Source organism: Cognatilysobacter tabacisoli, from assembly GCF_003586305.1.
GTDB classification, from domain to species: domain Bacteria; phylum Pseudomonadota; class Gammaproteobacteria; order Xanthomonadales; family Xanthomonadaceae; genus Cognatilysobacter_A; species Cognatilysobacter_A tabacisoli.
In genome coordinates, this window is the sequence record NZ_QXJI01000001.1 from 163,010 (window position 1) to 273,273 (window position 110,264).

105 protein-coding genes, 10 tRNA genes, 1 other RNA gene and 1 riboswitch (1 of these 117 cut by a window edge) are annotated in these 110,264 nt (G+C 71.7%); of the genes, 61 read left to right on the top strand and 55 right to left on the bottom strand.

Translation table 11 applies throughout. From position 1 onward, the window contains the following. Positions 1-380: 380 nt before the first annotated feature. Positions 381-1,430 (top strand): BON domain-containing protein, encoded by a 1,050-nt coding sequence (locus tag D3A60_RS05305; RefSeq protein WP_157981405.1) that lies wholly within the window; start codon positions 381-383, stop codon positions 1,428-1,430. 136 nt (positions 1,431-1,566) lie between these two features. Here the strand turns inward: D3A60_RS05305 and D3A60_RS05310 are convergent, their stop codons facing one another. From D3A60_RS05310 to gcvP, 3 genes are all read right to left on the bottom strand, one after another. Further along, positions 1,567-3,180, bottom strand: coding sequence for a hybrid sensor histidine kinase/response regulator (locus D3A60_RS05310; protein WP_196778660.1), 1,614 nt, complete (start codon positions 3,178-3,180; stop codon positions 1,567-1,569). After that, entirely contained in the window at positions 3,177-4,688 is a 1,512-nt protein-coding gene (locus tag D3A60_RS05315; protein ID WP_119717705.1) for an ATPase domain-containing protein, read from the bottom strand. The genes D3A60_RS05310 and D3A60_RS05315 overlap by 4 nt, the downstream gene beginning before the upstream one ends. Before the next feature lie 230 nt (positions 4,689-4,918). Then, a complete protein-coding gene (gene gcvP, locus D3A60_RS05320) occupies positions 4,919-7,780 on the bottom strand; it encodes an aminomethyl-transferring glycine dehydrogenase (RefSeq protein ID WP_119717706.1) in 2,862 nt (953 codons plus the stop codon). Between the two features lie 228 nt (positions 7,781-8,008). After that, positions 8,009-8,122: riboswitch (glycine riboswitch) on the bottom strand. Between the two features lie 251 nt (positions 8,123-8,373). Here gcvP and D3A60_RS05325 point away from each other — a divergent pair. Continuing rightward, the gene (locus D3A60_RS05325) at positions 8,374-9,648 is read left to right on the top strand and encodes a multidrug effflux MFS transporter (protein WP_119717707.1); all 1,275 of its coding nucleotides are present in this window, start codon (positions 8,374-8,376) and stop codon (positions 9,646-9,648) included. Here the strand turns inward: D3A60_RS05325 and D3A60_RS05330 are convergent. From D3A60_RS05330 to D3A60_RS05340, 3 genes are read right to left on the bottom strand one after another with little or no spacing between them, the layout of a single operon-like run. Beyond that, positions 9,645-10,931, bottom strand: coding sequence for an amino acid permease (locus D3A60_RS05330; protein ID WP_119717708.1), 1,287 nt, complete (start codon positions 10,929-10,931; stop codon positions 9,645-9,647). The two genes, D3A60_RS05325 and D3A60_RS05330, sit on opposite strands and share 4 nt — an antisense overlap. A gap of 60 nt (positions 10,932-10,991) precedes the next feature. Next, positions 10,992-12,464 carry a serine hydrolase domain-containing protein gene (locus D3A60_RS05335; protein WP_119717709.1) on the bottom strand — a complete coding sequence of 491 codons (1,473 nt, stop codon included), beginning with the start codon at positions 12,462-12,464 and terminating at the stop codon, positions 10,992-10,994. A gap of 22 nt (positions 12,465-12,486) precedes the next feature. Further along, positions 12,487-13,581, bottom strand: coding sequence for an aromatic ring-hydroxylating oxygenase subunit alpha (locus tag D3A60_RS05340; protein ID WP_119717710.1), 1,095 nt, complete (start codon positions 13,579-13,581; stop codon positions 12,487-12,489). Positions 13,582-13,743: 162 nt separating this feature from the next. On the opposite strand from D3A60_RS05340, the gene D3A60_RS05345 reads away from it, so the two are divergent. Further along, the gene (locus D3A60_RS05345; protein ID WP_119717711.1) at positions 13,744-16,128 is read left to right on the top strand and encodes a Tex family protein; all 2,385 of its coding nucleotides are present in this window, start codon (positions 13,744-13,746) and stop codon (positions 16,126-16,128) included. Between the two features lie 85 nt (positions 16,129-16,213). On the opposite strand, the gene D3A60_RS05350 is transcribed toward D3A60_RS05345, so the two are convergent. The 6 genes from D3A60_RS05350 to D3A60_RS05375 form a co-directional block, all read right to left on the bottom strand. Continuing rightward, the gene (locus tag D3A60_RS05350; RefSeq protein WP_119717712.1) at positions 16,214-18,241 is read right to left on the bottom strand and encodes a M2 family metallopeptidase; all 2,028 of its coding nucleotides are present in this window, start codon (positions 18,239-18,241) and stop codon (positions 16,214-16,216) included. Between the two features lie 116 nt (positions 18,242-18,357). Beyond that, positions 18,358-18,837, bottom strand: coding sequence for a hypothetical protein (locus D3A60_RS05355; protein ID WP_119717713.1), 480 nt, complete (start codon positions 18,835-18,837; stop codon positions 18,358-18,360). A gap of 50 nt (positions 18,838-18,887) precedes the next feature. Continuing rightward, positions 18,888-19,148 carry a cell division topological specificity factor MinE gene (gene minE / locus D3A60_RS05360; protein WP_119717714.1) on the bottom strand — a complete coding sequence of 87 codons (261 nt, stop codon included), beginning with the start codon at positions 19,146-19,148 and terminating at the stop codon, positions 18,888-18,890. A gap of 4 nt (positions 19,149-19,152) precedes the next feature. After that, on the bottom strand, positions 19,153-19,962 hold the full coding sequence (gene minD / locus D3A60_RS05365; protein WP_119717715.1) for a septum site-determining protein MinD: 810 nt from the start codon (positions 19,960-19,962) through the stop codon (positions 19,153-19,155). Positions 19,963-19,987: 25 nt separating this feature from the next. Then, positions 19,988-20,794 carry a septum site-determining protein MinC gene (minC, locus tag D3A60_RS05370; RefSeq protein ID WP_231120421.1) on the bottom strand — a complete coding sequence of 269 codons (807 nt, stop codon included), beginning with the start codon at positions 20,792-20,794 and terminating at the stop codon, positions 19,988-19,990. After that, positions 20,791-21,402, bottom strand: a complete 612-nt coding sequence (locus D3A60_RS05375; RefSeq protein WP_119717717.1) for a GNAT family N-acetyltransferase — start codon at positions 21,400-21,402, stop codon at positions 20,791-20,793. The genes minC and D3A60_RS05375 overlap by 4 nt, the downstream gene beginning before the upstream one ends. Before the next feature lie 152 nt (positions 21,403-21,554). On the opposite strand from D3A60_RS05375, the gene D3A60_RS05380 reads away from it, so the two are divergent. The 5 genes from D3A60_RS05380 to D3A60_RS05400 all read left to right on the top strand — a co-directional run bounded on the left by D3A60_RS05380 (position 21,555) and on the right by D3A60_RS05400 (position 25,981). Next, on the top strand, positions 21,555-22,748 hold the full coding sequence (locus tag D3A60_RS05380; RefSeq protein ID WP_119717718.1) for a sensor histidine kinase: 1,194 nt from the start codon (positions 21,555-21,557) through the stop codon (positions 22,746-22,748). Further along, complete coding sequence (locus tag D3A60_RS05385; RefSeq protein ID WP_119717719.1) at positions 22,745-23,398, top strand: response regulator; 654 nt, start codon at positions 22,745-22,747, stop codon at positions 23,396-23,398. Before D3A60_RS05380 ends, D3A60_RS05385 begins: the two co-directional genes overlap by 4 nt. A gap of 347 nt (positions 23,399-23,745) precedes the next feature. After that, positions 23,746-24,810 (top strand): polyketide cyclase, encoded by a 1,065-nt coding sequence (locus D3A60_RS05390; protein ID WP_119717720.1) that lies wholly within the window; start codon positions 23,746-23,748, stop codon positions 24,808-24,810. A gap of 112 nt (positions 24,811-24,922) precedes the next feature. After that, positions 24,923-25,303: a DUF423 domain-containing protein gene (locus D3A60_RS05395; RefSeq protein ID WP_119717721.1), complete on the top strand. Its 381-nt coding sequence runs from the start codon at positions 24,923-24,925 to the stop codon at positions 25,301-25,303. Between the two features lie 3 nt (positions 25,304-25,306). Next, on the top strand, positions 25,307-25,981 hold the full coding sequence (locus tag D3A60_RS05400; RefSeq protein WP_119717722.1) for a DNA-3-methyladenine glycosylase family protein: 675 nt from the start codon (positions 25,307-25,309) through the stop codon (positions 25,979-25,981). Positions 25,982-26,208: 227 nt separating this feature from the next. Here the strand turns inward: D3A60_RS05400 and D3A60_RS05405 are convergent, their stop codons facing one another. The 7 genes from D3A60_RS05405 to D3A60_RS05435 all read right to left on the bottom strand — a co-directional run bounded on the left by D3A60_RS05405 (position 26,209) and on the right by D3A60_RS05435 (position 30,266). Then, the gene (locus tag D3A60_RS05405; RefSeq protein WP_119717723.1) at positions 26,209-27,015 is read right to left on the bottom strand and encodes a M15 family metallopeptidase; all 807 of its coding nucleotides are present in this window, start codon (positions 27,013-27,015) and stop codon (positions 26,209-26,211) included. 9 nt (positions 27,016-27,024) lie between these two features. Continuing rightward, positions 27,025-27,528 carry a PH domain-containing protein gene (locus D3A60_RS05410; RefSeq protein WP_119717724.1) on the bottom strand — a complete coding sequence of 168 codons (504 nt, stop codon included), beginning with the start codon at positions 27,526-27,528 and terminating at the stop codon, positions 27,025-27,027. A 135-nt stretch (positions 27,529-27,663) separates the two neighbouring features. Continuing rightward, on the bottom strand, positions 27,664-27,834 hold the full coding sequence (locus tag D3A60_RS05415) for a DUF4177 domain-containing protein (RefSeq protein WP_119717725.1): 171 nt from the start codon (positions 27,832-27,834) through the stop codon (positions 27,664-27,666). Further along, complete coding sequence (locus D3A60_RS05420; RefSeq protein WP_119717726.1) at positions 27,831-28,013, bottom strand: type II toxin-antitoxin system antitoxin; 183 nt, start codon at positions 28,011-28,013, stop codon at positions 27,831-27,833. The genes D3A60_RS05415 and D3A60_RS05420 overlap by 4 nt, the downstream gene beginning before the upstream one ends. After that, positions 28,010-28,351 carry a hypothetical protein gene (locus tag D3A60_RS05425; RefSeq protein WP_119717727.1) on the bottom strand — a complete coding sequence of 114 codons (342 nt, stop codon included), beginning with the start codon at positions 28,349-28,351 and terminating at the stop codon, positions 28,010-28,012. The genes D3A60_RS05420 and D3A60_RS05425 overlap by 4 nt, the downstream gene beginning before the upstream one ends. 10 nt (positions 28,352-28,361) lie before the next feature. Next, complete coding sequence (locus tag D3A60_RS05430; protein WP_119717728.1) at positions 28,362-29,225, bottom strand: SPFH domain-containing protein; 864 nt, start codon at positions 29,223-29,225, stop codon at positions 28,362-28,364. A 129-nt stretch (positions 29,226-29,354) separates the two neighbouring features. After that, positions 29,355-30,266 carry an SdiA-regulated/phytase-like domain-containing protein gene (locus D3A60_RS05435; RefSeq protein WP_196778661.1) on the bottom strand — a complete coding sequence of 304 codons (912 nt, stop codon included), beginning with the start codon at positions 30,264-30,266 and terminating at the stop codon, positions 29,355-29,357. Between the two features lie 113 nt (positions 30,267-30,379). On the opposite strand from D3A60_RS05435, the gene purT reads away from it, so the two are divergent. Both purT and D3A60_RS05445 read left to right on the top strand, forming a co-directional pair. Continuing rightward, entirely contained in the window at positions 30,380-31,594 is a 1,215-nt protein-coding gene (purT, locus tag D3A60_RS05440; protein ID WP_119717730.1) for a formate-dependent phosphoribosylglycinamide formyltransferase, read from the top strand. A gap of 104 nt (positions 31,595-31,698) precedes the next feature. Next, the gene (locus D3A60_RS05445; protein ID WP_119717731.1) at positions 31,699-32,145 is read left to right on the top strand and encodes a hypothetical protein; all 447 of its coding nucleotides are present in this window, start codon (positions 31,699-31,701) and stop codon (positions 32,143-32,145) included. Between the two features lie 12 nt (positions 32,146-32,157). On the opposite strand, the gene D3A60_RS05450 is transcribed toward D3A60_RS05445, so the two are convergent. Beyond that, positions 32,158-32,886 carry an arginyltransferase gene (locus D3A60_RS05450; RefSeq protein WP_119717732.1) on the bottom strand — a complete coding sequence of 243 codons (729 nt, stop codon included), beginning with the start codon at positions 32,884-32,886 and terminating at the stop codon, positions 32,158-32,160. A 134-nt stretch (positions 32,887-33,020) separates the two neighbouring features. Between D3A60_RS05450 and D3A60_RS05455 the strand changes: the two genes are divergently transcribed. Next, positions 33,021-33,647, top strand: coding sequence for an EF-hand domain-containing protein (locus D3A60_RS05455; protein WP_119717733.1), 627 nt, complete (start codon positions 33,021-33,023; stop codon positions 33,645-33,647). A 135-nt stretch (positions 33,648-33,782) separates the two neighbouring features. On the opposite strand, the gene D3A60_RS05465 is transcribed toward D3A60_RS05455, so the two are convergent. From D3A60_RS05465 to tesB, 4 genes are all read right to left on the bottom strand, one after another. Next, positions 33,783-34,979, bottom strand: coding sequence for an RNA polymerase sigma factor (locus D3A60_RS05465; protein ID WP_119717734.1), 1,197 nt, complete (start codon positions 34,977-34,979; stop codon positions 33,783-33,785). A gap of 4 nt (positions 34,980-34,983) precedes the next feature. Continuing rightward, positions 34,984-35,148: a hypothetical protein gene (locus tag D3A60_RS14475; protein WP_157981406.1), complete on the bottom strand. Its 165-nt coding sequence runs from the start codon at positions 35,146-35,148 to the stop codon at positions 34,984-34,986. Positions 35,149-35,220: 72 nt separating this feature from the next. Further along, positions 35,221-36,057 carry a hypothetical protein gene (locus tag D3A60_RS05470; protein WP_119717735.1) on the bottom strand — a complete coding sequence of 279 codons (837 nt, stop codon included), beginning with the start codon at positions 36,055-36,057 and terminating at the stop codon, positions 35,221-35,223. A gap of 3 nt (positions 36,058-36,060) precedes the next feature. Further along, on the bottom strand, positions 36,061-36,969 hold the full coding sequence (tesB, locus tag D3A60_RS05475; RefSeq protein ID WP_119717736.1) for an acyl-CoA thioesterase II: 909 nt from the start codon (positions 36,967-36,969) through the stop codon (positions 36,061-36,063). 74 nt (positions 36,970-37,043) lie between these two features. On the opposite strand from tesB, the gene D3A60_RS05480 reads away from it, so the two are divergent. Continuing rightward, positions 37,044-37,697 carry a DUF922 domain-containing protein gene (locus D3A60_RS05480; protein WP_119717737.1) on the top strand — a complete coding sequence of 218 codons (654 nt, stop codon included), beginning with the start codon at positions 37,044-37,046 and terminating at the stop codon, positions 37,695-37,697. A gap of 9 nt (positions 37,698-37,706) precedes the next feature. Here D3A60_RS05480 and D3A60_RS05485 read toward each other — a convergent pair whose 3' ends face one another. Next, complete coding sequence (locus tag D3A60_RS05485; RefSeq protein ID WP_119717738.1) at positions 37,707-38,294, bottom strand: N-acetylmuramoyl-L-alanine amidase; 588 nt, start codon at positions 38,292-38,294, stop codon at positions 37,707-37,709. Positions 38,295-38,334: 40 nt separating this feature from the next. On the opposite strand from D3A60_RS05485, the gene D3A60_RS05490 reads away from it, so the two are divergent. The 5 genes from D3A60_RS05490 to D3A60_RS05510 all read left to right on the top strand — a co-directional run bounded on the left by D3A60_RS05490 (position 38,335) and on the right by D3A60_RS05510 (position 43,169). After that, positions 38,335-38,835 (top strand): MOSC domain-containing protein, encoded by a 501-nt coding sequence (locus D3A60_RS05490; RefSeq protein WP_119717739.1) that lies wholly within the window; start codon positions 38,335-38,337, stop codon positions 38,833-38,835. Between the two features lie 26 nt (positions 38,836-38,861). After that, a complete protein-coding gene (locus D3A60_RS05495) occupies positions 38,862-39,392 on the top strand; it encodes an alpha/beta family hydrolase (RefSeq protein WP_119717740.1) in 531 nt (176 codons plus the stop codon). A gap of 1 nt (position 39,393) precedes the next feature. Continuing rightward, positions 39,394-41,571, top strand: a complete 2,178-nt coding sequence (gene rlmKL, locus D3A60_RS05500; protein WP_119717741.1) for a bifunctional 23S rRNA (guanine(2069)-N(7))-methyltransferase RlmK/23S rRNA (guanine(2445)-N(2))-methyltransferase RlmL — start codon at positions 39,394-39,396, stop codon at positions 41,569-41,571. Positions 41,572-41,584: 13 nt separating this feature from the next. Next, positions 41,585-42,187 carry a class I SAM-dependent methyltransferase gene (locus D3A60_RS05505; protein WP_119717742.1) on the top strand — a complete coding sequence of 201 codons (603 nt, stop codon included), beginning with the start codon at positions 41,585-41,587 and terminating at the stop codon, positions 42,185-42,187. A 124-nt stretch (positions 42,188-42,311) separates the two neighbouring features. Further along, positions 42,312-43,169: a pirin family protein gene (locus D3A60_RS05510; RefSeq protein WP_119717743.1), complete on the top strand. Its 858-nt coding sequence runs from the start codon at positions 42,312-42,314 to the stop codon at positions 43,167-43,169. 70 nt (positions 43,170-43,239) lie between these two features. On the opposite strand, the gene aqpZ is transcribed toward D3A60_RS05510, so the two are convergent. From aqpZ to mfd, 6 genes are all read right to left on the bottom strand, one after another. Beyond that, complete coding sequence (gene aqpZ, locus D3A60_RS05515; RefSeq protein ID WP_119717744.1) at positions 43,240-43,950, bottom strand: aquaporin Z; 711 nt, start codon at positions 43,948-43,950, stop codon at positions 43,240-43,242. A 132-nt stretch (positions 43,951-44,082) separates the two neighbouring features. Further along, on the bottom strand, positions 44,083-44,535 hold the full coding sequence (locus tag D3A60_RS05520; RefSeq protein WP_157981407.1) for a hypothetical protein: 453 nt from the start codon (positions 44,533-44,535) through the stop codon (positions 44,083-44,085). Between the two features lie 155 nt (positions 44,536-44,690). Further along, entirely contained in the window at positions 44,691-45,551 is an 861-nt protein-coding gene (locus D3A60_RS05525) for a pirin family protein (protein ID WP_119717746.1), read from the bottom strand. Between the two features lie 98 nt (positions 45,552-45,649). Continuing rightward, the gene (locus D3A60_RS05530) at positions 45,650-46,051 is read right to left on the bottom strand and encodes a hypothetical protein (RefSeq protein WP_119717747.1); all 402 of its coding nucleotides are present in this window, start codon (positions 46,049-46,051) and stop codon (positions 45,650-45,652) included. Between the two features lie 14 nt (positions 46,052-46,065). Beyond that, positions 46,066-46,497, bottom strand: a complete 432-nt coding sequence (locus D3A60_RS05535) for a SixA phosphatase family protein (RefSeq protein WP_157981408.1) — start codon at positions 46,495-46,497, stop codon at positions 46,066-46,068. A 188-nt stretch (positions 46,498-46,685) separates the two neighbouring features. Continuing rightward, on the bottom strand, positions 46,686-50,180 hold the full coding sequence (gene mfd / locus D3A60_RS05540; protein ID WP_119717749.1) for a transcription-repair coupling factor: 3,495 nt from the start codon (positions 50,178-50,180) through the stop codon (positions 46,686-46,688). A gap of 271 nt (positions 50,181-50,451) precedes the next feature. On the opposite strand from mfd, the gene D3A60_RS05545 reads away from it, so the two are divergent. Together D3A60_RS05545 and D3A60_RS05550 are read left to right on the top strand one after the other, a co-directional pair. After that, positions 50,452-50,895, top strand: a complete 444-nt coding sequence (locus D3A60_RS05545; protein ID WP_119717750.1) for a MarR family winged helix-turn-helix transcriptional regulator — start codon at positions 50,452-50,454, stop codon at positions 50,893-50,895. A 60-nt stretch (positions 50,896-50,955) separates the two neighbouring features. Beyond that, the gene (locus D3A60_RS05550; RefSeq protein WP_119717751.1) at positions 50,956-51,381 is read left to right on the top strand and encodes an organic hydroperoxide resistance protein; all 426 of its coding nucleotides are present in this window, start codon (positions 50,956-50,958) and stop codon (positions 51,379-51,381) included. Positions 51,382-51,468: 87 nt separating this feature from the next. Here the strand turns inward: D3A60_RS05550 and D3A60_RS05555 are convergent, their stop codons facing one another. Then, a complete protein-coding gene (locus D3A60_RS05555) occupies positions 51,469-52,023 on the bottom strand; it encodes a GNAT family N-acetyltransferase (RefSeq protein ID WP_119717752.1) in 555 nt (184 codons plus the stop codon). Between the two features lie 51 nt (positions 52,024-52,074). Here D3A60_RS05555 and D3A60_RS05560 point away from each other — a divergent pair, with 51 nt between their 5' ends. Together D3A60_RS05560 and chrA are read left to right on the top strand one after the other, a co-directional pair. Further along, on the top strand, positions 52,075-52,425 hold the full coding sequence (locus tag D3A60_RS05560; protein ID WP_119717753.1) for an MmcQ/YjbR family DNA-binding protein: 351 nt from the start codon (positions 52,075-52,077) through the stop codon (positions 52,423-52,425). Next, a complete protein-coding gene (gene chrA / locus D3A60_RS05565; protein ID WP_196778663.1) occupies positions 52,409-53,716 on the top strand; it encodes a chromate efflux transporter in 1,308 nt (435 codons plus the stop codon). The genes D3A60_RS05560 and chrA overlap by 17 nt, the downstream gene beginning before the upstream one ends. Before the next feature lie 10 nt (positions 53,717-53,726). On the opposite strand, the gene D3A60_RS05570 is transcribed toward chrA, so the two are convergent. Both D3A60_RS05570 and D3A60_RS05575 read right to left on the bottom strand, forming a co-directional pair. After that, positions 53,727-54,671 (bottom strand): DUF808 domain-containing protein, encoded by a 945-nt coding sequence (locus tag D3A60_RS05570; RefSeq protein WP_119717755.1) that lies wholly within the window; start codon positions 54,669-54,671, stop codon positions 53,727-53,729. Between the two features lie 76 nt (positions 54,672-54,747). Then, a complete protein-coding gene (locus D3A60_RS05575) occupies positions 54,748-55,605 on the bottom strand; it encodes a 23S rRNA (adenine(2030)-N(6))-methyltransferase RlmJ (RefSeq protein ID WP_119717756.1) in 858 nt (285 codons plus the stop codon). Between the two features lie 69 nt (positions 55,606-55,674). Here D3A60_RS05575 and creB point away from each other — a divergent pair, with 69 nt between their 5' ends. The 5 genes from creB to D3A60_RS05600 all read left to right on the top strand — a co-directional run bounded on the left by creB (position 55,675) and on the right by D3A60_RS05600 (position 60,904). Further along, a complete protein-coding gene (gene creB, locus D3A60_RS05580) occupies positions 55,675-56,355 on the top strand; it encodes a two-component system response regulator CreB (protein ID WP_119717757.1) in 681 nt (226 codons plus the stop codon). Positions 56,356-56,389: 34 nt separating this feature from the next. Next, the gene (creC, locus tag D3A60_RS05585) at positions 56,390-57,820 is read left to right on the top strand and encodes a two-component system sensor histidine kinase CreC (protein WP_119717758.1); all 1,431 of its coding nucleotides are present in this window, start codon (positions 56,390-56,392) and stop codon (positions 57,818-57,820) included. Positions 57,821-57,908: 88 nt separating this feature from the next. Beyond that, positions 57,909-59,312 carry a cell envelope integrity protein CreD gene (gene creD, locus D3A60_RS05590; protein WP_119717759.1) on the top strand — a complete coding sequence of 468 codons (1,404 nt, stop codon included), beginning with the start codon at positions 57,909-57,911 and terminating at the stop codon, positions 59,310-59,312. Positions 59,313-59,384: 72 nt separating this feature from the next. After that, positions 59,385-60,005, top strand: a complete 621-nt coding sequence (locus tag D3A60_RS05595; RefSeq protein ID WP_119717760.1) for a GNAT family N-acetyltransferase — start codon at positions 59,385-59,387, stop codon at positions 60,003-60,005. Beyond that, positions 60,002-60,904 (top strand): carbon-nitrogen hydrolase family protein, encoded by a 903-nt coding sequence (locus tag D3A60_RS05600; protein WP_119717761.1) that lies wholly within the window; start codon positions 60,002-60,004, stop codon positions 60,902-60,904. The genes D3A60_RS05595 and D3A60_RS05600 overlap by 4 nt, the downstream gene beginning before the upstream one ends. A gap of 10 nt (positions 60,905-60,914) precedes the next feature. Here D3A60_RS05600 and D3A60_RS05605 read toward each other — a convergent pair whose 3' ends face one another. The 7 genes from D3A60_RS05605 to D3A60_RS05635 form a co-directional block, all read right to left on the bottom strand. Further along, positions 60,915-61,457 (bottom strand): phosphatase PAP2 family protein, encoded by a 543-nt coding sequence (locus D3A60_RS05605; protein WP_196778725.1) that lies wholly within the window; start codon positions 61,455-61,457, stop codon positions 60,915-60,917. Positions 61,458-61,462: 5 nt separating this feature from the next. Continuing rightward, on the bottom strand, positions 61,463-62,638 hold the full coding sequence (locus D3A60_RS05610; RefSeq protein WP_119717762.1) for a glycosyltransferase family 4 protein: 1,176 nt from the start codon (positions 62,636-62,638) through the stop codon (positions 61,463-61,465). A 97-nt stretch (positions 62,639-62,735) separates the two neighbouring features. Beyond that, positions 62,736-64,265 (bottom strand): exopolyphosphatase, encoded by a 1,530-nt coding sequence (gene ppx, locus D3A60_RS05615; protein ID WP_119717763.1) that lies wholly within the window; start codon positions 64,263-64,265, stop codon positions 62,736-62,738. A 15-nt stretch (positions 64,266-64,280) separates the two neighbouring features. Next, positions 64,281-66,362 (bottom strand): polyphosphate kinase 1, encoded by a 2,082-nt coding sequence (ppk1, locus tag D3A60_RS05620; RefSeq protein WP_119717764.1) that lies wholly within the window; start codon positions 66,360-66,362, stop codon positions 64,281-64,283. Next, positions 66,359-67,693, bottom strand: coding sequence for a phosphate regulon sensor histidine kinase PhoR (gene phoR, locus D3A60_RS05625; protein WP_119717765.1), 1,335 nt, complete (start codon positions 67,691-67,693; stop codon positions 66,359-66,361). The genes ppk1 and phoR overlap by 4 nt, the downstream gene beginning before the upstream one ends. Positions 67,694-67,799: 106 nt before the next feature. Next, positions 67,800-68,507 (bottom strand): phosphate regulon transcriptional regulator PhoB, encoded by a 708-nt coding sequence (phoB, locus tag D3A60_RS05630; RefSeq protein WP_119717766.1) that lies wholly within the window; start codon positions 68,505-68,507, stop codon positions 67,800-67,802. 114 nt (positions 68,508-68,621) lie between these two features. Then, a complete protein-coding gene (locus D3A60_RS05635; RefSeq protein ID WP_119717767.1) occupies positions 68,622-70,337 on the bottom strand; it encodes a M48 family metalloprotease in 1,716 nt (571 codons plus the stop codon). A gap of 219 nt (positions 70,338-70,556) precedes the next feature. Here D3A60_RS05635 and grxC point away from each other — a divergent pair, with 219 nt between their 5' ends. From grxC to D3A60_RS05660, 5 genes are all read left to right on the top strand, one after another. Next, positions 70,557-70,826 (top strand): glutaredoxin 3, encoded by a 270-nt coding sequence (gene grxC, locus D3A60_RS05640; RefSeq protein WP_119717768.1) that lies wholly within the window; start codon positions 70,557-70,559, stop codon positions 70,824-70,826. Next, positions 70,823-71,242: a carboxymuconolactone decarboxylase family protein gene (locus D3A60_RS05645; RefSeq protein WP_119717769.1), complete on the top strand. Its 420-nt coding sequence runs from the start codon at positions 70,823-70,825 to the stop codon at positions 71,240-71,242. The genes grxC and D3A60_RS05645 overlap by 4 nt, the downstream gene beginning before the upstream one ends. 167 nt (positions 71,243-71,409) lie before the next feature. Beyond that, positions 71,410-72,417, top strand: a complete 1,008-nt coding sequence (locus D3A60_RS05650) for an isocitrate dehydrogenase (protein ID WP_119717770.1) — start codon at positions 71,410-71,412, stop codon at positions 72,415-72,417. A gap of 153 nt (positions 72,418-72,570) precedes the next feature. Continuing rightward, complete coding sequence (locus tag D3A60_RS05655; protein ID WP_119717771.1) at positions 72,571-74,163, top strand: right-handed parallel beta-helix repeat-containing protein; 1,593 nt, start codon at positions 72,571-72,573, stop codon at positions 74,161-74,163. A gap of 112 nt (positions 74,164-74,275) precedes the next feature. Further along, positions 74,276-75,613 carry a Na+/H+ antiporter NhaC family protein gene (locus tag D3A60_RS05660; protein WP_196778664.1) on the top strand — a complete coding sequence of 446 codons (1,338 nt, stop codon included), beginning with the start codon at positions 74,276-74,278 and terminating at the stop codon, positions 75,611-75,613. Positions 75,614-75,676: 63 nt separating this feature from the next. On the opposite strand, the gene D3A60_RS05665 is transcribed toward D3A60_RS05660, so the two are convergent. Further along, positions 75,677-76,429 carry a Bax inhibitor-1/YccA family protein gene (locus tag D3A60_RS05665; protein ID WP_119717772.1) on the bottom strand — a complete coding sequence of 251 codons (753 nt, stop codon included), beginning with the start codon at positions 76,427-76,429 and terminating at the stop codon, positions 75,677-75,679. Between the two features lie 138 nt (positions 76,430-76,567). On the opposite strand from D3A60_RS05665, the gene D3A60_RS05670 reads away from it, so the two are divergent. From D3A60_RS05670 to D3A60_RS05735, 14 genes are all read left to right on the top strand, one after another. Then, a tRNA-Pro gene (locus tag D3A60_RS05670) sits at positions 76,568-76,644 on the top strand. A 33-nt stretch (positions 76,645-76,677) separates the two neighbouring features. Then, positions 76,678-76,754 (top strand) — tRNA-Arg (locus D3A60_RS05675). Between the two features lie 106 nt (positions 76,755-76,860). Continuing rightward, positions 76,861-76,937 (top strand) — tRNA-His (locus D3A60_RS05680). Positions 76,938-76,987: 50 nt separating this feature from the next. Next, a tRNA-Lys gene (locus D3A60_RS05685) sits at positions 76,988-77,063 on the top strand. Positions 77,064-77,252: 189 nt separating this feature from the next. Then, positions 77,253-77,337: transfer RNA gene (locus tag D3A60_RS05690), tRNA-Leu, on the top strand. Between the two features lie 166 nt (positions 77,338-77,503). Further along, the gene (tig, locus tag D3A60_RS05695; RefSeq protein ID WP_119717773.1) at positions 77,504-78,811 is read left to right on the top strand and encodes a trigger factor; all 1,308 of its coding nucleotides are present in this window, start codon (positions 77,504-77,506) and stop codon (positions 78,809-78,811) included. A gap of 145 nt (positions 78,812-78,956) precedes the next feature. Next, positions 78,957-79,583 carry an ATP-dependent Clp endopeptidase proteolytic subunit ClpP gene (gene clpP, locus D3A60_RS05700; protein WP_119717774.1) on the top strand — a complete coding sequence of 209 codons (627 nt, stop codon included), beginning with the start codon at positions 78,957-78,959 and terminating at the stop codon, positions 79,581-79,583. 181 nt (positions 79,584-79,764) lie between these two features. After that, on the top strand, positions 79,765-81,057 hold the full coding sequence (gene clpX / locus D3A60_RS05705; RefSeq protein ID WP_119717775.1) for an ATP-dependent Clp protease ATP-binding subunit ClpX: 1,293 nt from the start codon (positions 79,765-79,767) through the stop codon (positions 81,055-81,057). Between the two features lie 313 nt (positions 81,058-81,370). Next, a complete protein-coding gene (gene lon / locus D3A60_RS05710) occupies positions 81,371-83,809 on the top strand; it encodes an endopeptidase La (protein WP_119717776.1) in 2,439 nt (812 codons plus the stop codon). Between the two features lie 223 nt (positions 83,810-84,032). Next, on the top strand, positions 84,033-84,305 hold the full coding sequence (locus tag D3A60_RS05715; protein ID WP_119717777.1) for an HU family DNA-binding protein: 273 nt from the start codon (positions 84,033-84,035) through the stop codon (positions 84,303-84,305). Between the two features lie 42 nt (positions 84,306-84,347). Next, a tRNA-Val gene (locus D3A60_RS05720) sits at positions 84,348-84,422 on the top strand. Between the two features lie 33 nt (positions 84,423-84,455). Next, positions 84,456-84,532: transfer RNA gene (locus D3A60_RS05725), tRNA-Asp, on the top strand. A gap of 98 nt (positions 84,533-84,630) precedes the next feature. Then, positions 84,631-84,707 (top strand) — tRNA-Asp (locus D3A60_RS05730). A gap of 163 nt (positions 84,708-84,870) precedes the next feature. Continuing rightward, positions 84,871-86,844 carry a SurA N-terminal domain-containing protein gene (locus tag D3A60_RS05735; protein WP_119717778.1) on the top strand — a complete coding sequence of 658 codons (1,974 nt, stop codon included), beginning with the start codon at positions 84,871-84,873 and terminating at the stop codon, positions 86,842-86,844. A gap of 85 nt (positions 86,845-86,929) precedes the next feature. On the opposite strand, the gene D3A60_RS05740 is transcribed toward D3A60_RS05735, so the two are convergent. From D3A60_RS05740 to gloB, 3 genes are all read right to left on the bottom strand, one after another. Then, positions 86,930-87,724: an enoyl-ACP reductase FabI gene (locus D3A60_RS05740; RefSeq protein ID WP_119717779.1), complete on the bottom strand. Its 795-nt coding sequence runs from the start codon at positions 87,722-87,724 to the stop codon at positions 86,930-86,932. A 97-nt stretch (positions 87,725-87,821) separates the two neighbouring features. Beyond that, positions 87,822-89,078 carry a lytic transglycosylase domain-containing protein gene (locus tag D3A60_RS05745; RefSeq protein ID WP_119717780.1) on the bottom strand — a complete coding sequence of 419 codons (1,257 nt, stop codon included), beginning with the start codon at positions 89,076-89,078 and terminating at the stop codon, positions 87,822-87,824. Beyond that, positions 89,075-89,839: a hydroxyacylglutathione hydrolase gene (gene gloB, locus D3A60_RS05750; RefSeq protein WP_119717781.1), complete on the bottom strand. Its 765-nt coding sequence runs from the start codon at positions 89,837-89,839 to the stop codon at positions 89,075-89,077. The genes D3A60_RS05745 and gloB overlap by 4 nt, the downstream gene beginning before the upstream one ends. A 116-nt stretch (positions 89,840-89,955) precedes the next feature. On the opposite strand from gloB, the gene D3A60_RS05755 reads away from it, so the two are divergent. From D3A60_RS05755 to dnaQ, 3 genes are read left to right on the top strand one after another with little or no spacing between them, the layout of a single operon-like run. Continuing rightward, entirely contained in the window at positions 89,956-90,639 is a 684-nt protein-coding gene (locus D3A60_RS05755; RefSeq protein ID WP_119717782.1) for a methyltransferase domain-containing protein, read from the top strand. Positions 90,640-90,653: 14 nt separating this feature from the next. Further along, positions 90,654-91,127 (top strand): ribonuclease HI, encoded by a 474-nt coding sequence (gene rnhA / locus D3A60_RS05760; RefSeq protein WP_119717783.1) that lies wholly within the window; start codon positions 90,654-90,656, stop codon positions 91,125-91,127. Positions 91,128-91,158: 31 nt separating this feature from the next. Further along, on the top strand, positions 91,159-91,905 hold the full coding sequence (gene dnaQ / locus D3A60_RS05765) for a DNA polymerase III subunit epsilon (protein ID WP_119717784.1): 747 nt from the start codon (positions 91,159-91,161) through the stop codon (positions 91,903-91,905). A 33-nt stretch (positions 91,906-91,938) separates the two neighbouring features. Here dnaQ and D3A60_RS05770 read toward each other — a convergent pair whose 3' ends face one another. Together D3A60_RS05770 and D3A60_RS05775 are read right to left on the bottom strand one after the other, a co-directional pair. Then, positions 91,939-92,643, bottom strand: a complete 705-nt coding sequence (locus tag D3A60_RS05770) for a PP2C family protein-serine/threonine phosphatase (RefSeq protein ID WP_119717785.1) — start codon at positions 92,641-92,643, stop codon at positions 91,939-91,941. A 202-nt stretch (positions 92,644-92,845) separates the two neighbouring features. After that, a tRNA-Ser gene (locus tag D3A60_RS05775) sits at positions 92,846-92,936 on the bottom strand. A gap of 101 nt (positions 92,937-93,037) precedes the next feature. Here D3A60_RS05775 and D3A60_RS05780 point away from each other — a divergent pair. Further along, a complete protein-coding gene (locus D3A60_RS05780; RefSeq protein ID WP_119717786.1) occupies positions 93,038-93,445 on the top strand; it encodes a DUF6165 family protein in 408 nt (135 codons plus the stop codon). Between the two features lie 37 nt (positions 93,446-93,482). Here the strand turns inward: D3A60_RS05780 and D3A60_RS05785 are convergent, their stop codons facing one another. After that, the gene (locus D3A60_RS05785) at positions 93,483-94,544 is read right to left on the bottom strand and encodes a glycosyltransferase family 9 protein (protein WP_119717787.1); all 1,062 of its coding nucleotides are present in this window, start codon (positions 94,542-94,544) and stop codon (positions 93,483-93,485) included. A gap of 22 nt (positions 94,545-94,566) precedes the next feature. Here D3A60_RS05785 and D3A60_RS05790 point away from each other — a divergent pair, with 22 nt between their 5' ends. The 7 genes from D3A60_RS05790 to D3A60_RS05820 are packed head-to-tail and all read left to right on the top strand — an operon-like array spanning position 94,567 to position 99,353. Further along, entirely contained in the window at positions 94,567-95,316 is a 750-nt protein-coding gene (locus tag D3A60_RS05790; protein WP_119717788.1) for a 3-deoxy-D-manno-octulosonic acid kinase, read from the top strand. Continuing rightward, entirely contained in the window at positions 95,316-96,074 is a 759-nt protein-coding gene (locus D3A60_RS05795) for an MBL fold metallo-hydrolase (RefSeq protein WP_119717789.1), read from the top strand. Before D3A60_RS05790 ends, D3A60_RS05795 begins: the two co-directional genes overlap by 1 nt. A gap of 8 nt (positions 96,075-96,082) precedes the next feature. Then, entirely contained in the window at positions 96,083-97,084 is a 1,002-nt protein-coding gene (moaA, locus tag D3A60_RS05800; RefSeq protein ID WP_119717790.1) for a GTP 3',8-cyclase MoaA, read from the top strand. Positions 97,085-97,134: 50 nt separating this feature from the next. After that, the gene (gene moaC, locus D3A60_RS05805) at positions 97,135-97,623 is read left to right on the top strand and encodes a cyclic pyranopterin monophosphate synthase MoaC (protein ID WP_269203659.1); all 489 of its coding nucleotides are present in this window, start codon (positions 97,135-97,137) and stop codon (positions 97,621-97,623) included. After that, positions 97,620-97,862 (top strand): molybdopterin converting factor subunit 1, encoded by a 243-nt coding sequence (moaD, locus tag D3A60_RS05810; protein ID WP_119717792.1) that lies wholly within the window; start codon positions 97,620-97,622, stop codon positions 97,860-97,862. Before moaC ends, moaD begins: the two co-directional genes overlap by 4 nt. Positions 97,863-97,864: 2 nt before the next feature. Further along, complete coding sequence (locus D3A60_RS05815) at positions 97,865-98,290, top strand: molybdenum cofactor biosynthesis protein MoaE (protein ID WP_231120422.1); 426 nt, start codon at positions 97,865-97,867, stop codon at positions 98,288-98,290. Between the two features lie 40 nt (positions 98,291-98,330). Continuing rightward, entirely contained in the window at positions 98,331-99,353 is a 1,023-nt protein-coding gene (locus D3A60_RS05820) for a YncE family protein (RefSeq protein WP_119717793.1), read from the top strand. A gap of 88 nt (positions 99,354-99,441) precedes the next feature. Here the strand turns inward: D3A60_RS05820 and ffs are convergent. Together ffs and D3A60_RS05830 are read right to left on the bottom strand one after the other, a co-directional pair. Then, positions 99,442-99,538, bottom strand: an RNA gene (gene ffs, locus D3A60_RS05825) — signal recognition particle sRNA small type. Positions 99,539-99,631: 93 nt separating this feature from the next. After that, positions 99,632-99,724, bottom strand: a tRNA-Ser gene (locus D3A60_RS05830). A 261-nt stretch (positions 99,725-99,985) separates the two neighbouring features. Between D3A60_RS05830 and dnaX the strand changes: the two genes are divergently transcribed. From dnaX to D3A60_RS05855, 4 genes are all read left to right on the top strand, one after another. Continuing rightward, positions 99,986-101,818 carry a DNA polymerase III subunit gamma/tau gene (dnaX, locus tag D3A60_RS05835; protein ID WP_119717794.1) on the top strand — a complete coding sequence of 611 codons (1,833 nt, stop codon included), beginning with the start codon at positions 99,986-99,988 and terminating at the stop codon, positions 101,816-101,818. Positions 101,819-101,850: 32 nt separating this feature from the next. Next, a complete protein-coding gene (locus tag D3A60_RS05840; RefSeq protein ID WP_119717795.1) occupies positions 101,851-102,180 on the top strand; it encodes a YbaB/EbfC family nucleoid-associated protein in 330 nt (109 codons plus the stop codon). 22 nt (positions 102,181-102,202) lie between these two features. After that, positions 102,203-102,802 carry a recombination mediator RecR gene (recR, locus tag D3A60_RS05845; RefSeq protein ID WP_119717796.1) on the top strand — a complete coding sequence of 200 codons (600 nt, stop codon included), beginning with the start codon at positions 102,203-102,205 and terminating at the stop codon, positions 102,800-102,802. A gap of 172 nt (positions 102,803-102,974) precedes the next feature. Then, positions 102,975-103,331: a histidine triad nucleotide-binding protein gene (locus D3A60_RS05855; protein ID WP_119717797.1), complete on the top strand. Its 357-nt coding sequence runs from the start codon at positions 102,975-102,977 to the stop codon at positions 103,329-103,331. Between the two features lie 128 nt (positions 103,332-103,459). Here D3A60_RS05855 and D3A60_RS05860 read toward each other — a convergent pair whose 3' ends face one another. Genes D3A60_RS05860 through D3A60_RS05875 form a run of 4 tightly spaced genes read right to left on the bottom strand, consistent with a single transcriptional unit; the run spans position 103,460 to position 107,884 of the window. Further along, complete coding sequence (locus D3A60_RS05860; protein ID WP_119717798.1) at positions 103,460-103,945, bottom strand: Slp family lipoprotein; 486 nt, start codon at positions 103,943-103,945, stop codon at positions 103,460-103,462. Beyond that, on the bottom strand, positions 103,942-105,927 hold the full coding sequence (locus D3A60_RS05865; protein WP_119718988.1) for a transglutaminase TgpA family protein: 1,986 nt from the start codon (positions 105,925-105,927) through the stop codon (positions 103,942-103,944). The genes D3A60_RS05860 and D3A60_RS05865 overlap by 4 nt, the downstream gene beginning before the upstream one ends. Before the next feature lie 5 nt (positions 105,928-105,932). Further along, on the bottom strand, positions 105,933-106,928 hold the full coding sequence (locus tag D3A60_RS05870; protein WP_119717799.1) for a DUF58 domain-containing protein: 996 nt from the start codon (positions 106,926-106,928) through the stop codon (positions 105,933-105,935). Between the two features lie 2 nt (positions 106,929-106,930). Further along, complete coding sequence (locus tag D3A60_RS05875; RefSeq protein WP_407062760.1) at positions 106,931-107,884, bottom strand: AAA family ATPase; 954 nt, start codon at positions 107,882-107,884, stop codon at positions 106,931-106,933. Between the two features lie 169 nt (positions 107,885-108,053). On the opposite strand from D3A60_RS05875, the gene D3A60_RS05880 reads away from it, so the two are divergent. Further along, positions 108,054-109,901 carry an ArnT family glycosyltransferase gene (locus D3A60_RS05880; RefSeq protein ID WP_407062761.1) on the top strand — a complete coding sequence of 616 codons (1,848 nt, stop codon included), beginning with the start codon at positions 108,054-108,056 and terminating at the stop codon, positions 109,899-109,901. Between the two features lie 18 nt (positions 109,902-109,919). Here the strand turns inward: D3A60_RS05880 and D3A60_RS05885 are convergent, their stop codons facing one another. Beyond that, on the bottom strand, positions 109,920-110,264 hold the 3' portion of the coding sequence (locus D3A60_RS05885; RefSeq protein WP_119717801.1) for a Maf family protein. Its footprint extends 231 nt past the window's final position; only the last 345 of its 576 coding nucleotides appear in the window; the start codon falls outside the window, past its right edge; its stop codon occupies positions 109,920-109,922.

Below are 110,264 nucleotides of genomic sequence, written 5' to 3' on the forward strand. Positions count from 1 at the left end.
ATCACGCACCGCTATCGCGCGCGCATGCAGTTTCGTTCGGGTCGACCACGTGTCGGCACATTCCCGCACGAGCTCCGACGACGAGCAGAGCAAGCAAGTAGGAGGACGCAGCAGTGCAAGAGAGAACCCGCAGTGCGGCCGAGGTGCCTGGGACAGGCGAGCTCAAGGCCGTGGCCGGTGAGGTGTTCCGTCTGGGCGCGCGATACGTGAATGCCGGTCGCGCATGGCTGAATGAAAAGAGGAGTGGCGAGATGAGAGAGCGTGACTTGAGGGATCGTGATCTTCGAGAAGGTGCCTCGCGCGAGCGAGGATGGCGCGACAACGAGCACGGCGCGCGCAGCGAGTACGAAGCGATGCGCGAAGGCGGAAGCGGACAACGCGTGACGTACCCGCAGGGCTATTCGGAATCGCAGGGTGGCACGGCCGCGGGATACGGCCCGTCGACGCAGGGCCGGGACCCGTACGGCGGCGAGTCGCGCTACGAGACCGGCCGCTACCCGGGCTCACAGGGCTACGGCGGCGGCTCGGAGTACGGCAGCGCGCGGCGCACGCAGCGTGACGACTGGGAAGAAACCCGCCAGTACGGGCAGGGCGGCGGCATGGAATACGGGCAGGGCCGCAGCGCGAGCGGCTGGCAGTCGGACCATGACCCGTGGGCCGGCGAGTCGCAGCGTGGCGGTGCGTCGCACGGCGGCAACTACGCCCGCCAGCCCGCCGGCGACTACGGGCGCCAGGGCAGTCGCGGCAGCAGCCAGTTCCAGGCGCAACCGCGTGACTTCGGCGAAGGCTACGGCCGTTCGTCGGGCTACGGCGACGAGCCGCGTTACGGCCACGCGCGCGGCACGGCCGGCCCGGAATTCGATCGAGCTGACCGCACGTACGGCCAGCGCGTCGACTTCAGCGGCGGCGCCGGTGCGAGCTACGGCACCGAGTGGGACCGCAACACCCAGCATGCCGGGTTGGGCGCCGGCGCTTCGCCCGGGACCGAGGGGCCGTATCGCGGCCGCGGCCCGCGCAACTACCGCCGTTCGCAGGAGCGCATCCTCGAGGACATCAACGAGCGACTGACCTACGACTCGCAGATCGACGCCAGCGGCATCGAGGTCCGTTGCGCCGACGGCAAGGTGGTGCTCGAGGGCGAGGTCGACGGCCGCTGGATGAAGCACCGCGCCGAGGACATCGCCGAAGCGTGCGCGGGCTCGCTGGAGATCGACAACCGCCTGCGCGTGCGTCGCGGCGAGCACCGCGAGGTGTCAGGTGCGCGCAGCGCGTCGTCGATCAACGACGCGGCCGGCGGCGGGCAAGCGGCTGCATCCGCAAGCACGCTCGGCGGGGCGGCGTCCGGCCGCGACGAGTCCGCCAGGACGCCAGCCGCGAAGACGACGCAGTCCGGTCAGCCCGGTTCAGGAAGCGGCACCTCGGCGCACTGACGGTCGTGCTGCCGGACGCGCCCCCGCGCGAGGCGGCCAACCCCCTGCGAAACACGGAGCCCCGCACCCGCGGGGCTTCGTGCTTGATGGCGTCGGCGATGGCGACGGGCGTGCCGCGGCCCGTCTGAGTGAGCTGTCAGCGTGCTCCGACCGCCGACTGCCCGCGCGCGACGCCGTCCAGCAGCGCCACCAGCGCCTGGATGTCGACCGGCTTGGCGAAGTGGTGGTCGAAGCCGGCGGCGCGGCCGTGGCGGCGGTCCTGCTCCTGGCTCCAGCCGCTGACGGCGACCAGCAGCGCGCCTGACAGGCGCGGGTCGCGGCGCATGCGCCGCGCGAGTTCGTAGCCGTCCATGCCGGGCATGCCGATGTCGAGCAGCGCGACGTCGGGCACGAACGTCTCGGCGATCTCCAGCGCCGCCGCGCCGCTGTTTGCTTCGCGGTGCTGGAACCGCAGCCCGTCCATGACCATCGCCAGCGAGCGGGCGGAGTCGACGTTGTCGTCGACCACCAGCACGCGCAGCGGCTGCGGCGCCGACGCGTTGCCGGCCGGGCGGGACTGTCCGTTGCCCGCGGTCGGTGACGCGGCGGCGGCGGGCGTCAGCGGCAGCCGCACTTCGAAACGCGCACCGCGCCCGCGGCCGTCGCTGCGCGCCACCACGGTGCCGTCGTGCATCTGCACGAGGTCGCGCACCAGCGACAGTCCGATGCCGAGGCCTTCCTTCATCCGGTCCGCATCGCCCTGGCCCTGGGTGAACAGGTCGAAGACGTGCGGCAGCAGGTCCGGCTCGATGCCGATGCCGTCGTCGCTGACGGTGACGACGACCTGGTCGCCCTCGACCCGCGCATCGAGCGCCACCCGTCCACCGGGACGGCCGTACTTGGCCGCGTTGTGCAGCAGGTTGCCGAACACCTGGATCAGGCGGTCGGTGTCGCCGTGCACCGGCAGCGGATCGGGCGGCAGCGTGACATCGAACGCACCCTGCGTGGCGCGGATCAGCGGCTCGCCGACGTCGATCGCGCTGCGCAGGGCGTCCTGCAGGTCGATCGGCTCGCGGCGCAGGTCGACCCGGCCGCGCGACATGCGCGAGGCATCCATGAGGTCGTCGACCAGCCGCACCATGTGGTCGGCCTGTCGGGTCATCATCGCGTACAGCATCCGCCGCCGCTCCGCGTCGCCGTCGTCGAGTTCGAGCACGCTGAGCGCATTGCGGATCGGCGCCAGCGGGTTGCGCAGCTCGTGCGCCAGCATCGCCAGGAACTCGTCCTTGCGCCGCGCGGCCGTCGCCTGCGCGGACCGCGCCTGTTCGAGGTCGCGCAGGTAGCGCTCCAGCTGGTACTGGCGGGCGCGGGCGCGCAGCGCAGTGCGCACCAGGCTCAGCAGCGCCGAGACGCGCAGCGGGCGCTCGAGCAGGGTGACGTTGCCGAGCACCTGCAGCGCGTCGCGCACCTCGTGCGAGTCGGCGCCCTGGCGGGCCAGCACCAGCACCGGCAGGTCGGACCACGGCGGCTGGGCGTCCATGGCCTGCGCCAGCACGCCGCCGGTCGCGCCGGCGCCGAGCGCCTCCTCGGCCACGAGGACCGCGCCGGCGCCGCGCGCGAGTTCCTGCGCGAACTCGCTGGCGTTCGCGCAGGTCTGCGACGCGATGCCGTTGCGCTGCAGGATGCCCGCGGTCATCGACGCGTCGCGGGCGGTCGGCAGCAGGAGCAGCACGCGCTCCCGCGTCGCGTCGGTGGCCGGTGCGGCGGTCACGACGTCGTGCGTGCCCGCGGCGTGGCGTCCGTGCCGCCGCCATCGCCAGGCGAGCCGACCTCATGCGGCACGCCGGTCAGCACGCCGCGGAAGTTGCGCAGCGGCTCGCCGATCTGCAGGCCCTCCGATGTCAGGCGCATCTCGCGGATCGTGCGCTCGTGCGGACCGGTGCGCTTCTTCAGCACCGACATCGCCTGGCGCACTTCGCCGTGGGCCTCGAAGTAGCGCAGCAGCACGACCGTGTCGGCCAGGTAGCTCACGTCGAGCGTATTGGTCATCTGCCCGATCAGGCCCTGCTGCGCGTTGATCAGCAGCGTTACCACGTCGAGCTGGGCGAGGTAGGCGAGCAGCTCGTGCAGCTGCACGAGGACGTGCTGCTCCTCGGGCATCGAGTTGAGGTAGCCGTTGAGACTGTCGATCACGACCAGGCGCGCGCCGCGCAGCTCCACCGCCTCGCGGATGCCCTGGATGAACTCGCCCGGCGACAGCTCGCCGGGATCGATGGCCTGCACCGCGACCCGGCCGGAGGCGATGTGGCCCTCGAGGTCGAAGCCGATGCCGCGCGAGCGGGTGGCGAGGGTGCGCTCGTTCTCGTCGAACAGGAACATCGCCGCGTGCTCGCCGCGCTTGGCCGCCTCCATCACGAAATGCGTCGCCAGCGACGACTTGCCGGTGCCGGCCGCGCCGATCAGCAGCGTGCTGGTGCCGCGCTCCAGGCCGCCGCCGAGCAGCTGATCGAGCGCGGCGATGCCGCTGCCGACCGGGGTGTTGGTGCCGGCGCGCCGGTGGCGCGCCGCGACCAGCCGCGGGAACACACGCACGCCGCCGGTCTCGATCTCGTAGTCGTGGTTGCCGCCGCGGAACGGGCGGCCGCGCATCTTGTTGATGCGCAGCCGGCGCCGGTCGCCGCCAAATTCCGGCCGCAGCTGGTGCAGGGCGATGACGCCGTGCACGACCGTGTGCACGTGGGTGCCGTGCTCGGCGTGCTGGCTTTCGTCGAGCAGCAGCACGGTGCTGCCGCGCCCGGCGAAGTACTGCTTCAGCGCGAGCACCTGCCGGCGCAGGCGCAGGATCGTGCCCGACAGCAGCCGCACCTCGGCCAATGAATCGAACACGACGCGCGACGGCTTGAGCCGTTCGACCTCCTCGAGGATGCGGCGGGTCGTGTCGGTCAGTTCCACCTCGGACGGGTGGAACATCGTGTACTGATCGTCGGGGTCGAGCTGGTCGCCGAGCGGGAACAGTTCGTGGATGTGGATGCCGTCCAGCGACCAGCCGTGCGAGGCGGCGACCTCGCGCAGCTCCTCCTCGGTTTCCGACAACGTCACGTACAGGACGGTCTCGCCGCGTTCCACGCCGGCGAGCAGGAACTGCATGGCCATCGTGGTCTTGCCCGATCCGGGCACGCCCTCCAGGAGGTACAGGCGCTCGGGCGTGAGGCCGCCGTCGAGGATGGCGTCGAGACCGGGCACGCCGGTGCTGAGGGGAGCGTTGGCTTCTGCTGGCATGGTGACCCTTCGGCTCACGGCTGGCGGGACGCCAGGTCGAACGTGTCCGATATAAGCAGCGGTAGCGTAAACACTCCGTGCACTTCGCTGAAGGGGTTCACGAACGCGAACGGGCCTTCACGCCGGCGGCGCCGACGCGGATCGACGCGTGAGGACACATCGCGCAAAGAGAGAAGCCCCGCGCGGGCGGGGCTTCCTCGTGACCTCGGAGCGTCGTCGCCCGCCGCGGCTCAGGCCTCCTCGACCGCGTCCTTGTACGCATCGACCGGGATGCACGCGCACATGACGTTCTTGTCCCCGTAGACGTTGTCGACGCGGGCGACCGGCGGCCAGTACTTGGTCAGCTTCAGGCTCGGCAGCGGGAACGCTGCCAGCTCGCGCGGGTAGGCGTGGGTCCACTCGCTGGCCGACACCGACGTGGCGGTGTGCGGGGCGTTCTTGAGCGGGTTGTCCTCGCGGTCGAGTTTGCCTTCCTCGACGGCGCGGATCTCGTCGCGGATCTGGATCATCGCGTCGATGAAGCGGTCGAGCTCGTGCTGCGATTCGCTCTCGGTCGGCTCGACCATCAGCGTGCCCGACACCGGGAAGCTCAGCGTCGGCGCGTGGAAGCCGAAGTCGATCAGGCGCTTGGCCACGTCCTCGGCGCCGATGCCGGTGGCGTCCTTCAGCGGGCGCAGGTCGAGGATGCACTCGTGCGCGACCAGCCCGTTGCGGCCGGTGTAGAGCGTCTCGTAGTGCGGCGCCAGGCGGGTCGCGACGTAGTTGGCGTTGAGCAGCGCGACCTGGGTCGCGCGGCGCAGCCCTTCGGCGCCCATCATCGTGATGTACATCCAGCTGATCGGCAGGATGCTGGCCGAGCCGAACGTCGCCGCCGAGACCATGCCGACGTCGCCGTCGCCGCCGAGCGCGCGCGGCAGGAACGGCGCCAGGTGCGACTTGACCGCGCACGGGCCGACGCCCGGGCCGCCGCCGCCGTGCGGGATGCAGAAGGTCTTGTGCAGGTTCAGGTGCGACACGTCCGAGCCCCACTTGCCGGGCTTGGCGACGCCGACGAGGGCATTCATGTTGGCGCCGTCGGTGTACACCTGGCCGCCGTGCTTGTGCACGATCTCGCAGATCTCGACGATGTCCTCCTCGAACACGCCGTGCGTGGACGGGTAGGTGACCATCAGCGCGGCGAGGCGGTCGGAGTACTTCTCGGCGTTGCGGCGGATGTCCTCGACGTCGACGTTGCCGTTGGCGTCGGTCTTGGTGACGACGACGGTCATGCCGCACATCTGCGCCGACGCCGGGTTGGTGCCGTGCGCGGAGTCGGGGATCAGGCAGATGTCGCGGTGGTCGTCGCCGCGGCTGCGGTGGTAGGCGCGGATCGCCAGCAGGCCGGCGTACTCGCCCTGCGCGCCGGAGTTCGGCTGCAGGCTGACGGCGTCGTAGCCGGTGCACTCGACCAGCATCGCCTCGAGCTCTTCGATCAGCTGCTTGTAACCCGTTGCCTGCTCGGCCGGCGCCAGCGGGTGGATGTTGGCGAACTCCGGCCACGTCACCGGGATCATCTCGGCGGTGGCGTTGAGCTTCATCGTGCAGCTGCCCAGCGGAATCATCGTGCGATCCATCGCCAGGTCCTTGTCGGCCAGCTGGCGCATGTAGCGCAGCAGCTCGTGCTCGCTGTGGTGGGTGTTGAACACCGGGTGGGTCATGAAGTCGCTGCTGCGCTTCAGCCCGGCCGGCAGCGCCTCGGCGGACGCCGCGTCGAGCGCGTCGATGTCGGCCGCCGCGCCGAACAGGCCGGCGATGGTGACGACGTCGGCGCGCGTGGTGGTCTCGTCGAGGCTGATCGCCAGGCTGGACGCGTCGATCGCGCGCAGGTTGATGCGCGCTTCGCGGGCCTTGGCGTGGACCGCGGCGGCGTCGAGGCCGACTACGTGCAACGTGTCGAAGAAGTCGGTGCCCACGGTCACGCCTGCCCCGCGCAGCGCGGTGGCGAGGATCGTCGCGAGGCGGTGCGTGCGCCTGGCGATGCGCTTGAGGCCGTCCGGTCCGTGGTAGACGGCGTACATCGACGCCATCACCGCCAGCAGCACCTGCGCGGTGCAGATGTTCGACGTCGCCTTCTCGCGGCGGATGTGCTGCTCACGGGTCTGCAGGGTCAGGCGGTAGGCCGGCTTGCCCTCGGCGTCGATCGACACGCCGATCAGGCGGCCCGGCATCGAGCGCTTGTAGGCGTCGCGGCACGCCATGAACGCCGCGTGCGGGCCGCCGAAGCCGAACGGCACGCCGAAGCGCTGGGTGTTGCCGACGACGATGTCGGCGCCCCATTCGCCCGGGGCGCGGATCAGGGTCAGCGCGAGCAGGTCGGTCGCCACCGCGACCAAGCCGCCGCGCGCGTGCACCGCATCGGCGAGGGCCTGGTAGTCGTTGATCTGGCCGAAGGTGTTCGGGTACTGCAGCAGCACGCCGAACGCGTCGGTGTTGATCGCGTCGGCGTCGTCGCCGACCACCAGCTCGATGTCGAGCGGCTCGGCGCGGGTGCGCAGGACTTCGAGCGTCTGCGGGTGCACGCCGCTGGAGACGAAGAACACGCTCGACTTCGACTTGCACGAGCGCTTGGCCAGCGTCATCGCCTCGGCCGCGGCGGTCGCCTCGTCGAGCAGCGACGCGTTGGCGATCTCCATGCCGGTCAGGTCGGCGCACATGGTCTGGAAGTTGATCAGCGCTTCCATGCGGCCCTGCGAGATCTCGGCCTGGTACGGCGTGTAGGCCGTGTACCACGCCGGGTTCTCGAGGATGTTGCGCAGGATGACGTTCGGCGTGTGCGTGCCGTAGTAGCCCTGGCCGATGAAGCTGCGGAACACCTGGTTCTTGCCGGCGATCGCGCGGATCTTGGCGATCGCCTCGACCTCGCTGATCGGCTCCGGCAGGGCCAGCGGGGCGGGCGACTTGATCGACGCCGGGACGATGGCGTCGGTCAGGCCGTCGAGCGTGTCGTGCCCGACCACGCGCAGCATGTGCGCGATCTCGGCGTCGTTCGGTCCGATGTGGCGCTCGAGGAAACCGTCGTGGTGCTCGAGGTCGCGCAGGGTGGGCTGGGTCATGGCGGGGTGTCCGGCAGGTGGAGGGGCGGTTCGGCCGGCGCTCGCGCGGGGCCGTTTGCCGGGCACCGCGCGACGACGCGGAGCCCAGCTCGTTCCGGCCTGCGTCTCCGCATGCGCGCTGGCTTGGACGGGCGTGCTTCGTACCGCGAAGCGCGACTCGACCCGGCCTGCGCGCCTGCATGCGCGCAGGCGCTCGCTGGCTCGCGGCTGGCGCCGCTCGAAAGCCCAGCTTGCCCCTCTGTCCTTCTGCCTGAGAGTTTGGAAGCGCCGACCAGCGCGCTTCGTGCCCCTTCGGCGCCGGCTCCACCCAGGCGGGCGGCCGGTCTCTCCAGAGTGTTTGGTGCTCGTGGTGGTATCGGGCCTGAGCGATTACGGGCGTTTGCGCCTTCGGCAGCAGGTCGGCCCATTGGTCCGGGACCGGACTGCTTCTCCCACCGGATGAAGCGCGTCGATTATAGCCTCCGGCCCGCGCTGACGGACCCGGCGTTTACCCGTTCAGGCGGTCGGCGACGGCGCGCACGGACCTGCGCGGGGCGGGGCGTACCATGGCCACCGCGCCGCGCATCGCCCGGCCTGTCTTTCGAAGGACGCCCATGCCCGACGCCTCCGCCCGAGCCCCCGCCACGCCGCCGGCCCTGTCGACGCGGCGGCTGGCGCTGCTGCTGGGCGGGCTGGCGATGTTCGGGCCGTTCTCGATCGACACGATCTTCCCGGCGTTCCCGGCGATCGGCGCGCAGTTCGGCGCCGACAAGCTGGCGATGCAGCAGACGATCAGCGTGTACCTGGTCGCCTATGCGGTGATGAGCCTGGTGCACGGGCCGCTGTCGGACGCGATCGGCCGGCGGAGGGTGATCCTCGCCGGGCTGGCGGTGTTCACTGCGGCGTCGGTCGGCTGCGCGCTGGCAACCGACCTGCCGACGCTGCTGTTCTTCCGCGCGATCCAAGGGCTGAGCTCGGGCGTCGGCCTCATCGTCGGGCGCGCGCTGATCCGCGACGTGCTGCACGGCGACGACGCACAGCGGCTGATGAGCCAGGTGTCGATGATCTTCGGCATCGCCCCGGCGATCGCGCCGATCATCGGCGGCTGGATCCTCGGGGTCAGCCGCTGGCCGGCGATCTTCTGGTTCCTGGTGGCGTTCGGCGCGGCGCTGCTGGCCGTGGCGTGGCGCACGCTGCCGGAGACCCACCCGCCGTCCGCGCGTTCGCCGCTGAAGGCCAGGCGGCTGCTGCGCGACTACGCGGCGATCGCGATCAACCCGCGCTTCCAGCGCCTGGCGGCGGCCAGCGCGTTCAACTTCGCCGCGCTGTGGGTCTACATCGCGTCGGCGCCGGCGTTCGTGATGGACATCCTGCGGCTCAACGAGCGCCAGTTCGGCTGGTTCTTCGTGCCAATGATCAGCGGCATGGTGCTCGGCGCGTTCGCGTCCGGGCGCATGGCGGGGCGGTTCGATGCGCAGCGGCAGGTCGGCATCGGCTTCGCGTGTTCGGCCGTCGCGATTGCCGCGAACCTCGCCTACACGCTGCTGGTGCCGGTGCCGACGGTGCCGTGGGCGGTGCTGCCGATGCTGCTGAACGCGTTCGGCATCGGCCTGGTATTCCCGATCATCACGCTGGCGATCCTGGACATGTATCCCCACCAGCGCGGTGCGGCGTCGTCGCTGCAGGCGTTCACGAGCCTGGTGCTGAATGCGCTGATCGCCGGCGTGCTGTCGCCGTGGCTGAGCACCCACGCCCTGTGGCTGGTGGCCAGCGCGATGGTGTTCCTGATGCTGGGCTTCGCGTTTTGGCGCTGGGAGCTGCACGCCTGCCGGCGCATGCAGCGCACCACGCTCGGCGCCTCGCCGGCAGTGCCGGAAGAGTCGCTCTAACCGCGCCTGCCCCGGGCGACTTTGAGCGCGAGGTACACCGGCAGCCCGGCCGCGACCAGGGCCGCGCCCCACAGCAGCGCCTCGGCGCCGGTGCCGACCAGCGCGTAGGCGCTGTACGCCAGGGCGGCGGCGGCGACGGTCCGGCTGAACACGCCGCGACCGCGCAGCAGCCAGGCGGCGCTGCCGGCCAGGTACGGCAGCAGCGTCGCGGCGGTCGACAGCAGGATCGCGAACGTGAACACCTGGACCAGCGAGCCGCTGTAGTTCGACACCACCAGCAAGGTCGCGAGCGCGCTGCTGACCAGCACGCCCGTGGCCGGCGTGCCGCGCGCGTCGACGCGGGCGAACAGCGCCGGGAACACGCCGTCGCGCGCCGCGGCCATCGGCAGCTGCGCGGACAGCAGCACCCAGCCGTTGAGCGCGCCGAAGCACGACACCGCCATCAGCACCGCCAGCGCAATGCCGGCCGCGGGGCCCCACAGCGCCGCCGCGGCCGCGGCCATCGGCGCCTGCGAGTCCTTCAGCACGTCCGACGGCAGGATGCCGAGCACCGCGGTGCAGGCGAGGATCGTCGCGATGCCGGCGATCAGCGTGCCGGCGACGGTCGCGCGCGGCACCGTGCGTTCGGCGTCGCGGATCGAACCGGCCGGCACGGTGGCCGCCTCGAGCCCGAGGAACGCCCACAGCGTCAGCGCGACGGTTGCCTGTGCGACGCCGGGCAGCGACTGCGCGGTCGGGTTGAACGGGTGGAACTGCTGCGCCTCGACGAACCACAGCGCGATGCCGCCGAACAGCACCAGCGGCAGGGTCTTCAGCGCGGTGGCGACCAACTGCACCCGGCCGGCCTCGCGGACGCCGAGCAGGTTGATCGCGCTGCAGGCCCACAGCGCCGCCAGTGCCACCAGCGCGGCGCGCACCGGCGTCGCGGTCGCGGCCGGGAACAGCGCGCCGACGCTGCCGGCGAACGCCACCGCGATCGCCGCGTTCGCGCACCAGATCGAGATCCAGTAGCTCCACGCGATCACGAACCCCGGTAGGTCGCCGAACGCGTTGCGCGCGTAGACGTACGGTCCGCCGGTCTGCGCCCAGCGCATCGCCAGCTTGGCGAAGGTGAAGGCAAGCAGCAGCGCGCCACCCAGGGTGATGCCCCAGCCGAGCAGCGTCGCCGCGCCGTACGGCGCCAGCGACGCCGGCAGCAGGAACACGCCCGAGCCGATCATGCTGCCAACCACGAGCGCGGTGGCCGACCAGAAGCCCAGCGGGCGCGCGTGGGTGTCGTTCATGTCAGGGCTCCGGTGGGTGCATCGATGCGGCGCGTGCGGCGCCCGCGGGTGGACCCGGGATCAGCGCGCCGTCGCGGTGCGAGCCGCGGCGCGCTCGAGCGGCATCCGCGGTTCGAACCAGCGGAACGGGCGGTAGTTGGCCGGCGGATCGATGTTGGACAGGGCCACCAGCACGTAGCCGGACTCCGGGAAAATGCGCACGTCGGCGCCCATGCCCGGCGCGTCGCCGCCGTGGCCGAAGCGGCGAAGCGGGCCATCGCCCACCACTATGAACCCGAGTCCGTACCAGCCCTCCGGGATCTGCGGGCGAGTGGCTTCGGCCAGCATCGCCGGCGACAGCAGCGTGCCGTCCTGCAGGGCGAGGGCGAAGCGGTGCAGGTCGTCCACGGTCGAGTAGCCGCCGCCGGCGGCAAAGCCGCGGTGGAAGAGCGTGTCGGCGATGGACACCCATGCACCGTCGCGCAGGGTGTACCCGCTGGCCAGCCGCGGTGCGATCTCGGCTTCGGGCGCGAAGCCGGTCGAGGCCATGCCGGCCGGGCGCAGCACATGCGCGTCGACGTACTCGTAATAGTCCATGCCGCTCGCACGCTCGATCATCGCGCCAACGACCATGAAGCCGAAGTTGTTGTACGCGGTCTTCTCGCCGGGCCGTGCGACCGGTGCCTGCGGGCCATAGCGCGCCAGGTAGTCGGTGTGCGTGCGCAGCTGGTCGCGCAGCGGGATCCACGCGGCAGGCGTCATGCCCTCGTCGGTGCCGAACGCCATGTCCGCCAGGCCGCTGCGGTGGCTGAGCAGCTGCCGCAGGGTGACGGTGGCCGCGACATCGCGGTCGGGGTAGTCGGGCAGCACGCGGCCGATCGGCGCGTCGAGCGCCAGCTTGCCGGCGTCGACCAGCTGCAGCGCCGCGACCGCGGTGAACATCTTGTTGACCGACGCGACGCGGAAACGGGTGTCGGGCGTGACCGGCGCGCCCGCGCCGCGGTCGGCGACTGCGTGCGCCGTGCGCAGCAGCACGTCGCCGTCGCGCGCGACCAGCACCGCGCCCGAGAACAGGCGCTCGGCGGCGAGGCGATCGAGCTCGGCGGCCAGTCCCGACAGCGCTCCGGGCAGCGTGCGGCGCGGCACGTCCAGCGCCTGGGTTTCGACCGTCGCGCGTCCAACGGCGTCGACGGTGGCCCCGACGCGCACCCGCTCGTCGGTGCTGTCGCGGTCGCGCACCAGCACCACGGCGCGATGCGGCAGATCGACCTCGATCGCGACCGGCTCGAAACCGCCGGTCTGCAGCCGCCAGTCCAGCTCGTCCTGCGCCGACGCGTCCGCGCGCGGATGGGCGGCGTGGAACCGCTGCAGCGGCGCCAGCTCGCCGCTGTTGAAGGCGTCGAGCCAATCGGCCAGCACGCGGCCCGCTGCGGAATCCGGCAGGGCCGGATGCTTCGGCTGTGCAGCGGACGGCCCGGTCGCCGAGGCGCCGGCCGTGCAGGTGCCGGGGGCGGCGGCGAGCAGCAGGCACAGTGCGAGCAGCGCGGTCTTCATCGATCGGTCCCTCGTGGCGAGGTCACTGCGCCTGCGCCGCGTCGCGGTACACCGCGCGCAGCAGTTCGTGGAAGTGGTGCACGGCGTTCTCGCGCAGCGGATTGAGCCGGCCCGCCTGGTACGAGCCCGACGCCAGCCCGCGCTGCACGTCCTCGCAGATGGTCAGGTCCTCCAGCTGCACCTCGTCGCTGAAGCCCAGGTCGGCCTCGCGCCGGGCCTGGCCCTCGGCGCTGTCGTCGGGTGCGTAGTAGAAGTCGAACTCGACCCGGCAGCGGTCCACGCCCTTGGGCACCACGCGGTTGGTCTGCAGCCGGCCGGGCAGGATGTTGAGCATCGTGTTCGGCCACAGCCAGTAGTACAGCGCGTCGCCGTCGCCGTAGAGGCCGTCGCCGCTCTCCAGCGGGCTCCACTGGAACGAGTACCAGCGCGCCGTCTCGGTCACGTAGCTGCGGTAGTCGAGCAGCTTGTTGAGCCCCGGGTGGATGTGCGGGACGTGATAGCCCTCGAGGTAGTTGTCGACGTAGACCTTCCAGTTGCACGCCACGTCGTAGCCGACGCGCCGGTGGTGGCCGTAGCGCTCGAGCCCGCGGGTGGGGCCGAGCCGCGCGTCGATGCCGGCGACGAAGTCCTCGAACGGCGGCGCGCCCGCCTCGTCGACGGCGGCGAACACCAGCCCCTGCCAGGTGCGCACCGCCAGCTGCGGCAACGCAATCGCCGACGGCTCGAAGTCCGGCGCGTCGCCCATCTCCGGCGCCGACCGCAGCGTGCCGTCGAGGGTGTAGGTCCAGCCGTGGTAGCGGCAGCGCAGCGACTTCGCGGCCAGGCCGTCGCAGCTGGCGATCGGGCCGGCGCGGTGGCGGCAGACGTTGTGCATCACGCGGATGACGCCGTCGGCGCCGCGCACCGCGATCACCGGCAGCCCGCCGAAGTCGGCGACGACGTGGTCGCCGGCGCCCTGCAGCTGGCACACGTGCGCGATCAGCTGCCAGCCGCGGTCGAAGATCGCGCGGCGGTCGAGCGCCGGCATCGACGCGTCGGTGTAGAAGTGCGCGGCCAGCGCGGTCGCGTGCGACAGCGGCTGAGGGGCGAGGGGGTCGAGCGGGGCGGCGTGGGTCATCGCCGCATTATCGCCGCGCTCCGCGGCGGGCGCCGGCCCCCGTCGCCGCGCGTCTGTCAACGGGTACCGCCGGGGCCCCGCGGTTGCCACAATCGGTCGGCCCGCTTCGTGCGGGCGCATTTTTTTCACGGCGGTCCGCCGCCCGCAGCACGCCAGGTACCCATGTCCGTCAGCAAGCTCTTCGCCACCACCCTCGACCGCGCCACCGTCGCGCGCATCGCCCGCACCATTGCAGACGAGATCGCCGCCCAGCCCGAGCAGGTCACGGCCGCCGTCGGACTGCTCGACGAGGGCGCGACGGTGCCGTTCATCGCGCGCTACCGCAAGGAGGTCACCGGCGGGCTCGACGACACCCAGCTGCGCAACCTCGAAACGCGCCTGACCTACCTGCGCGAGCTCGAGGAGCGCCGGCTCGCGGTGCTGGCCAGCATCGACGAGCAGGGCAAGCTGACCGACGAGCTGCGCGGCGACATCCTCGCTGCCGACAGTAAGTCGCGGCTCGAAGACCTGTACCTGCCGTACAAGCCCAAGCGCCGCACCAAGGCGCAGATCGCGCGCGAGGCGGGGCTGGGACCGCTGGCCGACGCGCTGCTGGCCGATCCGACGCTGGACCCGGCCACCCACGCCGAGGGCTTCGTCGACGCTGGGCGCGGCGTGGCCGACGCCAAGGCCGCGCTCGATGGCGCGCGCGCGATCCTGATGGAGCGCTGGGGCGAGGACGCCGCGCTGGTCGGCAGCCTGCGCACGTGGCTGTCGAACGTCGGCGTGATCCGCGCGCGCGTGGCCGACGGCAAGGAGGCCGAGGGCGCCAAGTACCGCGACTACTTCGACCACGCCGAGCCGCTGGCGCGCATTCCCTCGCACCGCCTGCTGGCGCTGTTCCGCGCGCGCCGCGAGGAGATCGTCTACCTCGACCTCGACCCGGGCATGGACGCCGACGCCGGCCACGCGCAGGGCGAGGGCCGCGTCGCCGCGCACGTCGGCCTGCAGCCGGCCGGCCGCGCCGCCGACAAGTGGCTGCTCGACACCTGCCGGCTGACGTGGAAGGCCAAGCTGCACCTGCACCTGATGCTCGACCTGTTCGGCCAGGCGCGCGAGAAAGCCGAGGCCGAGGCGATCGACGTGTTCGGCGCCAACCTCAAGGACCTGCTGCTGGCCGCGCCGGCCGGGCCGAAGGCGGTGCTCGGGCTCGATCCCGGCCTGCGCACCGGGGTCAAGGTCGCGGTCGTCGACCGCACCGGCAAGCTGGTCGACACGGCGACGATCTACCCGCACGAGCCCAAGCGCCAGTGGGACCAGTCGCTGCACGTGCTGCGCTCGCTGTGCGTGAAGCACGCGGTGGAATTGGTCGCGATCGGCAACGGCACCGCCAGCCGCGAGACCGACAAGCTCGCCGGCGAGCTGCTCAAGGCGCTGCCGTCGCAGCCGATGCAGAAGGTCGTCGTCAGCGAGGCCGGCGCGTCGGTGTACTCGGCGTCGGAGTTCGCGGCCAAGGAGTTCCCCGACCTGGACGTGTCGATCCGCGGCGCGGTGTCGATCGCGCGGCGCCTGCAGGACCCGCTCGCCGAGCTGGTCAAGATCGAGCCCAAGGCGATCGGCGTCGGCCAGTACCAGCACGACGTCGACCAGTACCGTCTTGCCCGTGCGCTGGATGCGCGGGTCGAGGACTGCGTCAACGCGGTCGGCGTGCACGTCAACACCGCGTCGGCGGCGCTGCTGTCGCGCGTGTCGGGCCTGTCGCCGACGGTGGCCGAGAACGTCGTGTCCTATCGCGACGCCAACGGTGCATTCCGCAACCGCCGCGAGCTGCTGAAGGTGCCCCGGCTCGGCGACAAGACCTTCGAGCAGTGCGCCGGCTTCCTGCGCATCGCCGACGGGGACCAGCCGCTGGACGCGTCGTCGGTGCACCCGGAGGCCTACCCGGTGGTCGAGCGGATCGTGAAGCAGTGCGGCCGCGAGGTGAAATCGCTGATGGCCGACGCCGCGTTCCTGCGCGGGCTCAAGCCCGAGCAGTTCGTCGACGAGCGCTTCGGCGTGCCGACCGTGCGCGACATCCTCAAGGAGCTCGAGAAGCCCGGCCGCGACCCGCGCCCGGCGTTCGCCGCCGCGCGCTTCGCCGACGGGGTCGAGGACATCAAGGATCTCAAGGTCGGCATGGTCCTCGAGGGCGTCGTCAGCAACGTCGCCGCGTTCGGCGCGTTCGTCGACATCGGCGTGCACCAGGACGGGCTGGTCCACATCTCGGCGCTGTCGGACACCTACGTCAAGGACCCGCGCGACGTGGTCAAGGCTGGCGACGTTGTCAAGGTGCGGGTGCTCGAGGTCGACGTCGCGCGCAAGCGCATCGCGCTGACCCGCCGGCTCGACGACAGCGTGCCGCCGCCGCGCGCGCCGCGCGACGAACGCGCGGCCGGACGCGATGCCGCGCCGCGCGGGGGCGATCGCGGTCGCGGATCCCCACGGCCCGCACCGCGTCCGACGCAGGCGCCGCCGCCGGCGAACAATGCGCTGGCGGCCGCGTTCGCGAAGGCGAAACGGTCCGACTGACACGCGGTCAGCGCCGCAGCGGAAACGAACAAGGCCGGCTTTCGCCGGCCTTGTTCGTGGTGCGCGTCGGAACGAACGTGCCCGGTCAGCTCTTGGCCGGCGCCGCCGACTTGGCGGCCGGGTCGGCGGGCTTGGCAGCGGGAGCCGGCGCGGCGGCGGTCGTCGACTGCCAGCCGCAGGTCTTGCCCTCGTTCTGCTCCTTCAGCCAGGTCTGCAGCGGCGCGAAGTACTCCAGGATCGCCGAGGCGTCCATCTTCTCGGTGCCGGTGAGCTCCTTCATCGTGGCCTGCCACGGCTGGCTGGCGCCCTTGCTGAGCATCGCCTGGAACTTCGCGCCGGCGGCCTTGTTGCCGTAGAAACTGCACTCGTGCAGCGGGCCCTTGTAGCCCGACGCGTCGCACAGCGCCTTGTAGAACTGGAACTGCAGCACGTGCGACAGGAAGTAGCGCGTGTACGGCGTGTTGCCCGGCACGTGGTACTTCGCGCCCGGGTCGAAGAAGTCCTCGCCTCGCGCGGTCGCCGGCGCGACGCCCTGGTAGCGCGCCTTCAGCTCCCACCACGCCTTGTTGTAGTCGCCCGGCTTGATCGAGCCGTCGAACACGCCCCAGCGCCAGCGGTCGATCATCAGGCCGAACGGCATGAACGACACCTTGGCCAGCGCCATGCGCATCTGCGCGTTGATCAGCGCCTCGTTGCTGACCTGCTGCTCGCCGACCAGGCCGATCGACTGCAGGTACTGCGGCGTCATCGCCAGCACGATGGTGTCGCCGATCGCCTCGTGGAAGCCGTCGTGCGCGCCCTGCTGGAACAGCGGCGGCTGGCCGTTGTAGGCGAGGTAGTAATAGACGTGGCCGAGCTCGTGGTAGATCGTCGTGAAGTCTTCCTCGTTCGGCTTGATGCACATCTTGGTGCGCACGTCGCCGGCCATGTTCATGTCCCACGCGCTGGCGTGGCAGACAACGTCGCGGTCGCGCGGCTTGATGAACTGGGTCTTGGTCCAGTAGCTCTCCGGCAGCTTCGGCATGCCCAGCGAGACGTAGTAGTCCTGCGCGCGCTCGGTCATCTGCTTGGCGATCGCCAGCGACGCAGCCTGCTCGAGCTCGACCTCCTGGGTCGGCGTGCGCTCGCCGGTGTACTTGGCCAGCTGCGCGGTGTAGTCGGCGGCCTTCATCGTTTCCAGCGCGCCGCTGACGTCGAGGCTGCCGGCGTTCTGGTACGGGGCGAGGATGTCCCAGAGGTTGCCCCAGTCCTGCTGCCACATGTTGCCCATCAGGTGCGCGGGCAGCAGGTTGCCGGCGAGCCGGCCCTTGCCGGCGCCGTACTTCGCCTCCAGCCGCGTGCCGGCGTAGCAGTGCAGCTGCTCGTACAGCGGCTTGACCTGGCCCCACAGGCGGTCGGTCTCGGCGGCGATCTCGGCCGGCGTCATGTCATAGCCGGAGCGCCACATCTCGCCGGCGTCGGCGAAGCCCATGTCCTTGGCGCCTTCGTTGACCAGCGCGACGAAGCGCGTGTAGTCGGCGCGCATCGGCTGGGCGATCGTGTGCCAGCCCTGCCACGCGTCGAGCTGCGCGTCGTAGTCGCGGCTGCTGCGCAGCACGTCCTCGAGGTCGCCGAGCTGGCGGCAGCTCTTGGCCTCGCCTTCGCCGGTGCAGTAGGTGCCCGCGCCGTACGTGCCTTCCATCTTGGTCGCGATCTTGGTCAGCTCGGCCAGCTTGGCCGGGTCGCGCGGCGCCGGCATCGCGGTGGCGAGCTTGAGCAGCTTGATCGTGCGTTCGGTCTGCGGCGACATCTGCTGGCCCTCGAAGCGCTTGGCCTGCTCGATCCACGCGTTGAGCTGGGTCAGGTAGCGCTCGTTGGCCTTGGCCGACAGAAGCTGGCTGTCGTCGCTGATGTAGGTCGACGAAAGCCACTGCGCGGCGGTCAGCTCCGGGTACATCGCCTTGTACTCGGCGTTGACGCGCGCGACGAACTCGTCGGCGGTTTCGCCTTCCGGGGCGGTGGTCGCAACGGCCGGTGCGGCGGCGTCGGTCGCGGTCTGTTCCTTCTTGCAAGCTGCCAGGCCGAGGACGGCGGCGGCGATGCTGAGCGCGAGCAACGCGCGGACTGGGGTCATGGTGGGCTCTCCGGAATGCGGGCCGCGCGCACGGTTGCACGCGGAGTCCCGAAGGCTAGAGGGCAGGGCAGGGCCGCGCAACCGCGGCGGTTCCGGAACGTGAACGAGGCCGGCGGCTACCCGGGCACGCGCAGCGCGCGCGTGCCGGCGTCGACCAGCCCTCGCGCATGCAGCCACTGCCACGCGGCGTCGGCGTCGTGCTCCACGTACGCCCGCGCCGAGCCGAGGCGGAAGGTGTAGCCCCACGCGTCCATGTCGGCCAGCACCCGGTCGCGGCCGACGCCGGGCAGCGCGTCGCCAAGCAGCGCCTGCAGCACGCACACGGCGTCCTCCTCCTCGACCGAATCGGTGGCGTCGGTGTGCACCGCGGCGCGGCGCTCGGGCGGCAGGACGATCAGGTGCGCGGCCTCGTGCAGCAGCGAGTGCACCGGCGTGTCGCCGCGCGCGTGCACGCAGCTGCCGATCAGGCCGGCCTCGCACTCGCCCCAGTAGCTGCCGGGAATCGGCGCGCCCGGCGCCACGCGCTGCAGCTGCAGCCCGTAGCGGCCGAGCAGCGACGCGACGTCGTCGAAGGCGATGTCGTCGAGGGTCAGCATCGGAGGAATCGAAACGGCGCGCCCCGGTGTCGCCGGGACGCGCGAGCGGCTCAGGCGGCCGCGTTGCTTTCCGGCAGCGCGACGGAGATGTCGAGCACCTTGTTGTCGCCGTCGCCGATCAGGTCGACCTTGACGGCTTCGGCGTCGACGTTGACGTACTTGCGGATCACCTCGAGCAGCTCGCGCTGCAGCATCGGCAGGTAGTCCGGGCCGCCGCGGCCGGCGCGCTCGTGCGCGACGATGATGCGCAGGCGGTCCTTGGCGACCGAGGCGGTCTGCTTCTTGGCCAGCAGGAAGTCGAACATGCCCATGCCGTCAGCCTCCGAACATCTTGCTGAAGAAGCCCTTCTTCTCGACCGTCGTGAAGCGCATCGGCCGGGTGTCGCCGAGCAGCCGCGCGACCGCGTCGTCATAGGCCTGGGCCGCGTCGGACTCGGTCTCCAGGATCACCGGCTCGCCCTTGTTCGACGCGTTGAGCACGTCGCCGGACTCGGGGATCACGCCGATAGTCTTCAGCCCGAGGATCTCCTCGACGTCGCCGAGGCTCAGCATCTCGCCGGTCTCCACGCGCTTGGGGCTGTAGCGGGTCAGCAGCAGGTGCTCCTTGACGCGCTCGCCGTTCTCGGCGCGGCGGGTCTTGCTGGCGAGCAGGCCGAGGATGCGGTCGGAGTCGCGCACCGACGAGACTTCCGGATTGACCACGACGACCGCCTGGTCGGCGAAGTACATGGCCAGAAACGCGCCCTTCTCGATGCCGGCCGGTGAGTCGCACACGATGTAGTCGAAGCCGTCGGCGGCGAGGTCGTCGAGCACCTTCTGCACGCCTTCCTTGGTCAGGGCGTCCTTGTCGCGCGTCTGCGACGCGGCGAGCACGTGCAGGTTGTCGAAGCGCTTGTCCTTGATCAGCGACTGTTTGAGCGTCGCCTCGCCGTTGACGACGTTGACGAAGTCGTACACCACGCGGCGCTCGCAGCCCATGATCAGGTCGAGATTGCGCAGGCCGACGTCGAAGTCGATCACCGCGACCTTGTGGCCGCGTCGTGCCAGGCCGCAGGCGAGGCTGGCGCTGGTCGTGGTCTTGCCGACGCCGCCCTTGCCTGATGTAACTACGATGATCTCGGCCAAAGCTCTTTCCTCCGTTGGGGCGACCTCAATCAAGGGCCGCTATTTTTAGTTGTTCGTCTTCGAGCCAGATCTGCACGGCCTTGCCGCGCAGCTCCTGGGGAATGTCCTCGAGCACCTTGTAGTGCCCGGCGATCGCGACGAGCTCGGCGTCGAACTCGCGGCAGAAGATACGGGCCTTCGCGTTGCCCTGCGCGCCGGCGAGGGCGCGGCCGCGCAGCGGGCCGTAGATGTGCACCGAGCCGTCGGCGATGACTTCCGCACCGGCACCGACCGATGACAGCACGGTCAGGTCGCGGTTATCGGCGTAGACCTGCTGGCCCGAGCGCACCGGCGCGGACTGGATCACGCCCGGACTCGGCGGCGCGGCGTTGGCCGACGGGGCCGCCGCCGCCGGCTTGGCAGCCGGTTCGTCGCGGCGCGGGGGCGTGGCCTCGCGGCGCGCGGCGGGGGCCGGCGCGGGAGCCGGTGCCGCGACGGCCGCGCCGTCGTCGCGCTCGTACTGGGCGCGGAATTTCGCCAGCAGCGGCAGGCCGAGCGCCTCCGACAGCCGCTCGGTCTCGGTCGTCCCGTAGGCCAGCGCGACCGGCAGCACGCCGGCCTGGCGCAGCCCGTCGAGCAGCGCGCGGGCGGTGGCGACGTCGGGCGTCCGGCTCAGGCCACCGAAGTCGATCACGACGGCGGCGCGGGCGAACAGCTTCGGCGCGCGTTGGACCCGGTCGCGCATCTCGTCGACGAGCTTGGCCACGTCGAGCGTGCGCACGCGCAGGTTGGCGATGCCGACCTGGCCGATCTTCAGTTCGCCGGCCTGTTCGTAGTCGACCGCCACGCTCACGGATGGGTCCCGGTCGCGCGCGGCGCGGTCGGGGCGGCATGCAGGTGCACGCGGGGCTGGGCGATCCACGGCGCGGCCGGCAGCGCGTCGCCGTAGGTTTCGTGGACCCACGCGTAGCTGCACAGCGGCTTCATCAGCATCGCCGCGCGCACGCCGGTCTCGGTCATCACGTGCTGGCCGACCTCGCGGAAGCCGAAGCTGCCGTGGAACAGCAGCACGGGGTCGTTGCTGCCTTCGATGAAGACCTCGCAGGCGATCTGCGGGTAGCGCAGCTCGGCGTAGCTCTGGATGTCGGCATAGAACGCGCGGCCGACGCCGCCGCCGCGGCGACGGCTGGCAACGACGATGCGGTCGATGTAGAAGAAGCTCGGGTAGCGCTCGCGGAACCAGCGGAAGTTGCTGCTGTCGTGGTCGGAGTCGCTGCCCATGCCGATCAGGAATCCGGCCATCGAGCCGTCGCGCTCGGCGACGCGGAAGTACTCGGCCCGCTCGAAGAAATAACGCAGTCGGGTGGCGTCCAGCGGCAGGATCGCGGGGCCTGCGGCATTGTTGAGGGCAAGGACGGAATCCAGCTCGTGCTCGCGCACGTCGCGGACGACGATCGACATTCCACACTCCAGGGTTCGATGCCAGCGGCCACGGGGCGGCCGGCGGGCGCGATTATCGCACGGCCGCCGCGGGGCGGGGCGCAGCGAGGGCGAACGCGCACGCATGACTTATGGACCGCACGGCCCCTGCCTGATGCGGCTAGCATGCGGCAATGCTGGGACGCCTGAACCACTCCCGAATGCTCCGCTACGCCGGCCTGTTCACGTGGGCGATGGTGGGCTGCTGGCTGCTCAACGTCTGGCTCGATCCGAACTACCTGCAGATCGTCCCGGGCGACGGCGCGGCGCTGCGGATCGTCCGCTGGCTCGCGGTATACCTCGTGTTCGGCGCGGTGTACTGGTGGATCACGCGGTCGCTCGGCCAGCGCCGGCCCGGGGTGGTCGACCACGCGCTGCTGCTGGTACTGACCGGCTGCGCGATCGGCGTCAGCTACTACTCCGACACCGGGCTGGGCAGCATCCTGCTGATGGTGCTGGCCGGCCTGCTGCCGTGGCTGCTGCCGGTGCGGGTCGGCGTGGCGTGGATGATCGCCGGCAACATCGCGATCGTGCCGGTCTACAGCGGCGTGCTCGAGTACCCGCTGGTGCTGGCGCTGATCCAGTCGCTGGTCTACGTCGGGTTCTCCAGCCTCGTGTTCGTCACCGCGCTGGTCGCGATGCAGCAGGCGCAGGCGCGCGAGGAGCAGCGCCGGCTCAATGCCGAGCTGCGCGCCACGCGGGCGCTGCTGGGCGAGAGCGTGCGGGTGAACGAGCGCACGCGCATCTCGCGCGAGCTGCACGACCTGCTCGGCCACCACCTGACCGCGTTGAGCCTGAACCTCGAGGTGGCCGGCCACCTGTCCGAGGGACGGGTCAAGGAACACGTGCAGCAGGCCCACACGCTGGCCCGGCTGCTGCTGACCGACGTGCGCGAGGCGGTCAGCCAGCTGCGCGAGGGCGGGGCGATCGACCTCTCCGCGGCGCTCAAGCCGCTCGCCGAAAACGTCCCCGCGCTCGACATCCACATGGACATCGAGTCGCCGCTGACGATGGACGATCCCGAGCGCGCGCACGTGCTGCTGCGCTGCACGCAGGAAATCATCACCAACGCCGTGCGCCACTCCGGCGCCCGCAACCTGTGGATCAGCGCCCAGCGCCGCGACGGCTGCATCGCCATGTCCGCGCGCGACGACGGCCGCGGCGCCGACCAGCTGACCGCCGGCAACGGCCTGCGCGGCATGCGCGAGCGCCTGCTGCAGCAGGGCGGCGAGCTGACCATCGATACCCGTCCGGACGCGGGCTTCTGCCTGCACCTGGTCCTGCCCGCCTCCGCGGCGGTCGTTACCTGTGAAGGAGCCACCCCATGACGTCCAAACCGATCCGCGTGCTGCTCGTCGACGACCAGACCCTCGTCCGCCAGGGGGTGCGGTCGCTGCTGGCGCTGGCCGACGGCATCGAAGTCGTCGCCGAGGCCGGCGACGGCAAGCAGGCGATCGAGATCATTCCGCAGATCAAGCCCGACGTCGTCCTTATGGACATGCGGATGCCGGTGATGTCCGGCCTCGAGGCGCTGCAGGCGCTGGCGCGCACCGGCCAGCTGCCGCCGACGATCATCCTGACCACGTTCGACGACGACCAGCTGGTGCTGGCCGGGATCAAGGCCGGCGCCAAGGGCTACCTGCTGAAGGACGTGTCGCTGGAGCAACTGGTCGGCGCGATCCAGACCGTCTCGGGCGGCGGTTCGCTGGTGCAGCCGGCCGTGACCCAGCGCCTGCTGTCGGGGCTGGAGCACATGCGCAACGATTTCGTCAGCCTCGACCGGCCCGACCCGCTGACCGAGCGCGAGACCGAGATCCTGCGGCTGATGGCGGGCGGGTTCTCCAACAAGGAGATCGCCAACTCGCTCGGCGTGGCGGAGGGCACGATCAAGAACCACGTGTCGAACATCCTGTCCAAGCTCGGCGTGCGCGACCGCACCCGCGCGGTGCTCAAGGCGTTCGAGCTGCAGCTGGTCTGATCCGGCAGGGCCCGGCCCGGCCCGCCGTTCGCGGCGGGCCACTCGCGACCGCACGCGGCCGTTCCGCACCTTCGGTGACCGCTCACCCTGACCAAGCTCGGTGTGCGCAACCCAGTCGCGCGGTGCTCTGGGGATTCGAGCCGCACTCGGTTCGACCGGGCAGCGCCCCCCGCTGCGCGCGCGTCGGGCCGGGTGCGGGTCCTGCACGTCTCCCTCGCGCGAACGTGCACAAAGTGGCGCTTCCCCGTCGCGGAGGCTGCGCTGCACCGCGCTTCCTTGCTAGCATGATGGGTCTGCGCCCCGATTCCTGAACGACCGGGGCCCGGGCCGGCCCTGGAGAACCCTGAATGACCCGTCTGATCGAGATCCTGATTTCCCTGGCGATCGTCGCCGTACTGTTCGTCGCCGTCGCCCTGGTGTTGCCGTCCAGCCGCAGCCTGTCCGAAAGCGTCGAGACCAATCGCAAGATGACGATTGTGTATGACACGGTGAACAGCCTGCGCCGGTTCAAGGACTGGAACCCGCTGGTGCTGCGCGACCCGAAGGTGCAGTTGAAGCTGTCGGGCCCCGAGTCCGGCGTCGGTGCGCGCCTCGACTACGTGTCGGAAGAGCCGAGCCTGGGCGAGGGCAGCTGGGAGATCATCGCCAGCGAGCCGAACAAGAAAGTGGAGTACGCGCTGGTCAACAACGAGCGCGGCACCAACAAGCGCACGGCGTTCATCCTCGAGCCGACCGGTCGCAACAACCGCAACGTCAAGATCACCCAGACCTACGCCGTCGACTACGGTTTCAACCTGCTCGGCCGCTACAACGGCCTGTACGTCGGCAGCAGCATCGGCGACGACCTGAAGCTGGGCCTGGCGCGCATGTCGAACATGCTCGCGTCGGTGCCGAACTACGACTACGCCGACTTCAGCCGCAACGACCCGTCGATGACGCCGAAGGTCAGCGATCGCCCGGCCGAGAACCTGCTCGTCGTCACCGCGGTCGTGCCGCGCGACAACGCCAAGGTGCAGGCGCAGATGCAGGGCAACGTCGAGTGGATCGAGAAGGTCATCAAGGCCAACGGTCTGCAGGCGGTCGGTCCGATCCGCATCGTGACCAACGAGTTCGGCGCGGAGAGCTACTCGTTCGACGTGGCCCAGGCCGTCACCAAGGAAGGCGTCACCGGCGCGATCGACGTCGACGTCGAGGGCCCGGTCGAGGCGAAGTACGTCGAGGCCTCGAAGATCGCCGTCGTGCCGGCGAAGGGCCACATGGCCGGCCTGCCCGTCGCGCGCGACTCGCTGCGCGCCTGGGTCCTGACCCGCGGCTACGAGACCGTCGACCGCCCGTACGAGCTGTGGAAGGCCGGCATCCCGGCCGGCTTCACCGAGAACGGCGAGTACGACGTGGTGTGGGCCATCAAGTAACGCGCCCACCGCAGCATCGCGATATAGAACGCGCCGCGCACTCCGCGGCGCGTTTTTTTTGGGGCGCTGCTACCCTGCGGCGGACCCGGGATTCGAACGGCCAGGAGCGTGCATGGCGATCGGTAACGCAGCGGCAGGGCAGCTGACGGCGGCCGGACGCGCGCTGTTCGCGTCCGGTGCCACGTTCGCCGCGGCCGGCGTCGCGCTGTCGGCGTACGCGGCGCATGCCGTCGGCGACGGGGCGCGCGCGTCCCTCCAGGCGGCCGCGCTGATGGCGCTCGTGCACGGGGCCTCCGCGGCGGCGCTCGCCCGTCAGCGCCCGGGCCGGCGCGACCGCATCGCATTGGCGGCCATGCTGCTGGGCGTGGTGCTGTTCTCAGGCAGCCTCCTCGCTGCGCATGCCCTCGGCACCCCGACCCGGTTGGCGCCCGTCGGCGGCGCGGTGCTGATCGTCGCGTGGCTGGCACTGGCGCTGGGCGCCCTGGCGGACTGAGCGATGGCCCGTCATGCGCGAGGGTTCGACACCGACGCGGCGCACGCGCACCTCGCGCGTCGCGACCGGAAGCTCGGCCGCTGGATGGAGCGGCTGGGGCCGATCGCGCCGGAGCCGCGCTGGCGCCAGCGCTTCGATCCCGTCGATGCGCTGGCGCGCGCAATCCTCTACCAGCAGCTCAGCGGCAAGGCGGCGGCCACGATCGTCGGCCGCGTCGAGGCGGCGATCGGCAGCGCCCGGCTGCACGCCGACACGCTGTCGCGCTGCGACGACGCGCGGCTGCGCGCGTCCGGCGTGTCGGGCAACAAGCTGCTGGCGCTGCGCGACCTGTCGCTGCGCGAGAGCCGCGGCGAGATCCCGACTCTGGCCGAGATGGCGCGGATGGACGAGGCGGCCATCGTCGACGCGCTGGTGCCGGTGCGCGGAATCGGGCGCTGGACCGTGGAGATGATGCTGATGTTCCGGCTCGGGCGGCCGGACGTGCTGCCGGTCGACGACCTCGGCGTGCGCAAGGGCGCGCAGCGGGTCGACCGCCTCGATGCGATGCCGACCCCGCGCGAACTGGCCGAGCGCGGCGAGCGCTGGGGCCCGTACCGCACCTACGCGGCGATGTACCTGTGGCGCATTGCCGACGCGGCGTCCGCCACGGCCGCACCGACCAAGCGCTCGCAGGACTGACGAAGCACACGGCGCATCGCCGGCCCGTTCGCGGGTGGCGCGTGGACCCGCGGCGCTGCCACGGGCGCCGCCCCTGTCTCTGCGCGGGCGGCTTGGGGTGGGCGACGGGTCGCGACGTCACGGCGTGCAGCTGTTGACGCGGTGCCGTCGTGCAGCGAACGGCCGGCGATGGTCCCCGCGCACCCGCTTGGGAAGGCGCGCGGAGCGCGCTCCGCGTGCGCAAGCTGTCAGCGCGGGTGTCCGCGATAGGCCCAGTGCCACGGCTCGTACACGATGCCGTGCGGGTTGTTCCGCGGGTAGCTCATGACGAAGCCGAACCCGGTGGCGTTCGCCTGCAGCCACGCGAACGCATCGGTGGCCTCGAACGACTCCTCCGCCGGCGGCTCCCCCGGTGCGCCGATGTCGAGGGCCAGGCCGGCGTGGTGCTCGCTGTAGCCCGGTGCGGCGTTGACGGAGAGGATCTGCTCGACGGTCTGCCCGCGCGCCAGCTTCCGTTCGAAGATGCCCAGCTGGTAGTCGTGGCTGCGGTAGCCCGAGATCGCCTCGAGCACCACGCCGTCGCGCAGCGCCGCGTCGCGCAGGTGGGACCACGCGCGCGCGGCGTCGACGTGGAGCCACAGGGGGCGCCGGTAGCGGTCGACCCCGGCGAACGCGAGCCAGTCGGGCTCGGCGACCAGCGGCAGGCCCACGCGGTCGCCGTACGCATGGTCGAGGCCCAGCGCGTCGAGCCGCTCCTCGAGCCGGTCGAGCGGCAGCTCGCGCACGTGTTCGATGCCCGGGCGCAGGTGCGCCGGGGTCGCGTCCAGAGCATCGAGCGCGTCGTCGAGCCCGCGCTCGCGTTGCAGGTGCGGCACCAGCGGCATCAGCCCCTCGGGCAGCTCGGCGGCGAGGAAGCGGCCGTCCCGCTTGCGCCGCAGCACGCGCCGCGCGCGGGCCAGCACCCGCGCATCGTGGTTGCTGCGCGCGCGCAGCAGGCCGCCCGGCCACACTTCGATGTCCGGGGTGTTGACGAGGATCCGGGGTTCGCCGCGCATGGGGGCAGGTTAGCCGGCGGGGCCGCGCAGCGCATCCAGCAGCGCCTGCGGGCGCTCGAGCGACAGCAGCAGCGCGCCGCCGTCGCGCAGCGGCAGCCACAGCACGCCGCGGGTGTCGGTCACCAGGCAGAAGCCGCGGGCTCGACCGGCGAGGAAGTACCAGCCGGCGCGATACCCGGGCAGGCCCATGCCGAACGCCTTCCAGCGCGGGCGCAGTTCGGTGTGCTCGGCGAGGTCGACGACGCGCGCGCGGGGCAGGTCGATCGCGTCGCGCGCGACTCGCCGGCGGAACAGCGCCGCCGTCACCGCCAGCACCTCGCCGTCGAACACCACCCGCCGACGCCGGAACGCCCACGCCAGCAGCGCCGTCGTGCCCACCAGGACGCAGGCGGCAAACCCAGCCCCGGGGGATGTGGCGCCGGGGGCCTGCAGCAGGACGTAGCCGAGCACCAGCGCCGGCACGAGCGCCGCCGCGGCCAGCGTCCACGCCGCGGCGGGGGTGGGCGGGGTCACCGGATGCTCGGAGGGCGGCCCAGCGCGGCGGGCGTTCATCGGCGAGGCGACACGGCAGGGCGCGCGCAGCTGGGGCGCAGCGCGCAGCGCTCGGGGCACACGCGAGCGCCCGTCAGCGGCATCGGGCGGCGCACGTCACTGCTCCTTCTTGAGGTACAGCAGCACCACGAGGCCGGTGTGCACGGACGACACCAGCTCCCAGCCCAGTTGGCCGAGCGGGGCGAGCGTCGCCTCGATGTCGGCCGGCTTGATGCCGGACCACTTCTGCTTCACCTGCACGACCTTGTAGCTCCAGCGCTTGCTCATTTGGGGTCCTTGGGGTCCTGGGTCCGGTTCGCCGGCAGCCGGCCGGCCTTGCGCAAGGCGTCGCGCAGCACGTATTCGATCTGGGCGTTGAGGCTGCGCAACTCGTCGTCGGCCCACCTCTGCGCTGCGGCGAGCACGTCGGCGTTGATGCGCAGCGGGTAGGCCTTCTTCTCGCTCATCGACGCGGCCGTCCGTCGCCCTTGGCCCGCGCGACCGCGACGATCAGTGCGACGCCCAACCCGTTGACCGCGACGACCATCGCCACCACCACCGCCAGCACCCGGTCGCGCTCACCGTCGGCCCAGACCAGCCCGGCGGCGCCGGCGACGATCGCGAACCCGATCGCGGCCAGCAGCCGCGACAGGCGCCGCTGCAGCGCGTCGGGGTCGCGCACGCTGCGCGGGTCGAGTCCGTTGACCAGGTGCAGCGCGCCCCGACCGACCATTCCGGCGACCACGAAAGCCGGCGCGGCGCTCACGGCGACGACGATCGGCAGCCACAGGCGCTCGAAGTCCATGGCGCCCGCCTCAGTACAGCGTGCCGGCGTTGACGATCGGCTGGGTCGCGCGCTCGCCGCACAGCACCACCAGCAGGTTGCTGACCATCTGCGCCTTGCGCTCCTCGTCCAGCTGGACGACGCCGTTCTTCTGCAGCTCGGCCAGCGCCATCTCGACCATCCCGACCGCGCCGGCGACGATGCGCGTGCGCGCGGCGATGATCGCGTTGGCCTGCTGGCGCTGCAGCATCGCCTGGGCGATCTCCGGCGCGTAAGCGAGGTGGCTGATGCGCGCGTTGAGCACCTGCACGCCGGCGTCGGCGAGGCGCTCGGACAGTTCCTTCTCCAGGTGCTCGGAGATCTCGCTGGCGTGGCTGCGCAGCGCGACCTGGCCTTCCTCGTGCTGGTCGTACGGGTAGCTGGTGGCCATCGTGCGCAGCGCCGACTCGGACTGGATGTGCACGAAGCTCTCGTAGTCGTCGACGTTGTAGACCGCCTCGGCCGAATCGACGACCTGCCAGACGATGACCGCGGCGATCTCGATCGGGCTGCCGTCGAGCTCGTTGACCTTCAGCTTGCCGCTCTCGAAGTTGCGCACGCGCTGGCTGATCTTCTTCTTCGAGAAGAACGGGTTGTTCCAGCGCAGGCCGTTCTCCTTGACGGTGCCGACGTACTTGCCGAACAGGCTCAGCACGGCCGACTGGTTCGGCTCGACCATGTACAGCCCGGCGAGGCAGAACAGCGCGACTCCGCCGACGACCACGGCGACGGCGGCCGTCAGCGGGGCCTGCGTGCGGATGCCCAGCACGAACAGCCATGCGGCGACCGCGCACACGACCAGCAGCGCCAGCAGGGTCGGGATGCCGGGCAGGGAGCGGACGGTGTTCTCTTTCATGGCGGGTCTCCGTTTGGTTCGCTAAGTGATATCAAAATGATATCTAACAAGCAAGCGGTTTGCGCATCGGCCGACGGGCGGTCGGCGGGCACACCGGGTGTTGGGAGGTGTTGAACCGGGCGCGTCGCGTCAGGGGACGACGCGGTACAGCGGCGCCGGCACGAACTCGCCGGTGGCGTACAGGGCGCGTCCGTCGTCGGCCCAGCCCATCGCCTCGGCCTGCGGCAGCCACGGCAATTCGACCACGCGCGGCGGGCGGCCGACGGCCTGCGACCAGCCGTCGCCGCGCTGGCGCGGGTACAGCAGCAGGTAGCGGTAGGTCATCACCGCGAGCGTGCGGCCGTCGGGCGACACGTCGGCCGCGGTCGGCTGACCCTCGAGCGCCGCCCGCCGCGGTGAGCGCTCGATCGCTTCGGCGCTGGGCTGCGGCACGCCGGCGAGCGCGCCGACGCGGCGCGCGACCTGCACCTCGCGCGTGCCGGCGCGCAGCGGCAGGGTGAACAGTTCGGGCGGCTCGCGCTTCTTCGAGATCAGCAGCACGCGGCCGCGGGCCGCGTCGACGGCGACCGCTTCGCAGTCGCGCGCGCCGTCCGGCCAGCGGAACGCGATCGACCACGCCGGGCGCAGGCGCGCGTTCTCTAGCCGCGCCGGCTCTTCGACCACGTGCAGCTGCAGCGTGCGCCGCAGGCCGCCGTTGTCGCCGGTGTCGGCAAGCAGCAGGTAGCGGCGGCCGTCGAGCTCGAACGCCGCGATGTCTTCCCAGTCGGTCTTCGTGACGCCTTCGATCCGCAGCGTCGCGATGCGGTCTCCGGTCGGGCCGACCGCGAACACGCGCGCCGGGTTGCCGCCGTCGTCGAGCATCCACAGCGTGCCCGGGTGGCGACGCGACGCGGCCAGCCCGCTGATCTCGCCCAGCTGCGGGTCGATCATCATGCCGGCCAGCTGCGATCCGGGCTCTTCCTGCGGCCGGCACGCGGCGAGCGCGCACGCCAGCATCGTGCAGGCCCAAGGCAGTAAGAGGCGGCGGTCGCGTACGCGCATGCACGAAGGATGGCACGCGCCCGACGCATCGCCATAGGCCTTCGCGCGCCGCGTCGCGACCCCGCCGGGCCGTCGCTACACTGACGGCCCCACGAGCGCCCGGAAATCCCGCGATGGTCACGATCGGCACCCCGCTGTCCCCGCACGCCTGCCGCGTGCTGCTGCTGGGCTCGGGCGAACTGGGCAAGGAAGTGGCGATCGAACTGCAGCGCTTCGGCGTCGAGGTGATCGCCGCCGACCGCTACGCCGACGCGCCGGCGATGCAGGTCGCGCACCGCAGCCACGTGCTCGACATGCTGGACGGCGCCGCGGTGCGCGCGCTGGTCGCGCTCGAACGCCCGCACCTGATCGTGCCGGAGATCGAGGCGATCCACACCGAGACGCTGGTGGCGCTGGAGGACGAGTTCGCCGCGCGCGGCAGCGACACCCGCGTGATCCCGACCGCACGCGCCGCGCGGCTGACGATGGACCGCGAGGGCATCCGCCGCCTCGCCGCCGAAGCGCTCGGGCTGCCGACGTCGAGCTACCGGTTCGTCGACACGCTGGACGAATACCGCATCGCGGTCGAGGCGATCGGCCTGCCGTGCGTGGTCAAGCCGGTGATGTCGTCGTCGGGCAAGGGCCAGAGCCTGGTGCGCGGCGCCGACGACGTCGAGCGTGCCTGGACGTACGCGCAGACCGGCGGGCGCGCCGGCGCCGGCCGGGTCATCGTCGAGGGCTTCGTCGACTTCGACTACGAGATCACCCTGCTGACCGTTCGCCACGCCGGCGGCACCACGTTCTGCGCACCGATCGGCCACCTGCAGCGCGACGGCGACTACCGCGAGAGCTGGCAGCCGCAGCCGATGAGCGCGCTGGCGCTGGAGCGCGCGCAGCACGTCGCGCGGCGGATCACCGACGACCTCGGCGGCTGGGGGGTGTTCGGCGTCGAGCTGTTCGTCAAGGGCGACGAGGTGTGGTTCAGCGAGGTGTCGCCGCGCCCGCACGACACCGGCCTGGTCACGCTGGCATCGCAGGACCTCAGCCAGTTCGCCCTGCACGCGCGCGCGATCCTCGGCCTGCCGATCCCGACCGATGCCCGCGGCGGCCTGCGCACGCATCCGGCCACCGCGTCGTGCGCGGTGCTCGCGCAGGGCCACGGCGTGCCGGTGTTCTCCAACGTCGAGGCGGCACTCGCCGAGCCCGACACGCAGCTGCGCCTGTTCGGCAAGCCGCGCGTCGAGGGCCAGCGCCGGGTCGCGGTGACGCTCGCCCGCGGCGAGTCGATCGACGCCGCGCGCGCGGCCGCGCGCGATGCTGCCGCGGCGCTGGCGATCGAGCTGCGCTAGCGGGGCCGGTGCCGCATGCGCTGGCGCCCGGCCCCGCGCCGGCGTAGACACCGCACTGCGTTGCGGCCTGCCATGATCGGCGCCGACGACGACGGAAGGCGGCAATGAGCGACATCTCGCTTGATACCAGCGGCGGCTACGCGGTGTTCTTCTTTCCCCAGGCCCTGGAGGCGCTGGGCGAGGCGATCGCGCCGTACCTGACCGACGGCCCGGGCGGCCCGCACGTGCTGTGCCGCGAGATCGACACCGGCGGTGCGCTGATCGAGATGAGCCTCGACGCCGCCTCGGTGGAAGGGCGCGACGTGGCGCTGGAGTTGATGGTCCCAACGAGCATGGTGCGGATGATCGTCTCGGCGCGCAGCGACGGTGCGTTCGGGTTCGGGCCGCGGCTGGCGAGCGCCGGGCCGACGACCGACCTGCCGCCGGTGGGCCCGCACGGCATGCCGGTGCGTGCGCCGAGTACGGCGATTCCCGGCGCGGCGCCGGTCGCGCCGGCGCCCGCCGACGCACCGTCCGAAGAGCTCACCCGGTCCGAGCCGCCGACGACCTGAGTGCCAGACGTTTCAGCCGTCCGGCAGCGTGCGCCAGCGCCGGCCGTCGAAGGCCTCGAGCGGGCGGAACCGGCGCTTGTAGTCCATCTTCGGATGCGTCGGGATCCAGTAGCCCAGGTAGACGTGCTCGCGGCCCGTCGCGGCGGCCCACTCCAGCTGATGCAGGATCGCCAGCGTGCCCAGGCCGCGCGCGCGCAGCTCCGGCTCGTAGAACGTGTACACCGCCGACAGGGCGTCCTCGACCACGTCGGTGACGGCCACCGCGAGCAGGCGACCGCCCTCGCGGAACTCGAGGAAGCGCGCGTGGCTCCACGTGCCGATCAGGAACTGCTCGAACTCGAGCGCGCCGTGCTCGTCCATGCCGCCGCCGGCGTGCCGTGCGGTGAGGTAGCGGCGGTACAGCGCCAGCTGCTCCTCGGTGCGATCGGCCGGGCACACGCGCATCTCGACCGCCGCGTTGCGCGCGCGGCAGCGACGCTGGCTGCGGTCGGGACGGAACGATGCGACCGGAATGCGCACCGGAACGCACGCGCGGCAGTAGCCGCAGTGCGGGCGGTAGACGATGTCGCCGGACCGGCGGAACCCCCACGCGAGCGCCATCGGGTAGCGCGCGGCGAGTTTCGGGTCGCGCGGGTCGAGGACGAGGTCACGCGCGATGCGGTTGGGCCAGTAGCCGCACGGATGCTCGCCGGTGTGGAACAGGCGGAGGTCGTCGGTGTCCTGGCCGGGGTCGGTGCCCATGCGGCCAGCATAGCGCCGCGGGCGCGCCGCGCTGTCGCCGGGATGAACGGTAAAGGCGCGGCGTCAACCCGGCGGCGTTGCGCGCGTTGACTGCTGCGACGGCGCAACCGCGCGTCCCGAATCGGAGTCAACGCATGAACCGTTCCCACCTCGCTGCCGGTGCGCTCGCGCTGGCGATCGCCGGCCTCGTCGCCGGCACGACCGTTGCCGTGGCCCAGGGCGCGGCGCCCAGCCGCTCGAAGATCGACGCCAACGGCGACGGCGCCATCGACCGGGCCGAAGCGGCCGCGCACCCGCGGATGGCGGAGAAGTTCGACCAGCTCGACCGCAACCGCGATGGACGCATCGACGCGTCCGAGCGCCCGCAGCGCCACGGCAAGCGCCACGGCCGGGGCGGTCACGACGGCATGGGCGGCATCGCCAAGCTCGACGGCAATGCCGACGGTCGCATCAGCAAGGTCGAGGCGGCCGCGCAGCCGCGGCTGGCCGAGCGCTTCGACGCCGCCGATCGCAACCGGGACGGCTACCTGGTGCGCAGCGAGCTGCAGGCGATGCATGCCCAGCGGCGGGCCGAGTTCTCGGCGCAGCGCCAGCAGCGCACGGACCAGGCGTTCACCGAGGCCGACGCCAACCGCGACGGGCGGCTGAGCCGCGCCGAGGTCGAGTCGAAGATGCCGCGCCTGGCGCAGCAGTTCGCGTTCCTGGACGAGGACCGCGACGGCTACCTGAGCCGCGCCGACCTGGCGCCGCCGCGTCGCTGACCGCGCCGATGGCCGTTCGCCTCGCGCGCGGCCGTTGTCAGCAGTGAGGTCATCCCCTGGCCCGTGCCGGCGTCTCCGCGGCACGGGTTCTTTTTTGTCCGCCGGATGGAGAGGCGCGCGCCGGACCGTCGCGGGTCAGAATCGCCCCGAATCGACCATCGCGTAGACGATCGCGCCCAGCGCCATCGCGTTGCTGATGACCACGCCGGTGCGCCCGTACGTGAGTTCGAACGTCCACGGCACCCGGCCGCGGCGCGCGCGCTGGCGTTCACGGTAGGGCAGCAGCACGCGCTGCAGCGGCACCAGGTACTGGTAGTTCAGCACCGCCAGCCCCGCGAGCGTGGTCAGCAGTACCCAGGTCCAGCCGCTGGTGGTCAGCGCCACCGACACCAGGGTCAGGCAGAACACGGCCGCGGAGGCCGTGTTCATGCGAACGAAGCGCCCGAGCGCCTGCCGCTCGGCCTCGTTGCCGGCCAGCCGCATCAGGAAGTAGCCGCCGAGCAGCGCGCCCAGCGTGCCGCCGACCAGACCGCCGAGCAGACCGCCAGCGTGCGCCTCGAACTCGGCCAGCACGCCGAGCGAGCCGCCGGCGACGCCGCCGGACAGCGCGGATGCGCCCATGCCGCTGCCGAGCTTGCCGAGCCCCGCGCCGGCCGAGCCGGCCGCGATCACCGCGGCCGCGGCGGCGGGCGGGCTGACCGTGCCCAGGGTGCCGACCACCAGCGTCGTGAACGCCACCGACGGCGCGCTGTCGCGCGCGAAGGCGCCGAAGCGGGCGAGCAGGTCGCCGCGGACGCTGGCGCGGGCGCGCGACAGCCGCTTGCGCACCGCCGCGTCGCTGAGGCCCAGCAGCAGGGCCACCTGCTGCGAACTCTGGCCTTCGCGGTAGTACAGCAGCAGCACCTCGCGGCTCTCGTCGGGCAGGGCGGCGATCAGCTCGGCCGCCGCGGCTTGGCGCTCGGCGTCGATCAGCTGCTCGCACGGCGGCGGCAGCGGGTCGGCCGCCGCTTCGATCGCCGCGTCGGCCTCCTCGCTCGCCGTCGCCAGGCGATGCCGCGTGCGCAGGTGGTCGCGGGCGAGGTTGCGGGTGATCTGCCGCAGCCACGGCAGGAAGCTCGAGGTGTTCTTGAGCTTGCGCAGGTTCTGCCACGCGTTGAGGAAAGCCTCCTGCGCGATGTCCTCGCTGGCGTGGACGTCGCGCACGATCGCCAGCGCGATCGCGGTCACCGAGTTCTGGCAGGCCGAGACGATGCGGCCGTACGCCGCCTGGTCGCCGCGCGCGGCGGCCGGCAGGTGGGCGTGGATCAGCGAGTCGAGCACGTGGGCGTTCATGCGTTCAGCCCCCGCGACGGGTCAGCAGTGCGGACACGGCGACGGCCCAGGTCGCCACTGCGGCCAGCGCCATGGCCGGGACCGGCGGCAAGGCGGCGAGCCACGGCGCGACGGCGTCGCCAAGGCCCGGCGGTAGGCACAGCAGGAGGGCGGACAGGTCGGTGGGCATGGCGGGCGTCCATTTCGCGGGTCTTGCCAACACAGACGAGGCGGGGCCGCCGATGTGACCGGGCGCGCCGGCTCAGGTGGCGACGTGCTTCAGCACTCGCCCCACCTGCCAGCGGCCGTCGACGCGCTTGAGCTCCAGCGTCTTGTAGCGCGCGGACATGCGGTGGTGGTACGCGCTGAATTCGATCGTCGCCGTGTCGGCGCCGGTCTGGCGGAACCAGTTGACCTCGATGATCGAGGCCTCGCGACCGGACGCCGGGTGCGAACTGGCGTTGTCCTCGTCGGCGCTGCGCAGGCACTGCGACGCCGGCACGAGCGCCAGCCCCGGCTGCACCAGGCGGTCGAACACGGCCGGCAGCGGGTCGCGACCGTCGATCGCCACGCACTGGACGAGCGCGCGGTCCGCGTCGAGTTCGCTGGCGAAGACCGCGACCGCCGCGTCGGCCGGCGTGGCCGATGGCGCGCCGTCGTACGTCGCCGCCGCCGCCGGCGTGCCGGCCTCGCCATCGGGCGTTCCCGTCTGCAGGCCGCGCAGCATCGCCAGGCCCAGGACGACGACGATGCCGCCGATCAGCGCCATCTTGATCCGGAACAGCCGCTGCTGCGCCGGGGTCTTGCCGGCCTGGCCGCGGTCGTCGTGCACGCTCGGCAGCAGGAAGCTCTCCCCGGGGCGGGTCGAATCGATCAGGCCGTTGTCGCGCAGGATCTCGCGCGCGCGCACCTGCTCGTCGGCCTTGACCACCCAGACTGCCGGCTGCTGCTTTGAGGGCTGGGTGTAGCGGAAGGTGCCGCGCACGTTGCCCTTGTACGAGCGAGGCTGGGTGATGCGCACCTCGATGCCGGCATCGCTGAGCAGCTTGGCGACGCCTTCGACGTTCTCGATCCGCTGGCTGCTGAAGACCTGGCGCATGGCTCAGCCCTTCGCCTTGGTGCCGTCGGTCGCGCGTTCGTCGTCCTTCGGCTCGGCGACGACGCGGATCAGGCCTTCCTGTGCGGTGCTGGCCACGAGCCGGCCGTCGCGGTCGTAGATCTGTCCGCGCGCCAGCCCGCGGCTGTCCTGCGCGCTGGGGCTGTCGATCGAATACAGCAGCCAGTCGTCGGCGCGGAACGGGCGGTGGAACCACAGCGCGTGGTCGAGCGAAGCCATCAGCACGTTCGGCTGGTAGTAGCTGATGCCGTGCGGGAACGTGGCTGTGCCGAGCAGGTGGAAGTCCGACGCGTAGGCCAGCAGCGCGCGGTGCAGCTCCGGCGCGTCGCCGACGCGCTCGCTGAGCCGGAACCAGACCTGCTGGTACGGCGGGCGCTTGGGCGGGTTGAGCTCGTCGCGCGGGTAGACGTGGCGGAACTCGAACGGACCGGCGCGGGTCAGCCAGCGCTGCACCTTGGTCGGCAGCGTGGCCATCACCTCGGGCGGCACCGCCGGCGCCGGGTCGATGTCCTCGGGCTTGGGGACCTCGGGCATCGACAGCTGGTGCTCGCCGCCGTGTTCCTCCTTCTGGAACGACGCGGCGAGGAAGAAGATCGGCTGGCCGTGCTGGATCGCGGTGACGCGGCGCACCGAGAAGCTGCCGCCGTCGCGGGTGCGGTCGACCTGGTAGACGATCGGGGCCTCGATGTCGCCGGCCTTGAGGAAGTAGGCGTGCAGCGAATGCGCCGAGCGCGGCGTTTCCATCGTCGCCTGCGTCGCCGACAGCGCCTGGCCGAGCACCTGCCCGCCGAACACGTACTTGGTGCCGATGTCGCGGCTCTGGCCGCGGAACAGGTTGTCTTCGAGTCGCTCGAGCGACAGCAGTTCGATCAGCTCGGAAACGGGAGAAGTCATGGTTGCGCGGGGTCGGGGGCGGTGGCCAGTATATCGGCCGGGGTTGACGCGCTGCCGCGCGGCACAGGCGCGTCATGCAAGCGGAGCAGTCGATGCAGGAAGCGCACGGGCGATGCGGTCGCCCTCCGGGACGCGGGCGGTGGCGGGGATGGCAGGCGTTCGCCCTGCTGCTGGCCGCCGGTGCCAGCCACGCCGAGCTGCGGGTCAGCGAGCGCACCGTTCATTACGACCTCGCGGCGCGGTCGCTCGACGCACTGCGCGACGAGATCCGCCGCAACGGGCCGCAGGACGAATCGGGTCGTCGCTACGACGGCCTGACCGCGTGGACGATCGAATGGGCAGCGGAGTTCCGCGACGATGAGCTGCCGGGCCGCCCGCGCGCCGGTCCGCGGCGCTGCCGGCCGGACGGGCACGCCGTCACCCTGGATCTCACCGTCACCGTGCCGCGCTGGGCCCACCGCGACCGCGCCGGGCGCGAGGCCCGCGAGCGCTGGGACGCCTACCTGGCCGCGCTGGTCGCGCACGAGGCGCAGCACCGCGCGCTGGCCGTCGACGGGGCCCGGCGAATCGAGGCCGCGCTGGCGGCGACCGCCCCGGGCGAGCGCTGCCGCGACCTGCAGTGGCAGGTCGAGAAGGTCGTGAACCGGATCCAGCAGCGGCTGGGGGTGGACAACCGCCTGCTCGACCGCCGCACGAAGCACGGCCGCGAACAGGGCGTGCGGCTCTGACGGACGATGTCAGGCGGCCGCGTCGGCCTCGATCCGCAGCAGCTCGATCGCGCCGAGCACGCGCACCCACGGGAAAAGAGGGCCGGGGTCGCGCTTGCGCCGCACGCGGCGGTTGGCGTCGTCGGTGGCCACCACTTCGGTGGTGTCGAGGTCCTCGTGCCCGGCGATGTAGCGCAGCGCCGGCAGGTCGGCGTGCAGCCGGTTCAGCAGCGCCACGAGCGCGTCGATCTGCGCGTCGGTGTACGGCTCGTCCATCGCCTGGTGTCCCGCGGCGAGCCAGTCGGGATAGCGGCCGCGGTTGACCAGTTCGATGCCGACCGCGCGCGCGTTGTAGCCGCGCGTGTGGTTGGCGACGCGCTCGAGCGCCACGTACTGGTGCACGCTGCCGTCGCGGTCGATGTAGAAGTGGCCGCTGTTGCCGGTCTGCGAGCCGGTGTAGAGGATTTCCTCGCCGAAGCGCCGGGCCATGGCCAGGTCGGGGAGTTCGGTGCAGTGGATGACGACCAGGTCGATCGCGTCGCGCTCGCGCGGGTCCAGGCGGGCTTCGTACGGCAGTGGCTCCACCTGCACGGGTGGCATCGACGGCGGGGGCGACATGGCCCGGATGCTAGCATTCGCCTCCGCCACGGAGATCGCCATGCGCCTGCCCCCCGCCGATTCCGAACTCGGCAAGCTGATGGCGACGCTGCCGCGCGCCGGCCGGGTCGAGTGGATCGGCCTGCGCCCCCAGCGCGACGTGGCGATGCAGGTGGTCGACTCGGCCGTCGCCGAAGCCGGTCGCGGCCTGGTCGGCGACCGCTACGGCAGCGGCAGCGGCAAGCGCGGCGTCACCCTGATCCAGGCCGAGCACCTGCCCGCGATCGCGGCGCTTGCGGGCATCGACGGCATCGCGCCGGCGACGCTGCGCCGCAACGTCCTGGTTGCGGGCATTCCGCTGGTGGCGCTCAAGGGTCGCCGCTTCCGCATCGGCGAGGTGCTGCTCGAAGGCACCGGCGACTGCGATCCGTGCTCGCGCATGGAAGCCGCGCTCGGACCCGGCGGCTACAACGCCATGCGCGGCCACGGCGGCCTGTGCGCGCGCATCCTCGAGGGCGGCGCGTTGCGCGTCGGCGACCCGGTCGTCGCCGTCGCCGACTGACCCTCCGATCGATCACCCGGATTCCCATGCCACTTCGCGGTCACTGCATCCTGTCCCACGGTTTCGAGAGCGGTCCCGACGCCACCAAGGTGACCGCGCTCGCTGCCGCCGCCGAGCGCGCTGGCTGGACCCACGAACGCCCCGACTACACCGACCTCGATGCGATGCGTTCGGTCAGCGAGGTCGGCGACGTGCCGGCGCGGGTCCAGCGCCTGCTCGAGCGCGCGCGCGCTGCCGCGGCGCGCGGCCCGCTGGTGCTGGCCGGCTCCAGCCTCGGCGCGTACGTGTCGGGACTGGTGTCGCTGCAGGTGCCGGTCGCCGGCCTGTTCCTGATGGCGCCGCCGGTGCGGATGGGCCAGGCCCATCCGCTCGACGCCGCGCCGGTGCCGATTTCGGTCCTGCACGGCTGGGGCGACGAGCTGATCCCGGCCGCCGACGTCGTCGCGTGGGCGCAGCCGCGCCGTGCGCGCCTGCTGCTGGTCGACGACGGGCACCGGCTGTCGTCTCACGTCGACACCAGCGCCACGCTGTTCGCCGACCTGCTGGCGGGGCTGTGACATGAAGTTCTTCGCCAGCTGCGGCAAGGGTCTCGAATACCTGCTCGCCGACGAGCTCGTCGCGCTGGGCTGCGCGCGCGCGACGGCGGCGATGGCCGGCGCCAACGTCGAAGGCACACTGCTCGACGCGCAGCGCGCGGTGCTGTGGTCGCGGCTGGCCAGCCGCGTGCTGTGGCCGATCGCCGAGTTCGACTGCGCCGACGAGCACGCGCTGTACGCCGGCGCCGCCGCGGTCGACTGGCCGGCGCACCTGGCCGGCGGGCACACGGTGGCCGTCGACGCGCACGTGTCCGGCGATGCGCTGACGCACGCGCGCTACGCGGCGCAGCGGGTCAAGGACGCGGTCGTCGACGTGATGCGCGCGCGCACCGGCGCGCGGCCGGACGTCGACGTCGAGGCCCCGGACCTGCGCCTGAACCTGGTCGTGCGCAAGGGCCGCGCGATCCTGTCGATCGACCTGGGCGGCGGTCCGCTGCACCGGCGCGGCTGGCGGCAGAAGCAGGGCGAGGCGCCGCTGAAGGAGAACCTGGCCGCGGCCGTGCTGCTGCGCGGCCAGTGGCCGGCGGTGTACGCCGACGGCGGCGCGCTGCTCGACCCGATGTGCGGCAGCGGCACGCTGCTGATCGAGGGCGCGCTGATGGCGGCCGACGTCGCGCCCGGCCTGCTGCGCCACGGCAACGCGACGCCGACGCGCTGGCGCGGCTTCGACGTCGCCGGCTGGGACGCGCTCGTCGACGACGCGCGCCGCCGCGAGGCCGCCGGCATGGCGGCACTGCGGCCGGTGTTCTTCGGCCGCGATCTGGACCCGCACGCGATCCGTGCGGCGCGCGACAACGCCGACCTCGCCGGGCTGGCCGGCGTCATCGACTTCGGCGTGGCCGACATCCGCGCGCTCGATGCCGGCACCGTGCAGCACGACGGCGCGACGATCGCGCGCGGGCTGGCGGTGTGCAACCCGCCGTACGATGCGCGCCTGGCGGCCGATCCGGCCCTATACCGCGCGCTCGGCGACGGCCTCAAGCGCGCCGTGCCGCAGTGGCGCGCGAGCCTGCTGTGCGGCGACGCCGAGCTGGCGTTCGCCACCGGCCTGCGCGCGGCGAAGAAGTACCAGCTGTTCAACGGCGCGATCGAGTGCACGCTGATCGCGGTCGATCCGATCGCGCCGCCGCAGCGCGCCGTCTCCGAGGCGACGCCGGCGCTGTCGGACGGCGCTCAGATGGTCGCCAACCGGCTGCGTCGGAACCTGCGCAAGCTGAAGGCCTGGCGCGAGCGCGAAGGCGTCACCTGCTATCGCGCGTACGACGCCGACCTGCCCGAGTACGCCGCGGCGATCGACGTCTACACGACCGACGCCGCCGCGCCGGTGACCTGGCTGCACGTGCAGGAGTACGCCGCGCCGGCCGACATTCCCGAGGCCGTGCAGCGGCGTCGCCTCAACGAGCTGCTGGCGGCCGCGCGGGACGTGTTCGACGTCCCGCGCGAACGCGTCGCGCTGAAGACCCGCGCCAAGGGCAAGGGCGGCAGCAAGTACGGGCAAATGGACGCGCGCGGCGAGCTGCTGACCGTGCGCGAGGGCGACGCGCGGCTCCGCGTGAATCTGTTCGACTACCTCGACACCGGCCTGTTCCTCGACCACCGGCCGATGCGCCTGCGGCTGGCCGAGGAGGCCGGCGACGCGCGCTTCCTCAACCTGTTCTGCTACACCGGCGCGGCGACCGTGCACGCGGCCGTCGGCGGCGCGCGGCTGACCACGTCGGTCGACCTGTCCGGCACGTACCTGGAATGGCTGGCCGACAACCTGCGCGAGAACAACGTCGGCGGCACCAAGCACCGGCTGGTGCAGGCCGACGCGCTCGCGTGGCTGGAGGCCGACACGCACGAGTACGACCTGGTGTTCTGCGACCCGCCGACGTTCTCGAACTCCAAGCGCGCCAGCGATTTCGACGTGCAGGCCGCGCACGTGCGCCTGCTGCGCGCCGCGGTGGCCCGGCTCTCGCGCGATGGCGTGCTGTACTTCTCCAACAACTACCGGCGCTTCCGCCTCGACGAAGCGGCGATCGCCGCGTTCGCGCGCTGCGAGGACATCTCGCCGCAGACCATCCCGCCCGACTTCGAACGCGACCCGCGCATCCACCGGTGCTGGCGCCTGCAGCGGCTCGACGCGGTGCGCAGCGGCTGATGATGGCGCGCGCGTGAAGGGCACGAAGCGCCCCGGTGCGATGACGTTCTTCCGCCAGTGGCTGAAGAATCCGCTGCGCACCGCGGCGCTGCTGCCGTCCAGCGCGGAGCTTGCGGCGGCGATGATCGCCGCGATGCCCGACGGCGTCCGCCGGGTGATCGAACTGGGCGGCGGCACGGGCGCGATCACCGCGGCGCTGCTCGACGCCGGCATCGACGCGGACGACCTGCTGGTGCTGGAGCTCAACGAAGAGCTGCACGCGCACCTGCGCGCGCGCTTTCCGCGGGTTCGCGCGGTGCTCGGCGATGCGCGATCGCTCGAGCGGCTCGCCGACGAGGCCGGCTACCTGGCCGGCGGCCGCGCCGACGCGATCGTGTCCGGACTGGGTCTGCTGAGCATGCCGCCGCCGCTGCAGCAGGAGATCCTCGAGGCCGCGCTTGCCTGCCTGCGCGACGACGGCGTGCTGGTGCAGTTCACCTACGGGCCCATTGCGCCGGTGGCCGACGCCGTCGCCGAGGCGCTGGGCCTCACGGTCGAGCGCGGGGACTTCGTGCTGCGCAACGTGCCGCCCGCGACGGTCTACGTGTACCGGCACGCAGGCGCTCCGGGACAATAGGTCGAAAAATCCATCCGTCGTTGCGGAGGTGGAACGGACGGTCGCGGCGCACCCGGCTGGCGGGCGCGCGCGGCGGTGCCATCCTGTGCCCCGCGTCGATTCGACGCGCCCCGCAGGAACCGCCATGACCACCGCCACCGTCCACCCCGCCCACGTCGCCCGCAAGCTGCGCGGCATGCCGGCGTCCGACGGCGCCGGCGTGAAGCTCGTCCGCGTGATCGGCAGCCCGCAGCTCGACATGCTCGACCCGTTCCTGATGCTCGACGAGTTCGGCACCGACAAGCCCGAGGACTACCTGGCCGGCTTCCCGAGCCACCCGCACCGCGGCTTCGAGACCGTCACCTACATGCTCGACGGGCGCATGCGGCACAAGGACAACCACGGCAACGAGGGCGTGCTCGTGCCCGGCAGCGTGCAGTGGATGACCGCCGGGCGCGGGCTGATCCATTCGGAGATGCCCGAGCAGGAGCAGGGTCGGATGCGCGGCTTCCAGCTGTGGGTGAACCTGCCGGCGCGCGACAAGATGACCGCGCCGCGCTACCAGGAGTTCGCTCCCGACCGGATCCCGCAGGTGCGGCCGGCCGACGGCGTGACGGTCAAAGTGATTGCCGGCCGCGTCGGCGACACGGTCGGGCCGATCGACCAGCCCGCGACGGCGCCGGTGTACCTCGACGTGATCCTCGCCCCCGGCGCGGCCTGGACGCATGAATTGCCCGACGGGCACAGCGCGTTCGCGTATCCGTACGAGGGCAGCGTCACGCTCGGCCGCGACGACGCGGCGCGCGAGGTGCTGGCGCAGGAGCTGGCCGTGCTCGGCGGTGGCGCCGAGGTCGCGCTGCGTGCCGGCGCCGACGGTGCGCGGCTGATCCTGGTCGCGGGCCGTCCGATCCGCGAGCCGGTCGCCAAGCACGGGCCGTTCGTGATGAACACCCGCGAGGAACTGATGCAGGCGTTCGTCGACTACCAGCAGGGACGCTTCTGACGAGTCGGCACTGAAGCACGACGGCAACGCCGCGCGACGAGCGCGGCGTTGTCTCGTTGGAAGGAGGCGATCAGTCCTTCTGCAGCAGCTTGTGGGTCACGCCGCCGAGCAGGCCGCCGAGGATCGGCGCCAGCCAGAACAGCCACAGCTGTGACATCGCCCCGCTGCCGGCGAACAGCGCGACGCCGGTCGAGCGCGCCGGGTTCACCGAGGTGTTGGTGACCGGAATGCTGATCAGGTGGATCAGCGTCAGCGCCAGCCCGATCGCGATCGGCGCGAACCCGCCAGGCGCGCGTGCGCTGGTGGCGCCGAGGATGACCACGAGGAAGAACGCGGTCAGCACCACTTCGCACAGGAATGCCGCCGCCAGGCTGTAGCCGCCGGGCGACAGGGCATCGAAGCCGTTGCTGGCGAATGCGCCCGCGGCGGCTGGATCGATCGCGAAGGTCGCGGTGCCGCTGGCGATCTGCAGCAGGACGAAGCCGGCCACGATGCCGCCAAGCACCTGCGCCACGATGTACGGCACCAGGTCGCGCACGCCGAAGCGCCCGCCGGCCCACAGGCCGATGCTGACGGCCGGATTGAAGTGCGCGCCGGACATGTGGCCGAACGCGTAGGCGCCGGTCAGCACGGTCAGGCCGAAGGCCAGCGATACGCCGACGAGTCCGATGCCCAGCGGATTGCCGTCGCCGCCGAAGTTGGCCGCCAGCACCGCGCTGCCGCATCCACCCAGTACCAGCCAGAACGTGCCGAGGAACTCGGCTCCGAGTCGCTTGAACATGCGTCTTTCCCCCAGGGATGGCGCCGGGCGCAGTCGCCGCGGCCGCCTGACGCTAGGCCAGTTCAGCTTCGGATTTGTTGCAGATCGGTTAAACCGCCGCCGATGCCGACCGGCGGCGGTTGAGGCGCCCGATCAGTTGCTGCTGAGCCGGGTGGCGCCGAACTGCATTGACTGCGCCTGGTCGAGCGACGCGCGCAGTCCGTCGGCCGAACGCGCCTGCAGCCACACGTGGGCGATCCGCCCGTCGGGCAGCTCGACCAGCGTCTCGCGCGTCTCGACGTTCGGCTGGCCCGCGACCTCGCTGCGGTACCAGGCGATCTCGCGGCCGTCGATCCGGCCGAGTTCGGCCCGGTTTCCGCCCTTGGGCTTGAACGGGACCTTGTCGGCGATGTACAGCCCGAAGGCCTCGGAACCGTCGGCGCGCAGCGCGCGGCAGAAATCCGCCTTGCCGGCGGCGCGGTGTTCCCAGGTCAGGCCGGTGTCGGCCGGCAGCCGCGGGCAGCCGCCGGCCGCCTGAGCGTGTGCAACCCCGGAGACGGCGCATGCCAACGGCAGCGCCAGCAACAGCCATGCAGAAACTTTCATCGCAACTCCCCCTGAAGTCCGCGGGTGGACCGAGAACGGTTCCACGGCCCGAACATAGTCCACTTCCCGGGGCTTGACAAATGACGAGAGTGAATGGGGGCTTGGTTTCTCGCGAAACCATACGCTGCCGTGTCGCGGCGCCGGCCAGCGTGCGGTCAGCGCGTCGGCAGGGGGATCGACTCGAGCTCGCCGGGGACGCTGCCGAACCGGCCGGCCTGCCAGTCGGCCTTGGCCTGCTCGATGCGCTCCTTCGAACTGGACACGAAGTTCCACCACAGGTGGCGCGGGCCGTCGAGCGGCTCGCCGCCCAGCAGCATCGCCTTGACCGGGGTGCGCGCCCGCAGCCTCGGCCGGGTGCCGGGGTCGAGCACCACCAGGTGCATCGCCGGGATGTCGGCGCCGTCGAGCTGCGCTTCGCCGTCGAGCACGTACAGCGCCCGCTCCGGGTGGCTGTCGTCGAGCGCGAGTTCCGCGGCCGGGTCGAGGTCGATCGCCACGTACAGCGTGTCGGCGAACACGCGCACCGGCGACTCCTCGCCGTAGCCGCGCCCGGCCACCACGCGCAGCCACGCGCCGTCGCGGCGCTGCTGCGGCAAGGTTGCGGCCGGGTGGTGGTGGAAGGCCGGCATCGCCTCTTCGTCCGGCTTCGGCAGCGCGACCCAGGTCTGCATGCCGTGCAGCGACTGGCCGCCTTCGCGCAGCGCAGCCGGCGTGCGCTCGGAGTGCGCGATGCCGCGGCCGGCCGTCATCCAGTTGACGTCGCCGGGGTTGATGTCCTGCGCGCTGCCGAGCGTGTCGCGGTGGTGGATGGTTCCCGACCACAGGAACGTCACGGTGGCCAACCCGATGTGCGGGTGCGGGCGCACGTCGATGCCGCGGCCGGGCTCGAACACGGCCGGCCCCATGTGGTCGACGAACACGAACGGGCCGACCGAGCGCGCCTGGATCGACGGCACCGCACGGCGCACCTGGAAGCCGCCGAGGTCGTGGACGCGGGGGGCGATGATCGTGGTCATGGGGGCGGCTCCGGGGGTTTGCCGAGGCTCTGCAGCATGCCGCGCCGCCGCGGGCGACGCAGCCCGCCGAACGGAACAGCCCGTCCCGACCCGCGCCGTCAGCGCGCCGACACCTGCAGCGTCGCGGTCGGTGCGTCGCCGCGCGCCAGCGCCAGCAGCCGCAGCTGCCACGCCCCGATCGGCGTCGGTGCCTTCGCGTCGGTGTTGACGGTCACTCGCTGTTCGCCGTTGCCGGCGGCGGTGAAGCCGAACACCACATCGGCATCGCCGGCGCGGATGCAGACGACGTCGACCGGGCAGCGAGAGTCGGCGGCCACTTCGACGTAGCGCAATCGTGAGGCGTCCGGCAGCGCGACGGTTTCGCCGGGCACCATGGTGAACGGCCGGTCGGCGGCCACCGCGCGCCCGGCGCCCGGCGTCGCGCAGGCGGCGAGCAGCAGCAGTGCCGGGGCCACGAAGGCCAGGCCCGAGACGGTCGGGGCAGGGCGGCGAATGTCCATCGGCGATCCGGTCGTCAGGGATCGCGCGATTGCACCAGCGTCGCCGTCCCGCGCGCGTCAACGCGCACGGTCATGCGCCGGTCGTACTCGGTCTCGTCCATCGGCGGCACCACGCAGCCGCACAGCGCCGCGGCGACGTCGGGGGCGGTGTTGCTGTGGCCGACGACCAGCACGATGCCGCGCGCGTGATCGCGGCGCAGCGCCGCGGCGAAGTCGCCGGCCGCGCCGCGCGCGTCGTACGCGGTGACGTCCAGCCCGTGCGCACGCGCGGTCGGCGCGGCAGTGAGCCGGGTGCGGCGGTAGCCGGTCGCGTAGACCGCGGTCACGTCGTCCGACGCCAGCGAACGCGCCAGCCGCTGCGCGCGCGCTTCGCCGGCCGCGGTAAGCGCGGGATCCTTCGGGTCGTCGCTGGCCTTCTCGGCGTGGCGCACGACGACGAAGGTCACGCCGGGCTCCGGCGGGGAGCGAGGCGCGTGGCTGCACGCAGATGCCGTCGCGACCAGCGCGGCGGCGAAAAGTGAGGCGAGACCGGTGGTGCGCCGACGCGCCGCATGGCGCGTCGAGCCGTCGCGCGGCGAATCGCAGGTGTTCGGATCGCATCCCATCGGTCGAGGGTCCTGTGCGTGCGGGCGGGTCAGCGCGGATTCTGCAGCAGCGCGAGCAGCCCGCGCGCGGCGTTCAGGCGGGTCGCGGCGTCGGGCAGCTCGAGCTTGACCCGCAGCTTGTCCGGCCCGTCCATCTGGTACGACTTCGGCTGCCCCTGGATCAGGCGGATGATCGCCATCGGATCGACGTCGGGCTTCTCGACGAACTGCACGCGACCGCCGGCCTCGCCGAGGTCGAGCTTGCGGATGCCCAGCGCGGTCGCCTGCAGCTTCAGCTCGGCGATCGCGAACAGGTGCTTGGCCGGGTCGGGCAGCAGGCCGAAGCGGTCGATCATCTCGACCTGCAGCTCGCGCAGCGCCTCGCTGTCCTTCGCGCTGCTGATTCGCTTGTACAGCGTCAGCCGGGTGTGGACGTCGGGCAGGTAGTCGTCGGGGATCAGCGACGGGATGTGCAGGTCGACCTCGGCGCCGCGCGCCTGGGTGCCGTCGACGTCGGGCAGCTTGCCCTGGCGGATCGACTTGACAGCGCGCTCGAGCAACTCGGTGTACAGGCTGAAGCCGACCTCGGCCATCTGCCCGCTCTGGTCCTCGCCGAGCAGCTCGCCGGCGCCGCGGATCTCCAGGTCGTGCGTGGCGAGGGTGAAGCCGGCGCCGAGCTCGTCCATCGCCGAGATCGCGTCGAGCCGCTTGCGTGCGTCCTCGGTGATCGCCTTGCGGTCGGGCACGACCAGGTACGCGTACGCGCGGTGGTGCGACCGGCCGACGCGGCCGCGCAGCTGGTGCAGCTGGGCCAGGCCGAAGCGGTCGGCGCGGTTGATGATGATCGTGTTCGCGTTGGGGATGTCGATGCCCGATTCGATGATCGTCGTCGACAGCAGCACGTTGAAGCGCTGCTTGTGGAAGTCGAGCATGACCCGCTCGAGCTCGCGCTCCGGCATCTGGCCGTGCGCCACGCCGATGCGCGCCTCCGGCACCAGCTCCTGCAGCTCGCGCTGCATGCGGCCGATGCTCTCGACGTCGTTGTGCAGGAAGTACAGCTGGCCGCCGCGCGACAGCTCGCGCTGGAACGCCTCGCGCAGCTGCGCGTCGTCCCACGGCACCACGAAGGTCTGCACCGCCAGTCGGTGCGCCGGCGGAGTGGCGATGATCGACAGGTCGCGCAAGCCCGCCATCGCCATGTTCAGCGTGCGCGGGATCGGCGTCGCGGTCAGCGTCAGCAGGTGCACGTTCGCGCGCAGCGCCTTCAGCGCTTCCTTCTGGCGCACGCCGAAGCGCTGCTCCTCGTCGACGATGACCAGGCCCAGGTCGGTGAACTTCACGTCCGGCTGCAGCAGGCGGTGGGTGCCGACGATCACGTCGATCTTGCCCTCCGCCAGCTTCTGCAGCTCGGCCTCGATCTCCTTCTTCGACTTGAAGCGCGACAGCACCTCCACGCGTAGCGGCCAGTCGGCGAAGCGGTCGCGGAAGTTGCGGTAGTGCTGCTCGGCCAGCAGCGTCGTCGGCACCAGCACCGCGACCTGCTTGCCGGCCGCGGCGGCGACGAACGCCGCGCGCACGGCGACCTCGGTCTTGCCGAAGCCGACGTCGCCGCAGACCACGCGATCCATCGGCTGGCTGCTGGCGAGATCGCGGATCACCGCCTCGATCGCGCTGTGCTGGTCGGGCGTTTCCTCGAACGGGAACGCCGCCGCGAACGGCTCGTACATGACCCGATCGAGGTCGATCGCCATGCCGGCGCGCGCCTTGCGCTTGGCCTGGATCTCCAGCAGCTCCGCGGCGACGTCGCGGACCTTCTCGGCCGCCTTGCGCTTGGCCTTGGTCCACTGCTCGCCGCCGAGCGAGTGCAGCGGCGCGGTCTCGTCGGACGCGCCGGAGTAGCGGTTGATCAGGTGCAGCTGCGCGACCGGCACGTACAGGCGGTCGCCCTTGGCGTACTCGATCTCGAGGTATTCGCCTTTCTCGCCGCCGGCCTCGAGCACCATCAGCCCGCGGTAGCGGCCAACGCCGTGGTCCTCGTGCACGATCGGGGCGCCGAGCGACAGCTCGCTGAGGTCGCGGATGATCGCTTCCGGCTCGCGCACCGCGCGCCGGCGCCGGCGCGGCTGCGAGGCGCGCTCCGGGAACAGCTGGCGCTCGGTCAGGACCGTCAGCGCCGGCTCGGTGATCGCGAAGCCGTCGTCGAACGGCGCCACCGCGATCGCGAACGACGGCAGCGGCGCGGTCGTGCCGCGCGGCGGCGCGAACGCCGTCCAGTCGGCGAGCACGTCCGGCTTGAGCTCCGCGGCATGCAGCAGCTCGAGCAGCGCCTCGCGCCGGCCCGGCGAGTCGGCGGCGACCAGCGTTCGGCCCGGGTAGCTGCGCAGGAACGATTTCAGGGCTTCGGCCGGCGCGTGGTCCTTTGCGGCCAGCGGCAGCGCGGGCGCCGGCTGCTCGCCGAGCGCCTGCGCGCGCGCGCGCTGGGCATGGGTCGGGCCGCAGACCTCGATCCGCCAGCCCTGGTTGAGGTGCTCGCGCAGCCTGTCGGCCGACAGGTACAGCGCATCGGGCGGCAGCAGCGGGCGCTCGATGTCGTGGCGGCGCTGCTCGTAGCGCTCGCCGGTGTTGGTCCAGAACTGCTCGGCGGCCTCGAACGCGCCGTCGAGCACGACCGGCAGCACGTTGCCGGCGAGGTAGTCGAACAGCGTGGCCGTCTGGTCGAAGAACAGCGGCAGGTAGTACTCGATGCCCGACGGCGCCAGCCCGGACTTGAGGTCCTGGTACAGCGCGCTGCGCCGCGTGTCGAGGTCGAACCGATCGCGCAGCGCGTCGAGCGCGCGCTTCAGCGAGGCCTCGTCGAGCGGCACCTCGCGGCCCGGCAGCAGGTGCACCGCGTCGATCTTGTCGAGCGAGCGCTGGGTCTCCGGATCGAACGCGCGGATCGTGTCGATCTCGTCGTCGAGCAGCTCCACGCGGAACGGCGCGTCGGCGCCCATCGGATACACATCGAGCAGGCCGCCGCGCACCGCGAAGTCGCCCGGGTCGAGCACCTGCGGCACGTGCCGGTAGCCGGCCGATTCGAGCCGCCGCTTTTCGGCGTCGAGGTCGAGCCGCTGGCCGACGCGCACGTCGAAGCTGCCGCCGACGATGTGGCGCAGCGGCGCGAGGCGCTGCAGCAGCGTCTGCACCGGCACCACGACGACGCCGCGCTTCAGCGTCGGCAGGCGGTGCAGGGCCGCCAGGCGCTGGCTGACGATGTCCGGGTGCGGACTGAACTGGTCGTACGGCAGCGTTTCCCAGTCCGGGAACGGCAGCACCGGCAGCGCGCCGCCCTCGCGCGCGTCGCCGCCGAGCAGCGTGCGCAGGTCGGACTCGACCTGGTGCGCGCCGTGGTTGTCGCGCGCGACCACGAGCATCGGCCCGTCGTGCGCCTGCGCAGCGGCGGCCAGGTGGAACGCCAGCGCCGACGGCGAAGCGGGCGCGCGCCACCAGGCGCGCAGCTGGCCGGCCTTCGGCAGGGGCGGGACGGGGTAGGCGGGGCTCGACATCGGGGATTTCGCTCGCGGCAAAACAGGTGCAGCGCCGGCAGCATTCGCGGCCAGCGCACGGGGCCGCGCAGTTTACGCGACGGGCATCGGCGGGCCTTCCCACACCCCTGGATCGGTGCGAGCCGCGCAACAGTGCAGCCCATTCGCGTGCCCGCGATTGAATCGCGCGCTATGTAATATCAGCGCCATGGACAGCCAGCGCCCGCCCGCACGCACCGCTTCGGCGCCCCGACGGGGCACCGCGGCCGTATCGGCTCCCCCGGCGGGCGACATGTCGCGCAGTGACGCGGCGCTGCGGCTCGACAGCCAGCTGTGCTTCGCCCTGTATTCCGCGGCGCTGGCGCTCAACAAGGTCTATCGCCGGCACCTGGCCGCGCTCGGTCTGACCTACCCGCAGTACCTGGTGATGCTGGTGCTGTGGGAGCGCGACGGCGTGGCCGTGTCCGAGATCGGCGAACGGCTGCACCTCGACTCGGCCACCCTGACGCCGCTGCTGAAGCGCCTGCAGGGCGCCGGGCTGGTCACGCGCACCCGTGCCGCGCACGACGAACGCCAGGTCCTGATTGACCTGACCGAGCCGGGCCGCGCGCTTAAGGCCCGGGCGCGCGCCGTGCCGCGCGCCGTGGCCGGTGCGACCGGCTGCACGCAGCCGGAGCTGGCCGCGATCAAGTCCCGGCTCGAGTCACTGCGCGAATCGCTGCTTGCCGCCGAGTAGCGCGCTGGCGTGTTGCCCCTCCCAAACCCCGATGCTCCCCCAACCGACAAGGAACCACCGATGTCACTCGACAACGTCCTCTACACCGCCCACGCCACCGCCAACGGCGGCCGCGACGGGCGCGCCCGTTCGTCCGACGGCGCGCTCGACGTGAAGCTGACCACCCCGCGCGAGCTCGGCGGCGCCGGCGGCGACGGCAGCAATCCGGAGCAGCTGTTCGCGGCCGGCTATTCCGCGTGCTTCATCGGCGCGCTCAAGTACGTGGCCGCGCAGGAGAAGATCGCGCTGCCGGCGGACACGCGGATCGACGGCGAAGTCGGCATCGGGCCGATCGCGACGGGGTTCGGCATCCAGGCGGCGCTGACCGTCACCATCCCCGGGATGGACCGCGCCCAGGCCGAGGCGCTGGTGCAGAAGGCGCACGTCGTGTGCCCGTACTCGAACGCCACCCGCGGCAACATCGACGTCACCCTGACGGTCGCCTGATCCCGTCAGCGCCCGCACATGCGAACGGCCCCGGCGCGCGAGCGTCGGGGCCGTTCAGTTCATGCGCAATCGCGAGGCCGCTGCGCCTCAGGCGGCCTCGCGCTTCTTCAGGTCGAGGGTGACCCGGATCAGTCCGGGCGCGTCGTGCTGGAACTCGCGCTCGAACCCGAGCGACTCCGCCAGCTGCAGCATCGGCTGGTTGTGCTCGAACACGTCGCCGTAGATCCGCTCGATCTTCTTGCCGCGGGCCCATTTGACCAGCCGCGTCATCAGGTAGCGGCCCAGCCCCATGCCCGAGATGTAGTGGCTGACCAGGATCGCGAATTCCGCGTCGCGGCCGTTGTCGTCGACCGCGATGCGCGCGACGGCGCCGACCAGCGCTTCGCCGGGCGGCAGCGGTTCGGCCGCCACCAGCGCGAATTCGGATTTCGGATTGACCCGCGTGAAGCGTTCCGCCATCTCCGGCGTGAGCTCCTTGACCGAGTACAGGAATCGCTGCCGCACCTCGTCGGGCTGCAGTAGGTTGAAGCCAGCCCGCAGGGGTTCGGCGTCTTCCGGCCGGATCGGTCGGATCAGCAGCTCTCGCCCGTTGGGCAAACGCTGGCGTTCGTGCCAGGGGGGGAGTCGTTCGCGCGCAGCCATGGCCGGATATTGGCACACTGAACCCGCCCGACTTCTTCATTTGGCGCTCACATGCAAGCACCCGCACTGCACCGGATCGTCGACCGCTGGCCGGGCGTGGAGTCAGGCATGAAGTGGGACGACGACCTCGTGTTCACCGTCGCCGGCAAGATGTTCTGCGTGCTGTGCGTGCAGGGTCCGCAGGCCGGCCGGCTGAGCTTCAAGGTCGACGACGCGCGCTTCCTCGAACTGACCGACCGGCCCGGCTTCGTGCCGGCGCCGTACCTGGCGCGCGCGCACTGGGTGCTGGTCGAGGCGCCGGAGCGCCTGCCCGAGGGCGAGCTCGATGCGCTGCTGAGCCGCAGCTACGAGCTGGTGCGCGCGAAGCTGACGAAGAAGGCGCAGCGTGAGCTTGCCGACTGAACCGGCCGCGCCGGCGGCGCCGGGGTTCGGCGAGGCGCTGCGGTTCTGGGCCAAGCTCGGCTGGATCTCGTTCGGCGGCCCGGCGGGCCAGATCGCGGTGATGCATCGCGAGCTCGTCGAGCGCCGCCGCTGGGTCGACGAGTCCGCCTTCCTGCACGGCTTGAACTACTGCATGGTGCTCCCCGGGCCGGAGGCGATGCAGCTGGCGACGTGGCTGGGCTGGCGCCTGCACGGCCTGCGCGGCGGGCTCGCCGCAGGCGCGCTGTTCGTGCTGCCGGCGGTCGCCATCCTCGCGCTGCTGAGCTGGGCCTACCTTCGATTCGGCGAGCTGCCCGCGGTCGCCGGGGCGCTGTTCGGCATCCAGGCCGCGACGCTCGCGCTGGTGGTGCAGGCGATCGCGCGCATCGGCCGGCGCGTGCTGCGCACCCCCATGGCGCTGGCGCTGGCCGCCGCTGCGTTTCTTGCGCTGTTCGCACTGCAGTGGTCGTTCGTGGCGATCGTGCTGGCGGCCGCCCTGGTCGGCATCGCCCAGGGACGCTGGCGGCCCGGTTGGCTGCCGGCGCCTGCGCACGCGGGCGAGGCCATGCCGGTGCGCGCGGGCGCGCAGGCCGGCCTCGCGCGCGCGGCCGGCGTGGCGATGCTGCTGCTCGCCGCGTGGTGGCTGCCGCTGCTCGGCGTGCGTGCATGGCTCGGAGCGGACAGCACGGCGTGGACGATGGGCGTGTTCTTCAGCAAGGCGGCGCTGGTGACGCTCGGCGGCGCGTATGCGGTGCTGCCGTATGTCGCCCAACAGGCCGTCGAGGTGCACGGCTGGCTGACCGCGCCGCAGATGCTGGTGGGGCTCGGCCTGGCCGAATCGACGCCCGGGCCGCTGATCATGGTGCTGGAGTTCGTCGGCTTCGTCGGCGGCTGGCAGCGCCCGGACCTGGGCTCGCCGCTGGCATCGGCGCTGCTGGGGGCCGCGGTGACGGTGTGGGCGACGTTCCTGCCGAGCTTCCTGTTCGTGCTGCCGGCGGCGCCGTGGATCGAGCGGCTGCGCTCGGTGCGCTGGCTCGCGGCGGCCCTGGTGGCCGTCACCGCAGCCGTCGTCGGCGCGATGGCCAGCCTGGCGCTGTGGTTCGGCTGGCACCTGCTCGCGCCGCTGCCGGTGGCGCAGATCGCGTTCGCCGCGGCGGTGGCCCTGGCCGCGTGGTGGGCGCTCGACCGGCGCGACGTCGGCACCGGCTGGGTCGTGCTCGCGGCGGCCGCGCTCGGCACGGCCGCCGCGCTCGCCGGGTTTTCGTCCGGCTGAGCGGGGCGCGTTAGGCGGCCTTGGCCGGCGTCGACCTGCGCAGGCGCGAGAACAGCGACACCACCGCCAGCACGATCGCGCCGGCGGCGATGCCGACGACCGCGTCGTACAGCAGCGACACCAGCCAGCCCAGCGAGCCGCCGAGCAGCGGCTCGATCAGATGGTGCAGGGCGGGGATGCCGTGCACGAGGATGCCGCCGCCGACCAGGAACATCGCCGCGGTGCCGGCGATCGACAGGAACTTCATCAGGTACGGCGCGCCGACCAGCAGGCCGCGGCCGATCGCCGCCTTGATGCCGGTGCCGGCGCGGCTCAGCGCCAGGCCGAGGTCGTCGAGCTTGACGATGCCGGCGACCAGGCCGTACACGCCGACCGTCATGATCGCCGAGATGGCGACCAGCACCGCGATCTGGCGCGAGAACGCCTCCTGCGCGACGGTGCCGAGCGAGATCACGATGATCTCGGCCGACAGGATGAAGTCGGTGCGGATCGCGCCTTTGATCTTGTCCTTCTCGAACGCGACCATGTCGACGTTCTCGTCCTGCACCGCGCGCAGCAGCTCGGCGTGGTGCGAGTCTTCCTCCTGCTTGGAGTGCAGGAACTTGTGCGCGAGCTTCTCGACGCCCTCGTAGCACAGGAACGCGCCGCCGATCATCAGCAGCGGCGTGATCAGCGGGATGTTGATGCCGCGGCCGTGCAGCCACGACTCCAGCAGGCTGATGCCGAGCGCGGCCGGTACCAGGATCGCCTTGTTGACCATCGAGCCCTTCGCGACCGCCCACACCACCGGCAGCTCGCGGTCCGGGTCGATGCCCGAGACCTGCTGCGCGTTGAGCGCGAGGTCGTCGCCGAGAACGCCGGCGGTTTTCTTCGTCGCGACCTTGGTCATCACCGAGACGTCGTCCAGCAGCGTGGCGATGTCGTCGATCAGGGCAAACAGGCTGGATCCGGCCATAGCAGGGTCGTCGGGGGAGGGCGGGGAGGCGCGGATTGTGCCACGCGGCGATGAAGCGGCCGTCGCAGCCGCGCGGTCAGTCCGGCCGGCGCAGGAACTCGACCCGCGACGTGGCGCCGGCCTCGCCGAGCGTGTCGGCGAGCAGCTTGGCAACCGGCTGCAGGGTCTGCTCGATCTGCCACGGCGCGTTGAGCAGCAGCAGGCCGCTGCCGTTCATGCGCAGCGGCGAGTCGTCGCGGCGCACCAGAACTTCGACCAGCATCACCGACCTGGCCGGGATCGTTGCCGCGCGCCGGTAGAACGGCTGCAGCGCGCGCCGCAGCTTGATCGGGTACCACAGCGCGAACGTGCCCTGCGGCCAGCGGGCGATGCCCTCGCGCAGCGCGTGGATCGCGTGGTCGAACTCGTCGAGCTGCGCCTCGTACGGCGGGTCGATCAGCACCAGCCCCCGGTTGAGGCGGGTGGCGCCGACCTTCGGCGGCAGCAGCGCCTTGATCGCCGCGTAGCCGTCGCGCGCCTCGGCGACCACGCGCGGGTCGCGGGCGAAGTTGCCGGCCAGCACCGCGGCTTCTTCCGGGTGCAGCTCGCACAGCGCGATCCGGTCCTCGGCGCGAAGCGCGTGCGCCAGCAGCCACGGCGAACCGGGGTAGGTGTGGCTGCCGTGCTCGGCGCGGCAGGCGCGCACCGCCGACAGATAGCGGGTGATGGCCGGGTGCTTCGGCGCCTCGGCGAGCAGCCGGCCGATGCCGCCCTCGGCCTCGCCGGTGCGCTGGGCGGAGTTGCTGTCGAGCGCGTAGAGACCGCGGCCGGCGTGGGTGTCGAGCGCGAACAGCGGCGTCGGCTTGGCGGTCAGGGCGTCGCAGATCGCCAGCAGGGCGACGTGCTTGAGGACGTCGGCGTGGTTGCCGGCGTGGAAGGCGTGGCGGTAATTCATCGCGCTAGGGTAGCCGGTCGCGCCCGCCGGTATGCTGGACGCCCGCCGCCACGCGCCCCGGCCCACCGCATGCCGCGCATCCTGCTGGTCGAAGACGAAGCCGCGATCGCCGACACGGTGGTCTACGCGCTGCGCGCCGAGGGCTACGACGCCTCGCACTGCCTGACCGGCCGCGACGCACTGGCCGCGGCCGGGCAGCAGCGCTTCGACCTGGCGATCCTCGACGTCGGCCTGCCCGACATCGGCGGCTTCGCGCTGTGCCGCGAGCTGCGCCGGACGCGCGACCTGCCGGTGATCTTCCTGACCGCGCAGAACGCCGAGGCCGACCGCCTGCTCGGGCTGGAGATCGGCGCGGACGACTACGTCGGCAAGCCCTTTTCGCCGCGCGAGCTGGTGGCGCGTGTGCGGGTGGTGCTGCGGCGCGTCGGCGCGCCGGCGCGCAGCGACGCCCCGGGCGCGTTCGAGCACGACGCCGACGGGCACCGCGTGCGCTACCGCGGTCGCGTGCTCGACCTGACCCGCTACGAGTACGGCCTGCTCGCCGCGCTGCTGCAGCGACCCGGCGCGGTGCTGACGCGCGCGCAGCTGATGGACCGGGTCTGGGGCGAAGCGCTCGACAGCGGCGACCGCACCGTCGACACGCACGTGAAGACCCTGCGCGCGAAGCTGCGCGACGTCGCGCCCGACGCCGATCCGATCCGCACGCACCGCGGGCTCGGCTACTCGCTGGACGAGGGCCCGAGCGGGTGATGCCGCGAACGGCGAACCGCTGGGCGTCGACCCGATGAACATCGGCCTGCGCATCCTGCTGGGCTACTTCGTGATCGTCGCGCTTGCGGCGCTGCTGCTGGCGCAGGTGTTCGTCGCCGAGGTCAAGCCGGGCGTGCGCCAGGCGATGGAGGACACGCTGGTCGACACCGCCAACGTGCTGGCCGAGCTGGCGACCGACGACTTCCTCGCCGGCCGCATTGCCGATGGCGCGTTCGCCACGCGGGTGCGGGCGATGGCCGAGCGCGACGTCGGCGCGGCGATCTGGGGCTTCCGCAAGCGCAGCGCCCAGTACCGCATCTACGTCACCGACGCGGCCGGCACGGTGGTGTTCGACAGCAGCGGGCGCGACGTCGGCCGCAGCTACGCGCGCTGGAACGACGTGTACCTGACCCTGCGCGGCCGCTATGGCGCGCGCTCCTCGCGCTCCGACCCGGACGACCCGGACTCCACCGTGATGCACGTCGCCGCGCCGATCCGCGATCCGGCCGGGCGCATCGTCGGCGTGCTGACGGTGGCCAAGCCGAACAGCGCGATCGCGCCGTTCATCGAGCGTAGCCAGTCGGTGGTGATGCGCTGGGGCTGGGTGCTGATGGGCACGGCGCTGCTGGTCGGCGTGCTCGCCGCGTGGTGGCTGTCGCGCCAGCTCGGCGCGCTGCGGCGCTACGCGCACGCGGTGACGGCGGGTGAACGCGTCGCGCCGCCGGCGTCGGCCGGAGAGTTCGGCGACCTCGGCCGCGCGCTGGAGACGATGCGCCAGCGGCTCGAGGGCAAGCAATACGTCGAGGCCTACGTGCACACGCTCGCGCACGAAATGAAGAGCCCGATCGCGGCGATCCGCGGCAGCGCGGAACTGCTGGAGGGCCCGCTTCCGGACGCCGACCGCGCGCGCTTTGCCGCCACCATCCGCGCGCAGAGCGAGCGCATGGCGCAGACGATCGACAAGCTGCTCGCGCTGGCCGCGGTCGAGCACCGCCAGCGGCTCGACGCGGTCGAGCCAATCGACCTGGGCGCGGTGTTCGACGACGTCGCCGAGCAGTGCGCCTCCCATTTGGTAGCGCGCGGGCTGACCCTGCAGCGGTGGGGCGACGGTCCGCTGCCGTCGCTGTCCGGCGACCCCGTGTTGCTGCGCCAGGCGCTGGCGAACCTGGTCGACAACGCCGCCGATTTCGCCCCGGCCGGCAGCGCGATCGAGCTGGCCGCAGCCGCAACCGACGGCGGCGTCGCGGTCACCGTCGCCGACCGCGGTCCGGGCGTGCCGGACTACGCGGTCGGCCGCGTGTTCGAGCGCTTCTACTCGCTGCCGCGGCCCGACGGCGGATCGCGCAGCAGCGGGCTGGGCCTGTGCTTCGTCGCCGAGGTGGCGCAGCTGCACGGCGGCGAGGCCTCGCTGGCCAACCGCGACGGCGGCGGCGCGGTCGCCACGCTGCTTCTGCCAGCGGACTGAGCGCCACTTCACCGCCACTTCACCGTTCCGCCATCGTGCGCGCACCGGATCGCCGGACCCTGTCGTCATTCCCCGACGGAGTGCGGTCATGCGTCTGATGTTCAAGGTGTTGCTGGTGCTGGGCATGACCCTGGCGATCCTGGTCCCGCTGTCGATGATCCGCGGTGTGATCCACGACCGGCAGGCCTACCGTGCCGAGGCGGTGGCCGACGTCGCGCGCAGCTACGGCGGCGCGCAGTCGTTTGCCGGGCCGGTGCTGGTGGTGCCGTTCACCGAGGCGGTCGAGGTCGAGGAGCTCGACAAGGCCAACGTCCCGCGCAAGGTGATGCGCGAGCGCAGCGGCCAGTGGACGTTCTTCCCGACCCGGCTCGACATCGACGGCCCGCTGCTGCCGGCCACCCGCAAGCGCGGCCTGCACGAGGTCCGCGTGTACGACTGGCAGGCGGTCGTCGGTGCCCGGTTCGACGCGAAGATCCCGCCCGCCGACGACCCGGCGCGCAGCCGGCGCATCGGCCAGCCGTGGCTCGCCGTCGGCATCGCCGACGTGCGCGGGCTGCGCTCGATCCCGCAGCTGCGCGTCAACGGGCGGGCCATGGCGATGGAGCAGGGCATGGGCAGTCGCGACGCGCCCGGCCTGCACGTGCGGCTGGCGCCGCCGGCGGCCGGCCAGACGCTCGTCCTCGACACTGACCTGCGGTTCCAGCTCGGCGGCACCGAGTCGCTGGCGATCGTGCCGCTGGGCAAGGACAACCGCATCGCGCTGACGTCGACGTGGCGCCATCCGAGCTTCGCCGGCACCTCGCCGCGCCAGCGCATCGACGCGACCGGCTTCACGGCCGAGTGGCAGCTGGCCTCGGTGGCGACCAACGCGCAGCGGCAGTACTTCGAGGGCGCGAGCACAACGACGGCTGAGGCGTCGCCGGTCGACGCGGTCGCCGCCGCGATGGGCGAGCCGGCGCAGTCGCGTGCCATCGCGCTCGACACCGTGGGCGTGTCGTTGATCGACCCGGTCGACGTCTACACCCAGGCCGACCGCGCGACCAAGTACGGGCTGCTGTTCGTGCTGCTGACCTTCGTCGGCTTCTTCATGTTCGAGCTGATCAGGTCGCTGCCGATCCACCCGATCCAGTACGCCCTGGTCGGCCTCGCGCTGGCGATCTTCTTCCTGCTGCTGGTTGGTCTCAGCGAGCACATCGCGTTCGGCCAGGCCTACCTGATCGCCAGCGTCGCGTGCCTCGGGCTGCTCGGCTTCTACCTGAGCGCGGTGCTGCGCAGCTTGGCGCGCGGGATCGGCTTCGCGGCGATGCTGGCGCTGCTGTACGGCGCGCTGTACGGGTTGCTGGTGTCGGAGGACAACGCGCTGGTGCTCGGCTCGGGGCTGCTGTTCGTGATCCTGTCGGCGCTGATGGTCGCCACCCGCAAGGTCGACTGGTACCAGCTGTCGCGCGCACCGCGCGTCGACGGGCTGCGCGACGGTCTCGACCCGGCCTGAGCCTCATCCGCCGGCCGACGCGCGCCGCGCGGCCGGCGGGTGGTCACCCGGTCCGAGACCTAGAATGCGCTGATGGACGCACCGATGACGCCCGCATCCCTGTCCGTTCGAACCGTCCACGGCGGCGCCATCGCGGCGCACGTCGACGATCTCGCCGGCCTGCGCATTGCCGTGTTCCGCGCGTGGCCGTACCTGTATGACGGCGACGCGGCGTACGAAGCGCAGTACCTGCGCACGTACGTCGACTCGCCGCGCAGCGTGGCCGTGCTCGCGGTCGACGCCGGGCGCGTGGTCGGCGCCTCGACCGGCCTGCCGCTGGCCGACGAGGACAACGCGTTCCGCGCGCCGTTCGTGGCTGCCGGCATCGACCCGGCGCGGGTCTTCTACTGCGGCGAGTCGGTGCTGCTGCCGGCGTACCGCGGCCGCGGGCTCGGACACCGTTTCTTCGATGCCCGCGAGGCCCACGCGCGCGCGCTTGGCGGGTTCGACTGGACCGCGTTCTGCGCGGTCGACCGCATGCCGGAGGATCCGCGCCGCCCGGCCGGGCACCGCGACAACGACGCGTTCTGGGCCGGGCGTGGCTACCGTCGTCGCGACGACCTGCGCGCCGCGCTGCCGTGGCGCGAGATCGGCCGCGGCGACGTCCTGCACACCCTCACGTTCTGGCTGCGACCGCTGGAGGCCGCTCGATGATTCCTGACACCCTCAAGGTCGCCGTGGCGAAGTACCGGATCGACGCGCCGGCCGATTTCGCCGCGTTCGCCGACAAGCAGGCGCAGTGGCTCGGCGAGGCGCGCGCGCGCGGCGCGCAGCTGGCGGTGCTGCCCGAGTACCTGTCGCTCGAACTCGGCGCGACGCTCGGGGAGCCGGCGCGCGCCGACCTGCACGCGTCGCTGGCCGGCATCCAGCGCTACCACGGCGCCTGGCTCGAACTGTTCGCGCTGCTGGCGCGCGAGCTGCAGATGACAGTGGTCGCCGGCACATTCCTGCTCGACACCGGGCGCGGGCGCTACCGCAACCGCAGTTACGCGTTCGCGCCGGACGGCAGTCACGTGTGGCAGGACAAGCTGCGGCTGACCGGGTTCGAGAAGCGCAGCGGTGTGATCGAGTCGGGCGACGAGCTCAAGGTGTTCGAGGCCGGCGGCGTGCGCAGTGCGATTGCGGTCTGCTACGACAGCGAGTTCCCGCTGCCGGTGCGCGCGCAGTGCGAGGCCGGCGCGCGGCTGCTGGTCGTGCCCAGCTGCACCGACACCGACGCGGGCGCGACGCGCGTGCGCGTCGGCTGCCTCGCGCGCGCGCTGGAGAACCGCTGCTTCGTCGCCCAGGCCGTCACCGCCGGCGAGGCGCCGTGGAGCCCGGCGCTCGACGTCAACACCGGCGAGGCGGCGCTCATCGCGCCGATGGACGTCGGCCTGCCGTCGGACGGCATGCTGGTGCAGACCCGCGGGCACGAGCGCTGGGCGGTCGCGACCCTGGACTTCGGCGCGCTCGAGGCCAGCCGCGCCCAGGCCCAGGTCGCCAACGACCGCGACTGGTCGAGCCAGTACTTCCCCAGCGTCGCGCGCGCGCGGCTGACGCCGTTCGCGGCGTGACCTGCCGCGCTCAGCCGAAAAGCGACACGCCCGGCACGGCCCACAGCGACAGCGTCGCCAGCGCCGAGCCGATCCCGGTCGCGGCCAGCACGTCGCTCGGGTAGTGCAGGCCGAGCACCACGCGCGACACCGCGACGCTCGCGGTGAACGGGATCAGCAGCCACGCCAGCGCCGGATAGTGGGCCAGCGCGACCAGCGAGAACGCGACCGCGTGCAGCGTGTGCCCCGACGGGAAGCTGAACTCGTCCAGCGGCGCGACCCACGCGTGGATGCGCGCGTCCGACGCGAACGGCCGCGGCCGCCGGGTCCAGCGCTTCAGCGCCTTGTACAGCGTCAGCGCGACCACGCCCGTGCCGGCGAGGTGCGCCGACGCGGCGAGGCCGGCCTGCCCGTCGAACACCACCAGCAGCGCCATCAGCGCGTACCAGAACGCGCCGTCGCCGAGCCGGCTGACCGCCGCGAAGTAGGCGCGCGATCGGCTGCGTTCGCCGAGGCGATTGGCGCGCAGGCACCAGCCGGATTCGCCGGCGGCGAAGCGCTGGCGCCACGGCAGGCGGTTCACGCGACCTCCCGGGGGGCGCCGTCGGGCGCGGCCGGCGGCCGGCGATGCGCCGCCGCGTGCAGGCCGGCAAGCAGGGCGTCGAAATCGGCCGCGACCTGTTCCGGGTGCAGGCCGAGCATCGCCGTGCGCGCCGCGGCGGCCATCGCTTGGCGCCGGCGCGCGTCCGTGCCCAGCCGCACGGTCGCGGCGATGAAGCCGTCGTCGTCGCCGTCGGCGATGGCCGACCCGTGCTCGCCGTCGCGCAGGTGCTCGCGCGCGGCGCCGTAGTCGAACGCGACGGTCGGCACGCCGCTGGCCATCGCTTCGAGCGTGACGTTGCCGAAGGTCTCGCTGTGGCTCGGGAACACGAACACGTCGCCGCTGGCGAAGTGGCGGGCGAGCTCCGGGCCGCGCTGCACGCCGCAGAACACGAAGTCGGGGTTGGCGCGCTGGAGGCCCTCGCGCGACGGACCGTCGCCGACCCAGACGAAGCGCGCGTCCGGTCGCTGACGTTGCAGGGCGCGGAACGCGCGCACCGCCAGGTCGAGGTTCTTCTCCGGGGCGATGCGGCCCACGTAGAGGGCCACCGGCACGCCGTCGTCGGCGCCCCATTGCGCGCGCAGCGCCGCGTCGCGGCGCGCGGGGTCGAACAGCTGCGTGTCGACCGCGCGCGGCAGCCGCACGACGCGCTGGAAGCCGTGCTCGACGAGGAACGCCTGCAGCTCGCGGGTCGGCACCAGCGTCGCGCTGGCGCCGTTGTGGAAGCGGCGCATCCAGCGCAGCGCGGTCTGGCGCAGGAACGGCGCCCCGTAGTCGCGCATGTACGCGTCGAAGCGGGTGTGGAAGCCGGTGGCCACGGGAATGCCGAGACGCCGCGCAGCGCCCACGGCCGACCAGCCCAGCGGGCCCTCGGTGGCGACGTACACCGCGTCCGGACGCGTCGCCTGCCACGTCGCGCGCAGCGTCCGCGTGGCCGGCAGGCCGAAGCGCAGCCCCGGATAGCGCGGCAGCGGTGCGCCGCGGACGAGCAGTTCGTCGGGCGCCCCGCTCCCGTCGCCGTCGTCGGCGTGGCGGGGCCGCACCACCTGCACCGCGTGGCCGCGCGCGCGCAGCCCCAGTTCCAGCCCCTGCACGGTCAGCGCGACGCCGTTGACGTCCGGGGGGTAGGTCTCGGTGACGATCGCGTAGCGCATGCGCTTCCTCCCGTTTCGGGGAGGATCGGCGTGCGCGATGTAGTGGCGGTGTCAGCCGCGTGACGCCGGCGCGACAGCACCGGCGGGCGACCGGCCGTCAGTCGGACGCGATGGTCAGCTTGACGCCGAGCGCGGCCAGGCCGTCCGGTTCGCCCTCGAGGTCGGCCTTCAGCAGCGGCCGGTCCTCGAACCAGCGCCGCGCGACCACCAGCTGCAGGTCGTTGCCACTGGCGGTGGCGTCGAGCCGCGGGATCGGTTCGGCATCGTGCGCGCGGTGCAGCAGCACCGCCAGCCGCAGCAGCGCCGCCAGACGTCGCGCCGACGGCAGCAGGCGGTCGGGCAGGGCGTCGAAGGCGGACTTGGGGATGTTGCGGCGGTGGGTGCGGATCAGCGCGGCGAGGAACTGCTGCTGCTGCCGCGAGAAGCCCGCGATGTCGGAGTTCTCGACCACGTACGAGCCGTGCACGTGGTATGCGCTGTGCGCGATCGCCAGACCGAGCTCGTGCAGGCGCGCGGCGCGCACCAGCATCAGGCGGTCGTCGTCGTCCAGCGACCACGCGCGCGCCAGCTGCTCGAACAGCCGCATCGCGGTCGATTCGACCCGCGCCGCCTGCGCCCGGTCGATGCCGTAGCGCTCCATCAGCGCCGCGACCGACGCGTCGCGCGGGTCGTTGGCGCCGCCGCGGCCGACCATGTCGTACAGGATGCCCTCGCGCATCGCCGCCTTGCTGACGGCCATGCGCGTCAACCCGAGCGCGTCGAAGGCAGCCTCCAGGATCAGCACGCCGCCGGCGATGATCGGACGGCGGTCGGACGACAGCCCGGGCAGCTCGATCGCCTCGATCCGGTCGGCCTCGAGCAGGCGGTCGCGCACCACCGGCAGCGCTTCGGCGGTGACCGCGCCCTTGGTCAGCTTCATCGCCGCGCAGATCTCGCCGATCGCCTTGTTGGTGCCCGACGCGCCGAGCGCCTCCTGCCAGCCGAGCGCGCGGTAGGTACCGGCAAACTGCTGGAACTCGGCGGTGACCTCGGCCAGGGCCTCGCGCCAGCGCTTCTTCGACAGCTTGCCGTTGTCGAAGAACCGGCGCGTGGTCGCGATGCAGCCCAGCTGCAGGCTTTCGCGCTCGATCGCGTCGAAGCCGGCGCCGATGATGCATTCGGTCGAGCCGCCGCCGATGTCGATCACCAGCCGCAGGTCGCCGGGCTTCGGCGGCTGCGCGTGGGCGACGCCGAGGTAGATCAGGCGCGCTTCCTCGCGGCCGGCGACCACTTCGATCGCATGGCCGAGTTCGTCCTCGGCGTCGATCAGGAACGCTTGCGGCGACGCCAGCCGGCGCACGGTGTTGGTCGCGATCGCGCGCACGCGCTGCGGCGGGATCTCGCGCAGGCGCTGGCCGAACCGCGCCAGGCAGTCGAGCGCGCGCTCGCGCACCGCCGGGTCGAGCCCGCCGCGCGCGTCCAGGCCCTCGGCCAGCCGCACCTGCTCGCGCAGCCGGTCGATCACGCGCAGCTGTCCGAGCACGTAGCGTGCGACGACCATGTGGAAGCTGTTGGACCCCAGGTCGACCGCGGCGAGCAGGTCGCCGTCCTGCAGCGGCAGGCGGGCCGTGTGGAGGAGTCCGTTCATCGCGGCGATTCTCGGCTATCCACAGATCTGGGCCAACAGCGTGCCCTGCGCCGAGTGCGGCGGCTCGCCGGCCGCCGGCGTGACGCGGTGGTACGCGCCGTCGCTGTCGAGCGCCCACGCGCTGACGTTGTCGGCGAGGTAGTTCGCGATCGCCTCGGCGTGCACGCGCGCCGCGAGCTCGGGGTCGAGGATCGGGAAGCCGGTTTCCACGCGCCGCAGCAGGTTGCGCTCGAGCCAGTCGGCGCTGGAGCAGAACAGGTCGGGCTCGCCGTCGTTGGCGAACCAGTAGATGCGGTGGTGCTCGAGGAAGCGCCCGACGATCGAGCGCACCCGGATGTGCTCGGAGATGCCCGGCAGCCCGGGCCGCAGCGTGCACGCGCCGCGCACGATCAGGTCGATCTGCACGCCGGCCTGCGACGCCTGGTACAGCGCGCGGATCACCTGCGGCTCGTTGAGGGCGTTCATCTTGGCGACGATCCGCGCCGGCCGACCGGCCTTGGCGTGACGGGTCTCGCGGTCGATGCGCTTGAGCACGCCGGCGTGCAGCGTGAAAGGCGACTGCAGCAGACGCTTGAGCTTGATCGCCGGAGCGAGCCCGGAGATCTGCTGGAAGATCTGGTGCACGTCGCTGCCGATGTCGGGGTCGGCGGTGATCAGGCCGAAGTCGGTGTACACGCGCGCCGTGCCGGAGTGGTAGTTGCCGGTGCCCAGGTGCACGTAGCGGCGCAGCTTCTTGCCCTCGCGGCGGACGATCAGCAGCATCTTGGCGTGGGTCTTGTAGCCGACCACGCCGTACACGACCTGCACGCCGGCTTCCTGCAGGCGGTCGGCCAGGCCGAGGTTGGCCTCCTCGTCGAAGCGCGCGCGCAGCTCGACCACGACCGTGACGTCCTTGCCGTTGCGCGCGGCCTGCACCAGCTGCTCGACGATCGGCGAGTCCTTGCCGGCGCGGTACAGCGTCTGCTTGATCGCCAGCACGTTCGGGTCTTCGGCCGCCTGCTTGATCAGCTCGAGCACCGGTGCGAACGAGTCGAACGGGTGGTGCAGCAGCACGTCGCCGGCCGACACGCGGTCGAACATCGCCTCGATCCCCGGCAGCACGCGCTGCTGGAACGGCGGGAACTTCAGGTCCGCGCGCTGCACGAGGTCGTAGACCTGGATCACACGGTTGAGGTTGACCGGGCCGTTGATGCGGTAGACCGCGTTCTCGGTCAGGTCGAAGTTCTCCAGCAGCGTGCGCACGATGTCGTCGGGGCACTGCTCGGCGATCTCCAGCCGCACCGCGCGCAGGTAGCCGCGCCCGACCAGTTCGTCGCGCAGCGCCAGGGCAATGTTGTCGACCTCCTCCTCGTCGACCAGCAGCTCCGAGTTGCGGGTCACGCGGAACTGGTACGCGCCCTGGACTTCCATGCCCGGGAATAGCTCGCTGACGAATGCCGACAGCACCGCCGACAGGAACACGAAGTCGTTCGGCCCGCCCGACACCTCCGGCGGGATCTGGATGATCCGCGGCAGCGAGCGCGGCGCGCGCACGATCGCCAGGTGGCCGTCGCGGCCGAACGCGTCGCGGCCCTTGAGCACGACCACGATGTTCAGCGACTTGTTGAGGATCTTCGGGAACGGGTGCGCCGGATCGAGGCCGAGCGGCGACAGCACCGGCATGATCTCGTCGCGGAAGTACGCGCGCAGCCAGTCGGCCTGCGCCTCGCTCCACGCGTCGCGGTGCTGCACGCGCACGCCGGCGTCGCCCAGCTGCGGGCGCAGCACCTGGTTCCAGCATTCGTACTGGGCGGCCACCAGCTCGGCGGCGCGGTCGTGGATGCGCGCCAGCACGGCCGCCGGCGCCAGGCCGTCGCTGCCCGGCCCGAGCCCGAGGTCCTGCGCGTGGCGCAGCGTGCCGGCGCGGATCTCGAAGAACTCGTCGAGGTTGGTGCAGCTGATGCACAGGTAGCGCAGGCGCTCGAGCAGCGGCACCTGCGGGTCCTGCGCCTGGGCGAGCACGCGGAAGTTGAAGTCCAGCTGCGACAGCTCGCGGTTGAAGTACAGCGAGGTGTCGCGCAGCGGGTCGGCGTCGTGGATCGGTTCGATGGCGGTCATGGCAGGGCCAGGCCGAGGGCGTCGCGCGCACGCGTGCGCTCGGCGCCGAAGTGGCAGGAGAAGGTGCTGCCGCGCCCGACCTCGCTGGAAATCTCCAACCGGGCCTGGTGCAGGTTCAGCACGTGCTTGACGATCGCCAGTCCCAGGCCCGTGCCGCCGCTCTCGCGCGAGCGGCTGTTGGACACGCGGTAGAAGCGTTCGGTGATGCGGGGCAGGTGAGCAGCGGGGATGCCGTAGCCGCTGTCGACGACCTCCAGCACCACGCCGCGCGCGGAACCGGGGGACTCGTTGCGCAAGCGGATGCGGATCGTGCCGCCGGCCGGTGTGTAGCGCACCGCGTTGCTGACCAGGTTCGAGAACGCGCTGTGCAGCTCCTTGTTCGAGCCCCACAGGTCGACGCCGGCCGAATCCTCGACGCTGATCTCGTGGCGGTGCTGGCTCAGCGCGAGCGCTTCGCGCTTGAGCGTGTTGAGCATCGCGCCCATCGCGATCGTCTCTTCGGCCGGGAGGTTGTCCTGCGACTCCAGGCGCGACAGGGTCAGCAGGTCCTCGACCAGCTGGGTCATGCGCTGGGACTGGCGCTGCATCTCCGCCAGCATCGGCGCCCACTCGGGGTGCTCGGCCGGGTCGAGCATGTCGAGGTAGCCGTGCACCACCGTCAGCGGCGTGCGCAGTTCGTGCGAGACGTTGGCGACGAAGTCGCGGCGCATCTGCTCCAGGTGCAGCAGGCGGCTGACATCGCGCGCGACCAGCAGCCACAGGTCGTCCGAATACGGGATCAGGCGCAGGCTGAGGGTCACCGCCGGGTTGAGCGGGGACACGGTTTCCAGCGGCTCCGCGTTGCGACCCCCGGCGAGCCAGTGCGACAGCGGCAGCGGCTGGAGGCGGGCCACCAGCGGCGCGCCGACGTCGTGCTTCGGGTCGAGTCCGAGCAGCGCCAGGCCGGCCTCGTTGAACCACAGGATGCGCTGGCTGTTGCGCTCGACGACCACGACCGCGTCCGGCAGCGCCGCGGCCACGGCGCGGTACGCGCGCAGCATCCCGATCAGCCGGCGCTTGCGCGCGCGCATCTCGTCCTGGCCGCGGTACAGCAGGCGGTCGAGCTCGTTCCAGACGCCCTCGCCGACGGGCGGGGCGAGCCGCTGGCGCGCGGTCAGGCGCAGCAATACCCGTCGCAGCCGCCAGTAGTGCCATGCGACGACCCCGAGTGCGGCGACGGTGACCACCGGCCACGGGCGTCCGATCGCCAGCCCGGCCACGGTGGCCACGGCCAGCACCAGCGCGAGCTGGCCGAGCGTGCGGAACCAGGCGGATCGGGCGCGGGGCGGCATGCGCTCAGTCTAAGCCGGCGCCGGGCCGCCGCCGCGGTGCCGCGCGCCCAGTGGCGACGGCGCGAGGCATCCGGCGCCGGCCGGGGCTGCGCGGCCACGCCACGGGTCAGGCTTCCGGCGATGCGGAGAAGCGGTAGCCGGCGCCGCGCACGGTCTGGACCATGCCGTCGAGCGCGTGCGGTTCGAGGGTCTTGCGCAGGCGGCGGATGTGCACGTCGACCGTGCGCTCTTCGACGTACACGCTGCCGCCCCATACGTGGTCGAGCAGCTGGGTGCGCGAGTACACGCGCTCGGCGTGGGTCATGAAGAAGTGCAGCAGGCGGTATTCGGTCGGGCCGATCTGCACCGGCTGCTCGCCGTCGCTGGCGCGCGCGAACACCCGGTGCGCGGCGCCGTCGATCCGCAGCGGGCCGATGCCGACGCTGCCGTCCTCGTCGTCCTCGCGCGAGCGGCGCAGCACCGCGCGGATGCGCGCGAGCAGCTCGCGCGCGGAGAAGGGCTTGACCACGTAGTCGTCGACGCCGGCCTCGAGCCCGCCGACGCGGTCGTTCTCCTCGCCGCGCGCGGTCAGCATGATGATCGGCACCTCGCGGGTCAGCGCGTCCTTGCGCCAGCGTCGCGCCAGGTCGAGTCCGCTCGTGCCGGGCAGCATCCAGTCGAGCAGGATCAGGTCCGGCACCCGGTCGGCGATTGCCGACTGCGCCTCGCGGGCGTCACCGGCGTGGATCGGCTCGTACTCGCCCTTGCGCAGGGCGAACGAGACCATCTCGCGGATGGCGGGTTCGTCTTCGACGATCAGGATGCGCTTTTGCACATGTCACCGCTGGCAGGGGAGGCCGGGGAAGCGGCGCCAGTACACTACCGTTTTGTGACATCGCCATGACATGGCGCGCCCGCCCGCCGCGCCGGCGCCGCGTGGCGGCGGCGATCAGCGGCGGCGCAGGTCCTCGTCGCGGATGCCCTGGCGCTTGAGCTCCAGCACCGTCGGCGTGATCGCCGCGATCCGCGCTTCGATCCGCTGCCGGGCGTAGTAGTCGACCTCGGGCCGCTTCCTCAGCGTGTTGAGCTGCACCAGCGCCTGTTCGGCGCGCCCGCTCAGGTAGGCCGCTTCGGCATAGGCCTCGCCGGCCCGGACCGGGTCTCCGGCCACCTCGCACGCGCGGGCGAACAGCCGCTGGAACACCGGGTCGTCGCCGGAGCGACCGAGCAGCGGCCGCAGCACGGCCTGCGCGCGCCGGCCCGCGGCCGGGCTGCTGCGCTGGGTCAGCGCCCGCGCATACGTCAGCGCGACGGCGCGGTTGTCCGGCGTCTCGCGAAGCATCGCCTCGAACCGCGCATCGGCGGCGTCGATGCGGCCGCTCTGCGACTCCGCCTCGGCCAGCGCCAGACCGATCCAGCGGTCGCCGGGCCGCTCGGCCAGCAGCGAGGCCAGCGACTTCGCCGCGGCGGCCGGCTGGTTGGCCAGCAGCCGGGCCACGGCGAAACCGTACTGCTCTGCCGGCTTGAGCGGCTTGGCCTTCTGCAGCCGCTCGTACTCCTGCACGGCCATCGCGGGCGTGTTCGCGCTGAGTACGCGGATGCGCTCGCGGGCGTAATCGAACTCGCCGGTGCCGCCGCGCGCCAGCGCCGCGCCGGTCACCTGGAGGCCGCCGGGCAGCAGTGGGTTCACCGCGCCGGAATCGCCGGCGAACGTCGGGCCTGGCGTGCCCTCGGTCCGGCACAGGGCCACGCCGTCGGGGTCGCGCACGCACACCTCGGCCGTTCCGTTCGCCCGGCGGATCTGGGCCGAGCGCTCCTTGGCCTCGGTGATGCGGGTGGTGGTGACCGGGTGGGTGCGCAGGTAGTCCGGCGTCTCGCCGTACCAGTTGGCCGCATTGCTGCGCGAGCGGGCCTGCATGGTGCTGAAGAAGTCGGCCATCGCCATCGGGTCGAACTGGCTGCGCGACAGGGTCTGGATGCCGACCCGGTCGGCTTCGGATTCGTTGGCGCGGGTGTAGTCGATCTGGCGCTGCTGCATGATCCCCATCGCGCCGATCAGCGCGGCCTGCGAGGCGTCGTCGCTCGAATTCCCGCCGGCCGCCTGGGCCGCGACGATCGCGCCGAGCATCGCCAGCAGGATCGGCAGCTGGTCGCGCTGGGCGCGTTCGACGCCGCGCAGCACGTGCTGCTGCGTCACGTGGGCGATCTCGTGCGCCATGACCGCGGCGACCTCGTCCTCGCGCTCGGCCGCCAGCACCAGCCCGGCATTGACGCCGATGTAGCCGCCGAGCGTCGCGAACGCGTTGATCTGGCGCTGACGCAGCATGAAGAAGGTGAACGGCTGGCGCGGCCGGTCGCTGCTGGCGGCCAGGCGCGTGCCCAGCGTGTCGAGCCAGCCGTCGACCAGCGGGTCCTCGAGGATGTACTCGTAGTGGCGCAGCTGCGCGAGCATCATCCCGCCGTATTCCTCCTGCTGGGCCGGATTGAGCAGCTCGCCCGCGGAGGAGCCGATGTCGGGCAGGCTCGATTCCTGCGCGGGCGCGCAGACCGCGGCAACGGCGAGCGTGATGGCGGCGGTGAGCAGGGCGATGCGGCGCAAGCGGAACTCCTCGATGCAGCGGTGCGGCGGACGCGTCGACGGCGCGGTCTGGTGGCAGGGCCCCATGACCGACCGGCAGCATGGGCCCGCGCCGGGTCGGCGGGGTGAATAGGCGGTGAAACAGATGGATAGGACGCCGTTGGCGGCTCGCGCCAGCCGCGCGGGTCGCCCCGTGGGCGGCAGCGTTCTGCCCGGCGGGTGGAAAACCGGTGCCCACGAACCCATATTGGACCGCGAACCGAGTGCCGAGTTTCATCCAGGAGAGCCGTTTTGAGCGAGACCGCCATGCCCCCGTCGGGCATCACCATCTACACCACCGCCATCTGCCCGTACTGCGTCGCCGCCAAGAACTTCCTCAAGAGCAAGAACCAGTCGTGGACCGAAGTGCGCATCGACCTGGATCCGGCCGAGCGCGAGCGCATGGTCGCGCGCACGCGTCGCACCAGCGTGCCGCAGATCTTCATCGGCGAAACCCACGTCGGTGGCTACGACGACATGATCGCGCTGCATCGCGCCGGTGGGCTCGAGCCGCTGCTGGCGGAGCTGTCGGCATGAGCGGCCACGACGAGGGGCAGGGCGGGGGCGCCGGCAGCCAGGCCGATCGCGTCGCGGAGTTCACCGCGTTCCGCAAGCGCATGAACGAACGGATCCTGGCCGAGCCGAACCAGGTGGTCCGCCGCTTCTTCGCACTCGATACGCAGACCTACCAGTCCGGCGCGCTCGACGTGAAGACCAAGGAGCTGCTGGGCCTGGTGGCGTCGATGGTGCTGCGCTGCGACGACTGCATCAGCTACCACGTCGCCCAGTGCAAGGAGGCGGGCGTGACGCGCGAGGAGATGTTCGAGACCTTCTCGGTGGGCCTGGTCGTCGGCGGCTCCATCGTGATCCCGCACCTGCGCCGCGCGGTCGACTTCCTCGACCGCCTCGAGCAGGGCGACGCCGGCGCGCCTGCCGCGCACGACCACGGCTGAGGCCTCCGCCGCCGCGCCGCGGACGCTAGCCGGGCGGCGCGGCGGGGCGCACGCCCGCATTGGACCAACGTTGCAAGGGCGGGCAGGCCGTCGATCCGGCATAATTACGGGGCTCACCACCCGGCTCCGGGCCCCCGCCCGCACGCCACCAGCTGGAAACCCCTTCAATGACGCAGACGATTACCGTCATCCGTGGCGATGGCATCGGTCCGGAAATCATGGACGCCGCCCTGTACGTGCTCGACACGATGCAGCTCGGGCTCCAGTACGAGTTTGCCGACGCCGGGCTGGTCGCACTGGAGAAGCAGGGCGAGCTGCTGCCGCAGTCGACGATGGACTCGATCCGCAAGACCCGCGTGGCGCTGAAGTCGCCGCTGACCACGCCGGTCGGCGAGGGCTTCAGCTCGATCAACGTCGAGCTGCGCAAGCGCTTCGACCTGTACGCCAACGTGCGCCCGGCCAAGAGCTTTCCGAACACCAAGTCGCGCTTCCCGACCGGCGTTGACCTGATCACCGTGCGGGAGAACACCGAGGGCGCCTATATCGGCGAGGGCCAGTCGCTGTCCGAGGACGGCGAGACCGCGCTGCTGACCCAGCGCGTGACCCGCCGCGGCTCCGAGCGCATCGTGCGCTACGCGTTCGAACTGGCGCGCAAGACCGGGCGCAAGAAGGTCACGGTCGTGCACAAGGCGAACATCCTGAAGTCGACGTCGGGCCTGTTCCTGAAGACCGCGCGCGCGGTGGCGACGGACTACCCGGACATCGAGTGCAACGAGATGATCGTCGACAACACCTGCATGCAGCTGGTGATGCGGCCGGAGCAGTTCGACATCATCGTCACCACCAACCTGTTCGGCGACATCATCTCCGACCTGTGCGCCGGCCTGGTCGGCGGGCTGGGCCTGGCACCGGGCGCCAACATCGGCACCGACGCGGCGATCTTCGAGGCCGTGCACGGCACCGCGCCGGACATCGCCGGGCAGGGCAAGGCCAATCCGTGCGCGCTGCTGCTCGGCGCCGCGCAGATGCTCGACCACCTGGGCATGCCCGACAAGGCGACCCGACTGCGCGACGCCATCGTCGCCACGCTCGAGGCGAAGGATTCGCTGACCCCGGACCTCGGTGGGACCGGCAATACGATGGCGTTCGCCAAGGCGATCGCCTCGCGGATCTGAGGCCGGCGCGCCCGGGGCTGAACCGGACGCGAACTGAACGGGGGCGCCTCGCCGCTGGCCTGTGGCCGCGGCGGCGCGCGTGAAGGTCCGGTGGTAGGCTCTCGGCGTTCGGTTGGGGGGCCGACGCTCCGTCCTTGCCTCCGGAAGTGCCCCATGCGGATTTCGATCGCGGTCCTGGCCGCCTTTGCGCTGGTTCCCAGCAGCGCCTTCGCCGCCACCTATACGGTCGGCCCCACCGGCCGCCAGTACACCCAGCTCTCGATCGCGCTCGCCAGCCTCAACCTCGAACCGGGCGACATCGTCCTGGTCGACGGCAACGCCACTTACACCGGTGGCATCGTCGTCGGCAGCGAGGACGACGGCGCCGCGGGGAACCCGGTCACGATCCGCTGGAACCGCGCCGCCGGCGCGACACGGCCGCTGCTGAGCGGCGGCCAGCACACCATCAAGTTCGAGCAGTCCAACCACGTCGTGTTCGAGGGGTTCGACGTCACCGGTGGCACCAGTTCGTGCGTGTTCAACGAAGCGCACGAGGTGCTGGTGCGCGACGTGCTGGTGCGCGACTGCCCGTCGCACGGCATCCTCGGCGCGGACCAGAACTCCGGCTCGTTCACGCTCGAATACAGCGAGGTGCGTCGCTCCGGCTCCGGCACGACGCGGCATTCGATGTACATGCAGAACGACCAGATGGTGTACCCGGACGCGGTGTTCCGCATGCGCTTCAACTACGTGCACAGCGGCAACGGCGGCATCCTGATGCGCTCGCGGTACACGCGCAGCGAGGTCTACTACAACTGGTTCGAAGGCTCGACCAACGAGGAGGTCGAGTTCATCGGCCCCGACTGCGAATCCCAGAAGGCCGGCTGGACTGCGGACCTGCGCCGCGAGGACGCCGACTTCGTCGGCAACGTCATCGTGCACACGTCGAACTGGCGCAACGCGATCCGTGCCGGCGGCGATCTCGTCGGCCGCAGCCAGGGCCGGCTGCGCATCGCCAACAACACGATCATCTTCGACAGCCCGGGCACCAGCGTGGCGAACGCCGTCGACGTGCGCCTCGGGCTCGAGAGCCTGGAGATGCACAACAACGTCATCCATCGCGTCGGTCCGTCGCCGCTGGCCGCGCTGTACGAGCTGCCTGCCAGCGAAACCGCGCAGCCGTATGCGTGCTCGCCGCAGTCGCGCGAGCCGTGGGTCAGCGGTCGCAAGGTGGCTGGCAGCCACAACTGGATCGAGTCGGGCGCCAACGCGGTCCCGCCGGAGTGGGTCAACACCCGCCAGGGCGCCGACCCGCAGCTGGCCAGCATCGCCCAGCGTCTGCTGCGTCCGGTGGCGGGTAGCCCGCTCGTCAACGCCGGCACCAATTCGCCGGCGACGCCGGTCGCGTTCCCGTTCACCTCGCCGCAGCGCGTTGCCGCGTTCGACCCGCCGCTGAGGGCGAAGATGGCGATCGGCGACGAGCATGCGCGCCTGCCGCAGTCGCACACGGTCGACATCGGCGCCCTCGAGGAGACCGACATCGACGACCTGGTCGGGCCGTTCATCCTCAACGGCTCGTCTCCGCTCCTGCCTCCGTCGTCGGCGACGGCGACCGCGCCGGTGGCCAGCGCCGCGGTGGAGCCGGCGCGCGACGTCGCCCCGGTCGTGGTCACCGAGCCCAGGAACGAACGCGCCGGCGCCCGCCTGCAGCGCTGGCTGTCGACGCGCTGGAACTCGTTCCTGCGCTTGATCGGCTGGCGCCGCTGACCGCGGCAGGCGCAACCGTCCTGCCGGGGCGATCCCATCGTCCCGCTGGCAGCCTTTGCCGCGTGCCTCGAGGTGCCCAGAATGGCCGGCCGCCCCTACTGACCGCCCCGCCGTGGATACCCGCCCCAGTGCGCTTGCGCTGACGCCGCTGCTGCTCTTCCTCGCGCTGTTCCTCGGCGCGGGCCTGTACTTCACCGCGCAGGGCGAGGCGATGGGGTTCTACCAGGTGCGCGCTCCCGTCGCGATACTCCCGGCGCTCGCGCTGGCCGCGTGGCTGGCATGGCGCCGGCGCGTGCCGGTGCAGGAGACGCTGTTCGCCGGCATGGGCCACCCGAACGTCATGCTGATGGCGCTGATCTTCCTGCTTGCCGGGGCGTTCGCGACCGTCTCGAAGTCGGTCGGTGCGGTCGACGCAGTGGTTGCGCTCGGCCTCGGCCATCTCCCGCCGGCGCTGATTCTCCCCGGATTGTTCGCGCTGGCCGGGTTCGTCGCGCTCGCCATCGGTACATCGATGGGCACGATCGCCGCGGTGGTGCCGATCGCGCTCGGCGTCGCCGACGCGGCGGGGCTGGACCGCGGGCTTGTGCTGGGCGCGGTGGTCGGCGGTGCGATGTTCGGCGACAACCTATCGGTCATTTCCGACACCACGATCGCGGCCACCCGCAGCCAGGGCGCGCAGATGCGCGACAAGTTCCGCGAGAACTTCTGGATCGCACTGCCGGCGGCGATCGCGACGCTGCTGACGCTGGCCGTGCTCGGCAACGCCGCCCCCGTCGAATCGGTGCGCTCGGACGCATCGCCGTGGCTGGTCCTCCCCTACGTGGCGGTGCTGGTGCTGGCGGTCGCCGGCGTGGACGTCGTCGTGGTGCTGGCGCTCGGGCTGGTGCTCGCCGCTGGCTTCGGCATCTCCCTGGGCGAAGGCTATGGAGTGGCCGAGGTCGCTGGCGACGTCTACGCCGGGTTCGAGGGCATGGTCGAGATCACGCTGCTTTCGATCCTGATCGGCGGCCTGGCGGCGCTGATGAAGGCCAGCGGCGGGCTGGACTGGCTGGCGTCGTCGATCGCGCGGCTCGCGCGCGGCAGCAGCGGCCGCCGCGTCGGCGAGTTCAGCATCGCCGCGCTGGCAGCCGGCGGTGACGCGCTGACGGCGAACAACACGGTGGCGATCCTGGTCGCCGGCGACGTGGCGCGTGACATCGCCGGGCGACATGGCGTGACGCCGCGCCGCGCGGCCAGCCTGCTCGACATCTTCGCGTGCGCGGTCCAGGGCGTGCTGCCGTACGGCGCGCAGATCCTGCTGGCCGCATCATTGGGCGGCGTTTCGTCGCTGTCGATCGCCGGCCAGGTGCACTACTGCTGGCTGCTGGCCATCGTCGCCGTGGCCTTCATGGTGTGGCCGCGTCGCGCCGAAGCCGGCGCGTCGCCGTTATCCGCTGCCGCCGACGCCTGAGCGCGGAAGCGGGTACGCGAGCGGGACGCCGGGGCGTCCCGTCGCCGAGGCGTCAGCGACCGCTCAGTCGCGCAGCTTGGCCAGCAGGCGGAGGAACTCGACGTAGAGCCACACCAGCGTGACCATCAAGCCGAACGCCCCGTACCACTCCATGTACTTCGGCGCGCCCGCGTCGACGCCCGTCTCGATGAAGTCGAAATCCAGCACCAGGTTCAGCGCCGCGATGACCACCACGAACAGGCTGAAGCCGATTCCGACGAGGCCCGACTCGTGGATCATCGGGATGCGGATGTCGAATAGCCCGAGCACGATCGTCGCCAGGTACACCAGCAGGATGCCGCCGGTCGCGGCGACCACGCCCAGCTTGAAGTTTTCGGTCGCCCGGACAAGCCCGGAGCGGTAGGCGAACAGCAGCGCGAACATCGTGCCGAACGTCAGCAGCACCGCCTGCATGACGATTCCGTCGTACAGATGGTTGTACATCGCCGAAATCGCGCCGAGGAAGAAGCCCTCGACGATCGCGTACAGCGGCGCCGTCACCGGCGACCACTCCTTCTTGAAGGCCGTCACGAGCGCCAGCACCAGCCCGCCGATCGCGCCGCCCCACAGGTAGGGGCCGGCTCCGACCGGGCCGTCGGCCGTGAACTGGACCTGGCTCCACGCGAACGCCGCTGTCAGCACGCTCAGCAACAGCAGGACGGCGGTCTTGTGGACGGTCCCGTTCAGCGTCATGGCATCGCCGTCGCGCCGGACGACCGCGCCGGTGCCGAGGTCCAGGAACGTCGATTCCTTCAGAGCGGGATTGCCGGTGCGCATGTGTTTTTCCCTGATCGGTCCGCGTCTGCGGCGAGCATACACAGCCACGCCAGCGTTCCGCCGACATTGACAGTGGGGGAGGCGGCACCCAAAATGATCGGCCTTTCGCGGCGTTGGCGCGCAACGGAAGGTCTGGCCCGGGGCATAGCGCAGTCTGGTAGCGCATCTGGTTTGGGACCAGAGGGTCGGGGGTTCGAATCCCTCTGCCCCGACCACCTGCTCGATCCGCGGTTAAGATGCTGGCCTTCGCGCCCGTAGCTCAACCGGATAGAGCACCGGCCTTCTAAGCCGGTGGTTGTGGGTTCGAGTCCCGCCGGGCGCGCCACACGCGGTTGCATCGGAGCGTCGACGGAAGGAGATTGGCCTTCGCGCGCTGTGGTGCCGAGACACCGGTTGACCGTCGATCCGACGGTCCTCCACACAGTTCTACGGTGGCTGTAGCTCAGCTGGTTAGAGTACTGGATTGTGATTCCAGATGTCGGGGGTTCGAGTCCCCTCAGCCACCCCACCTCTTGCGATTGCGCGATTGTTTGCTAAACTTTCGCGCCTAGGTATTCCGGGCCGTTAGCTCAGTTGGTAGAGCAGTTGACTCTTAATCAATAGGTCCAAGGTTCGAATCCTTGACGGCCCACCAATCCGGAAGGCACCTGGCGAAAGCCCGGTGCCTTTTTCTTTGCGTTTTCGTCGGTGACTCGAGGGCGCGCGGGGCGTGTTGGCCCGCAGGCGTCGATGCCCTGCACCGGGCCCCGCGCAGTCAGTTCGCGCCGGCATTCTTTGCCCGACGCCGCGCCGGCAACCTAGAATGCGGACGCCGGGCGGCCGCGCGAAAGTGGCGAAATTGGTAGACGCAACAGATTTAGGTTCTGTCGCCGCAAGGCGTGGGGGTTCGATTCCCCCCTTTCGCACCAGCCCGCCTTCCTTGCCCCGCCTTGCGCCCGTTCCGGGCGCTGGAAGCCGGGGCCGTCTTCGTCCACACTAGCGCGTTCCACCGGACCGGTCGCCCGACCTGGCAGCCGGTGGCATCAGGTCTTCAACATCGTGCCGCGGCGGGGCGCCGCGGACGCAGGAGTGGATATGCCGGCTGCAGATAATCGTGTTTCGGTCGAATCGGTCGGTAGCCTCGAGCGCCGCATGACCTTCAGCCTCCCGGCCGAACGTCTCGACGACGTGGTCAGCGGTCGCCTGCGCGAGATCGCGCGCGGCGCCAAGATCAAGGGCTTCCGCCCCGGCAAGGTGCCGGCGAAGGTGATCGAGCAGCGCTTCGGCGAGCAGGTCCGCGCCGAGGTGCTCGACGGGATGCTGCGTGAGGGCTTTACCAGCGCGGTTCGTGAGAGCGCACTGCAGATCGCGGGAAGCCCGCAGATCGTGGCCGCCGAGGACGATGCGCTGTCGTACGTGGCGACGTTCGAGATCGTGCCGGACTTCGGCGAGATCGATGTCGCCAAGCTGCAGGTCGTGCGCCACACCGCCGAGGTTACCGACGCCGACATCGACACGATGATCGGCAACCTGCAGCTGCAGCGACGCACCTGGATTCCGGTCGATCGCGCTGCGCAGGAGGGCGACGCCGTCGAACTGGAAACCTGGTCGCAGGTCGGCGACGAGCGCCTGCCGGCGGAAGGCGTCGAGCGCGGCGTCACTATGATCGGTTCGGGCGCGATGTTCCCGGCCATCGAGTCCGCGCTGGTCGGCATGAAGGCCGGCGACGAGAAGACCGCCGACATCGAGTTCCCGGCCGACTGGCGCGTGCCGCAGTTCGCCGGCCGCACCGTGCAGGTGCATCTGAAGGCGACGAAGGTCTCCGAGTCGTCGATGCCCGAGGTGGACGCCGAGTTCATCAAGAGCTTCGGCATCAAGAGCGGCGACCTCGACCAGTTCCGGGCGGACATCCGCACGAACCTTGAGCGCGAGCTCAAGGGTGCGCTGATGACGCGCCTGCGCCGTGAGGTCGGCGAGCAATTGATCGCGGCCTATTCGGCCGTCGAAATGCCGCCGAAGCTGGTCGAGAACGAGGCGCGCGACATGGCCCGCCAGACCGCCGAGCAGGCGCGTCGCCAGGGGCGCAACGTCGAAGTGCCGGCCGATGGCCACGTTCCGTTCCTCGACGCGGCGCGCAAGCGCGTCCTCGTGGGGCTGCTGGTCGGCGAGATCGCGCGCCGCCACCAGCTGCAGCTCGACCCGAAGCGTCTCAACGAAACCCTGCGACTGATCGCCTCGACCTACGAGGAGCCCCAGCAGGTGATCGACCTGTACCGGAACGACCAGCAGCTGATGGCCGGCCTGCAGGCACGCGTCATGGAAGAGCAGGTCATCGACTGGATCGCCGAACGGGCTCAGCACACCGAGCAGTCGCTGTCGTTCAGCGAGGCCATCCGCCAGTAAGTCTTCTGCGCGCGGTCTGGCGGGGCTGCGCGCCGGTTCGGCGGTCGCCGGGACGCTCGCGCGCCGACGGCCACCACTTGCGCAAACGTGCGCCCGCCCCCAATTTGGGGGCATTCCGAATACACAGCCCGCAGGTGCCGACTCGATGGATCTCCGAACCCAAGCCCTGAATCTCGTGCCGATGGTGGTCGAACAGACCAGCCGGGGCGAGCGCGCCTACGACATCTATTCGCGGCTGCTGAAGGAGCGGGTGATCTTCCTGGTGGGCGGCGTGGACGACCACGTGGCGAACGTGATCGTCGCGCAGATGCTGTTCCTCGAGGCCGAGAATCCCGAGAAGGACATCAGCTTCTACATCAACTCCCCGGGCGGCGTGGTCACCGCCGGCATGGCGATCTACGACACCATGCAGTACATCAAGCCGGACGTCAGCACGATCTGCATCGGTCAGGCCGCGAGCATGGGCGCGCTGCTGCTGGCTGCCGGCGCCAAGGGCAAGCGCTATGCGCTCCCGAACTCCCGCGTGATGATCCACCAGCCGTCGGGCGGCTCGCAGGGGCAGGCCACCGACATCGAGATCCAGGCGCGCGAGATCCTGACCCTGCGCCAGCGCCTCAACGAGGTGCTGGCCAAGCACACCGGCCAGTCGCTCGAAACGATCGCCCGCGATACCGAGCGGGACAACTTCAAGAGCGCCGAGGCCGCGCGCGAGTACGGCCTGGTCGACCAAGTCCTCGAGCGCCGCCCCGACGAGTCGGTGCAGCCGGGCTGAGCGCCGCCGACACCATCTGCGCGGGCCGCGACGGCCCGTCGGAAGCACTCCCAGAGCACCGATCCCGGGCCCCGGCGGGCCGGGGACGCTGTGCTATCCTCGGGCCGAAATCGACACCGCGCGGCACCCCGGACCTGCTTGACGGGCAGGTCCATGACCAGAGCACCAGTTGGGCACAAGCATGAGCGACGACCGTCAGGGCCGCAGCAGCACCGGCGACAGCAACAAGATCCTCTACTGCTCGTTCTGCGGTAAGAGCCAGCATGAGGTCCGCAAGCTGATCGCGGGCCCCAGCGTCTTCATCTGCGACGAATGCGTCGAGCTGTGCAACGACATCATCCGCGAGGAGCTGGAGGAGAAGGCGCAGGCCTCCCGCAGCCATCTGCCGAAGCCGCGCGAGATCCTCGAAGTCCTCGACCAGTACGTCATCGGCCAGCAGCGCGCCAAGCGCACGCTCGCCGTGGCCGTGTACAACCACTACAAGCGGATCGAGAGCCGGCAGAAGAACGACGAGGTCGAGCTGGCCAAGTCGAACATCCTGCTGGTCGGCCCGACCGGTTCGGGCAAGACGCTGCTGGCCGAGACGCTGGCGCGCCTGCTCAACGTGCCGTTCACGATGGCCGACGCGACGACGCTTACCGAGGCCGGCTATGTCGGCGAAGACGTCGAGAACATCATCCAGAAGCTGTTGCAGAAGTGCGACTACGACGTCGACAAGGCGCAGCAGGGCATCGTCTACATCGACGAGATCGACAAGATCTCGCGCAAGAGCGACAACCCGTCGATCACCCGCGACGTGTCGGGCGAGGGCGTGCAGCAGGCGCTGCTGAAGCTGATCGAAGGCACCGTCGCGAGCGTTCCGCCGCAGGGCGGCCGCAAGCACCCGCAGCAGGAGTTCCTGCAGGTCGACACGCGCAACATCCTGTTCATCGTTGGCGGCGCGTTCGCCGGGCTCGAGAAGATCATCCAGCAGCGCAGCACCGAGGCCGGCGGCATCGGCTTCGGCGCCAAGGTCAAGAGCAGCGAGCGTAAGGTCGAGACCGGAAAGATCCTGGCCGAAGTCGAGCCCGAGGACCTGATCAAGTTCGGCCTGATTCCCGAGTTCGTCGGCCGCCTCCCGGTGGTCGCCACGCTCGAGGAGCTCGACGAGACGGCGCTGGTGAAGATCCTCACCGAGCCCAAGAACGCCATCACCAAGCAGTTCAAGAAGCTGTTCGAGATGGAGGGCGTCGACCTCGAGTTCCGCGCCGATGCGCTGGCGGCGATCGCGCGCAAGGCGCTCAAGCGCAAGACCGGCGCGCGCGGCCTGCGGACGATCGTCGAGGCCGTCCTGCTCGACACGATGTACGACCTGCCGTCGCTGGAGAACGTCAGCAAGGTGGTCGTCGACGAGTCGGTGATCGACCACAAGACCGACCCGTACCTGATCTACCAGACGCCGCCGCCGGCGCCCAAGGTAGCGGCGGCCGAATAGCCGTTCATTCGGAACTGAACGTCGCGAGCCGCCTCCGGGCGGCTCGCTCGTTTCTGCCGCGCACGATCACGTGGCGGTCACGCTTCGCGCAGGTTCCGCGGACCTCGATTTGCGCTGCGCACGCCGCGGCAATTGGCTGATTCGACACGGCTTTCCAGTACGTGAACGGCGCCGGCGTCGTGGGCGGCTTGCATCCTTTCGCGCAGGCCCCCATAACCGTGCCAACGGGCCGCGCGCCCCACGAAATCCCCCTTGGTGTCGCCCCGGCCCCTCGCCGGCGCGTTGCCGCCACCCCACGATTCCGGAGCCGCCGATGTCCTCCTCCAGCCCCAGCGAATCCTTCGACCTCCCCGTCCTGCCGCTGCGCGACGTGGTCGTGTTCCCGCACATGGTGATCCCGCTGTTCGTGGGCCGCGACAAGTCGATCCGCGCGCTCGACCTGGCGATGGAAGCGGACAAGCGCATCCTGCTGGTCGCGCAGAAGTCGGCGGAGACGGACGACCCGGGTGCGGCCGATCTGTTCGAGATCGGCACGCTCGCCCAGGTGCTGCAGCTGCTGAAGCTCCCCGATGGGACGATCAAGGTGCTGGTCGAAGGCCTGTCGCGCGTGCAGGTCGACCAGGTCGCCGAACGCGATGGCGCGCTCGCGGGCCGCGCCGTGGTGGTCGAGCCGGTCAGCGACCGCGACGAGCGCGAAGTCGAAGCCGTCATGCGGTCGCTGATGGGCCTGTTCGAGCAGTACGTCAAGACCAACCGCAAGCTGCCGCCCGAATTGATGCAGACCCTTTCCGGCATCGATGAGCCGGGGCGCTTGGCCGACACGATCGCCGCGCACCTGGGCGTGCGCATCAGCGACAAGCAGAAGCTGCTCGAGACGCACGCGATCGGCGCACGCCTGGAGCAACTCGTCGGCCTCGTCGACGGCGAGATCGACGTGCAGCAGCTGGAGAAGCGCATCCGCGGCCGGGTCAAGTCGCAGATGGAGAAGAGCCAGCGCGAGTACTACCTCAACGAGCAGATGAAGGCGATCCAGAAGGAGCTGGGCGAGATCGACGAGGCGCCGAACGACATCGACGAACTCACGCGCAAGATCGCCGAGGCAGGCATGCCGAAGGCGGTCGAGGCGAAGGCGCGCAACGAGCTCAACAAGCTCAAGCAGATGTCGCCGATGTCGGCCGAGTCGGCTGTCGTGCGCAATTACCTGGAGTGGCTGCTGGGAGTGCCGTGGAAGAAGCGCAGCAAGGTGCGCAAGGATCTGAAGGCGGCGCAGGAGGTGCTCGATGCCGACCACTTCGGCCTCGAGAAGGTCAAGGAGCGCATTCTCGAGTACCTCGCGGTGCAGACCCGCGTGAACAAGATGAAGGCCCCGATCCTTTGCCTGGTCGGCCCGCCCGGCGTCGGCAAGACCTCGCTTGGGCAGTCCATCGCGAAGGCCACCAACCGCAAGTTCGTGCGGATGTCGCTCGGCGGCGTGCGCGACGAAGCCGAGATCCGCGGCCACCGTCGCACCTACGTCGGTTCGATGCCCGGCCGCATCGTGCAGAACCTCAACAAGGTCGGCACCAAGAACCCGCTGTTCGTGCTCGACGAGATCGACAAGATGTCGATGGACTTCCGCGGCGACCCGTCGTCGGCGCTGCTTGAGGTGCTCGATCCGGAGCAGAACCACACGTTCAACGACCACTACCTCGAGGTCGATCTCGACCTGAGCGAGGTGATGTTCGTCGCGACGTCGAACTCGCTGAACATCCCGGGCCCGCTGCTGGACCGCATGGAGGTGATCCGCATTCCGGGCTACACGGAGGAGGAGAAGCTCAACATCGCGATGCGCTACCTGCTCCCCAAGCAGATCAAGGCCAACGGGCTCAAGCTGGACGAGGTCAAGATCGCAGAAGGCGCGGTGCGCGACATCGTGCGCTACTACACGCGCGAATCAGGCGTGCGCAATCTCGAGCGAGAGGTGTCCAAGATCTGCCGCAAGGTGGTGAAGGAAATCGCGCTGGCCGGGCCGGTATCGAAGAAGAAGGGCAAGTCGACGACGGTCAACGTGACGTCGAAGAACCTCGAGAAGTACCTCGGCGTGCGCCGATACGACTTCGGCCGCGCCGAGGAGGCCAACGAGATCGGCCTGGTCACGGGCCTGGCCTGGACCGAGGTCGGTGGCGACCTGCTGCAGATCGAATCGACGCTCGTGCCCGGCAAGGGCCAGCTGCTGCTGACAGGGCAGCTCGGCGACGTGATGAAGGAGTCGGCCTCGGCTGCGCTGTCGGTCGTGCGCGCGCGCGCGGAGCGGTTGGGCATCGACATCGAATTCCTGCAGAAGCACGACGTGCACGTGCACGTGCCGGAAGGCGCGACGCCGAAGGACGGGCCGAGTGCGGGCATCGCGATGGCGACGGCGCTCGTCTCGATGCTGACCAAGAACCCGGTGAAGGCCGACGTCGCGATGACGGGGGAAATCACCCTGCGCGGCCGCGTGCTGCCGATCGGCGGGCTCAAGGAAAAGCTGCTCGCTGCGCTGCGCGGCGGCATCCGCACGGTGATCATCCCCGAGGAGAACCGCAAGGACCTCGTCGACCTGCCCAAGGCCGTGACGCAGGGCCTGAAGATCATTCCCGCGCGCTGGATCGACGAGGTGCTGGACATCGCGCTGGAGCGGCCGCTGTCCCCTGCGCCGGCGTCGGGGCAGGGCGAGTTGCCGGTGCGGGATGGCGAATCGCGCGGTGCTTCCGAACTGGGTGTCAAGCACTGATTGGACATTGCGGGCGAATACATGCGCAAAGCGCTGGAAGCCGCGTCAACACTGGCTTTCGCGCTTGCGCCCCCAAAATGCCACTGGTATAACGACGACAACCGCGCTGCAGCTACGTTTCAGCGTAATCAGCGCGGCACAGTCGATCGGGGAGTCTGCCGGGCGAGGGGCTGGCCCGATTCTCAGAACACGCGGTACCAATCCGCAGAGGGAGTCCATACGAATGAACAAGGCTGAGTTTGTTGCTGCCGTCGCTGACGCTGCCGAGCTGTCGAAGACCGACGCCGCCAACGCCGTCGACGCCGTCATCAGCGTCGTGACCAAGGCGCTGAAGAAGGGTGACACCGTCACGCTCGTCGGCTTCGGTACGTTCCAGGTCCGCAAGCGCGCTGCCCGCCAGGGCCGCAACCCGAAGACCGGCGCAACGATCAAGATCAAGGCCTCGAAGAATCCGGCGTTCAAGGCTGGCAAGGCGCTGAAGGACGCTGTAAACTAAGCAGCTCCCCGCCAGGGCCATTGGCCCGGGCAATCGATCCGGGGGTGCTTAGCTCAGCGGTAGAGCGTCTCCCTTACAAGGAGAGGGTCGGGGGTTCGAAACCCTCAGCACCCACCAACAAGCACCGTTGGATCGAAGAGTTCGAAGCGCGGAGTGGTAGTTCAGTCGGTTAGAATGCTGGCCTGTCACGCCGGAGGTCGCGGGTTCGAGTCCCGTCCACTCCGCCAGTTTCGCCAAAGGCGCCGGAAACGGCGCCTTTGCTTTCCAGAGGGGAGTGAGGCGGTGCGCGATTTTCGCCTCGTTCCCGCAGCAGGTTTCAAAACGCGGAGTGGTAGTTCAGTCGGTTAGAATGCTGGCCTGTCACGCCGGAGGTCGCGGGTTCGAGTCCCGTCCACTCCGCCAGTTTTGCGAAGGACGCCGGAAACGGCGTCCTTTTTTTTGCCCGCGACTCGGGGTCCGCGCACGCGTTGGCCGCCCGGCGTCCCGTCCGGGCGCGCGGCCGCGGTCCCCGGCCTCTGGCGCGAGCGGCTACACTGTCGCGCTTTGGTACCGACGCGACCCGCACATGCTGCAGAAACTCCGCGACAAGACCTCCGGCTGGATCGCCACGGTGATCCTCGGGCTGCTGATCATCCCCTTCGCGTTCTTCGGCCTGCAGGACTACCTCGTCCAGCGGTCCGACATGCACGTCGCGCGCGTGGAAGCGCCGCCCGCGTGGTGGCGGTCGGCCCCGTCGTGGTGGCCGGTCTCGGTGCTGTGGGAGCACGAGGACGTCACGCTCGACGAGTTCCGGACCGCCTTCGAGCAGGAACGGCAGCGCCTGCGCGCGGAGCAGGGCGATGCGTTCGACCCACGGCAGTTCGAATCGGTCGACAGCAAGCGCGCCGTGCTCGAGCGCCTGATCGACCAGCGCGTGCAGCGGCTGGCGGCCAAGCGCGACGGCATGATCGTCAGCGACCAGATGGTCGTGCAGACGATCCAGGAGATCCCCGCGTTCCAGGTGGACGGACGGTTTGATCCGGAGCGCTATCGCCTCGCCCTTGCGAGCCAGAACCAGTCGACGGCGCAGTTCGAACAGCTGGTCCGCGACGGCCTGCAGTCGTCGCTGATCGCCGCCGGCATCGGCGGCAGCCAGTTCGCCACCGCGTCCGAAGTCGACCGCGTGCTGCGCCTGCTCGGCGAGCAGCGCGACGTGTCGCTGCTGATCGCGCCGGCCCCGCCGGTCGATACCGCAGCGGTGAGCGCCGCGGAGATCGAGTCCTGGTACAAGGCCCACCCGGCCGACTACCGCGCGCCCGAGTCGGTCGACATCGAGTACGTCGAACTGATGGCCTCGGCCATGCCGGCCCCGGCGCCGGCCGACGAGGCCACGCTGCGCCAGCGCTTCGCCCAGGAGCAGGCGAAGTTCGCCGCCGCGGAGCAGCGTCTGGCGTCGCACATCCTCGTCTCCGTGCCCGCGGGCGCCGACGCCGCGGCCACGAAGGCGGCCGAACAGAAGGCGCAGCAGCTGGCCACGCAGGCGCGCGCGCCGGGGGCCGACTTCGCGGTGCTGGCGGGCGCGAGCTCCGACGACGCCGGCTCCAAGGCGAGCGGCGGCGATCTGGGCTGGATCCAGAAGGACATGATGCCCAAGCCGTTCGAGGACGCGCTGTTCGCAATGCAGGCCGGCGAGATCCGCGGCCCGGTCAAGACCGAGGCGGGCTGGCACGTCATCCAGCTGCGCGAGATCAAGGCCGGCCAGCAGGGTTCGTTCGAAGAGGCGCGCGAGTCGCTTGCCCGCGAGCAGCTCGATGCCGACCGCGACCGCGCGTTCAACGAGCTCAGCACGAAGCTGGTCGACCTCGTCTACAAGAATCCGACCTCGCTGGCGCCGGCGGCGCGCCAGGTCAACCTGCCGGTGCAGAAGCTGGGCCCGATCACGCGCACCGGAGGCGAAGGCCTGGCAGCGAACCCCGCCGTCAAGCGAGCGGCGTTCTCCGACGCGCTGATCCAGGACGGCGCCGTCAGCGATCCGATCGAGATCGCGCCGGGCCACGTGGTGCTGATCCGCGTCACCCGCCACTCGCCCGAGGCTGCACGGCCGCTGGCCCAGGTGCGCGACGCGGTGATCGCCGCCGTGCGCGCCGACCGGACCCGCAAGGCGTCGGAGCAGCGCGGCGATGCGCTGCTGGCCCGCGTGCGCGCCGGCGAGACGCTCGAGGCAATCGCCGCGGCCGAGCAGCTGCCCCCTCCGGACAACATCCCGTCGGTGCCGCGCGGCGCGCCGATCCCGACGCCGGAAGTGTCCGAGGCGATGTTCGCCGCGACGCCGCCGGCGCCGGGCAAGCCCTCGGCCGGTCGCGTCGTGCTCGAAGACGGCCGCGTTGCGCTGTTCGTGCTCAACAAGGTCACGCCGGGCGACGTGGCGTCCGCGCCGCTCGACCGGCGCCTCGGCCTGCAGCAGCAGCTTTCGACGCTGGGCGGCAACGACGACGTCGAGGCGCTGGTCAAGGCGCTGCGCCGCGGCATGAAGGTGTCGGTGATCGAGGCGAATCTCTGACCGACCTCGCGCGTGGCACTCCGAACCCATGAAAAAGGCCCGGCAATCGCCGGGCCTTTTGTTTGACGTTCGGGTCGGCCGACGATTACTCCTCGCCGATCCCCGTCATGCCGACGATGCTGTAGCCGGCGTCGACGTAGGTGACCTCGCCGGTGATGCCGGCGGCCAGGTCGGAGCACAGGAACGCCGCGGCGTTGCCGACGTCCTCGATCGTGACGTTGCGGCGCAGCGGCGCCGCCGCCTCGAACTGCGTCAGCATCTTGCGGAAGTTGCCGACGCCCGAGGCGGCGAGTGTCTTGATCGGGCCGGCCGAAATCGCGTTGACGCGCGTGCCCTCCGGGCCGAGGTTCAGCGCCAGGTAGCGCACGGTCGACTCGAGGCTCGCCTTGGCGACGCCCATCACGTTGTAGTTCTGCAGCGCGCGCACCGCGCCGAGGTAGCTCAGCGTCAGGATGGCGCCGTTGCGGCCCTTCATCTGCGGCCGCGCGGCCTTGGCCAGGGCGGCGAGGGAGTAGGCGGAGATGTCGTGCGCGATGGCGAAGTTCTCGCGGGTCAGCCCCTCGAGGAAGTCGCCGCCGATCGCTTCGCGCGGGGCGAACGCCATGCAGTGCACGAGGATGTCGAAGCCTTCCGGCCAGTGCTTGCCGAGTTCACTGAAGCAGGCGTCGATCTGCTCGTCGGACGCGACATCGAGCGGCAGCACGATCTTCGAGCCGTACTCGGCGGCCGCGTCCTCGACGCGCGAGCGCAGCTTGTCGGTCTGGTAGGTCAGCGCCAGTTCCGCGCCCTGGCGGTGCATGGCTTCGGCGATGCCGGTGGCGATCGAACGCTGGCTGGCGATGCCGGTGATCAGTGCACGCTTGCCTTGCAGGAAACCCATGTGGCTCGTCCTCTCTGGAGGCCCGGGCGGCGATCGTGCCCGAGCAAAGACTCTAGTTTGCCCTGCGCCGGGCGGGCGGGCTACCGGCGCAGCGCCGTCACGGTGCGCCGGCGGCAGCGTCGATGCGCAACTCGGTGCCCGGACGCAGCACGCTGCGGGGCGTCAGCCCGTTGCGTTCGAGCAGGTCGGCAACGCCGATGCCGTAGCGGCGCGCAATCGTCCATGCGTTGTCGCCGCGCGCCACCACGTGGCGACGTTCGCCGGCGGCCAGCGGCCCGCCGGCGGGCGTTCCGTCGCCGGCGGCCTTGGCCAGCGGCGGATCGACGTCGGGCGCTGCGGGTGCGCGTTCGCGCACGGCCTCGCCAAGCGTGATCGTGGCCGCTGCGGATGTGGACGCCGCGGCGGGCACTGGCGGCGGGGTCGAGGTCGCCGCGACCAGCAGCTGTGCCGGCTGCCCCCCGGCGCGCGTGATGCGGCCGCCGGCGAATACGGGGTTCAGGCGGGCGAGTCGCGCCGGGTCGTGGCCGTTTCGCCGGGCCCACGCGCCCAGGTCGGTGGCACCTTCGGCAACGTCGACCACCTCGAGCCGGGCCACCGGGCGGTCGAGCGAGCGCAGCCACTCTTCGCGATCGTCGGCCTGCTCCATCAGGCACGACAGCGCGTGCAGCTTGCGCACGTACGACTGGGTGATGTCCGGCAGCGCCAGCTGCTCCGGCCGGGCGTTGCGCGCGGCCTGGCCGCTGCGCTTGAGGGCGCCGAGCACGCGGTATTCACCCGCGTTGTACGCCATGACCGCCAGTCGCCAGTCGCCGGCGAACATGCCGTGCAGGGTCTTGAGGTAGCGCACCGCGGCCCGAGTGGAGTCGATCGGCGAGTAGCGGCCGTCGTAACCGGGGCGGATCGGCACCTTATGGTTGCGCGCGGTGATCGTGATCATCTGCCACAGGCCCGCCGGGCCGGACGGGCTGCGGGCCGCGGGGTTGTAGCCGCTTTCGACGAACGGGATCAGCGCGTATTCGGTCGGCAGCCCGGCCTCGCGCAGCGCATCGACGACGTATCCGAACAGCGGCAGCAGGTCGTCGCGGCCCGATGCGAGCTTCTGCGGGGCGCTGACGAAGTGCTGCCGCCAGCGCGTGCTCGGCGCTGACGTGCAGTCGGGGTCCGCCAGGCCCTCGCGGAAGCGCTGGTAGATCGCCAGCCCCGTGGTCGGCGTGGCCGTTGGCGCGAGCGCGGCGGCGGGCGCGGCCGCCTGTGGCGTCGCCGGATCCGGCCCGTCGCTCTGTGCGAGCGCAGACGCGTGCACCGAGGCCAGCGACAGGCACGCGGCGAGCGCTGCGATCCGCAGCGTGCTCATGCGGCGAATCCGTCCTTCCAGCGCCGCAGTTCGGCGAATACCTCGACGTCGTCCGTCGGCGCGCGCCCGAGGCGCGTGGCCACGGCGGCCCGGACCGCCGGCGCGCCGGCGCGCAGGAACGGGTTGGCGGCGCGTTCGCTCGCCATCGTGCTTGGAACGCTCGGCTGTCCCTCGTCGCGCATCGCGCGGGCCTCCTCGGTGCGCTGCCGCAGCGCGGCGTTGTCGGGGTCGACCGCGTGCGCGAAGGCCGCGTTCGACAGGGTGTATTCGTGGCCGCAGCAGACCAGCGTGTCGTCCGGCAGCGCGGCCAGCCGCGCCAGCGAGTCGGCCATCTGCGCGGGCGTGCCTTCGAACAGCCGACCGCAGCCCAGGCTGAACAGCGTGTCGCCGCTGAACACGACGCCATGCCCGACGTAGGCGACGTGGCTCGTGGTGTGGCCGGGGACGGACAGCACGGTGAATCGCCAGCCGGCGACCTCCACTGCATCGCCTTGGCCGACGCGGGCGGCCGCTACGGTGATGCGTTCGTCCTCCGGTGCGAACACCGGCAGCGCCGGCCAGCGTGCCAGCAGCGCCGCCGTGCCGCCGACGTGGTCGGGGTGGTGGTGGGTCAGCAGGATCGCCGCCGGCTGCAGGCCGGCCTCGGCGGCCGCAAGCACCGGCGCGGCGTCTCCCGGGTCGACGACGATGGCGTCGGCCCCGTCGCGCGACAGCGTCCAGATGTAGTTGTCGCGGAGGGCGGGCAGGGCCTGCAAGCGCATCGGCAGGGGGTTCTCGTTCGTGGTGTCCGGAGGGTGGCACGACCGGCCGGGCCGGGGCCGTGCGAATTGCCGCAGAATCGGGCACGGGCCGCTCCGGGTCCGCCGCCGGCCCGACCATGCCCGCCCTGTCGCCCGACCGTCAACCCGCGACGCCGCTGGACTGGTTCGCCACCGAGGCCGGGCAGGGCGTGCTGGAGGTCGAGGCGCTAGCCGTCGCGCGCGTCCTCGCCGGCTGCCCGGCCCTGCCGTGGGCGTGGCTCGGGGTCCCCGGCGCCACGCCGCCGGACGTGCCCGGCGGTCGCGGGCTGCTGCTGCGACGTCACGACGGCGGCTTCGAAGGCGCCGTGCGCTGCGCGCTGCCGCTGCCGCTGGCGAGCGAGTCTTTGGGCGCGGTCCTGCTGCAGCATGCGCTGGACGACGGTTTCGAGCTCGACACGCTGCTCGGCGAGTGCGAACGGGTGCTCGCGCCCGGCGGCACCCTGTGGCTGGCGACGCTGAACCCGTGGAGTCCGTACCGGCTGCGCTGGGCGCGACTGGGCCTGCGCGTGCGCGGGCCAGGCCGCTGGCAGGCGCTGCTGCGCCGGGCCGGCTTCGCGCTCGATTCGGTCAACGTGCAGTGGATCGGGCCGTACTGGCGAAGCGCGCACGGCGATGCCGGCGTCGGGCCGCTCGACTGGCCCCGCGCGGGGCTGGCGCTCAGCGTCACCAAGCGCACGTACGCGATCGTGCCGCCGCGTCCGCTGCGCAGCCTGCGCTGGCAAGGCGCCGGCTCGGTCCGCGCCGGCCAGCTGCGCGGCTAGGCGATAATGGCGCGATGACCGCATCGATCGAACGCAAGTCCGTGCAGATCCACACCGATGGCGCCTGCCTCGGCAATCCGGGACCAGGCGGCTGGGGCGCCCTGCTACGCTACAAGGGCCGAGAGCGCGAACTGGCCGGCGGCGAGCCCGACACCACCAACAACCGCATGGAGCTGATGGCCGCGATCATGGCGCTCGAGACACTGACCGAGGCCTGCGACGTGGTGCTGATCACCGATTCGCAGTACGTGCGGCAGGGCATCACCGAGTGGATGGCGAACTGGGTCCGCCGCGGCTGGAAGACCGCCGCCGGCGACCCGGTCAAGAACCGCGACCTGTGGGAGCGGCTGCACGCCGCGACGGGCCGCCATCGCATCGACTGGCGGTGGGTCAAGGGCCACTCCGGCGACCCGGACAACGAGCGCGTCGACGTCCTCGCGCGCACCGCCGCGGAAAAGCTGCGCGGGCGCGCCGCGACCGCGCGCTGAGTGACCGGCCCCGCCACGGCATAATCGACCGATGCGCCAGATCATCCTCGACACCGAAACCACCGGCCTGAGCTGGGAACGCGGCAACCGCGTGGTCGAAATCGGCTGCGTCGAGTTCGTCGAGCGCCGACCGACCGGCCGCACGTTCCACACCTACCTCAACCCCGAGTGCCAGTTCGAGCAGGGCGCGCAGGAGGTCACCGGCCTGACCGTGGAGTTCCTGGCCGACAAGCCGAAGTTCGCCCAGGTGGTCGACGAGTTCCTCGCCTTCATCGACGGGGCCGAGCTGGTGATCCACAACGCCGCGTTCGACGTCGGCTTCCTCGACAACGAGCTGCGGCTGGCCGGCGCGCAGTACGGCCGGCTGGCCGATCGCTGCTCGATCGAGGATTCGCTGCTGATGGCGCGCCAGCGCTTCCCGGGGCAGCGCAACTCGCTCGACGCGCTGTGCAAGCGGCTGGGCGTCGACAACTCGCATCGCCAGCTGCACGGCGCGCTGCTCGACGCGCAGATCCTCGCGGACGTCTACATCGCGCTGACGTCCGGCCAGGAGGAGATCGGCTTCGCCGAGCCGAACGCGGCCGCCGCGGCGGGTCCGATGCCCGGACTGCAGTTGCGAGCCGACGCGCCGCGCCCGCGCGTGGTGGTGGCCGACGACGAGCTCGCCGCGCACGAGGCCCGCCTAGAACGGCTGCGGAAGAAGGCCGGGAAGGCCATGTGGGACCAGTGGCAGGCGCCTGCCGTGGCGGTCGACGCGGACGTGCCCGCGCTGGCGTGAGCCGGCGGACCGCGCGGACCGCGGGACCTCGCGCTACTGGCTGCGCACCAGCACCACGGTGATGTTGTCCGACCCGCCGCCGTCGAGCGCGGCGGCCACCAGCGTGTCGACGCACTCCTGCGCGCTGCAGTCGAGCCCGGCGAGCACCCGCGCGATGTTGCGGTCGTCGACCTCCTCGGTGAGCCCGTCGCTGCACAGCAGCAGCTGCATGCCCGGGCGCAGTTCGCCGGTCATCGTCTCGACGTTGAGGTTGCGCGGGTCGGTGACCCCCAGCGCCTGCGTCACCACGTTGCGGTGCGGGTGGCTGCGGGCCTGCTCGTGGGTGATCGCGCCGTTGGCGATCAGCTCCTGCACGTAGCTGTGGTCCTGCGACAGCTGGGCGAGGTGGCCGTCCCGCCACAGGTACACGCGGCTGTCGCCGACCCAGGCCACCTCGAAGCGGTTGCCCGCCACGCGCGCGGCCACCACGGTGGTGCCCATCGGCAGGGCGTCGTTGCGACGGCGGGACGTGCGGATGATCTCTTCGTCGGCGATCCGGATCGCCTGCGCGAGCGGCGTGCCGTCGCGGATCTCGCGCACGATCGTCTCGCGCGCCAGAGCGCTCGCCACCTCGCCGTACTCGTGGCCGCCCATGCCGTCGGCCACCAGCCACAGGCCCAGGTCGCTGTCGCCGTAGTACGTATCTTCGTTCAGGTCGCGGCGCAGGCCGACGTGCGTGAGATGGCCGAATTCGATCATGGGTCGATGATGCCGGTTCGCGTCGCCGGTTGCTTGAAAACGGTTAACGCAATCGTGCCCGCGGCCCGGCCGCGTGCGTAACCCGGGATAACCCTCACCATTCAGTACCGCCGATCGATTCCATACCGTGGCGGATCGCCGCATCGCGTCGCCCAGTGGCCCAGAAACGCAAAACGCCCCGCGAGGGGGCGCTGTGCGAATCTGGCGGAGAGGGGGGGATTCGAACCCCCGAGGCGCTATAAACGCCTGCCTGATTTCGAGTCAGGTACATTCAACCGCTCTGCCACCTCTCCGGTGCGTCGCGAGCCGCGAATGATACGGGGCCGGGCGTTGGCAGACAAGGCGTCCGAGGGCCCGGCTACACTGTCCGGCCTCCCACACCCACGGCCGGCCCATGTCCGAAATCCTCGTCCCGGTGTCCTTCGGCGAACTGCTGGACAAGATCGCCATCCTGCAGATCAAGTCCGAGCGCATGACCGACGAAGCCAAGCTGGCCAACGTCCGCCACGAGCTGTCGGCCCTGGAACAGACCTGGATGGCCCACCCCGCGGCCGGCGGCGACATCGCCAAGCTGCGCGCCGACCTCAAGGCCGTGAACGAGCGTCTGTGGGTGATCGAGGACGACATCCGGCTGAAGGAGAAGGCCCGCGCCTTCGACGAGGAGTTCATCCGCCTGGCCCGCGCCGTCTACTTCGAGAATGACGAGCGCGCGCGGATCAAGAAGGACATCAACCTCGCGCTGGGCTCCAGCTACGTCGAGGAGAAGTCGTACCAGGACTACCGCAGCGGCGACGCGCCCTGACGGGGCCGTTCCGCCCGCCGCTCCGCGCGGTGGCGATTCAGGCGTGGTCGGCGACGTAGCGCTCGAACGCGGCCACCGCGTCGTCGACCGTGACCAGGTCCATGACGCCGTCGTGCTCGATCTTGGTGCCCCAGCCGAGGTCGGCGGCGGGCTTGCCGAGGAACCTGCGCGCCGCGTCGTCGTAGCGGTCGACACAGTAGCGGCGGTCCGAATACGGGCCGCTTCGCGCCGGGTTGCTGGCGGCGTGAAGCCCCAGCACCTTGGTGCCCATCGCATTGGCGATGTGCATCGGGCCGGAGTCCGGCGTCACCAGCAGCCGGCCGCGCTCGAGCAGCGCCGGCAGCTGCTTGAGGCTGTCCTTGCCGATCAGGTCCAGCGCGCCGGCTCGGCGCATCGACGCGAGGATCGCGTCGCCGGTGGCGCGCTCGAGGTCGCTGCGCCCACCGCACAGCACCACCCGCCAGCCGCGGTCGATCGCATGGTCGGCCAGTGCGGCGTGGCGGTCCGCACGCCAGTTGCGCCGGACGTGGCTCGAGCACGGCGAGACGAGCATCGTCGGCACGCCGTCGTCGGGCCACTGCGCGCGCGCCCAGTCGCGGGCCTCATCGGGCACCGGCAGGTCCCAGCGCACCTGCGCCTGCCGCAGCCCCAGCGGCTCGCAGAAGCTGCCGATCGTGTCGAGCACGTGGATGCCCGGCCGCGCGGGGATGCGCTCGTTGACGAACAGCCCGTGGCCGTCCTTGGATCGCGCGCGGTCGTAGCCGATGCGCCGCGCGGCCGGGATGAACGCGGACAGAAGGTTGGCGCGCGCCGCCACCTGCATCTGCAGCAGCGCGTCGAAGCCCCGCGCCGCACCCGGTTGCGCCTTCAGCTCGCGGCGCAGCGCGCGCATGCCGGCGAGGCCGGAGCGCTTGTCGTACTCGACGAACGTCACGCCCGGAAGGCCGGCCAGCAGCCGGTGTTCGCCCTTGCCGATCACCCAGGTCAGGTCCGCGTCGGGCCATGCGGCCTGCAGCGTGCGCACCAGCGGCACGACGTGGGTGACATCGCCCAGCGCGGACAGCCGCAGCAGGCACAGCGAGCGGGGTGATGTGGGCACGTGAATTGCTAGACTCGCGGGAATGACGGGGTATGACGCAACCGAGGGACTGACGCCGTTCCGCGACGAGAGCGGGTACGGCGCGATTCTGTTCGACGCCACCCGCGTGCGGCAAGCCAACCCCGAGTGGTTCTCGCCATCGTACTGGGGAACGGCCGCGCGTCCGGTCGAAAGCGGTGGGCGCGGCGGGGCGTGGTTCGTCGACGCGCCGTTCGGCCCCGCACTGCTGCGCCGCTACCTGCGCGGCGGGCTGGTCGCTCAATTCAACCGCGACCGCTACTGGTGGCACGGCGCGTCCAAGACCCGCAGCTTCGCCGAGTTCCGGCTGACCCGCGCAATGGCCGAGAAGGGCGTGCCTGTGCCCCGGCCGATCGCCGCGATGTACCGCCGCGACGGCATGCGCTACACCGCCGCGATCCTGCTCGAGCGTCTGCCCGACGTGCGTTCGCTCGCCGACCGCGCCGCCGTCGCCGGCGACGGCGCGCCGTGGGAGGAGGCCGGCCGGCTGATCGCGCGCTTCCATCGCGCCGGGCTGGACCATGCCGACTTGAATGCGCACAACCTGCTGTTCGATCCGACCGCGCGCGGTTGGGTCATCGACCTCGACCGCGGCCAGCAGCGCATCCCCGCGACCGCGTGGCGCAAGGGCAACCTGGCGCGGCTGAAGCGCTCGCTGCTGAAGCTGCGCGGCGAACGGCCGGTGGCGGAGATCGAACGCGACTTCGAGCGCCTGCGCTCGGCCTACGAACGGGTCTGGGAGCGGGGCACCTGATGGGCTGGCAGCTGCGACTGCAGGGCGTCGGCAACGCCTCGGCCGTGGAGCTGGGCTCGGCGATGGCGACGATCGAGCGCGACGGCCGGCCGTGGCTGACGATCGACTGCGGGGGCGAAGGCCTGACCGCGTACCTGGCGCACTACGGCCACGCACCCGAAGCGCTGTTCGTCACCCACGCTCACCTGGACCACGTCGCCGGCTTCGAGCGACTGTTCGTCGACAGCTACTTCGCCCCGTCGCGCCGCGGCCGCGTGCGTGTGTACGTACCGGCGCCGCTGGTGCCGCTGCTGCACCGGCGCGTGGCCGACTACCCGAACCCGCTGGCCGAAGGCGGCGCGAACTTCTGGGATGCGTTCCAGCTGGTGCCGGTCGGCGATGCGTTCTGGCACGACGGCGTGCGGCTGGAGGTTTTCGCCACCCGCCACCACTGGCCGGACACGTCGTTCGGCCTGCGCCTGCACGGCAGCGTGGTGTGGACCGGGGACACCCGGCCGATTCCGGAGACGCTGGCGAAGTTCGCCGACGCCGGCGAGGTGATCGCGCACGACTGCGCGCTGCACGGCAACCCGTCGCACAGCGGCATCGACGACCTCGAGCGCGAGTACCCGCCGGCGCTGCTGCAGCGCTGCGTGCTGTACCACTACGCCAGCCGCGGGGACGGCGACGCGCTGGCGGCGCGCGGCTACCGCATCGGGCGGCCGGGCGAGGTCATCGCGCTGGCCGATACCACCGCCCCGCGCGCCGGAGCGGCGTGAGCGTCCCCATGCACGGGGACGCCGTCGATGCGCTCGGCCGGCCGCTGCACGACCTGCGGCTGTCGGTGATCGAGGCGTGCAATTTCCGCTGCCCGTACTGCATGCCCGCCGATCAGGTGCCGGACGACTACGGGCTCGACGCCGCGTCGCGGCTGTCGTTCAACGAAATCGAGACGCTGGTGCGCGCATTCGTGCGCCTCGGGGTGCGCAAGCTGCGCCTGACCGGTGGCGAACCGCTGCTGCGCAAGCGCCTGCCGGAGCTGGTCGCGCGCCTGGCGCGGATCGACGGACTCGACGACCTCGCGTTGACCACCAACGGCACCTTGCTGGCGCCGCTGGCGCGGCCGCTACACGAGGCCGGGCTGCGGCGGATCACCCTCAGTCTCGATGCGCTCGATCCGGCGCTGTTCCGCGCGATGTCGGGCGATCGCGGCGACGTGGCGACGGTGCTCGCCGGTATCGGCGCGGCGCGCGCAGCCGGGTTCGCGCCGGTCAAGCTGAACTGCGTGGTCCAGCGCGGCGTCAACGACGGCGAGGTCGAACCGCTGGTCGCGTTCGCGCGCGAGCACGGCCACGTCATGCGCTTCATCGAGTACATGGACGTCGGCAACTGCAACGGCTGGCGGCGCGAGGGCGTCGTGCCTTCGAGCGAGCTTCGCGACCGGATCGACGCGCGCTGGCCGCTGCGGCCGCTCGACGCCAATTACCGCGGCGAAGTCGCCTCGCGCTACGCGTTCGCCGATGGCAGCGGGGAAGTGGGGTTCGTCAGCTCGGTCAATGCCCCGTTCTGCGGCGATTGCCACCGCGCCCGCATCGCGGCGGACGGCACGCTGTACACCTGCTTGTTCGCGTCCGGCGGCCAGCCGTTGCGGGCCGTCATCGGCCGGGGCGAGGCGGCGTTGGCCGCGCACGTGCACGCGCTGTGGGCGATGCGCGCCGACCGCTACAGCGAGCTGCGCGCCACCACGCCGGAGCGCCGCAAGGTGGAGATGTTCCTCGTCGGCGGGTGACGGCACGGCGGCCTGCATCACCCGGGGCCGCGGCCTCGTACAATCGAGCCGTGAACAAGACGCCGCGCCTCACCCATCTCGACCCCGACGGGCGCCCGGCCATGGTCGACGTGTCGGCCAAGGCCGCCACGCCGCGCGAGGCCCGGGCCGAGTGCCGGGTGCGCTTTCCGGCCGCGGTGGCCGCCATGCTCCGCCGCAGCGGCCTGAAGAGCGCCAAGGGCGGCGTGGTCGACACCGCGATCATCGCCGGCACGATGGCGGTCAAGCGCACGCACGAGTTGATCCCGTTCTGCCATCCGCTGCCGATCGACGGCGTCCGCTTCGCGATCGACTGGGACGGCGACACCGCGCTGCGGATCGAATGCACGGTGCGGACCACACATCGCACCGGCGTCGAGATGGAAGCACTGACCGGCGCAACGATCGCCGCGCTGACCGTCTACGACATGTGCAAGGCGCTGAGCCATCGCATCGTGATTGGCCCGGCGAAGCTGGTCGCCAAACGAGGCGGCAAGCGCGACGTCGGTTCGCTGGGATGAGCGCGACGGTGACGGTGCTGTATTTCGCCAGCCTCCGCGACGCGGCCGGACGCGATCGCGAAGAGGTCGCCAGCGACGGCGACCTCGGCTCGCTGTACGACGCGCTGCGGGCCCGGCACGGGTTCGCCCTGCCGCGCGAGCGGCTGCGCGTGGCGGTGGACGGCGCATTCGTGCGCTGGGACGCGCCGGTGCGCGACGGCAGCGAGGTCGCCTTCATTCCGCCGGTGTCGGGAGGCTGATCGTGAGGCGCTTCCGCATCGCCGACGCGCCGTTCGACGTCGCGCCGCTGCGCGCGCAGCTGCTGGACGAGCGCGCCGGCGCCTACGCCAGCTTCGAAGGCTGGGTGCGCAACCACCATGCGGGCCGCGCGGTCGGCGGACTGCGCTACGAGGCCTATCTCGAACTGGCCGAGCGCGAGGGCGGACGGATCCTCGACGAAGCGCGGTCCCGCTTCGCGATCACCGATGCGCGCTGCGTGCACCGCGTGGGCGACCTCGCGCTCGGCGAGCTGGCGGTGTGGGTCGGCGTCGGTGCGGCCCATCGCGACGCCGCGTTCGGCGCGTGCCGCTGGATCATCGACGAGGTCAAGGCGCACGTGCCGATCTGGAAGCACGAGCGCTACGCCGACGGCGATGCGCAGTGGCTTCACCCCGACGGTCCACGCTGAGTCGGCCCGCGCGACCATTCATCCACGAGGAGGTTCACGCATGTCCGTGAGTGCCCGCTGCGCCGCCGTGGCATCGCTGGCCGCTTTGCTGGCGGCTGCCGCTCCGCTTGCGGCGGCCGAACTGCTGGTCGGCAACAAGTCCGCCGACACGCTGTGGCGCCTGTCGCTGGAGGACGGCCGCCGGCTCGGCGAGATCGCCACCGGCGACGGCCCGCACGAGGTCGTCGTCAACGGCGACGGGCGACGTGCGGTGGTGACGAATTACGGCGCGGCGACCGCGGGCAACAGCCTGACCGTCGTCGACATGGCGACAGCCACCGTGCGGACCGTGGCGCTCGGCGAGCAAGGGCGCCCGCACGGCGTGCGCTTCCTGCCCGGCGGTCAGCGCGTCGTCGTCACGACCGAGGCGGCGCGCACGCTGGTGCTCGTCGACCTCGCCGCCGGCCGCGTGGAGCGCGCGGTCCCGATGGGCGACGGCCGCGGCCACATGGTCGCGCTGTCGGCCGATGGCCGTGCGGCCTTCGTGACCAAGATCGACAGCGGCACGCTGAGCCGCGTCGACCTCGAACGCGGCCGAAAGACGCTCGAGGCCGCCGCAGGCGCTGGCGCCGAGGGCGTGGCGGTCCATCCGCGCACCGGCGAAGTGTGGGTCAGCAACCGCGAGGCCGGCACCGTCACCGTGCACGACCCCGACACGCTGGCCATCCGGGCGACCGTGCCGAGTCCGGGCTTCCCAATCCGCGTGGTGTTCACGGACGACGGGCGCCGCGCGCTCGTGACCAACGCCCGCGCGGCCACGCTGTCGGTGGTCGATGCGAAGACCCGTCGCGTCGAGCGCAGCGTCGCGCTGGCCCGCGATGGCGCCGAGTACCGCGACACGCTGCTGGGTCGCGCGGCGCTGCCGATTGGTGTGGTCGCCGATCCCGACGGCCGCCGCGCCTACGTGGCGATCAGCGGCGGCGATGAGATCGCCGTCGTCGACCTCGATGCGGGCACGGTGACGGCGCGATGGCCGACCGGACGCGAGCCCGACGCGCTCGCGATCGCTCCCGGTCGGGACTGAACCGCCGGCGCGGTGTGCTGGGGCGACGGCGAGCGCGGGCGGCATGGGTCTGCGATGCGCGATTCGCGCCGCCCCGCAAAGGCGATGGCCCCGCCAGCGTGACTCCGGCGCCCGAATCAGTCGATACCGTTGCTGCCTTCCGGCCCTGGCGGGGTTTTCGACCTATCGTCGCGGAGGCGCCAACGGGGCCACCATGGACAGTTGCGTGGAGACTTGCTGTAAAGCGTCGCGAAGCAGGTTCGCGTGGGACGTTCTGCGTGGGGCGTGGTGCTGCGGTCTGGCGGAGAGAGGGGGATTCGAACCCCCGAAGCGCGGTTTAGACGCTTACACACTTTCCAGGCGTGCTCCTTCAACCACTCGGACACCTCTCCGCACCTGGGACCACTGCCCTGAACGCGGCATCCGGCCGTTTTCAGGGTCGCAAAGTCTAGCCCCGGCGGGGGTTTGGAACAAGCGCGGCGCTCGCCGGGCGCGCCGGCGACGGTGCGCCGCCGGGGCGATCCGATGCGCCGTGGCACAATGCCGCATGCCTCGCCAGGCGGTCCGTGCGCTTCGCCGCAAACGCGCGCCGGCCTGCCCGGCAACGCCGAATTCCCGCCCGCTCCACGCCGCCCGACCGCGATAAGGATCCGATGTCCTACCTCGTCCTCGCCCGCAAATGGCGCCCGAAGCGCTTCGCCGAACTGGTCGGGCAGGAACACGTCGTGCGCGCGCTGACCAACGCGCTCGGCACCGGTCGCGTCCACCACGCGTTCCTGTTCACCGGCACGCGCGGCGTCGGCAAGACCACCATCGCCCGGATCTTTGCGAAGTCGCTGAACTGCGAGCAGGGCACGTCGGCCGATCCGTGCGGCGAGTGCAACAGCTGCCGCGACATCGACGCCGGCCGCTTCATCGACCTGCTCGAGATCGACGCCGCGTCGAACACCGGCGTCGACGACGTGCGCGAGGTGATCGAGAACGCGCAGTACATGCCCAGCCGCGGCCGGGTGAAGGTCTACCTGATCGACGAAGTGCACATGCTGTCGAAGGCGGCGTTCAACGCGCTGCTGAAGACGCTGGAAGAGCCGCCGGGGCACGTGAAGTTCCTGCTGGCGACGACCGACCCGCAGAAGCTGCCGGTGACCGTGCTGTCGCGCTGCCTGCAGTTCAATCTGAAGCGGCTGGACGAGGCGCAGATCAGCGGGCAGATGACCCGGATCCTCGCCGCCGAGGGCATCGATGTCGACGCCGGCGCGATCCGCCAGCTCAGCAAGGCCGCCGACGGCAGCCTGCGCGACGGGCTGTCGCTGCTCGACCAGGCGATCGCGTACTCCGGCGCGAACACATCGGGCTCGCGGCTCGAGGACGCCGCGGTGGCGGCGATGCTCGGCACCGTCGACCGCACCCGCGTGGGCGCGCTGCTCGCCGCGCTGGCCGGCGGCGCGGGCAGCGCGGTGATGGACGAAGTCGCCGCGCTCGGCGAGTTCTCGCCGGACTGGTCCGGCGTGCTCGACGCGCTGGCCGATGCGCTGCACCGCGTGCAGGTGCGCCAGCTGGTGCCGGACGCGGCGGTCGAGGCCGATGGCGTCGACATCGATGCGCTCGCCTCGGCGCTGCGGCCCGAGCTGGTGCAGCTGTGGTACCAGATGGCGCTGCACGGACGCCGCGACCTGCCGCTTGCGCCGAGCCCGCGCGCCGGCTTCGAGATGACCGTGCTGCGGATGCTGGCGTTCCGCCCGGCCGGCAGCGACGCGGCGACCGCCGGCAGCGGCGCGCCGGGCCGTTCGGCCGCGCCGGCCCGCGCGCCCACGGCGGCGGCATCCGACGCCAACGTTTCCGCCGCGGCGCCGCGCGTCGCGCCGACGGGGGCTGCCGCGGCGGCCGCACGCGAGCTCGCCACGCCGGCCCCGCGCGCCGCTGAACCGGCCACGCCCCCGCGCGATACGCAGCGCACGGTCGCGTCGGCCAGCACGCCGGTCGCGCCCGCGGCACGTCAACCGGCTCAAACGGCGCCCGCTCCAACCGCGCCGGCAATCTCGCTGCCGGCGGCCGACGCAGCGGCCGCTCCGAATCGCGCCGTCTACACCGGCGACATCGCCGACGCCGACGCGTGGGCCGCCCTGGTCGCCGCGAGCAACCTGCGCGGCCCGGCGCGTCTGCTGGCCGAGCACGCCGGCTTCGTCGGCTATGCCGACGGCGTGCTGCGCCTGACGCTGGGCCCGACCGACGAACACCTGCGCGGCGCGGCGATGGTCAAGCTGGTCGCCGACGCGCTCGCACCGACGCTCGGCGCGCCGCCGCAGATCCGCTTCGAGACCGCCGAGCAGCCGGTCGAATCGCTGCGCCAGCGCAGCGACCGAGCCCGCGACGAACGCCAGGGCGCGGCCGAGCAGGCGTTCATGAGTTCCCCCGACGTGCAGCGGCTGATGTCGCAGCACGGCGCGAAGCTGGTGCCGGATTCGATCCGGCCCTTCGACGACTGACCACCCCACACACGACGCAAGCGAGAACAGACATGCGTGGAAACATCGCCCAACTGATGCAGCAGGCGCAGAAGATGCAGGAAAACCTGCAGCGCGCCCAGGAAGAGCTGGCCAAGCTCGAGGTCACCGGCAGCGCCGGCGGCGGCATGGTCAGCGTGACGCTGACCGGCCGGATGGAGTGCCGCAAGGTGCGCATCGACCCGAGCGTGCTTGCCGATCCGGAAATGGCCGAAGACCTCGTCGCGGCCGCGTTCAACGATGCCGTCAACAAGGCCAACGCCGAGTCGCAGTCGAAGATGGGCGCCGCCACGGCCGGCATGCCGATCCCGCCGGGCATGAAGCTGCCGGGCCTGGGCTTCTGATCGACCTCGCCGCGCCGACTGCATGACCTCGCCGCTGCTCGAACAGCTGATCGACGCGTTCCGCGTGCTGCCCGGCGTCGGGCCCAAGTCGGCGCAGCGCATGGCCTACCACGTGCTCGAACGCGAGCGCGCTGGCGGCCAGCGCCTCGCCGACGCGCTCGGCGCGGCGATCGAAAAGGTCGGCCACTGCGTGCGCTGCCGCGACTTTAGCGAAACGGAGGTCTGCGGCACCTGCGCGAGCGCATCGCGCGACGCGCACCTGCTGTGCGCGGTCGAGTCGCCGGCCGACCGGCTGGCGATCGAGCAGGCGACCGGCTTCCGCGGCCTGTACTTCATCCTGCAGGGCCGGCTCAGCCCGCTGGACGGGATCGGGCCGCGCGAACTGGGCCTGGACACGCTCGCCGCGCGGCTGGCCGAAGGCGAGGTGCAGGAGCTGATCATCGCGACCAACCCGACCGTCGAGGGCGAGGCAACCGCGCACTACCTGGCCCAGCTGGCGCGCCAGCATGCGGTGCGGCCGACCCGGCTCGCGCACGGCGTCCCGCTCGGCGGCGAGCTCGAATACGTCGACCGCGGCACGCTGTCGCATGCGTTCGGCGGCCGCAGCGAGATGGCCGACTGAGCCGGCAGCCGCACGGCCGCACGTTCCACAAGCAACAGACGCAACACAAGCAACACACGCAAGACAAGCAACACACGCAAGACACGCAAGACACGCAAGACACGCAAGACACGCAAGACACGCAAGGCACGCAAGGCACGCAAGGCACGCAAGGCACGCAGGGAACAGCCCGATGACCGATACCATCTTCCACAAGATCATCCGCCGCGAGATCCCGGCCGACATCGTGTTCGAGGACGAGCACGTGATCGCGTTCCGCGACATCGCGCCGCAGGCGCCGGTGCACGTGCTGTTCGTGCCGAAGGTCGACGTGGCGACGCTCAACGACCTGCCCGCGTCACAGCCGGAGGTGGTCGGGCGCCTGGCGATCGCCGCGGCGGCGTATGCGAAGCGCGAGGGCTTCGCCGACGACGGCTACCGCGTCGTCATCAACTGCAACGGGCACGGCGGGCAAACGGTGTTCCAGGTGCACCTGCACCTGCTGGCGGGCGCGCCGCTGGGGCGGTTCGGCACGGCCCGGGATTCCTGATCCCGACGGCCGACCCGCATGTCGATGACGGCGTGCCGCGCCTGCGTCGCGTAGGTCGGCGACTCCCAAATACAAAGCCCGCCTCGCGGCGGGCTTTGTCGTTCTCGCGGCGCGTGACCGCGGATGACTTACCAGTACCCCCACCACGGCCACGGGGCCGGGCGGGTGACCACATCGACGGTCTCGCGCACCGGCCACAGGTAGACGATGTCGGCCTCGACCACCGGGAAGCGGTAGTCGTACCCGCCGATCTTGCGGCTCTGGTAGCCGCTGACGCGGCCGGTGAACGTGACCTCGCGGTTCTTCTCGAACACCGCCGGGTCGTAGAAGCCGGTGCGGCACGCGATGAAGCGGCCGCCGGTGTCGTCGCTGGCCCAGTACGGTCGAGCGAACGTGCCCAGCCGGGTCGAGATTATCTCGAAGCAGGTGCGGTTGGTCTGCGGCTCGACGTCGACGATGCGGCCGCCCCAGCGCACGACGGCGCCGGTGCTGTCGCCCTCGGCGGCCTGGCGCGGGGTGATCTGCGCGAACTGGCCCTGCAGCGGCTGTGGTTCGTTGGCGCACGCCGCGAGCAGCGCGGTGGCGACGGCGAGGACGGCAACGCGGATGGTCATGGTCGGTCTCCGGAGGGCGTCGGCGTGGGTCGGTGGGCGCGCAGCGCGTGGGCCAGCGACCGGGCATCGCCCCCCGCATCGCCGCCGGCAGCGTAGCGCCAATCCGAGAAACGTTGGCTGAGCGGACCCAAGGCCGCGCCGAGGTCGGGACGCGCCTGGCTGACGCGTTCAGCCCACGCCAGCGCCGGCTCGTCGGGCGCGCGCGCCAGCCCGATGCGGTCGTAGCGCGCCGCGAGCCGGTGCCAGGCGCGCAGCACCGGGTCGCGCTCGCGCACGCCGCGGGTGCTGAGCCACGCCATCCACAGCAGCGCCAGACCGGCCGCCACGCCGAACAGCAGGCCGAGGCGCTGGCCGTCGAGCCGTTCGATCCCCAGCGGCGCCAGCAGCCGCTGCTGGCGGCTCGCGTCGAAGCCGAGCACGAAGTCGTTCCAGCCGCGCCGCAGCCAGTCGCTGAGGTTGAGCACGGTGCCGAACCCCTCGAGTCCACCGAGCAGCCCGCCGCCGGCGGACGCGCGGTCGGCCAGCGTGTCGTAGATGTTCTCCGGCGCGACCGCGGCCGTCGGGTCCACTCGCACCCAGCCGCGGCCGTCCAGCCAGACCTCGGCCCAAGCGTGCGCATCGGAGCGACGGACGATCCAGTAGTCGCCGATCGGGTTGCGGTAGCCGCCGGTGTAGCCGGTGACGACACGGGCGGGAATCCCGGCGGCGCGCATCAGCACCACGAACGCCGAGCTGTAGTGCTCGCAGAAGCCGCGCTGGGTGTCGAACAGGAACTCGTCGACCGAGTTGCGGCCGAGCAGCGGGGTGTCGAGGGTGTAGGCGAAGTCGCGGCGGATCCACGCCAGCGCGCGGTCGACGATCGCGCGGTCGTCCGCGCCCGCCTCGGCGCGCCACTGCCGCGCCAGCGTCAGCGTGCGCGGGTTGTAGCCCTCGGGCAGGCCCAGCGCGAACCGTCGCAAGGTCTGCTTGAGCTGCGGTTCGTAGGCCGCCGGCGGCGACGACTGCATCCGCCAGCGGGTCAGCGCGCTGAGCGGGCGGTCCGCGATCAGCCGGTGGTCCAGCGACAGGCGCGCGCGCTCCGGCGCGGCGAGCGGCAGGTCGAGCGCGACCAGCTGGCGGCGGTCAGTCGGCTCGATCTCCAGCTCGTAGTCGTAGCGCACGTTCGACGGGCGCACGGCGGCCGGCTCGACCCCGCCGAGCCAGCGCGGCTGGGTCCATTCGCGCCCGTCGAAGTTCCACATCACCGGGCCGCGCCAGTACATCTGCGACGTCGGCGGCGCCGGGCCGAAGAAGCGCACGCGCAGGGCCGGCGAATCGTCGGTCATGAAGTCCAGCCACTGGCCTGGCGCCATCGAGTCCGACAGGCCGGGGCGGGCGAGGGCGCGCTCCGGCACCCCCCAGAACGGCGAGCCCAGCCGCGGGAACAGCCAGAACGCCGCGAGCGCCAGCGGCAACCCGATCGCCAGCAGCCGCCCGATTCCGGCCACGCGCTGCCGCCACCCGATCGCGCCGGCGCGATCGCCGGACTCGGCCTCCGCGCAGCGCTGCAGCGCGACGAGCCCGAGGATCGCACCGACGAGGCCGAGCCCCAGCGTGAGCGGCCCTTGGTCCAGCAGGAACGTTGCGAACGGGGCGAACAGCGCGAAGCCGACCAGGCTGCGGGCGTCGCGCAGGCCGACCGTCTCTGCCGGCTTGATCGCCAGCATCGCCGCCAGCAGCGCGCAGCCGGTGTCGCGGCCGAGTCGGAACGAGGTCAGCGCCAGCACCGCGCCGACCACGCCGACCGCCAGCAGCAGCCGCAGCGCGGCCGGCGCGGGGCGCCTCCACGCCAGGCCCGCCATGGCCGCCGCGGCGACGCCGATCAGCCAGCCGAGCGGGGAGGGCAGCTGCAGCAGCAGCGGCAGCAGGCAGGCGCCCGTCGCCAGCAGGACCCAGCGCCGGGTGTCGGCATCCAGCGGCAGCGTCGGCGCGCGCTTGAACATCGAGGTCACGCGGACGCCGGCAGCAGCGCGAGCGCGCGCAGGCACGCGTGGCGGTGCTGCGCGCCGCGCGCCGGACCGATCACGGGCTGCAGCGGCAGGACGAGTCGATAGCGGCGGCCGTCGCGTTCGGCCTCGTCGACCCAGCGCGCCAGGCGCGCAATGCGCGACTCGGTGTCCAGCCCGGTGAGTTCGCGCCACGCCAGTTCGACGTCGGCACCGAGCGGCTGCTCGTATTCGCGCACGACGAGGCTGTCGCGGCGGGCCGACGGCTTCCACGCGATCGCGCGGCGCGAGTCGCCGGCGCGGTAGGCGCGCAGGTGGTGGACGTCGTCGCCGGTGGCGTGCAGCCGCGTCTGCGCCTGTTCGCCGACGCCCGGCGGCAGCGGCGGGCCGTGCGCCTCCGGCGCCGGGTAGACCAGCAGCGGCTGGTCGGTCCACACGTACGACCACGCGCGCGCCAGCCCGAGCGGGCGCGTCGTCGAAAGGCGCAGGCGCGGCAGGTCGAGCCAGCCGCGGCGCCGCGTCGGCCACGCCAGTTCGGCCTCGCCGTGGCCCTGGTCGAGGTCGAGCCGCGCGGAGGGGATCGGCGCCTGCGCGTCGTCGCCCACCGCCCACGAAGCGGGCTCGACGTCGACACGCAGCCCGCGGCGGAGGCGCCCCGGCTCGGCGCGCGCATGGACACGGACGGTCAGCGGCTGGCCGGCCGCGACCGGCTCGGCCTCGATCGCGGTGATCGCAAGACCCGTCAGCTGCAGCTGCGCGGCGACAAGGCTCGCGAGCCCCGCACCGGCGAGCAGCAGCGCGAGCAGCAGCGCCGGGTTGTTGTTGTAGTTCAGCGCGCCGACCACCATCGCCAGCAGCAGCCCCGCGAAGAACAGGCCGAAGCCCGTCGGCAGCACGTAGACGCGGCGCCGATGCAGTTCGACCGGCAGCGACTCCGGCGCGCGCGGGCGCGCCAGCAGGAGCAACCACTGCTGCCAGCGACGGCGGGCCGCGTGCACGCTCAGTCGACCGGCACCGCGTGCAGGATCGCCTTGGCCAGCGCCGCGTCGCTCTCGCCCTGGGCGTCGGCGGTCAGGCGATGCGAGGCAACCGGCACGAACAGCGCCTGCACGTCCTCCGGCACCACGTGGCTGCGGCCGAGCAGCAGCGCGTAGGCGCGGGCGGCGCGAAGCAGCGCCAGGCCCGCGCGCGGCGACAGGCCAACGCGGACGCCGGCGTGGCGGCGGCTGCGCGCGAGCAGCGCCTGGACGTACGCGATCAATGCGTCGCTGGCGTGGACCGCATTGACCGCCCGGCGCGCAGCGATGACGTCGTCGGCGCCGAGGATCGGCAGCGTCTGCGCGATCAGGTCGCGCCGGTCGGCGCCGGCCAGCAGGTCGCGCTCGGCCGCCTCGCTCGGGTAGCCCAGCGCCAGCCGCAGCAGGAAGCGGTCGAGCTGCGAATCGGGCAGGGGGTAGGTGCCGGAGAGGTCGACCGGGTTCTGCGTGGCGATCACGAAGAACGGATCGGGCAGCAGGTGGGTGGTGCCGTCGACGGTGACCTGATGCTCGGCCATTGCTTCGAGCAGCGCGCTCTGCGTGCGCGGCGGCGCGCGGTTGATCTCGTCGGCCAGCAGCACGTGGGTGAAGATCGGGCCGGGGTGGAACTCGAAGCGCCGCGCCTGCGGGTCGAACACCGACACGCCGACGACGTCGGCCGGCAGCAGGTCCGAGGTGAACTGCACGCGCTGGAAATCGAGGCCGAGGGTCGCCGCCAGCGCGTGCGCCAGCGTGGTCTTGCCGAGCCCGGGCAGGTCTTCGATCAGCAGGTGGCCGCCGGACAGCAGCGCGACGAACGCCAGCCGCACCTCGTGCGCCTTGCCGAGCACCAGCCCGTTGACCTGTGTCTGCGCGCGGTCAAGGGACGCGCGCAGGCCATCGGTTAGCATGGGCGCCGCCGTGGGGGATGCCGACATCGTGCGAGTTCTCCCGGGGATGGATCCGTCGACGACGCGGTCGGTCGTCGAATGACTGGCTGTACGGCCACCGCCGGGCGGCGGTTTCGCCGATCCGATTCGAATCGCCGGACGCTGCGCGAACTGCGCGGCACGCCGTTCACCAGAGTGTAGCGAGGTCACCAGCCCGATGCGGGAGCATTCCGAGGCCGCGACGATGCGGCGTGCGTTCTGGGCGCTGTGGAGCGCCGTGCTGCTGGTCAAGGTGCTGGTCGCCACGCGGCTGCCGCTGTTCGTCGACGAGGCGTTCTACTGGCAGGAAGGACAGCACCTGGCGCTGGCGTATTCGGACCTGCCGGGCCTGACCGCGTGGATGGCGCGCCTGGGCGTCGAGCTCGGCGGCCACACGCTGCTGGCGCTGCGCGCGCCGTTCCTGTTGGTCGCAGCGCTCGTGCCGCTGCTGGTCGTGCGCATCGCCGCGCGCGAGTTTTCCGAGCGCGACGGCTGGGTCGCCGGCTGCTTCGCGCTGCTGCTGCCGCTCGCCGGCTCGCTCGGCCTGCTCGCGCTGCCGGACGCGGCGATGGCGCTGGCCACGCTGCTGTGCGTCGACGCCGGCGCCCGGCTGCTGCGTGCGGTCACACCGGCGACGGCGCTGGAACTGGCGCTGGGCCTGTCGATCGGCGCGCTGAGCCACTACCGCTTCATCGCGGTGATCGGCGTGGGCTTCCTGGTGCTGCTGTGGCTGCCGGAGGGCCGGCGTGTGCTGCGCGACGTCCGCATGATCATGGCCATCTGCATCGGCGCGGCCGCGTGGACGCCGCTGCTGGCGTGGAACCTCGACAACGCCGAGGCCGGGCTGCGCTTCCAGCTGGTCGACCGCCATCCGTGGGCGTTCCACCCCGACGGCGCGTGGTTCATCGCGGTGCAGGCGCTGCTGGTGACGCCGCTGCTGCTGGCCGCGCTCGGCAGCGCCGCGTGGCGCGGGCGGGCCGACGCGCGCGCATCGGTGCGCTATTTCGCGCTGCTCGGCGCCGTGGTGGTGCTCGGATTCTTCGCGCTCGGCTTCGTCGCCGACAACGAGCGGGTCAGCTTCCACTGGCCGCTGCCGGGCTACCTGGCGCTGCTGCCGCTGCTGCCGGCGGTGCTGGCGCGCTGGTCGCGGCCGCTGCGCATGGCGACGTGGAGCCTGGCCGGCCTCGGGCTGGCGGCGGTGCTTGGGTACTACGTCGCGGTGTCGATGCCCTCGGTGCGCGCGCAGGCCGCTGCGTCGAAGTGGTACCCGTCGAACTTCGCCGGCTGGGACGAGGTCGCCGAGCGCGTGCGCAGCCAGCTGGCCTCGATGCCGCCCGGCACGCGCCTGGTCGCGGACAATTTCAAGCTGGGCGCCGAGCTCGGCTTCGCATTGGGCCGGCCCGACATCGAGGTGCTCGACCATCCCGTCAACCACAAGCACGGGCGCGCGCCGCAGCTCGCGCTGTGGGGGCTGCGCTCGGGCGGACGCGACGCATGGGGCGACGCGCCGGTGCTGCTGGTGGTCGGCGCCAGCGAGGTGGAGTACAAGCACCTGCTCGCCCGGTATCACGCGCTGTGCCGGACGGTGGGGCCGCTGCCCGCTCCGAAGGTGCTGAATGTCGACCACGGTCGCCAACGATTCCTGACATTCGAGATCGCCGGCCGTCGCGACGGCGCCTGCACCACGCCGGCGATGGCGTGGGTCGATGCGCCCGTCGCCGGCGCGCCCGTGCCGCGCCGCTTCACCGTGAGCGGCTGGGCGTTCAAGGACGGGGTCGGGCTGTCCGGCGTCGACGTGACGATCAACGGTCGCCAGGTCGCCGCCGCCCGCTACGGCAGTGCGTACCCGGGCCTGCAGCAGTCGTGGCCGGGAACGACCGATCCGCAGCACCCCGATGTCGGCTTCAGCGCCGACGTCGACCTCGCCGCGATGCCGGCGGGCAGGTACTGGCTGGGCCTGCGCCTGCGCGGGCGCGACGGCAGCGTCGAGGACTGGGCGGAGCAGCCGATCGTCGTCGGCGACTGACGTCGGCGGGCCCGAGGGCTACGGCAGGGCGTAGCCGGCGTCGCGCAGCAGCCTGGCGGTGGCGATCAACGGCAGGCCGACCAGCGCGGTCGGGTCGCTGGTCTCGATCGCGTCGAACAGGGTCACGCCGAGCCCTTCGGACTTGAAGCTGCCGGCGCAGTCCAGCGGCTGCTCCGCGTCGACGTAGCGGGCGATCTCGTCGGCGCTGAGCCGGCGGAAGCGCACGGTGGTGGTGTCGAGCGCGTGGCCGACCGGCGCGCCGTCGCGCATCACGCAGACCGCCGTGCGGAACCGGATCGCGTGCGGCGACATCGCCGTCAGCTGGGCGATCGCCGCGTCGCGCGTACCGGGCTTGCCGAGCGG

Excerpts from the sequence above, each read along its gene's own strand:
- D3A60_RS05470 (WP_119717735.1), bottom strand. The coding sequence starts at position 36,057 with ATGCGCCAGGTCTTCAGCAGCCAGCGGATCGAGAACGTCGAAGGCGTC.
- rlmKL (WP_119717741.1), top strand. The coding sequence starts at position 39,394 with ATGAAGTTCTTCGCCAGCTGCGGCAAGGGTCTCGAATACCTGCTCGCC.
- tesB (WP_119717736.1), bottom strand. The coding sequence starts at position 36,969 with ATGACTTCTCCCGTTTCCGAGCTGATCGAACTGCTGTCGCTCGAGCGA.
- D3A60_RS05465 (WP_119717734.1), bottom strand. The coding sequence starts at position 34,979 with ATGAACGCCCACGTGCTCGACTCGCTGATCCACGCCCACCTGCCGGCC.
- D3A60_RS05430 (WP_119717728.1), bottom strand. The coding sequence starts at position 29,225 with ATGAAAGAGAACACCGTCCGCTCCCTGCCCGGCATCCCGACCCTGCTG.
- D3A60_RS05485 (WP_119717738.1), bottom strand. The coding sequence starts at position 38,294 with ATGTCGCCCCCGCCGTCGATGCCACCCGTGCAGGTGGAGCCACTGCCG.
- D3A60_RS05740 (WP_119717779.1), bottom strand. The coding sequence starts at position 87,724 with ATGGGTTTCCTGCAAGGCAAGCGTGCACTGATCACCGGCATCGCCAGC.
- D3A60_RS05560 (WP_119717753.1), top strand. The coding sequence starts at position 52,075 with ATGCAAGCACCCGCACTGCACCGGATCGTCGACCGCTGGCCGGGCGTG.
- D3A60_RS05355 (WP_119717713.1), bottom strand. The coding sequence starts at position 18,837 with ATGCTGACCCTCGACGACATCGCCTTCGACGACGTCGCGTCGCTGCTC.
- D3A60_RS05420 (WP_119717726.1), bottom strand. The coding sequence starts at position 28,013 with ATGAGCGAGAAGAAGGCCTACCCGCTGCGCATCAACGCCGACGTGCTC.
- D3A60_RS05490 (WP_119717739.1), top strand. The coding sequence starts at position 38,335 with ATGCGCCTGCCCCCCGCCGATTCCGAACTCGGCAAGCTGATGGCGACG.
- D3A60_RS05520 (WP_157981407.1), bottom strand. The coding sequence starts at position 44,535 with ATGAAAGTTTCTGCATGGCTGTTGCTGGCGCTGCCGTTGGCATGCGCC.
- tig (WP_119717773.1), top strand. The coding sequence starts at position 77,504 with ATGCCGGCTGCAGATAATCGTGTTTCGGTCGAATCGGTCGGTAGCCTC.
- D3A60_RS05435 (WP_196778661.1), bottom strand. The coding sequence starts at position 30,266 with ATGCGCGTACGCGACCGCCGCCTCTTACTGCCTTGGGCCTGCACGATG.
- recR (WP_119717796.1), top strand. The coding sequence starts at position 102,203 with ATGACCTCGCCGCTGCTCGAACAGCTGATCGACGCGTTCCGCGTGCTG.
- D3A60_RS05855 (WP_119717797.1), top strand. The coding sequence starts at position 102,975 with ATGACCGATACCATCTTCCACAAGATCATCCGCCGCGAGATCCCGGCC.
- grxC (WP_119717768.1), top strand. The coding sequence starts at position 70,557 with ATGCCCCCGTCGGGCATCACCATCTACACCACCGCCATCTGCCCGTAC.
- D3A60_RS05525 (WP_119717746.1), bottom strand. The coding sequence starts at position 45,551 with ATGACCACGATCATCGCCCCCCGCGTCCACGACCTCGGCGGCTTCCAG.
- D3A60_RS05795 (WP_119717789.1), top strand. The coding sequence starts at position 95,316 with ATGGGCTGGCAGCTGCGACTGCAGGGCGTCGGCAACGCCTCGGCCGTG.
- D3A60_RS05545 (WP_119717750.1), top strand. The coding sequence starts at position 50,452 with ATGTCGCGCAGTGACGCGGCGCTGCGGCTCGACAGCCAGCTGTGCTTC.
- D3A60_RS05530 (WP_119717747.1), bottom strand. The coding sequence starts at position 46,051 with ATGGACATTCGCCGCCCTGCCCCGACCGTCTCGGGCCTGGCCTTCGTG.
- D3A60_RS05375 (WP_119717717.1), bottom strand. The coding sequence starts at position 21,402 with ATGTCGATCGTCGTCCGCGACGTGCGCGAGCACGAGCTGGATTCCGTC.
- clpP (WP_119717774.1), top strand. The coding sequence starts at position 78,957 with ATGGATCTCCGAACCCAAGCCCTGAATCTCGTGCCGATGGTGGTCGAA.
- D3A60_RS05575 (WP_119717756.1), bottom strand. The coding sequence starts at position 55,605 with ATGAATTACCGCCACGCCTTCCACGCCGGCAACCACGCCGACGTCCTC.
- D3A60_RS05745 (WP_119717780.1), bottom strand. The coding sequence starts at position 89,078 with ATGAGCACGCTGCGGATCGCAGCGCTCGCCGCGTGCCTGTCGCTGGCC.
- D3A60_RS05880 (WP_407062761.1), top strand. The coding sequence starts at position 108,054 with ATGCGGGAGCATTCCGAGGCCGCGACGATGCGGCGTGCGTTCTGGGCG.
- D3A60_RS05715 (WP_119717777.1), top strand. The coding sequence starts at position 84,033 with ATGAACAAGGCTGAGTTTGTTGCTGCCGTCGCTGACGCTGCCGAGCTG.
- gloB (WP_119717781.1), bottom strand. The coding sequence starts at position 89,839 with ATGCGCTTGCAGGCCCTGCCCGCCCTCCGCGACAACTACATCTGGACG.
- D3A60_RS05665 (WP_119717772.1), bottom strand. The coding sequence starts at position 76,429 with ATGCGCACCGGCAATCCCGCTCTGAAGGAATCGACGTTCCTGGACCTC.
- D3A60_RS05600 (WP_119717761.1), top strand. The coding sequence starts at position 60,002 with ATGATTCCTGACACCCTCAAGGTCGCCGTGGCGAAGTACCGGATCGAC.
- D3A60_RS05755 (WP_119717782.1), top strand. The coding sequence starts at position 89,956 with ATGCCCGCCCTGTCGCCCGACCGTCAACCCGCGACGCCGCTGGACTGG.
- D3A60_RS05385 (WP_119717719.1), top strand. The coding sequence starts at position 22,745 with ATGACGTCCAAACCGATCCGCGTGCTGCTCGTCGACGACCAGACCCTC.
- D3A60_RS05735 (WP_119717778.1), top strand. The coding sequence starts at position 84,871 with ATGCTGCAGAAACTCCGCGACAAGACCTCCGGCTGGATCGCCACGGTG.
- D3A60_RS05340 (WP_119717710.1), bottom strand. The coding sequence starts at position 13,581 with ATGACCCACGCCGCCCCGCTCGACCCCCTCGCCCCTCAGCCGCTGTCG.
- D3A60_RS05325 (WP_119717707.1), top strand. The coding sequence starts at position 8,374 with ATGCCCGACGCCTCCGCCCGAGCCCCCGCCACGCCGCCGGCCCTGTCG.
- creC (WP_119717758.1), top strand. The coding sequence starts at position 56,390 with ATGAACATCGGCCTGCGCATCCTGCTGGGCTACTTCGTGATCGTCGCG.
- D3A60_RS05315 (WP_119717705.1), bottom strand. The coding sequence starts at position 4,688 with ATGCCAGCAGAAGCCAACGCTCCCCTCAGCACCGGCGTGCCCGGTCTC.
- lon (WP_119717776.1), top strand. The coding sequence starts at position 81,371 with ATGTCCTCCTCCAGCCCCAGCGAATCCTTCGACCTCCCCGTCCTGCCG.
- rnhA (WP_119717783.1), top strand. The coding sequence starts at position 90,654 with ATGACCGCATCGATCGAACGCAAGTCCGTGCAGATCCACACCGATGGC.
- mfd (WP_119717749.1), bottom strand. The coding sequence starts at position 50,180 with ATGTCGAGCCCCGCCTACCCCGTCCCGCCCCTGCCGAAGGCCGGCCAG.
- ppk1 (WP_119717764.1), bottom strand. The coding sequence starts at position 66,362 with ATGACCGCCATCGAACCGATCCACGACGCCGACCCGCTGCGCGACACC.
- D3A60_RS05865 (WP_119718988.1), bottom strand. The coding sequence starts at position 105,927 with ATGTTCAAGCGCGCGCCGACGCTGCCGCTGGATGCCGACACCCGGCGC.
- clpX (WP_119717775.1), top strand. The coding sequence starts at position 79,765 with ATGAGCGACGACCGTCAGGGCCGCAGCAGCACCGGCGACAGCAACAAG.
- D3A60_RS05770 (WP_119717785.1), bottom strand. The coding sequence starts at position 92,643 with ATGATCGAATTCGGCCATCTCACGCACGTCGGCCTGCGCCGCGACCTG.
- D3A60_RS05445 (WP_119717731.1), top strand. The coding sequence starts at position 31,699 with ATGAGCGACATCTCGCTTGATACCAGCGGCGGCTACGCGGTGTTCTTC.
- D3A60_RS05330 (WP_119717708.1), bottom strand. The coding sequence starts at position 10,931 with ATGAACGACACCCACGCGCGCCCGCTGGGCTTCTGGTCGGCCACCGCG.
- D3A60_RS05655 (WP_119717771.1), top strand. The coding sequence starts at position 72,571 with ATGCGGATTTCGATCGCGGTCCTGGCCGCCTTTGCGCTGGTTCCCAGC.
- D3A60_RS05350 (WP_119717712.1), bottom strand. The coding sequence starts at position 18,241 with ATGACCCCAGTCCGCGCGTTGCTCGCGCTCAGCATCGCCGCCGCCGTC.
- D3A60_RS05860 (WP_119717798.1), bottom strand. The coding sequence starts at position 103,945 with ATGACCATCCGCGTTGCCGTCCTCGCCGTCGCCACCGCGCTGCTCGCG.
- D3A60_RS05405 (WP_119717723.1), bottom strand. The coding sequence starts at position 27,015 with ATGCGCGGCGAACCCCGGATCCTCGTCAACACCCCGGACATCGAAGTG.
- D3A60_RS05495 (WP_119717740.1), top strand. The coding sequence starts at position 38,862 with ATGCCACTTCGCGGTCACTGCATCCTGTCCCACGGTTTCGAGAGCGGT.
- D3A60_RS05610 (WP_119717762.1), bottom strand. The coding sequence starts at position 62,638 with ATGCGCTACGCGATCGTCACCGAGACCTACCCCCCGGACGTCAACGGC.
- minE (WP_119717714.1), bottom strand. The coding sequence starts at position 19,148 with ATGGGCATGTTCGACTTCCTGCTGGCCAAGAAGCAGACCGCCTCGGTC.
- D3A60_RS05780 (WP_119717786.1), top strand. The coding sequence starts at position 93,038 with ATGTCCGAAATCCTCGTCCCGGTGTCCTTCGGCGAACTGCTGGACAAG.
- D3A60_RS05840 (WP_119717795.1), top strand. The coding sequence starts at position 101,851 with ATGCGTGGAAACATCGCCCAACTGATGCAGCAGGCGCAGAAGATGCAG.
- D3A60_RS05570 (WP_119717755.1), bottom strand. The coding sequence starts at position 54,671 with ATGGCCGGATCCAGCCTGTTTGCCCTGATCGACGACATCGCCACGCTG.
- D3A60_RS05480 (WP_119717737.1), top strand. The coding sequence starts at position 37,044 with ATGCAAGCGGAGCAGTCGATGCAGGAAGCGCACGGGCGATGCGGTCGC.
- D3A60_RS05335 (WP_119717709.1), bottom strand. The coding sequence starts at position 12,464 with ATGAAGACCGCGCTGCTCGCACTGTGCCTGCTGCTCGCCGCCGCCCCC.
- D3A60_RS05450 (WP_119717732.1), bottom strand. The coding sequence starts at position 32,886 with ATGGGCACCGACCCCGGCCAGGACACCGACGACCTCCGCCTGTTCCAC.
- D3A60_RS05595 (WP_119717760.1), top strand. The coding sequence starts at position 59,385 with ATGGACGCACCGATGACGCCCGCATCCCTGTCCGTTCGAACCGTCCAC.
- D3A60_RS05380 (WP_119717718.1), top strand. The coding sequence starts at position 21,555 with ATGCTGGGACGCCTGAACCACTCCCGAATGCTCCGCTACGCCGGCCTG.
- D3A60_RS05875 (WP_407062760.1), bottom strand. The coding sequence starts at position 107,884 with ATGTCGGCATCCCCCACGGCGGCGCCCATGCTAACCGATGGCCTGCGC.
- aqpZ (WP_119717744.1), bottom strand. The coding sequence starts at position 43,950 with ATGTTCAAGCGACTCGGAGCCGAGTTCCTCGGCACGTTCTGGCTGGTA.
- D3A60_RS05550 (WP_119717751.1), top strand. The coding sequence starts at position 50,956 with ATGTCACTCGACAACGTCCTCTACACCGCCCACGCCACCGCCAACGGC.
- moaA (WP_119717790.1), top strand. The coding sequence starts at position 96,083 with ATGCACGGGGACGCCGTCGATGCGCTCGGCCGGCCGCTGCACGACCTG.
- D3A60_RS05455 (WP_119717733.1), top strand. The coding sequence starts at position 33,021 with ATGAACCGTTCCCACCTCGCTGCCGGTGCGCTCGCGCTGGCGATCGCC.
- dnaQ (WP_119717784.1), top strand. The coding sequence starts at position 91,159 with ATGCGCCAGATCATCCTCGACACCGAAACCACCGGCCTGAGCTGGGAA.
- D3A60_RS05345 (WP_119717711.1), top strand. The coding sequence starts at position 13,744 with ATGTCCGTCAGCAAGCTCTTCGCCACCACCCTCGACCGCGCCACCGTC.
- moaD (WP_119717792.1), top strand. The coding sequence starts at position 97,620 with ATGAGCGCGACGGTGACGGTGCTGTATTTCGCCAGCCTCCGCGACGCG.
- D3A60_RS05510 (WP_119717743.1), top strand. The coding sequence starts at position 42,312 with ATGACCACCGCCACCGTCCACCCCGCCCACGTCGCCCGCAAGCTGCGC.
- D3A60_RS05820 (WP_119717793.1), top strand. The coding sequence starts at position 98,331 with ATGTCCGTGAGTGCCCGCTGCGCCGCCGTGGCATCGCTGGCCGCTTTG.
- D3A60_RS05790 (WP_119717788.1), top strand. The coding sequence starts at position 94,567 with ATGACGGGGTATGACGCAACCGAGGGACTGACGCCGTTCCGCGACGAG.
- D3A60_RS05650 (WP_119717770.1), top strand. The coding sequence starts at position 71,410 with ATGACGCAGACGATTACCGTCATCCGTGGCGATGGCATCGGTCCGGAA.
- D3A60_RS05400 (WP_119717722.1), top strand. The coding sequence starts at position 25,307 with ATGGCCCGTCATGCGCGAGGGTTCGACACCGACGCGGCGCACGCGCAC.
- dnaX (WP_119717794.1), top strand. The coding sequence starts at position 99,986 with ATGTCCTACCTCGTCCTCGCCCGCAAATGGCGCCCGAAGCGCTTCGCC.
- ppx (WP_119717763.1), bottom strand. The coding sequence starts at position 64,265 with ATGAACGGACTCCTCCACACGGCCCGCCTGCCGCTGCAGGACGGCGAC.
- phoR (WP_119717765.1), bottom strand. The coding sequence starts at position 67,693 with ATGCCGCCCCGCGCCCGATCCGCCTGGTTCCGCACGCTCGGCCAGCTC.
- D3A60_RS05415 (WP_119717725.1), bottom strand. The coding sequence starts at position 27,834 with ATGAGCAAGCGCTGGAGCTACAAGGTCGTGCAGGTGAAGCAGAAGTGG.
- D3A60_RS05555 (WP_119717752.1), bottom strand. The coding sequence starts at position 52,023 with ATGGCTGCGCGCGAACGACTCCCCCCCTGGCACGAACGCCAGCGTTTG.
- creD (WP_119717759.1), top strand. The coding sequence starts at position 57,909 with ATGCGTCTGATGTTCAAGGTGTTGCTGGTGCTGGGCATGACCCTGGCG.
- D3A60_RS05395 (WP_119717721.1), top strand. The coding sequence starts at position 24,923 with ATGGCGATCGGTAACGCAGCGGCAGGGCAGCTGACGGCGGCCGGACGC.
- D3A60_RS14475 (WP_157981406.1), bottom strand. The coding sequence starts at position 35,148 with ATGCCCACCGACCTGTCCGCCCTCCTGCTGTGCCTACCGCCGGGCCTT.
- purT (WP_119717730.1), top strand. The coding sequence starts at position 30,380 with ATGGTCACGATCGGCACCCCGCTGTCCCCGCACGCCTGCCGCGTGCTG.
- D3A60_RS05390 (WP_119717720.1), top strand. The coding sequence starts at position 23,746 with ATGACCCGTCTGATCGAGATCCTGATTTCCCTGGCGATCGTCGCCGTA.
- creB (WP_119717757.1), top strand. The coding sequence starts at position 55,675 with ATGCCGCGCATCCTGCTGGTCGAAGACGAAGCCGCGATCGCCGACACG.
- gcvP (WP_119717706.1), bottom strand. The coding sequence starts at position 7,780 with ATGACCCAGCCCACCCTGCGCGACCTCGAGCACCACGACGGTTTCCTC.
- D3A60_RS05425 (WP_119717727.1), bottom strand. The coding sequence starts at position 28,351 with ATGGACTTCGAGCGCCTGTGGCTGCCGATCGTCGTCGCCGTGAGCGCC.
- D3A60_RS05635 (WP_119717767.1), bottom strand. The coding sequence starts at position 70,337 with ATGGGGCCCTGCCACCAGACCGCGCCGTCGACGCGTCCGCCGCACCGC.
- D3A60_RS05645 (WP_119717769.1), top strand. The coding sequence starts at position 70,823 with ATGAGCGGCCACGACGAGGGGCAGGGCGGGGGCGCCGGCAGCCAGGCC.